Raw genomic sequence first — 109,961 nt, 5'->3', positions numbered from 1 at the left:
GGGGGGCCCCCCCCACCCCCCCCGGGTCCGGCCCACCCCCTTCCCCCGCCCGGGCGGGGGCCCCGGCTCCCCCGCCCCCCCCCCCCGGGGCACCCCGGCCGTCCGGCCCGATGCCACACCTGGCCAAAGGCCGTACGCTGCAACGCATGCGTACGTGCCGGGCGTCTGCCGCCGGAAAGTTCACGGTGGTCCTGGCCACGATCGTCGTCCTGGCCGGCTGCGGCGGGGGTCCCAGCCCACGGGCCTGGGCGGCCTCGGTCTGCGGTGCCCTCACCCCGTGGCGCTCCGAGATCAACAAGCTGACCAGCAGCACTGACGAGCAGATGACCGCGCAGACCACGCCGGCGCAGGCCAAGGAGAACCTGGTGCGGCTCTTCGATGGGGCGGAGCAGGCCAGCGAGGCCGCGCGCCGCAAGGTGGAGAAGGCGGGCATCCCGGAGGCGGAGAACGGCGAGGCCATCTCCGCCGGTTTCCGTGGCTCCCTGGGAAAGATGCGGGACGCGTACGGTCGCGCCCGGGACACCATCGACGGCCTGGCCACCGGCGAGCCGGCAGCCTTCTACGACGGCGTGCGGGCCGCCGTGGAGACCCTCAACAAGGAGTACGACGCCAGCGCGCTGGACACCAGCAAGCTCAACTCCGAGGAGTTGAAACAGGCATTCGACGAGGTGCCGGAGTGTCGCTGAGCGGGCTCGGTGACACCGGGAAGGCACAGCCGCCCCCGGCGCTGTTCCCCGCGCCCGAGTCCGACACGCCCACTCCCGGGCGACGCCGCGGCGGCGCGCCGCAGGCCGGCCCGGCGCGGCACGGCTCCCCCCAGCAGACCGACGACGCGGGCCGGCAACTTGTCTTCTTCGGCGCGGACGCGGCCGAACCGACAGTCGCCGACCTGGCCGGGTTGCTCGCCGGGCCGGGTGAGGTGGTCCGGATGGGCGGCACCGCCCGGCTCTCGGTGCAGGTGGACGCCGCCTGGCGGGTGCACGTGCTCGTCGCCGAGCTGGCGTCGCGTGGGCTGGCGGCCAGTTGGGAGCCGACCGAGGGCGCGCGACACGCCGTTCGTACCTCCTACACCCGGGTCTTGAAGCCGCTCGCGGCCGCCTGGCTGCACGGTACGACGAAACGCCCGCCGGACGCGTTCCACCTGACCGGTCGACGGTTGCGGCTGTGGCTCGCCGCCGCCGGGACGGCGGAGCCTCCGGACTGCTTCCTGTTACGGCTGGGCACCGGCGACCAGGAGTGCTGGGAGTCGATCGGTGTGGCGCTCGCCTCGGCGGGGCTGGCTGGAACGCTGCTCGGCCCGGGTGAGGGCGGCCCGGCGTACCGGATCACCGGCCGCCGCCGACTCTCCCGGCTGGCCGAGCTGGTCGGCGCGCCGCCGCCTGCAGCCCCAACCAACACCTGGCCAACCTGACCGCGCCACCCCAACCCCCACCCCCGCGTCGATCATGGAGTTGTGGTGGGGGACGTATTGCTCCTCCGGGGTTAAAACGCCCACCACAAGTCCATGATCGACGCGATTGGGCGGTGCCGGCCGGGTGTCCGGTGCCGGACAGCGGGCGGGTCGATCCAGGCGGAAAACGGGCGGGTCGGGTCTCGGTGGTGGGTCCGCCATCGTCACAGTGACCCGCTTCGAGCCCTACCCACGGTGTACGGTGGCGCCGTCCGGCAGTGCTGAGCGCGGTGGGGCGGCGTCGACCGCCGCGTCGAAGCGGTTTGCGGCCCGCGAAACCCGAAACGCGGGCGGCGCGTTACGTTGGACATCCGGACCGCCGGTGCGACGGCGGGGTCGAAAGCGGTCGCTGTCCGGGCGCCGGCAGACCACGAGCAGGAGTGAGGTCGGGGAGAGACGTGCCGAGCAACGCTGGAACCACCCGTCTGGTCATCGTCGAGTCACCGGCGAAGGCCAAGACGATCTCGGGCTACCTTGGCCCGGGGTACGTCGTGGAGGCCAGCTTCGGTCACGTCCGCGACCTGCCGCGCAACGCCGCCGACGTGCCGGCCAAGTACAAGAAGGAACCCTGGGCCCGGCTCGGGGTGGACGTCGACAACGGCTTCCAGGCGCTCTACGTCGTCTCCGCCGACCGTAAGCAGCAGATCAGCAAGCTGGTGAAGCTGGCCAAGGAAGTCGACGAGATTTTCCTGGCGACGGATGAGGACCGCGAGGGCGAGGCGATCGCCTGGCACCTGGTCGAGACGCTCAAGCCCAAGGTCCCGGTCAAGCGGATGGTCTTCCACGAGATCACCAAGCCGGCGATCCAGGCGGCGGTGGCCAACCCCCGGGAGATCGACCGCGATCTGGTCGACGCCCAGGAGGCGCGCCGGATCCTCGACCGCCTGTACGGCTACGAGGTCTCCCCGGTGCTGTGGAAGAAGGTCATGCCGCGGCTCTCGGCAGGCCGGGTGCAGTCCGTGGCGACCCGCATCGTGGTCGAGCGGGAGCGGCAGCGGATGGCCTTCCGCACCGCCGAGTACTGGGACATCCTGGCCACCCTCGCCGTGGCGAACGCCGGTGAGGGGCCGCGAAACTTCAACGCCACGCTGATCGCGTTGAACGGCGACCGGATCGCCACCGGTAAGGACTTCGAGCCGACCACCGGTCGGGTTCGGGCCGGTGCCGGGGTGGTGCACCTCGACGAGAGCGGCGCCCGTGGCTTGGCGGCCCGGCTCGACGGACGGCCGTTCACTGTCACCCGGGTCGAGGAGAAGCCCTACCGCCGTCGCCCGTACGCGCCGTTCATCACCTCGACCCTCCAGCAGGAGGCGGCCCGCAAGCTGCGCCTGTCCTCGCAGCAGACGATGCGCACCGCGCAGCGCCTGTACGAGAACGGCTACATCACCTATATGCGTACCGACTCGGTCAACCTGTCGGAGACCGCCATCTCGGCGGCCCGCCGACAGATCGTCGAGCTGTACGGCGAGCGCAGCGTTCCGCCGGAGCCGCGCCGCTACACCGGCAAGGTGAAGAACGCGCAGGAGGCGCACGAGGCGATCCGCCCGGCGGGGGACAACTTCCGTACCCCGGGCGAGGTGGCCAAGGAGCTGTCCGCCGAGGAGTTCAAGCTCTACGAGCTGATCTGGCGGCGCACCATCGCCTCGCAGATGACCGACGCGGTCGGCTCCAGCGTGTCGGTGCGGATCCGGGCGGTCTCCACCTCGCAGGAGGAGGCCGACTTCGGCGCGACCGGCAAGACCATCACCGACCCGGGCTTCCTGCGCGCCTACGTCGAGTCCAGCGACGACGAGAACGCCGAGGCCGAGGACGCCGAGCGCCGGCTGCCCACCCTGGTCAAGGATCAGCCACTGACCGCCGACGAGCTGGCCGCGCAGGGTCACCACACCCAGCCGCCGTCGCGCTACACCGAAGCGTCGCTGGTCAAGGCCCTGGAAGAGCTGGGCATCGGCCGCCCGTCCACCTACGCGTCGATCATGCAGACGATCCAGGACCGGGGGTACGTCACCAAGCGCGGCCAGGCGATGATCCCGACGTTCCTGGCCTTCGCGGTGATCGGGCTGATGGAGCGGCACTACCCACGCCTGATCGACTACGACTTCACGGCCACGATGGAGAACGAGCTGGACGAGATCGCCGGCGGTGACCACGCTGCTGTCGACTTCCTCACGGCGTTCTACTTCGGCAGCTCCAACGGTGCCGGCGACCAGGACATCGCCCGTTCCGGCGGGCTCAAGAAGCTGGTCACCGAGAACCTCAGCGACATCGACGCCCGCAGCGTCAACTCCATCCCGCTCTTCACCGACGACGACGGCCGCGAGGTCGTCGTGCGGGTCGGCCGCTACGGGCCGTACCTGCAACGGGAGTTGCCCGGTGGCGAGCAGCCGGCACCGGCCGCCGAGGGCGAGGAGGGTGGCTCCCAGGGTGACCGGGCGCCGATCCCCGAGGGCCTGGCCCCGGACGAGCTGACCCCGGAGAAGGTGCACGAGCTGTTCCTGGGCGGCAGCGGCGAGCGCAAGCTCGGCGACGACCCCGGCACCGGCGAGCCGATCGTGCTCAAGTCCGGCCGGTTCGGCCCGTACGTGTCAAGCGGCGAGCGGAAGTCGTCGCTGCTGCGGACGCAGACGCCGGACTCGCTGACCCTGGAGGAGGCGCTCAAGCTGCTCAGCCTTCCCCGGCTGATCGGTGTGGCGCCGGACGGCGTCGAGGTCTTCGCCAACAACGGCCGCTACGGCCCGTACGTCAAGCAGGGCGAGGAGTTCCGTTCGCTGGACTCCGAGGACAAGATGTTCACCGTCACGCTGGACGAGGCGCTGGCTCTGCTGGCTGCCCCGAAGTCGCGTGGACGGCGAGCCGCGGCACCGCCCCTGCGCGAGATGGGCGTGGACCCGGCGACCGAGAAGCCGATGGTGATCAAGGACGGCCGGTTCGGCCCGTACGTGACCGACGGTGAGTTCAACGCGTCGCTGCGGCGCGGGCAGACGCCGGAGGCGCTGACCATCGAGGAAGCGTCCGAGATGTTGGCCGAGAAGCGGGCGAAGGGTCCGGCGCCGCGGAAGAAGGCGGCGGCGAAGAAGGCGCCAGCGAAGAAGGCGACTGCCACGAAGAAGACGGCCGCCGCCAGCAAGTCCACGGCCGCGAAGAAGACCACCACTGCCAAGGCGACGGCGGCGAAGAAGGCTCCGGCGAAGAAGGCCGCCCCGCGCAAGGCGGCTACCAGCACCGAGTAACTCCCGTCCGGGCCGCTCTGATCCGTGACGCGGCGCTCCAGATCTTGGACAGTTTCCGTCTTCTTTGAACGGAAACTGTCCAAGATCTACGGCTGTGGCCGTGGTCCAGGTGTTTCCGATCACGCTGAGGTGGTGCCGCTCGTCGCTTCGCCGGTACCGCCGTACCGTATGGTCATGCCGATCTGCGAGCTGTGCCCGTCGAGGTCGAGATGATCCGCAAGAGGCGTGCGGGCGGCGAGAAGCGGGCTGCCGTTCTCGACGCCGTGGCCGCCGTGCTGGCGACCCGTGGCTACGAGAACACCCGCTTCACCGACGTGTCAGCGGCCGGCGGGGTGGCGATCAGCACCCTCCAGACCTACTTCGGCTCCCGCGAAGACATGATCATCGAGGCCATGCAGGTCTTCACCGACCGGGAGGTGGAGGCCCTGCGAGCGGTGTCCGCCGCCGAGGCCGATCCGTGGCGACGACTCGTCGCGCTGGTGGACCGGAGCCTGCGCAACTCGGAGAGCACAAGGCAGGTCCTGGTCGAGTTCTGGCGCTCCTCGATGCGCGACGACGAACTCCGCGACTACAGCGCCACTGTGCAGCAGCGCTACCGGGAGCCCTTCCTGGCCGCCGTTCGGGAGGGCGCCGCCCGGGGGGCGTTCACTTTGGCCCACGACGCCGAGGCGGTGACGGATCTCCTGCTCGCCGCGCTGGCCGGTCTGATCGTCTCGCGGGTTCAGCACCATCCCATGCCGGCGCCAGCGAACTTCCGCGACGTCCTGCTGACCCAGCTCAGACTGATGCTGGGCGTCAGCGACTCCGAACCCACACCCGAACGGATCGAGGCACGATGACCACCGTCGAGATCACCCGGTTCCGCGTCCCCGCCGAGTGCGCGGAGGATCTGCTGGCCGCGCGGCCGGCGATGCTGCACGACTTCGAGGCCGATCGCGCCGGCTTCCTCGGCGCACGGCTGATCCGGCTGGCCGCGGACGAGTGGCTGGACATCGTCTTCTGGGGTTCGTCCGAGGACTACGCCGAATCCCGCCGCCGGGGCGCGAACCGGCCCGGCATCCAGACGTTCTTCTCCCTGATCGACTCGGTGATCAGCGCCGAGGAGGGCACGACGACCGACGTGGTGGGTGCGTGATGCGCGCCGCGTGGTACGACAGGCAGGGCCCGGCACGCGAGGTGCTCGAGGTCGGCGAGCTACCCGACCCGTGGCCAGGCGCAGCGAACGAGGCCGCCGCGAGCGAGCTGACAGCCGCGCTGGTCGCCGGCGATCTGCGTTACCCCATCGCCGCCCGTCTTCCGCTGGCGGAGATCGCACACGCGCACGAGTTGGCCGAACACAGCTCGGCCAGCGGCCGGGTCGTCCTGGACATCTGAAGGGCCCGAAACGACCATGATCTGGACAGCCGGCTTCCGTACCGCAGTGATCAGCCCGTACGAGCAGCTCCAGTTCGGCGAACCCCGGCGCTTCGCCGACCAGACAGTCCGTCAGGTGCTGCACCTGGCCGGCGGCGGTGACGCTCTGCGCGTACGCCTGACGAACCGCTACGGCCGTACTCCGTTGACCATCGGGGCCGCCACTGTCGCCGTCGGCGACCGGCGGGCGGTCCTCACCTTCGGCGGCGCCGAGCGCGGCGTCGTGCCGGCGGGCGAAGAAGCCGTCAGCGACCCGGTCAGCATTCCCGTCGCGGCCGGCGCCGATCTGGTCGTGAGCCTCTACTTCCCGGAGCGGACCGATCTGGCCACCTACTCCCACAAGCCAGTGGAAGTCGCGCGGATAGCCGATGGCAACCGGGTCACAGTGCCCGTCCTGCCGAGAGGGGAGCAGGTCGAGGCCCGGTTCTTCATAGCGGGTGTGGACGTGCTCACCGCCCCGGACACCGCCGTCGCGGTGGCCTTCGGGGACTCCTGGTTCGAGGGAGTCGGCACCACTGTCGGCGCGAACCGTCGCTCCGTCGACGTTCTCAACCGGCGGTTGAAGCGCGGGTGGGTGGTCAACCAGGGCATCGCCGGGAACCGCCTCCTGCGCGACGGCGTCGGCGAACACGCGCTGGCGCGCTTCGACAGTGACGTTCTCTCCATCCCCGCCCTGACCCACGTTCTGGTCCACTTCGGTATCAACGACCTCGGTCTGCCGGCCATGTTGGGCGAGCCGCCAGTCACCGCCGACGCCCTCGTCGAGGGCTTCCGCGAGCTGGCCGACCGCGCCCACGGCGCCGGTCTGCGGATCGTCGCCGCCACCATCGGCCCCTTCGCGGGCGCCGGCCCGGAGATCAGCACACCGGCGGGCCTCGCCACCCGACGCGAGGTGAACGACTGGATCCGTACGACTGACGCCTTCGACGCCGTCTTCGACGTGGCGAGCGCTGTCGCGGACCCGCACGCCCCCGACCACATCCACCCGGCGCTGGACAGCGGTGACGGCATGCACCTGAACGACAGGGGCGCGGAGGCGATGGCCGACGCGGTGAACCTGGACGACCTGGCGCTCTAGCGCTGGTCACCGCGATGGCGCGCGCCGACGGGAGCCGTCAGACCCCGAGCACGTGGTTCAGGTGGGGGTTGGTGAAGACGCGGTGCGGGTCGAGCCGGTCGCGGACGGCCTGGAAGTCCGCGAAGCGGGGGTACGCGGTGGCCAGCGAGGCGGCGTCGCGGTAGTGCAGTTTGCCCCAGTGCGGGCGACCGCCCAACCCGGCGGCCACCTGTTCGAAGGCAGTGAAGTACGGCTCGTACGGCATACCGACGTACTGGTGCACGGCGATGTAGGCGTTGTCCCGGCCGTAGCCGTGCGACAGCCAGATGTCGTCGGCGGCGGTGAACCGCACCTCCACCGGGAAGAGCACCTTGAACGGCAGGCCGTCCACGATCCGCTGGAGCGCGGCGAGCGCCTCCGGCAACGCCTCGCGGGGCAGGCCGTACTCCATCTCCACGAAGCGGACCCGGCGCGGGGTGCAGAAGACCCGGTCGGAGCGGCCGGTGTACTGGCGTTCGGTGAGGGCGCGGGCGGAGACCGCGCTGATCCCCGGGGCCAGCGCGGGCACGGCCCGGCCGAGTCGGCAGGCGCCGGCGAAGACCCGGTTGGACAGGAAGTCGTCGTCCATCCAGCCGCGCCAGCGGGACAGCGGCCGGTCGTTGGCCGGTACCCGGTCGTTGGCCTTGACCTGGACCCGCGACGTGTACGGGAACCAGTAGAACTCGACGTGGTCGTGCCGGCCGATCAGCTCGGGCAGTTCGCCGAGTACGTCGGCCAGCTCGGCCGGTCGTTCGTGGGCGCGCAGGACGAAGGCGTCAACGCAGCGCAGGGTGACCTCCACCAGGACGCCGAGCGCGCCGAGTGACACCCGGGCGGCGGCGAGGACGTCGGGATGCTCGTCGGCGGAGCAGCGCAGCACCTCGCCGGTGCTGGTGACCAGAGTGATCGCCTCGACGAAGGTGGAGAGGCACCCGTAGCCGGCGCCGGTGCCGTGGGTGCCGGTGGAGATCGCCCCGGCGACGGTCTGCGCGTCGATGTCGCCGAGGTTGGGCAGCGCGAGGCCGTGCCGGGCGAGCAGGCCGTTGAGCGTGTGCAGGGTCATGCCCGCCGGCACGGTGACCAGTCGGTGGGCGACGTCCACGCTGACCATGGTGTCCAGCTCGGACAGGTCCATCCGACGGTCGTCGGCGAGTGCGACGGCGGTGAACGAATGGCCGCTGCCCGTCACCCGGATCCGAGCGCCGTCGACGGCGGCAGATCTGACGGCTTCTACGACGTCGGTCGGCGAGCCGGGGCGCAGGATCGCGCTGGCGCTGCCACGCTGGTTCCCGGCCCAGTTGGACCATCCAGCCCCGAGCGATGCGGTGCGGACCATGCGCACTCCTCATTCATGAATATGAACTGACTTCATATCAGGAACGTTCTAGCTGGTAAATACCGCAATTGCGATCCGCTCGTTGTACCGGTAGTCACGGACTCGTGACGTGGAGATATGTTCATCCGTCGAAGGGGGGTGGCGCAGAGTGTCCACACCAGCCGCCACGACCGGGCCGCTGCGCCGCGTACCGGTGCAAGGTCGAAGTGTCGCGCGGGTACAGCGCATGTTGGATGCCTGCGCCGAACTCGTCGACGAGGTGGGGTACGAGGGGCTGACCACCACCCTGCTCGCCGAGCGGGCCGAGGTGGCGATCGGGTCGGTCTACCAGTTCTTTCCGGACAAGCGGGCGATCGTGCAGGCGTTGACCCTGCGGACCATGGAGTCCTACCTCCAGCGCCTCGACGAGAGGTTCGCCTCCGACGAGATGACCCACTGGTGGGACGGCGTCGACGCGGGCATCGACGAGTACATCACCATGCACCGCACCGTCCCGGGCTTCCGTACCCTGCACTTCGGCGACGTGGTCGACCTGCACCTGCTCGACGAGCAGCGGGACAACAACGGCGTGATCGCCGACCAGTTGGCCCGGGTGCTCACCGAGCGTTTCGGGCTCACCGACGTACCCAAGCTGCGCTTCGTGCTGGAGATCGCGGTCGAGGCGGCGGACGCGCTGATCAAGCTCGCGTTCCGCCGGAAGTCCGAGGGCGACGAGCGGGTGCTGCTGGAGGCGAAGGCGCTGATCCGGGAGTACCTGCACCGCCAGGTCGACGGCCCGGACAACGGCCGGTCCCCCGTCGGCAAGCAGGCCGAGGCGCCCCAACCCGCCTGAGTCGGCGCGGCGGGCGGGCCTCGGCCGGCGGTGGGGGCGGCTGCCCGGTCTCAGAGGAAGGCCTGCCCCTCACCCCGGTAGGTGGGCACGGTCGCCACTACCGCGTCCCCCTCGATCAGGTGCAGCTCGTTGACCCGTTCACACAGCTCACCTGCCTTGGCGTGCCGGAACCACACCCGGTCGCCGACGCTCAGCCCGGCCGCCGCCGCTCCGGAAAGCGGGGTCTGCACCTCGCCGGCGCCCTCGGTGCCGACAAGCTTCAGCCCCGCCGGTAGCCACGGCCGGGGCAGTCGACTGTCGGCGGCCGGGCCGGAGGCGATCCAGCCACCGCCGAGCACCGTCGCCAGCTCCGGCGTCGGTCGGCGGACCACAGCGCAGGCGAAGAACGCCGCAGGGGTGGGACGCCAGGCGCGGTACGCGTCGAACAGCGTCGGCCCGTACAGGCCCGATCCCGCGGTGATCTCGGTTACCGCGGGATCGGCGCTGGTCGCGGCCACGCTGCCGGTGCCGCCGCCGTTGACGAACTCCAGGTCGGCGTGCTCGCGTACCGCGGCGACCGCCGCGCCACGGCGGGCCAGCAACTCGCGGTACGACCCGCGCTGGGCCAGCCTGATCGCGCCGGCCAGCAGTGTCTTGCCCGGCGGCGCATCGCCCAGGCCGGCGATCTGCGCCTCGTACGACATGAGCCCTACCAGCCGGAAGCCGGGCCGACCGGCGACGGCTGCGGCGAGCGCGCCGGCTGCCCGCGCGCTGTGCACCGGTGAGCGGCGGACGCCGACGTGCACCCGGCCGCGCAGCGGTCGCCAGGAGGCGTCCAGATCCAGGCAGAGCCGTAGCTCGGCGCGCTGCCCAGGGGCCTCGATCGCGTCGATGAGGTCGAGTTGGCCGGTGCCGTCGATCATCAGGGTGATGGCGGCGGCGAGCGTCGGGTCGGCGCCCAGCTCGGCGAGGGCGGCCCGGTCCGCGCTCGGGTACGCGACCAGCACGTCGTCGCTGACGCCGGCGCGGACCAGCCAGATCGCCTCGGGCACTGTGAACGCCATCACGCCCTGCCAGCCCGGCCGCGCGAGCGCTCGACTGATCAACTCGCGGCTGCGGACCGACTTGCTGGCGAGGCGGACCGGTTTTCCGGCGGCGCGATCGGCCAGGGCGGCCGAATTGGCGTCGAAGGCGGTGAGGTCGACCACCGCGTACGGGGGGTCGAGGTGGGCAGTCGCCCGATCCAGGCGCTCGCGAAGTTTGTCGCTTTCGATGGCCACGTGTGCACGCTAACTGTCCGACGGAGAATGCGAAATGCCCTCGCGTACGTCCGGGCTGCGGCCGGTGCCTCCGGCGGCCTAGGCTCAGCGAGCAGGAGAATGTCGCCCGGGGGGTGGCCCCCACCGGGTCTAGAGTGTTGCACCGGAGGTGCCCAGCGATGGGCCGGCACGTGGAGGTACGGCCATCGAAAGCCAGAACAGCGGCGAGTCGCCCGGCGTGTCGCGCCCGGGTGACCAGTCGGGCAACGCCGCCACGCAGCCCAACGGCGGCCAGGCTGATCCGTCCGGTTATGCCGCGATCCGGTCCGTGCTGCGCATCCGGCCCTTCCGACGGCTGTGGATCGTGCTCGGCGCGGCCTCCTTCGGCGACTGGCTCGGCTTGCTGGCCACCGCCCTCTTCGCCGCCTCGCAGGTGCAGGGCAGCACCGCCCAGGGCGCCGCCTTCGGCGGGGTGACCGCCATCCGGTTGCTCCCCGCGCTGGTGCTCGGCCCGGTGGCCGGCGTCTTCGCCGACCGGTTCGACAGGCGCTGGACGATGGTCATCTGCGACCTGCTGCGCTTCGTGCTCTTCGCCTCCATTCCGCTCTACGCCCTCAGCGGCGCCGCGGGTGGCCTGGTGGTCGGCTGGGCGCTGATCGCCACCTTCCTGATCGAGTCGCTCACCCTGCTCTGGATCCCGGCCAAGGAGGCCGCGGTCCCGAACCTGATCCCCCGGGCCCGGCTGGAAGCGGCCAACCAGCTCACCCTGATCACCACCTACGGCCTCACCCCCGTCGCCGCCGCCATCGGCCTCGCCGTGCTCGACCGTGGCGTCCGTGGTGCCGTCGGCGGCGACCTGCCCTCCTGGGCCGAGCCGGCCCAGCTCGCGCTCTGGTTCAACTCCTTCTCCCGGCTCGCCACGGCACTGGTGGTGGCGTTCGGGATCAAGGAGATCAGCGAGGCACAGCGCGGTGAGGCGGAGCGTGCCGAGCAGAGCATGTTCCGGCAGTTCTCCGAGGGCTGGAAGTACATCGGCCAGACCCCGCTGGTCCGGGGCCTGGTGCTGGGCATCTTCGGCGCGTTCGCCGGCGGCGGCATCGTGGTCGGCACCGCCAAGTTCTTCGCCAACTCGCTGGGCGCTGGCGACGCGGCGTTCTCACTGCTCTTCGGCGCGATCTTCGTCGGTCTGGCGCTCGGCATCGGGCTCGGCCCGATGGTCGTCAAGGAGATGTCCCGACGCCGCTGGTTCGGCATGAGCATCGTGCTGGCCAGCGCCGCGGTGATGACCCTCGCCTTCGCCATCCACCTGTCCATGGCGATCGTCGGCGCGGTGCTGGTCGGCGCCGGTGCCGGGATGGCCTTCCTGGCCGGCACCACGCTGCTGGGCGGCGAGGTGGCCGACGAGGTGCGCGGCCGGGTCTTCGCTGTGGTGCAGATCGGCACCCGACTGGTGCTGATCCTGGCCATCGGGCTGAGCAGCGTGTTGGTCGGTGTCGGCGGCTCCCGCAAGCTGGAGATCGCCGACCTCGGCATCTCCGTCTCCTCCACCCGACTGCTGCTGCTCGCCGCCGGTGCCGCCGGCATCTTCGCCGGGATCAGCGCGTTCGGCCAGATGGACGACAAGAAGGGCGTCCCGGTCCTCGCCGACCTGTGGGGCTCCATCCGGGGCCGTCCGCTGATGCCCGCCGAGCCGTTCGTCTCCGCCGGGCTCTTCGTGGTCTTCGAGGGCGGCGAGGGCGCGGGGAAGTCCACCCAGCTCACCGCGCTCTCCGAGCGGCTGCGCGGGCACGGCCGAGAGGTGGTGGTCACCCGCGAGCCGGGGGCCACCGGCGTCGGCCGGCGAATCCGGTCGCTGGTGCTGGACACCTCCGGCGACGACGCGCCCTCCCCCCGGGCCGAGGCGCTGCTCTACGCCGCCGACCGGGCACACCACGTGGCCACCGTCGTCCGGCCCGCGCTGGTCCGGGGCGGCGTGGTGATCAGTGACAGGTACGTCGACTCGTCCCTGGCGTACCAGGGCGCCGGCCGCACACTGCCCGTCGACGAGGTCTCCTGGCTCTCCTCCTGGGCCACCGGTGGGCTCAAGCCCGACCTGGTGGTGCTGCTGGACGTCGAACCGCGCACCGGCCTGTCCCGGGTGGCCTCGCGCAACACCGGCACGGACCGGCTGGAGGCCGAGTCGGTCGCCTTCCACGAGCGCGTCCGGTACGCGTTCCTCGACCTCGCCGCCGCCGACCCGAAGCGCTACCTGGTGCTCGACGCCTCCCGGCCGGCCGACGAGATCACCGGGCTGGTGGTCCGGCGGGTCGAGGAGATGCTCGGCAAGCCGGGCGGCATCGTGCACCCGCGGCCGGCGCAGGGCCCGGACACCTCGGTGCAACCTGAGTTATCCGACGCGGAGCTGGTGACGATGGAGCACAAGACCTGATGCCGGACGTCTTCGCCGACCTGGTCGGTCAGGACGAGGCGGTGGTCGAGCTGCGGCGCGCAGCCGCCGCGGCAGCCGCCGTGCTGCGCGCTGGCGCCGCCGCGCTGGTCGCGGCCGGCCCGGTCAGCGGTGACGGGTCCGCTGCCGACGACGCAGTGAGCGGCGGGCTGGACCCGTCCGCCGGGATGACGCACGCGTGGATCTTCACAGGGCCACCCGGCTCCGGCCGCTCGGTCGCCGCACGGGCGTTCGCCGCCGCACTCCAGTGCGTGCACGGCACCGGCTGCGGTGAGTGCCCCGGCTGCCACACCACAATGGGCGGCACCAACGCCGACGTGCGGATGGTGGTGCCGGAAGGGCTCTCCATCGGCGTCGGCGAGATGCGCGCGCTGGTGCTCCGCGCGGCCAGCACCCCGTCCGGCGGGCGCTGGCAGGTGGTGGTCATCGAGGACGCCGACCGGCTCACCGAGGCCGCCGGCAACGCGTTGCTCAAGGCGATCGAGGAACCCCCGCCGCGGACGGTCTTCCTGCTCTGCGCCCCGTCCACCCACCCGGACGACATCTCGGTGACCATCAGGTCGCGCTGCCGGGTCGTACCCCTGCGGCAGCCGCCGGCCGAGGCGGTGGCCGAGGTGCTGGTTCGCCGGGACGGCATCGCCCCCGACGTGGCGCAGTGGGCGGCGGCGGCCGCGCAGGGTCACGTGGGTCGGGCCCGCCGGCTGGCCCGCGACCCGGAGGCCCGCAAACGACGCGAGGCGGTGCTCGCGGTGCCCCGCCGGTTGACCGGTGTCGGCGCGGCGTTCGACGCGGCGTCCGCGCTGATCGAGGCGGCCGAGGCGGAGGCCGAGGCGTCGGTCACCGAGGCCGACACCACCGAGCGGGCGGCACTGGAGACCGCGCTCGGCGCGGGCGGCACCGGCCGGGGCGCGGCCGGCGCCATGCGGGGCGCTGCCGGGCAGCTCAAGGAGCTGGAGAAGCGGCAGAAGTCCCGGGCCACCCGGGCCCAGCGGGACGCACTGGACCGGGCGCTGGTCGACCTTGCGGGCTTCTACCGGGACGCGCTCACCATTGCGCTGCGCGCACCCGTCGCCCCGGTGCACACCGACACTGCCACGCTGGCCGGCGCCGGCGCGCAGAAGTGGGACGCCGAGGGGTCGCTGCGCCGGTTGGAGGCCGTGCTCGCCTGCCGTGCGGCGATCGAGGCGAACGTCAAGCCGCGGATCGCGGTCGAGGCGATGATGCTCGCCCTCTGGAAGGGCTGACCCGCACTTCCGGCCGTTGTCCACAGGCATCGACAGGCCCGATTGCGGTGCGGTACGGTCCCTGTGCCGTGGTGACGGTGGCACCACACTGAGTGATGGATCACCCGGGAGGAGTCGGCCGATGCCGCGGGGGGAGATCGACGAAGCCTGGATCGAGGAGGCGGTGCGACGCTACCGCCGGATCGAGTCCCTCCAGGCCGAGTTCGACCAGGCGGTGTCGACCGTCGAGGTGACCGTCCGCTCGCCGGACGGCCTGGTCGAGGTGGTGGTCACCGCCGGTGGACGGATCACCGACGTCCGGTTCCTCGGGCCGCTGCACACCCGCAGCCCGCGCGACGTTGCCGGTTCCGTGCAGGCAGCGGTCACCGCAGCGGCCGACGCCGCCGAATGGGCCCGGGAAAAGCTGCACAACGAGACGTTCGCCGCCTACCGACCGCTCGCGGGGGCCTGAGATGGACACGCTGCGCGCGCTCTCCGCCCGACTCGACGAGGCGAGCGCCACGCTCACCCTCGTTTCGCACACCGTCACCGCCAGCGATCCGGCTCAGGCCGCGTTCGGCGCCGACGCACCGGGCCGACCGGGCGAGATCGGTCGGGCGCTGCACCGGCAGTGGACCACCGCCACCGACGACCGGGCTCGGGAGGCCCGCGCCGCCGCCGGTCGACTGGCCGCCGCCGCGGCGGCCGTGCGGGAAGCCGCCGACCGCTACGCCGAGGTCGACAGGGCGGCCCGCCGCCGGCTCACCGGGGAACCGTGATGGACGCGCTGGACCGGCTCGCCGAGCCCGGCCTCGACCTGCTCCGCCGGGTGGACAGACTGATCGCGGCCGGTGTCCCCGAAGGGCACCGGGTCTGGCCGCTGCTGCGCCGCATGCAGGTGCTGCCGGGCGACGCGGTTCGCAGCTTCCTCGACCTGCACCCGGCGCCGCTCGCCAGCGCCGGCCACGCGGTGCGCCGGCTCGTCCGGGGGTACGACGACGTCTCCGCCGCGCTCACCGACTCGGTGCTCTGGTCCGGCCCGGCCGCCACGGCATACGGGCAACAGCGGGCGGCGCTGCTACGCCACCTCGACGAGGGGCCGGACAGCCTGGTCGGGCGACTCGAATCCACAGCCGGTTACGCCGACGCCCTCGCCGACTGGGTGGAGGGCAGCCGTCTCGCGCTGGCCCGCACGTTGGCCGACGTGCTCCGCTCGGCCGAAGCGGTCGCCGTGGTCGCGGCCACCGCCACCGGTGCGTCGACGCGCCCCGGGCCGGTCGGGCCGGGTGTGGCCGACGCCGCCGAGATCGCCGCACGGGTGCTGGCAGTGCTCTGCGTCGCCTACGACGGTGCGGAGACGCTGCTGCGTCAGTGGGCGCCGAGCCTGGCCGAAACCGCGTGGCGTCCGCCCACGGACGGGCGTCCCCGCTACGACCAGCCCACCCGGGTCGGCTGGTAACCGGGCCCGGCCGTGGCCGCGTTGCCTCGGACAGGCCACGGCGTCGCTCGCGGGCGCCTGACCTGAAGCCGGCGCCCACGGCGACGCCGTGGTCTTCCCCCTGCACCCCCCGCAGGTCTGCCTCCACTCAACGCCGCCGAGGCACGTCTTGTCTCCTGCCCGGCCCCGGATTCAACCGTCCGGGCGAGCAGCAACGGCACAACGGGACGCCCGGCAATAGGTCGAGTCGACGGTCATGAATGGCAGCGGGGCGTAGCCGGCCGGTGCGCCTTGTGCCGTGACCCGTCGTAGGGTGGGGGGATGGGCATGCTCTGCGCGGTCAGCTTCAACCGGTACGGGCGGCTCTACTACCTCGACCCTGGCGAGTTGCGCCCGCAGGTGGGCGACCGGGTGCTGGTGCCCACCGATGACGGGCCCGAGGTGGCGGAGTGCGTGTGGGCCGCGCAGTGGGTGACCGAGGAGACCGACGGCTTCCCCCGCCTGGTCGGGCTGGCCGGCGACGACGACCTCCGTCGGGACGAGGCGTTACGTCGGCGCAAGGCCGAGGCCAAGGTGGCCGCGAAACGGCTGATCCGCTCGCACGGCCTGCCGATGAAGGTGGTGGCGGTCGACCATGTGCTCGGCTCCGCCGAGAGCGGCGGTGAGCGCAGCACCGTCTACTTCACTGCCCCGCACCGGGTGGACTTCCGGTCCCTGGTCCGCGACCTGGGCGCGACCCTGCACTGTCGTGTGGAGCTGCGCCAGCTCTCCGCCCGCGACTCCGCGCGGGTGCAGGGCGGCATCGGCTCCTGCGGTCGGGACCTGTGCTGCGCCACATTCCTCACCGACTTCGAGCCGGTGACCATCCGGATGGCGAAGGACCAGGACCTACCGCTCAACCCGCTGCGCATCTCCGGCGCGTGCGGGCGGCTGATGTGCTGCCTCAAGTACGAGCACCCGCTGTACCAGCGCTTCCAGGAGACCGCCCCGGCGGTCGGTAGTCGGGTCTCCACCCCTGAGGGTGACGGCCGGGTCGTCGGCCACAGCGTCCCCCGCGACGCGGTGACCGTCCGCCTGGACGCCGACGGCTCCCGCTGCTCCTGCTCCCGAGCCTCCGTCTGCGCCCCCCGCCAAGCCCACGACCAGCACTACACCCCCTAAACCCCCCGCCCCCTGACCCCCGAACCCCACCCGGGTTGATCAAGAAGTTTGCGTCATGTCGGGCTCGATTTCTGACGCAAACCTCTTGATCAACTCGGCCGTGTGGGGGTGGGGTGGGGGTTAGTGCAGGACTGTGGGGGGTTCGGTTAGGTGGGGGGTCAGGGGGGACTTGGGGATCAGCCAGCTCTCGGTGGGGGACTGGTCGGGGTTCACCTGCCAGTCGCGGGAGACCCGGTCCACCCCCAGCGGGTAGATGGTCAACGTGCCGTCGGTGTCGATGCGCAGTCGCAGGAACGACTTGGAATCCTCGATGCCCTGGCCGGCGAAGAGTTCATTGACGTTCACTCCGAAGGAGCCCGCCACCAGCAGGTACGCCGCCACCAACTGGCTGGCGACCAGACCGATCACCGGGCCGTAGAGCACCGCCGCGGCGACCGCCGGCAGTGGCCACGGCCAGTCGTAGAACGGCAGCGCCAACCAGACCCAGGTGCCGGCCGCCCCTAGCGCCACCTGCGCGACGCCGTGGCCGACGCCGAGAATCCAGTGCCGCGCGTGACGTTTGCCGCTCGCGCTCGGCGGCTTGGCGAACAGGGCCGCCGCGATCACAGTCACGAGCACCATCACCACCAGCGGGACGCTGAACAGTCGCTGGTTGGTGCTGTCGGCCCAGTTCGCCGTCGCACCGGCCATGGCAAGCATCAGCAGGGTGTGCAGGGTGCCGAGCAACGTGGTGAAGCCGGGATTGCGCAACGGCAACCGGGGGAAGATGCCCCAGCCGTAACGGCGCGACCGCGCGGCGTCCGGGTAACGGGCCACCAGGTCGTACGGCTGGGCCGAGCTGGCCTTGCGGGCCAGCGTGTCCCGCGGTGGCACCTCGATGCGCTCCGGCAGCTTGTGGGTGGGATAGAGGTACGCGCCGCCCCCACCGCAGGTGATCAGCTGCCGGTCCGGCCCCGAGTAGCGGGCGTAGTGGTGCAGGTCCCCGGAGAGCAACAGTCGGACCCGCGCTCCGGTCGGGTCGATGATCGTGCGGATGAAGTAGTCGATCGAGTCGTACGCCGTGGGGTTGTCGGCGGCCTTGACCCAGGTCGGCGCCGGCGCCGCGATGATCACCTTGGACTCCGGCCCGAGTCGCTTGGCCACCTCGTCGAAGTAGGCCAGTTGCGGGTCGTCCAGGTACGAGCCGGATTGGTCGTCCACGCCGAGCAACCACCACCCGGCCGGCAACTCCACAGCGAAGTATGACCGGGACTGCCCGGTGCCCCAGCCCGCGAAGTTGCGGTCCCGGGAGCGGACGAACAACCGCAGGAAAGCGGTGAGGCCGTCGTACCAGTCGTGGTTGCCCGGCACCGCGAAGAGCGTGGGCTTCTCGGCCGGCGTCACCGGCAAGGCGGCCTGGTAGGGGCCCTTGCACCGGTCCTCGTACGCGGCGTAGGCCGCCGACGGGTACACCTGGTCGCCGCCCATCACCAGGGTCTGCGCCCGGGGCAGGCGGTGCCCGTCGACGGTCAGCTCGGGCTGCGCCAGCAGGTACGCCACCGAGTAGGTGGCGTTGAAGCCGTCACCCAGGTCGGCCACGTAGTCGAGCCACAGCCCGCCGTCCGGCCCGACCTGGCGGAAGACGCCGTCGCCGAACGCGTTCTGCAATTCGCGCTTGTCGAGGTACGCCCCGAAGAGCACCGCCAGCAGCGTCCGGATGCCGGTGCTGATCAGCAGAAACGGCGCCAGCCACGGCACCGGCTTGCGCGGCGTGAAGCCCAACTCCAGCGGATCGGTGCTGCGCGGCCGATGGGCGACGCGTTCACCGGCTGGCGCGCGGTCAGAGCGTTCGGTCGTCTCGTCCTGACGTTCGGGGTGGTCGCGTTCGTCGCTCACCCGCCGCAGCGTAGTCCCGGACCCGATCATCCGCTGTCCGGTAAGCGTCCAGATGGCGGCCGATGTCCGGTTGGTGCTGGCCGGCGCGACGGGGGTATCCCGTTCGGTCGGTGCCGCCGGGGTGCCGTACACTTGCTGATCGTTGCCGCCTTAGCTCAGTCGGCTAGAGCGACGCACTCGTAATGCGTAGGTCGACGGTTCGATTCCGTCAGGCGGCTCCACTGAAAGGCCCAGGTCACCGGCTTGATCGCCGATCATGACCTGGGCCTTTTGCTTGCCCTCCCTGGGCCGAGCCGTCAAGGGGTCTCCGGTGGAGAGAGTCGGCACGCAATTGTGCGGGGCGCCTACGCGGCATTGCCCTTTCGTGGAGTCGACATGCATCGAACGTGCCGCTCGGGGGCGACACCTGGCGACGGCAGGCGAGGTGTTGGCCGAGCTGAGCGGTACGGGATGACAGTCGACGGCAGCAGACGATGCGCCGCACCCGCGTTCACACCGAAGAGACCTGAGGGGCTAGTTCGGGCCGCTGGGCCGTCGAATGAACTGTCGATCGCGGGCGCTGACCGAAGCCGTTGGGCCGGCCGCTCGGAGGACGACATCGAGGACCAGGTCCGGGTCCGCTACGTAGGCACCACTTGCCCACGCGGCATTTGCCTCGATCACGGCCCAGTAGCCGTCGACCAGTCCTACGTCTACGACGATGGCGGAAGGCAGCGTGTGCCCATATCCGGCGAGGAGGTCGGTGCCGAAGGCTAGCGCGTCGGTCGACGGAGGGCCGAGGTGCAACCGGCCGTGCGCGGCGTACTGGCTGCCTGCGTAGACCACACCGTCGAGCAGGTGTAGCCGGTACTCGGCGGTGAAGTCGACGATGTCGCTGACGAGCACTGGAGCTCGTCGGTCGACAGCATCCGGGCCGGGCAGGCGCGAGCCATCGGTGTAGATCATCGCCGGGATGTTCTTGTCGTTGGGCGACTTGATGAACGCCGGCCGACGGAGTTCATAGGCCTCGCCGATTGGGACCAGGATGATCTCCCGGCGGGTAAATTCACGGGGAATCCCGGTCAGCCAGCCAGGTTCAGCCTCCAAAGGCGCAATCCCGAGTAGCGGTGCGACGACGTCGGCGAAGCTTGGTCCCGCATGAAGGTGATCAGCACGCAACCCAGCGGGTACCTCGAACGTGGGGAGCTGGACGGTGCCTAGTCCGCGGCGGTGAGCCGCGTCGCGCAAGGTCTGAGCCGAGGCTGTCAGGCGCGGCGGCAGGACAAGTGTCACGACCGATGATCCTGCCCCAACACACCGCCACCGTTAAAGCGGTCGGGAAGCGCTCCGGATGGTTGACGTAGATGATCCTGGACCTCAGCACGCGGTGCTCCGCGAGATTTTCGACCTCGAAAGAGCGTGGCGCGAAGGTCCGGACCCGGGTGAGAGCGACGAGTACGAGCAGATCTACCTAGCAGCCTTCCTGCTGTTCCTGATCGGTGATCCGGCGGACTCGCCGCGCCTTTACGGAGCGAAGTTCCGCACAGGTGACATGGACCTGGGCATCGGCTTCGATGCCCAGGCCATCTTCGGAGCGGGGCGGCGTGAAACGCTTCAGTGGCTCCTGGACAACGGATACACCGACGAGCACGCGCATCTGTCTGAGTGGCTACCACAGGGGGAAGACCCGAAGATCGAAGACTGGGCTACGCATGTACGCCGATACTTCTACTCACCGGACGGCATGCTGCGTCTGGATCCGCTCTAGGACAGACGTCGCCCGCCAAACCCACAGAGATGGGCTTTAATGCGCCTCGGTCACCCGCGCATAAGCTTTTGCCGTGACAGAGCCAGATCCGCCCCTACGGCACCTGAGCGCGAACGAGGCGGGAGTCCTAGAAGCACTTCTTCGCCACCACTTCGCAGGTGTTGAGGAGCTCCGCGTGCAAGCGCGAGATGTCCTGGCCCGCCCTGGATGCGGGTGTGGATGCGGGACCATACACCTCTTCCCACAAGGCAAGAACCTTCCCGCCTCACCGGCGCGGACTCCGGTGCGCGTAGAAGGGCAGTTTCCCGATCAGGAAGGGCAGTGGTTTGGAGGCATCTTGCTCTTCCTTGCCAGCGGGCAGCTCGCGGAGCTGGAGGTTCACTCGTTCGGTGACCCGTTGCCCATGCCGAAACCCGATCAGGTGCTCTGGCTCCTGAGAACCGGCGAAAGCACCTGTGTTCCACTGCCCAGCCAGCCGGAGCGAGGACCGGCAGGAGATCGATGATTCGAGGGCAGCCAGCGTGGCGACGCAGGTCAAGCCAGGCCGCTACTGAGCGAGGTGGGTGCGATCGTCGCCGCCACGGAAACGTTGGGCACGCAGGCCAGGGTCTATGTTGTCGCGGTGGATGATCACACCGCCGAGACCTCCGGACACTCGGACCAGCATGAGATGTTCAGATCCCTGCCCTTCCCCTTCAGCGGCGGCCGGTTCCCGGACAACCTGGGGGCAGTCGTGCAGCGCACGGTGCTGGAGGGTCGAGAGCCGGCGCGCGAGGTGATCCACACCGACGACAACTCCTGGATGGTCGGCGACGGCGTCAACGATCCGAATCAGCCTGACGCAGTAGTCGCGACATGCATCAGGCATGTCATGGAGCTGAACTCATCGGTGGCTCAACTCGCCAGCCTCCCGCTCGGTCAGTCTGCTTTCCGGAAGAACCCAGGCGAGCCGTGGGTGATTGAACCGCAGGCCCTGACCAGGAGGAATGCCGGTCAGGGCCTTCGCTCATCCAGGTAGGCCTGAACCGTCTTCCCGTCGGCCGACGATGATTCCGCCGAGCCGGCTCTCCGCCGAGGTGACGGTGGTCTGCGAGTCGACGGTGAACCCGTGCTGACGCAGCCAGGCCGCCACCTGGGCTGGCTGTCGACGATGGACGTGCACGTTCATCGGGTGGCCGCCGTACCCCTCTGTCTTGAGCGTCGTCTCGTCGCCCACGTGGAACCCGAGCAGCAGGGGACCGCCGGGCCGGACCACCCGCCGGAAGTGCGCGAACACGGCGTCGATGTCGTCGTCGGGGATGTGGATGAGGGAGTACCAGGCGACCAGGCCGGTCACCGAGCCGTCGGGCAGATTGAGGTCGGTCATCGAGCCGACCTCGAACCTCAGCTCGGGGTGATCACGGCGGGCCACCTCGATCATCCCGGGCGAGAGGTCGATCCCGAAGGCGTCGACGCCGAGCGTGTGCAGGTGGGCGGTGATGCGACCAGGCCCGCAGCCCACGTCCGCGACCGGCCCGCCGCCGGCTGCCCGTACGAGATCGGCGAACGACGTCAGCGCGGCTCGTTCGTGCGGTGCCTGGGCCAACAGGTCGCGGACCAGGCGGGCGTAGCTGACCGCGACAGTGTCGTAGGAGGTGCGGGTCTTCGGCAGCCAGTCGTCTGTGGTCACCACGCCAACGCTAGTTGAGCGACACACTGATGGCTGACCATGCCGGGCCGACACTTTGGAGGCGTCCACCCATGACTTCCGCACCGGTGATCGTGAGTCTGCCGATAGCCGACCGCGCCACCTCCTACCGCTTCTACCGCGACGGCCTCGGCCTCGACGCCGTGGGCGAGTTGGCCGACGACGGCATCCCGGAGCCGTTGCAGTTCGTGGTCAACGACGGGCTGCGGCTGATGCTCATCCCGGTCGGCGGCTTCGGGTGGGTGATCGGCCGGCACGAGGTTGCCCCGAAGGGCCAGAGCGAGTGCCTGCTCAACCTCGGTGTCGCTTCGTCTACCGACGCGGACAGGGTCGTCGGCCGGGCCCGCGCGGCCGGCGCCGAGATCATCACCGAGCCGGCGGAGCAACCCTGGGGGTACGCGGGGGTCTTCGCCGACTCGGACGGTCACCTGTGGATGGTGTCCGCCGATCCGAAGTCCTGAAAGCGTCGGTGCCGGTGGTTACGGTCCGACGGTGACAGTGACCACCGACACCCCTCAGACGCTTCCCACCCCCGCCGACGAGGCCCGGCTGTGGGCGCTTATCGAGTCGGCCTGGGCGGAGCTGGGCGTCGAACCTCTGGCCCTGCGTCAGGCCCTCGTCGAGCGCGACCCCGCCGATGACGACGGCGACGACGATGACGGGCCGTCCTACGCGATCGACGCCTGGCTCGATGCCTTCCTGGATCGTCTCGGGCAGTTGACCGTCGAGCTGAGCGGGCAGGAGCTGACCGACCTCGATCGGGTGGTGGAGCGCAAGCTGCACGACATCGATCGGGAGGACATCCACGAGGTGACCGACGGGTCGGACGACGGCTTCCTCTACGCCCGAGGTTTCATAGTGGCCCTGGGACGGGCGTACTACGAAGCGGTCCGCGCCAACCCCGCTATGGCGCTGCTCGACGCCGACTGCGAGGGCATGTGTTATTTCTTCGCGCACCTGCACAACGACAGGTTCGGTTCGTGGCCGGAGACCGGCTCCGGGATCTCCCGGGAGTCGTTCGGCAACCCGGCCGGCTGGTCGGACTGGCGTGGCGACGAGCCGGGTCCCTCGCGCCCGGCCGAGGGGCAGCCGTCTCGGCCGGGCGGCGCAGCTCAGGCGTAGATCTTCGTGGCGTACTCCGGGCCGTAGTACCGTTCCAGATCTTCGAGGCTCTCCGGCAGGGCTTCGACCTCCTTGATCAGGCGGGCCCGGGACGGGAGCACGTCGGGCTGCCAGGTCTCCGGCCGCCACAACGCGGACCGCAGGAACGCCTTCGCGCAGTGGTAGAAGATCTGTTCGATCTCCACCACCACGGCGAGGACCGGCCGGTGCCCCTTGACGACCATGTCGTCGAACCAGGGGGCGTCACTGACCAGGCGGGCCCGCCCGTTGATCCGCAGCGTGTCGGTCCGCCCGGGGATGAGGAAGAGCAACCCGATGTGCGGGTTGTCGAGGATGTTGCGGTAGCCGTCGGCCCGCTTGTTGCCGGGCCGCTCGGGCAGCGCGATGGTCGCGTCGTCCAGCACCAGGGCGAACCCGGCCGGGTCGCCCTTGGGCGAGACGTCGCAGCTGCCGTCCGCGCCGGCGGTGGCCATCAGGCAGAACGGCGAGGCGCCGAGCCACTCGCGGTCCCGTTCGTGCAGGCGGGTGCGTTCCTTGTTGGCGGCTCGCGCGTGCGGTACGCCGAGCAGCTCGCGCAACTCCTCGTGCGAGGTGATCTCCACCGTCACGTTGATCCTCCCTCAGCCGTTGACCCGGTGGTGGGCACCACCGTCGTCAGCCTAGGCCGCCTGACCAGCGCGAGGTTTGTGCCTGGTCGCCGGGGGTACGGCCTCACCCGACGCGCTCGCCGCAGGAGACCGTTCCGCAGCACGCCGACCAGTGGAGGCCGGGAGATGGAGAGCCGACTCAAGGTACTGGGTCACCCAGTCCATCCGATGCTGGTGATGTTCCCGGTCGCGTTGCTGGCCACCGCGGTGCTGTTCGACGTGGTGGACACCGTCGGCGGTCCCGACTTCCTCGGCGAGGTCGCGTACTGGAACATCACAGTCGGCCTGATCGGCGGCCTGCTCGCCGCGGCGGCCGGCTCGTTCGACCTGCTGGCCATCCCGACCGGCACCCGCGCCAAGCGGGTGGGTCTGCTGCACGCCGGCGCCAACGTCGCGGTGATCCTGCTCTTCGCCGCAGTGTGGGCGGTGCGGCTCAACGCGGATTCCCGGGCCGCCGGCGGGGCACTGGTCGCCATCGAGGTGGTGGCGCTGGCGATTCTCGGCATCAGCGCCTGGCTCGGTGGCGAGTTGGTCGACCGGCTCGGTGTGGGCGTGGACAGCGACGCCGGCCTGGACGCGCCCAGTTCACTTCGGCCGCCGACGGCCACCCAGCGGATCGGAGAGGTGTGATGAGCGAGCAGCAGTTCGGCGGCTTCGGCCGGGGGTGGCGCGGCAGCCGGCAGCAGGGCTGGGACCCGATGGGGGAGTTGCAGTCGCTGCGCTCCGAGTTGAGTCGCCTGGTCGGTGGTCGCGGTGGGGGGTCCGACGTCGAGTTGACCGAGACCTCGGACGGCTGGGAGGTCGTCGTCCGGCTGCCCGGAGTGGCGCCGGAGGAGGTGGCCGTCGAGTTGGACGACCGCGAGTTGTGCGTGCGGGCCCGCTCGGAGGCGGAGGTCAACGCCGACCAGGGCATTCCCGGCGGCTTCGAGACGCGCGGCTTCGAATACCGGGTCACCCTGCCGGCGCGGGTCGACCCGGACACCATCGACGCGGTGATGGACCACGGTCTGCTCCGGGTCCGGCTGCCACGGGCGACCCGGCCCGCACCGCGCACCATCACCGTCGGCCGCACCGGGCCGCGCTCCGGCGACCTGTCCACGGGTACGCCGATGCCAGCCGATCCCGCCGCGGACCGGGAGCTGCACCGCCCGGACACCGCCGGCGAGATCGACTAGCCGTAGCGGGCCGGGTGGTCACTCCGTCCGTGCTCGGCCCGACCGCCGAGCGCCTTCCCGACGTGCGGCGGATCGCCGTGCTGCGCGCCAACGCGCTCGGTGATTTCATCTTCGCCCTGCCGGCGCTGGACGCGCTGCGCGGCGCGTACCCCGCGGCGGAGATCGTGCTGCTCGGGGCGCCGTGGCACGCGAAGCTCTGGCGCGACCGGCCCGGCCCGGTGGACCGGGTGCTGGTGGTGCCGCCGGCAGCCGGGATCCGTACGCCGGAGCCGGGCGAGCCGGAGTCGTCGATGGACGACTTCGTGGCCGCTGCCGCCGGTGCGGAATTCGACCTGGCGGTGCAGATCCACGGCGGGGGTGCCAACTCCAACCCGCTGATCAGTCGGCTCGGCGCCCGGTTGACAGTGGGCCTGCGCGCCGACGACGCGCCGCCGCTGGACCGGTGGCTGCGCTACGTCTACTACCAGCACGAGGTGATCCGCTACCTGGAGGTGGTGGCGCTGGCGGGAGCGCGGGCCACCACCATCACGCCGACGCTGGCGGTGAGCGCCGCCGACCGGGCCGAGGCCGCCCAGGTGCTCGGCCCGGCCAGCCGTCCCCGGGTGGCGTTGCATCCGGGTGCCACCGACACCCGCCGCCGTTGGCCCGCCGAGCGCTTCGCCGAGGTGGCCCGTGCGCTGCACGAGGACGGTTACGAGGTGCTGGTCACCGGCACACCCGCCGAGCAGGAGGTGGTGGACCGGGTGGTCGCCGCGGCGCAGGTGCCGGTGCGCCCACAGGTGGGCACGCTCAGCCTGGGTGGGCTGGTCGGCTGCTACGCCGACTGCGCGTTGGTCGTCTCGAACGACACCGGCCCGCTGCACCTGGCCGCCGCTGTGGGCGCGCCCACAGTGGGCATCTTCTGGGTCGGCAACCTGATCAACGGGGCCAGCCCGCTGCGGGGCCGGCACCGGCCGATCAGCTCGTGGACGGTGCACTGCCCGGTCTGCGGTGTCGACTGCACACCGGGCATCTATCCGCACCGGCCCGGCGACGGTGACTGCCCGCACCGGGACTCGTTCGTGACCGACGTACCGGTGATCGAGGTGCTGGAAGCCGCCCGGGAGTTGCTCACCCCGTAGGTCAGGCCGGCTGCGGGGTGTCCTCGTCGGCGAGGACGACCTCCCACGCCTCCACGTCCCGGTCGGTGACGGTGGTGGGGGACTCCAGGTGGTACGCGCCGCTGGGCAGGATGCCAGCGCCGCCGTAGCGGGACAACACGGCGAGTTGCGCGGCCACGTCCTCCCCCTGGTGCTTCTCCTGCACCCGACGCCAGAAGTCGAAGCCGCCGGCGTCGACGAGCTTGGCCCGGTCGTAGAGCACGCACCCGCCGATCCAGGAGACCTTGTACGCCCGCCACGCGCCCGGCGGCAGCGCCAACTGCTCGGTGATGTGCAGCAGGTTCGCGGCCGAGTGGATCCGGGCCCGGTTCCACTGCGGGGTGTCGGGTCGGATCCGCTCCGGTGTGGGCGGGCCGACCCACTCCTCGTAGTGGCAGTGCGATTCCGGCCGTACGTCGTCGGTGTACGAGAGCCCGTGCACGCCGTTGCCGACGAACCCGCAGCCCAGCTCACCGATCGCGGTGACCAGTCGGTGCAGCGCACCCGGTTCCAGCCAGATGTCGTCGTCGAGGCTGAGGACGTACCGGGCGGCCGAGGCGGCGAGCAGGTACGCCCGGTGTTCGGCCAACCCCCGTCGGGGCAGCCGGCGGGTCAGCAGCACCGGGTGGCCCCGGTGGCGTAGCGCCCGGACCATGGTGGCCGCTGCCGGATGCGTGTACGCCGGATCCCCGTCGGACTGGTCGCTGACGACCACGCCGAAGCCGGGTACCCCGTCCTGGGTGGCGAGCCCGCCCAGTGTGACGGCCAGCTCGGCGGGCCGGTTCCGGGTCGGAATCAGCACGTCCACCAGCCGGTCGGCGCGGAACTCCTCCGGGGTGCCGAGGTCCAGGGGGCGGTTCACGACGCCTGGGTGCGGGTGCGCAGCGACGGGTCGGGCTCCCGGCCGTCGAGGTGTGGCGACGGGTCCTGGCTGTGCGACCGGATCCGCTCGATGATCGCGGAGGTGGACCGGTCCGGCACGTACCCCAGGGTGCGCACCTGGCCGCCCAGCCGGCGCACCAGCGGCGCCTCCGGCACCAGCTCCGGCGGATAGTCGCCGCCCTTGACGTACACGTCCGGTCGGACCGCCTCGATCAGCGCGGCCGGTGAGTCCTCCTCGAAGACCACCACGTGGTCCACGCAGGCGAGCGCGGCGAGCAGGGCACCCCGGTCCTCGACCGGGTTGACCGGCCGGTCCGGCCCCTTCAGCCGTCGTACGCTGCCGTCCGAGTTGACCGCCACGATGAGCAGGTCGCCCAACGCGCGGGCCTGCTCCAGGTAGCGCACATGCCCCCGATGCAGCACGTCGAAGCAGCCGTTTGTGAAGACCACCGACCGTCCCGCCTCGCGGTACTCGGCGACGATCGCGTCCAACTCGTCGCCGCCGACCAGCGCGGGGTGGCTCGTGGTGTCGGTTGGCTGGTCCAACGCGGCGAGCAGGTCGTCGCGTCGGCACACGCAGGTGCCGGTGTCCGAGACGGTGATGGTGGCAGCGAGTTGGGCGAGCTGAGCGGCGGTGGGCAGGGGCGCGTCGGCGGCCAGGGCCAACGTCATCGCCGCCAGGTACGCGTCGCCGGCACCCACCGCGTGGCTCGCCGGCACCGGGGTGCTGTGGCTGCGTCGTGGCTCCCCGTCGGCGCCGCCGACCACAGCACCCTCGGTGTCCAGGGTCACCGCGACCACGTCGGCACCGGTGTGCGCACGCAGTTCGGCAAGCCGCGACTGGGCCAGGATCGCCCGGTCGACGCCCTCTCCGGCCCGGGTGTTCACTGTGACGCCGGTGCCGGTGACGCTGAGCCCGTCACCGGTGAGGGCCACCCGTCCCTCGCCCGGGGTCGGCTCACCGACCGGTCCCGGGCGGTCGACCCGGGCCAGCTCGGCGGCGGTGTCGTCGGCGCGTACCGTCCCCGGTGCCGCGCCGACTGTCATCTCGGACGGTCCGTCGACCGGGTCGCCGCCCGGGTGTTCCAGGTGCAGTTCCGTCCCGCCGGTCGGTCGGGTCGTACCGCCCGCGCGGGCCAACAGCCGGGTCGCCTCGGCGAAGCTGGGGGTGACCACTGTCGGCGCGAGGCCCCGCCAGTCGGCCAGGTCGTGGGCGTCCAGCGCGACTGTGGCGTACCGCTGGCGGTTCTCCACCAGCCACGCGCGGACCGGCGCGGGCAGCGCTCCCAGGCCGTAGTCGCAGACCACCAGTGTCGGCGCCTCCCCACCTGCGGCGGCACGCAACTCCTCGGTGGCGCAGCTCAGGGCGGTGAGCAGCCGGGTCACCCCCTCGTGGTCCAGCGCGTCCTCCGGGTCGCCAGAGTCCTCACGCAGCAGGATCTGGTTGCCGGCCAACATTCGCCGCTTGACCGGGGTGGGTCGCCCGGGCTGGTTGACGGTGCGGTCCCAGACGCTCGCGCGGTCCAGGCAGTCGTGCAGTTCGTCCCCGGCGACGTCGGCGCCGACCGGTGCCACCAGCACCGCCCGACCGCCCAGGGCCGCGACGTTGACCGCGGTGTTCGCGGCCCCACCGGCGGCGGAGATCCGCCGGCGCAGGGTGAGGACCGGGGCGGGCGCCTCCCGGCAGAGCCGGTCGGAGTCGGCGAACCGCCATTCGTCCAACATGGCGTCACCGACGATCAGTACTGGGCGTCCGAGCCAGCTCTCCACGACGGTGGCGAACCGGCGCTGCTCCGCTGCTGCTCCTGCCATGCCTCCCCGGGTCCCCAGCGGCCTGGCGGACAAACCTGCGCGCCGACCGGCCCCGCCGCTGCTCAGGCGGTCTTTCGGCGGCCCCTGACCGGTCCTCGCCGGTCCGAACCTGTCCGCCCTGTTTCGGGTGTTCGAGGGCGGGAAGGGAAATGAGGTACCCCCGGAGAGGAGATGTACCGAGATGGCAGCGACATTGCAGGGCAAGCGGATCGCCTTCCTGGCCGCCGACGGCGTCGAGGAGGTCGAGTACGTCCAACCACGCGAGGCGGTCGAGAACGCTGGCGCGACGGCCGAGCTGGTCTCGCTGAAGCCCGGTTCCATCCAGTCCTTCAACCACCTGGACCACTCCAGGACGTACGACGTGGACGTGACGGTCGACAAGGCCGACGTCGCCGGTTACGACGCGTTGGTGCTGCCCGGAGGGGTGGCGAACCCGGACTTCCTGCGGGGCGACCCGGACGCGGTGCGGTTCGTGAAGGCGTTCTTCGACGCGGGCAAGCCCGTCGGGGTGATCTGTCATGGTCCGTGGACGCTGATCGAGGCGGACGTGGTGCGGGGCCGGCGGATCACCTCCTGGCCGACCCTGCGTACCGACTTGACCAACGCCGGAGCCACCTGGGTGGACGAGGAGTGCGTCACCGACGGCAACCTGACCAGCAGCCGCAAACCCGACGACCTCCCCGCCTTCTGCGCAGCAATCACCAAAACCTTCACCACCCCCTAACCCCACCCCACCCCTCGGTTGATCATGAAGTTATTGCCCCTCGGCGCGGCGTGTCGTGGCAATAACTTCATGATCAACCCGGGTGGAGGGGGTGGGGTGGGGTGGGGTGGGGGTGGGGGTGGGGTTTTTTGGTGGGTCGGCGCATGTTCTGCGGGTGGCGGGATAGAAGGGCACATGACCACCGAAGCCTCAGATGCGCCGGTGCTGAACCGTCAGCAGATCCGGCTGCTCATGTTGGGCCTGATGACCGGCATGCTGCTGGCCGCACTCGACCAGACCATCGTTGGTACGGCGCTGCCAACCATCGTGGGCGAGCTGGGCGGGATCAACCACTACTCCTGGGTGGTCACCGCGTACCTGCTCGCCTCGACCGCGTCGACGCCGCTCTACGGCAAGATGGCCGACCTGTACGGGCGCCGGCCGGTCTTCCTCTTCTCGATCGGCACGTTCCTGGTCGGGTCGTTGCTGGCCGGGCTGTCGCAGAACATGACCCAGCTGATCGTCACCCGGGGTATCCAGGGTCTCGGCGCGGGTGGTCTGCTGACGCTCGCGTTCACCATCATCTCGGACGTGGTGTCACCGCGGGAACGTGGTCGGTACCAGGGCCTGTTCGGCGCGGTCTTCGGGATCTCGTCGGTCGCCGGGCCGCTGGTGGGCGGTTACTTCGCGGAGACCGACTGGCGGTGGATCTTCTACATCAACGTGCCGCTGGCGATCCTGGCCATCGTCGTCTGCTACCACGTGATGCGGTTGATCCCGTTCGAACGTCGGGACCATTCGATCGACTGGCTCGGTGCCGGCCTGCTGGTGGCCGGGGTGAGTTCCCTGCTGCTCGCGCTGAGCTGGGGCGGCAACGAGTACGCCTGGGGCTCCGGCGTGATCATCGGGCTCTTCGTGGCCGGCGCGGTGCTGGGGGTGCTCTTCGTCCTCCAGGAGGCCCGGGTGGCCGAGCCGATCCTGCCGCTGCGGCTGTTCCGGAGCGCCACCTTCGCGTTGGCCAACTCGGCACTGCTCATCATCGGTCTGGTGATGTTCGGTTCGATCATCTTCATCCCGCTGTACCTGCAGATCGTGAAGGGCGCCTCGCCGACCCGAAGCGGCCTGCTGATGCTGCCGATGATGGCCGGCATCATCATCACCTCGATCCTGACCGGTCGTGCGATGACCCGGATCGGCCGCTACAAGTGGTTCCCGGTGGCCGGTTCGGTGACCCTCCTGGTCGGCATGTTCCTCTTCACCCAGTTGGAGGTGGCCACCTCGCTGTGGGTGGCGTTCGGGTACATGGTGGTGATCGGCGTCGGGCTGGGCCTGTGTATGCAGTCGCTGATTCTGGCGGTACAGAACGCGGTCTCGGTACGCGATCTGGGTGCCGGCACCTCGTCGGCGACCTTCTTCCGGTCGCTGGGCGGTTCGTTCGGGGTGGCGATCCTCGGCACGGTGCTCTCGTCCCGGCTGACCGGCGGGCTCGCCGACCGGTTGCCCGGCGCGATCGCGCAGCTCCCGCCGCAGGAGCAGGCCGCTGTCGCGGCGAGTGGCGGCAGCAACATCTCGATCAACGATCCGGCCACCATCCTGGCCCTGCCGGGGCCGGTGCGTGCGGCCATCCAGGGCGCCTTCGTCGACGCGCTGGACATGGTCTTCCTGACCGCCGGCCTGATCGCGATCGTGGCGGTGGTGGTCACTCTGACGCTGCCCAACACGCAGCTGCGGGGCGCCGGCCCGCAGGGTGCCACTGGTGGAGCCGACCCGCTCGGCGGGGAGGCCCCGGCTCCGGGCGGCAAGCCGTTGACCCGCGAGTCGAAGGAGGAGGCCGCCGCCGACATGGAGGCCAAGTCCCAGACGATGATCTGAGCGTCTCGACACCGACCGCCCCGGACCGCTCCGGTGCGGTCGGTGTCAGCCGGGCCCTACGCGGTCAGGTGGGGCGGCGGTAGGCGCCGTACCACCAGGTCGCGGCCAACTCCCGGGCGGCTGCCGCGTCGGTCTCGGGGTCGGCCGCGGTCGTGCTGACGTGGTCGGCCAGGAAGCGGTCGCCGCCGATCACTATCAGCCGGCTGGCCGCTGGCACGTCCAGGTCGGCGGGGGTACGCCCGGCCTGCTGCTCGACCCGGAGCGCGTCCACGGTGCGGGCCACGAACTGCTCCAGCCCGGCCGCCCAGTACTCCCGGACCGCCTCGTCGTACGCGGCGACCTCGCTGACCGCTGCCAGCACCGGGGCGTACGTCCGGTATATCCGGATCACGTCGGCGAAGACCTCGGTCAGCCGCGCGAGCGGGTCGCCGGGGCCGCCCGGGTCCCAGTCGCCGGTGCGGTCGAACGAACTCTCCCGCATGGTGCCGGCGAGACGCATGAGCAGCTCGGTCTTGTCCCGGAAGTGGGTGTAGAAGGTCGACCGGGCCACGCCGGCCTCGGCGGCGATCCGCTGCACGCCGAGGTCGGTGAAGCGGATTCCCTCCTTCAGGAGCCGTTCGGTGGCCGCCAGCACCCGCGCTTCGACTGCCGCGCGTCCGTCGGGGTTGCGCGGGCGGCGGCGGGTGATCGAGGGCATAGCCGGAATCCTAGGTGGCTGGGGGTCGGCTGGGCGACGTACGCTCGTTGCCGGACACAGTGTCCGACATAGTGACCACGGAGTGCCTGACCTCGGCCTCCGACCCACCACGAGGAGCGACACACGTGAAGTACCGACTGCTGGGCACCACCGGGGTGTACGTCTCGGAGATCTCGCTCGGCGCGATGACCTTCGGCGGTAGCGGGCACCCGCTCTGGGGCACCCTGGGTGGGCTGGCGCTGCCCGAGGTGCAGCGGCTGGTGGACACCGCGCTGGACGCGGGCGTCAACTTCGTCGACACCGCGGACGGCTACAGCGACGGCGAGAGCGAGGAACTGCTCGGCAAGGCGCTCGGCAAGCGGCGTCGCGACGTCGTACTGGCGACGAAGGTGCACTCCCGGACGGGCCCCGGCCCGAACGACGTCGGCACCTCCCGGCTGCACATCATGCAGAACCTGGAGGACAGCCTGCGCCGACTGGGCACCGATCACATCGACCTGTACCAGATCCACAACTTCGACCAGATCACTCCCATGGAGGAGATGCTGCGCGCGCTCGACGACGCGGTCCGGCAGGGCAAGGTCCGCTACATCGGTGCCGCAAACTTCGCCGCGTGGCAGATCTCCAAGGCGCTGGGTATCTCCGCCCGGGAGAAGCTGGCCGGGTTCGTCTCGGTGCAGGAGTACTACTCGCTGCTGGGCCGGGACGTGGAGCGCGACGTGGTGCCGATGGCGCTCAACGAGGGTGTCGGGCTGACCGTCTGGAGCCCGCTCGCCGGTGGTTTCCTCTCCGGCAAGGTCAGCCGGGACGGTGCCGTCGCCGACAGTGGCGCGCGCAGCGCCCAGCCCGGGTACGCCAGCTTCACCCCGTTCGACCCGGAGCACGCCTTCGGAGTGGTCGACGTGCTCAAGGGTGTCGCCGAGCGGCACGAGGTGAGCCCGGCCCGGGTGGCGGTCGCCTGGCTGCTGTCCCGACCGGCGGTGACCAGCGTGATCGTCGGTGCCCGCAAGCACGAGCAGTTGGTCGACAACATCGCTGCCTCGGATCTCACGCTGACCGAGCAGGACCTCACCGAGCTGGACGAGGCCACCAAGCTGCCCGTCGCGTACCCGAACTGGATCCAGGAAGGGTTCTTCGCCGGGATGCGCCACCCGCAGTAACGCGGCCCGGCCGACCTACTTGAGGATGAGCCGGTTCGTCTGCTCGAAGACGTCCAGGTCGGCAAGGGTCTCGATGACCGAGGTGGAGAGTGGGGCGGGAAACCGGTCGCGGGCGAAGAAGCCGGCGTCGGTGGTCTCGTCGGTGACCCGGGCCAACTGCCCGTCCCACTCCTCCACCTTGAACGCCGTCGTGAACACCTGGTACGTGTGGCCGTACATGTTGGTGCTCGTCCGGTCCGGCCCGGTGTAGAGCGCGAACGCGCAGACCCGCAGCGCGCGCAGCCCGGTCTCCTCGCGGACCTCGCGTACCGCGCAGTCGGCGATCGACTCGCCCAGCTCCATCGCGCCGGCCGGCATGGCCCACTGGCCGTTGTCCGAGCGTTTGATCAGCAGAATGCGTCCGGCGTCGTCGTTGACCACGGCACGGGCGCCGACGAACATCAGCGTCCGGTCCCCGGCGAGCGCGCGCAACTGCCCCACGTATGAGTCGGCCCAGGAGATGCTCACCTGCGACAACTTACGGGGGTTCCCAACGTGTGACCGCCGACACTAGCTTGTTACCCATGCGTAGCACGATGATGGACGCCCCTCTGCAGATCTCCCGGATCCTCGACCACGGTGCGCTGGTGCACGGCACGGCCGAGGTGGTCACCTGGACGGGTGCCGAACCCCGCCGGATGACGTACGCCGAGGTGGGCCGGGCCGCCGCACGGCTGGCGCACGGGCTGCGCGACGAGTGCGGGGTGACCGGCGACGAGCGGGTCGCGACCTTCATGTGGAACAACAACGAGCACCTGGTCGCCTACTTCGCGGTGCCGAGCATGGGCGCGGTGCTGCACACGCTGAACATCCGGCTCTTCCCCGACCAGGTCGTCTACATCGCCAACCACGCCGAGGACCGGGTGGTCCTCGTCGACAGCACGCTCATCCCGTTGCTGGCCCGGGTGATCGGTGAGCTGACCACCGTGCGGCACGTCGTGGTGGTCGGCGGCGGCGACCCGGCGCCGCTGGTGGCGGCGGCCGGCGACCGGATCACCGTGCACCATTGGGACGCGTTGCTCGCCGACCGGCCCGAGGTGTACGACTGGCCCGAGGTGGACGAGCGCGACGCCGCCGCGCTCTGCTACACCTCGGGCACCACAGGCAACCCGAAGGGTGTGGCCTACTCGCACCGGTCGATCTACCTGCACTCGTTGCAGGTCTGCATGCCGGAGGGGTTCGGCCTCGGCCCGACCGACCGCGAGTTGGCCATCGTGCCGATGTTCCACGCCATGTCCTGGGGCCTGCCCTACGCGGCCTTCCTCTCCGGCGCGTCGCTGATCATGCCGGACCGGTTCCTCCAGGCCGCGCCGATCGCCGAGATGATCGCCGCCGAGCGGCCCACCCTGGCCGGCGCGGTGCCTACCATCTGGACCGACCTGCTGGCCTACCTGGACACCCACGACGTGGACACCTCCTCGCTCGGTGAGGTGATCGTCGGCGGTTCGGCGTGCCCGCCGGCGCTGATGCACGCGTTCGACGAGCGGCACGGAATCGACGTCATCCACGCCTGGGGGATGACCGAGATGTCCCCGCTGGGGTCGGTCTCACGTCCACCCGCCGATGCGACGGGTGAGCAGGCGTGGCGTTACCGCTACACCCAGGGGAGGGTGCCGGCGGGCGTGCAGGCGCGGATCGTCGGCCCGTCGGGTGACCCGATGCCCGCCGACGGCACGGCAGTGGGCGAGCTGGAGGTCCGAGGGCCGTGGGTGACCGCCCGGTACGTCGGTGACGACGCCCCGGACGAGGAGAAGTTCCGCGACGGCTGGCTGCGCACCGGCGACGTGGGCACCCTCTCGCCGGACGGGTACATCAACCTGACCGACCGCGCCAAGGACGTGATCAAGTCCGGTGGTGAGTGGATCTCGTCGGTGGAGTTGGAGAACGCGCTGATGGCCCACCCGGCGGTGCTGGAGGCGTGCGTGGTGGGGGTCCCGGACGAGCGGTGGGACGAACGCCCGCTGGCCACCGTGGTGCTCCGGGAGGGCGCTTCGGTGACCGCCGAGGAGTTGCGGGACTTCCTGGCCGGGTCGGTGGCGCGCTGGCAGTTGCCCGAGCGTTGGGCGTTCATCGACACGGTGCCGAAGACGAGTGTCGGCAAGTTCGACAAGAAGGTCGTCCGTTCGCGGTACGCCGAGGGCGAGCTGAGTGTCCGGGAGCTGACAGCCCCGTAACGTTTTCCCCGGCACTGTCGCCTGTTGGGGCGGGAGTACTCCTGAAACCCTCCCCAGGGGCGGCCCCGGCGTTCGCACCGCGCCGGGGCCGCCCGCTCCACGCGGGTGACCCGCACCGTCATTGTTGCGAAAATTGTTCGCTTCTGTCCTGCTGACGGGGAAATCGGGTGGTCGGCGACCCGATCAGGCGTCGCTGGTGCTGATGAGCACCTTGCCCACCGCCGAGTCCTCCACCGCCTGGTGCGCCGCGGCCGCCTCCGCCAACGGGTAGTAGTGCAGCGGCAGACCGGCGTCCGCGCCGACCCGGATGCCACCCTGGCTGGCCGCCGCCGCCACGTCCTTCACGCCCAGCGCCTTGGCCGCCTTCGGCTCCGTGTAGACCAGGACGAACTGCCAGCGGGCGTTCGGCGCCATCATCGCCCGGATCGGGATGGTCACCTCGTCCCCGCCGTTGTCGGCGTACATGCAGACCGCGCCGCCGTGCCGCAGCACCCGAGCGTCGACAGCGGCGTTGCGGGCGGGGGAGACCTCAACGATCGTGTGGACCCCGTCGGGGGCGATCTTGTGGACCTCCTCGACCACGTCCTGCTCCCGATAGTTGATCACGAAGGAGGCGCCGGCCGAGGCCGCGAGCTGAGCCTTCTCCGCGCTGCTCACAGTGGCGATCACAGTGGCGTCGGCCCAGCGGGCGAGCTGGATCGCGGCGTTGCCGACAGCGCCCGCACCGCCCTGCACCAGCACCGTGTGATCCGCCAGCGCCCCGGCCCGCAGCGTGTCCGGCATGAACTCGCCAGCGGTCAGACAGCGGTGCGCGGTGAGGAACGGGATGCCCAGGGCCGCGCCCAGCTCGAACGGAGCGGCGCCGAGACGTACCGCCTGCCGAACCGGCACCAGCGTGTACTCCGCCGTCGTGCCCCACTGTCGCTGCCAGGCGGCCTCCCAGACCCACACCCGCTCACCGATCAGGTCGGGGTCTACCCCCTCGCCGACCGCCTCGACCAACCCCGCGCCGTCCTGCCCGGGGATCTGCCATCCGTTCGGCGGGGCGTTGCGGCGGGACTTCCAGTCGGTCGGGTTGACCCCGGAGACCGCCATCCGCACCAGGACTTCGCCCGCGCCCGGCTCCGGCACCGGCCGGTCGACCAGTTGCAGCACCGAACTGTCGCCGTTGCGCTCGTACACGATGGCCTTCATCAGTGGTCTCTACCCGGCTCGGCCCGGGTCAACCCAGCTCGTCCACCAGCTCCGGCGTCAGCTCACCGATCGCGTTCAACGTCACCACCGCCAGCCCGGCGGCGTCCGGGTCGAGCGGGTACGAGCCGTGCGGCACCGCCACCACCCGCATCCCCGCCGCCGCGGCGGAGCGCACCCCGTTGGACGAGTCCTCCACTGCCGCGCACCGGTCCGGGTCGACGCCGAGGCGCTGCGCCACGCTCAGGTACACGTCGGGTGCCGGCTTGCCCCGCTCGGTCTGCTCGGTGGAGAGGGTGGCGCCGAACGCGTCGGTCAGGCCGGTCGCCGCCAGCGCCGCCTCGATCAGCCGGGTCGGCGACGAACTGGCCAGCCCGAGCGGCCACCGCGCGGCCAGCCGGCGGACGACCTGGTCGGCGCCGTCGATGAGGGGTACGTGGTCCCGGTAGCGTCGGGTCATCTCCTCGACCACCTCGGCGGCGACCTGCTCGGCGGTGCGGTCGACGCCCAGCTCCCCGCTGAGGTAGTGGGCCCACTCGCCGGTGCTCATCCCCATGAGTCGGCGTTGCGTGTCCGGCTGCCACGTCCCGCCGTGCGCCGCCACGTACGCCCGGCGGACCTCCTCCCACACCGGTTCGGAATCCACGATCACGCCGTCCAGGTCGAAGACCACCGCATCAGTCACGGGCCCATCCTGCCCGATTCGTGGGGGCCCGGTCAGCCGGGCAACGCGGGCAGACCGAGCGGGCTGCCCTCGGGGAGCAGGGTGTGACCGGACCGGGCGATCGGCTCCAGCAGCTCCCGGAGCCGGTCCGTGTCGTGGGCGCCGAGCGCCTGCCACGGGTGCGCGGCGGCCCGGTCGGTGGCGTCCTCGATGGCCTGGAACTCGGCGCGGGCGTGGTCGGTGGCCGCGCCGTCACCGGTCAGCCAGCCCCGCTCGGTGAGCCGCCCGCGGGCGGCGTGCCACTGCTCCTCGGACCAGCCCCGGCCCAGCAGGTACTGCGGCGGCGAACCGTCCAGCGCGACCCGCCCGGTCAGCGTCTCCACCGGGTCCAGGCCGGCGGCCACCAGCGCCGCCACGTGCCCGTCCCCCCGGTGCTCGCGCAGCGTGGTGGCGGCCTGCCACAGCCGCGCCAGCGGGTATTCGCCGGCCGGGAGGGCCGCGTTGGCCGCGCCGAGCACCCGGCCGGCGGTCTGCGCCGCCGCCGCGGCCCGCTCCAGCAGGTCGGCGGCCTCCACCAGGTGCGACTCGGGTAGCTCGTAGGTCAGCTCGGCGAGCGCCTGCACGGCACCGGTCAGACGGGCGCGCAGCGCCTCCGGCGGGGTGGCCAACCGCCACACCGCCGGCAGCGCGCGGGCCACCATCGGCGGCGCGAAGTTGAAGAAGGCGGCGATCACCGGGGCCGCCTCGGTGGCCCCCAGCGGCGCGGCCCGGCCGGCGAAGTAACCGCGCCAGTAGCCGCGCAGCCCGACCGCCTCGTACGCGGCCCGGGCCCGGGGGTGCAGGTAGGTGACGGTGTGCACCGGCTCGAAGTACGCCCACATCGACCGGGCGGTCCGCCCAGGCTCGTCCAGCGCCGTCACATGCACCTCCGCGTCCCGGTTCCGGATGCTCACCCCGGGCGGCGAACCGCCCGGGGTGACGCCGAACCTACTGCCGCTGGGTGACGGGCCGGAAGCCCCATGTGAACAACTCCATCGCGTCCCGGCGACAACCGGGACGACCCGGACAGGTCACTGGGCGGCGATCACGTCCACCACGAAGCGCAGCGGACCGGTGGGACGTCCACCGGCGGCGGCCTCGTCGTTGCCGTACGCCAGCTCGCCCGGGATGTCGAGCTGCACCCGGCTGCCCACAGTCACTCCGACCAGGCCCTGGTCCCAGCCGGGGATGACCTGGCCGACGCCGATCGGGAAGGTGGCCGGCTGCCCGCCCTTCCAGGAGGAGTCGAACTCCTTGCCGTCCTTGTAGAACACCCCAACGTAGTTGGTGGTGATGTTCTGGCCCTTCTGCACCGCCGGGCCCTTGCCCTTGATCAGCGGGGTGACCGTGAGCTTCTTGAGGTCACCAGTGCCCGGCGTCACCGTCGGCTTGGTCTTCAGCGCCGGATCGGCGTCGGCGGGCAGCTGCGGCGCGGGCGGCGCGCCGGCCTCGTCGGGGGCCGGGGCGGAGGCGGACGGGGACGCGTCGGCCTGGGTCTTCGGCTTGTCGTCACCCCCGCCGATCGTCACGAAGACGCCGATCAGCACCCCGACCACGGCGACGGCGGCGAGGCCGCTGGCCCACGCGTTGCGCTTGCGCCTCGCGTCGGCGGCCTTCTTCGCCGCCAACTGGGCGGCCAGGCGGCGCCCCGACTTGGTTGCCGGGCTCTGGTCCGGGCCCGTCTGCTGCGTCCGCTCGCTCACGTCGTCGACTCCCTGCTGCGAAGTGTGGCCGGCACCCGGTGCCGGGGGGAAAGCCGACGCACACGGTACCCGCACCGCGGCCTACCGTGCCCGCCGCCGACGCCTCGGATCGCCCAGCGCGACAGTTCCGGGGCGTTCCTGGGCGGTTATTCCGGGACGACCATGAAGTCGGTCACGAACGACGTGATCCGGCCGTCGGCGGTACGGCCGATCCAGGTGCCGTAGCAGCCGTCGCCCCAACCGGTGGTCACGGTGACGACGTTGGCGCCGCTGGCCTCGTCCAGGACAGCGGTGATCAGCCCCGGGACCGGGGACGAGGGGAGCTTGTCGGGGATGAAGACCTCCTCGACCCGGTCGTAGTCCCAGCCTTCCAGGACACTGAGCGCTGTCGGGTCGGCGAGGGTGCCGGTGCCAGCGTCCACCCCGTACCCGAAGTAGTCGTCCGCACCGAGCGTGGCGACGTCCTGGTCGCCCGCGACCGCCGGTTCCCAGCTAATGGTCGGCTCGTCGGAGACAACCAGCTGAAACGCGGCCACCCGCCGGTCCACCTCGGCGTCCTCCCGGAGCACCACTGCCACCCAGGCGCGGGCGGCGTACCGGCCCGGCGGGACCGTGACAGTGAACGGCTCGCCCTCCGGGCAGACCAGCGGGTCACACCCGACCACCTGGCCGGTGGGCAGCACGACGTCGCCCGCCGGGTGAACCTCGATCAGGTATCCGCCGTGCTGGTCGGTGTAGCGGGCGCCGGGCGTCAGTAACCGGTCCAGATCAGGGGTGTACGGCATGGGGGCTCCTCCGGTCGCCAGCGGCCGGCGGAGCGTACCCGGCGAGGCGGACACCGCCGCCGCTGCCGTACGGTCAGGCGCTCTTGCGGGGTGCTGTCTTGCGGGCGGCGGTCTTCTTCGCCGGCTCCGCCTTCTTCGCGGGGGTCTTCTTGGCGGCGGTCTTCTTCGCCGGCTCGGCCGCCTTCTTCTCGGCGGTCTTCTTCGCCGCTGTCTTCTTCGCGGGCGCCTTGGCCGCCTTCTTCTCGGCTGCCTTCTGCGCGGACCGCGCCGACGAGATGGGCGTCGGCTCGCCGCCGCCGCCACCGCCGCGGGCGGGCTGCTCGCCGCGAGCCGCCTTGGCGCGTTCCACCGAGGCCTTCAACGCGGCCATCAGGTCCACCGCCGCGGCCGGGGCCTCCTCGACCTCCTCCGGCTGGACGACCTCCCGACCCTCCACCTTGGCGTCGATGACCTCCTGCAACGCGGCCCGGTAGTCGTCGGTGAAGACGTCCGGCTCGAACTCGCCGGTCATCGAGTCGATCAGTGAGCTGGCCATGGCAAGCTCCGGCGGGCGCACCTTGAGGTCCTCATCGAGGAAACCGAAGTCCGGGGTACGGATCTCGTCCGGCCAGAGCATTGTGTTGAGCAGCAGCACACCCTCGCGGACCCGCAGCGTGGCCAGCTGTTCCCGCTGGCGCAGCGCCACCTTGACGATGGCCACCCGCTCCGAGTCGGTCAGCGCGTCGCGTAGCAGCACGTACGGCTTGGTCGCCGCGCCCTCCGGCTCAAGGAAGTACGCCTTGTTGTAGAGGATCGGGTCGACCTGTTCGGCCGGCACGAACTCCAGCACGTCGATGGCACGGGAGCTGGTCAGCGGCAGGTCGGCGAAGTCCTCGTCGGTGAGGATCACCATTTCGCCGCCGCCGATGTCGTAGCCCTTGGCGATGTCGTCGTAGGTGACCTCTTCGCCGCAGACCGAGCAGGTGCGCTTGTAGCGGATCCGGCCGCCGTCCTCGCGGTGCACCTGGTGGAACCGAATGTCCTTCTCCTCGGTCGCGGAGTAGAGCTTCACCCCGATCGAGACGAGCCCGAACGACACGGCTCCCTTCCAGATGGCACGCATCCTGCGCTCCCTTCCCCGGTATCGACCATGCTCGCATCCGAAAGAACCGGACGCGAGGTGTTCGGGCTGCTACTACAGTCGGGTCGTGCCCGGCGCGCCGCTCAAGCCGATGCTCGCGATGACCGGGCCGCTCCCGGCGGGTGACGGCTGGGCGTACGAGTTCAAGTGGGACGGCGTCCGCGCCCTGGCCGACATCTCAGGTGGCGGTCAGCACCTTTATGCCCGTTCCGGCGTGGAGATCACCGCCGCGTACCCGGAGTTGGCCACCCTGCCCGAGCAGGTCGACGACGCGCTGCTCGACGGTGAGGTGGTGCTGCTCGGCCAGGGCGGGCAACCGTCGTTCACAGCGCTGGCCGAGCGGATGCACGTCCGGGACCGGGCCAAGGCCGCCCGGCTGGCAGCGGTCATGCCGGTGACGTACATGATCTTCGACCTGCTCCGGCTGAACGGCGACGACCTGACCGGCTGGCCGTACGAGCGCCGCCGGGAGGCGCTGGACGCGCTCGCGCTCGGTGGCCTCCGATGGGCGGTGCCGCCGATGTTCGCCGACGGGCCGGCCACCTACGAGGCGGCCGGCGAGCACGGCCTGGAGGGGGTGATGGCCAAGCGGGTCGGGGCCGTCTACCGCCCAGGGGTGCGCTCGCCGGACTGGGTGAAGGTCAAGCTGGAGGTGACCGGCGACTTCGTCATCGGCGGTTGGCGACCGGGCGCGCGCCGGATCGGCGGGCTGCTGGTCGGGGTGCCCGGCCCGGACGGTCGACTGATCTACCGGGGTCGGGTCGGCGGCGGGATCGGCGCGGCCATCGAGCGGCAGCTCCTCGCCGAGCTGGAGCCGCTGCGCTCCGGCGTGTCACCGTTCGCGCCGGGGATGCCACGCGAGGATGCGCGGGGCGCCATCTGGGTAACACCCCAGGTGGTGGTGGAGGTGAAGTACGGCCAGCGCACCCCCGACGGCCGGCTGCGCTTCCCCCGGGTGCTGCGGTTGCGCCCGGACAAGCCTCCGGAGGAGGTCGACGATGCCGGCTGAGCGGCTACGGGTGGACGTCGAAGGTCGCGCGCTGGAGTTGTCCAACCTGGACAAGGTGCTCTATCCGGCGGCCGGGTTCACCAAGGGTGAGGTGATCGACTACTACACCCGGATCTCCCCGGTGCTGCTGCCGCACCTGCGGGACCGACCGGTCACCCGGATCCGCTTCCCCAACGGGGTGGACGACAAGTCGTTCTTCGAGAAGAACACGCCGGCCGCGACCCCGGGCTGGGTGCGGGTGGAGAACCTGCCGGCACCCGGGTCGACGAAGGGCCGGGAGACCATCGACTACGTGGTCGCCGACGACCTGCCCACCCTGGTCTGGCTGGCCAACCTGGCGGCGTTGGAACTGCACACACCGCAGTGGAAGGTGGGCGAACACCCGGACATGATGGTCGTCGACCTGGACCCGGGCCCGCCGGCCGGGCTCGCCGAGTGTTGCCCGGTGGCGGTCCTGATGCGCGACCGCCTCGCCGACGACGGCATCGAGTCGTACCCGAAGACGTCCGGCAAGAAGGGCATGCAGCTCTGCTGCCCGATCGCCGGCACCCAGTCGTCCGACGTCGTCTCCGACTACGCCCGGCGGATCGCCCAGGAGTTGGAGAAGGCCCACCCGAAGCTGATCGTGTCGAAGATGGCGAAGAACCTCCGACCGGGCAAGGTCTTCATCGACTGGAGCCAGAACAACGCGGCGAAGACCACTGTGGCGCCGTACTCGCTGCGGGCCCAGTCGGTGCCGTCGGTGTCGACGCCACTGACCTGGGACGAGGTCGAGGCCGGCGCGCGCGGCCGGAAGCCGGCCGTCCGCCAGTTCACCGCCGCCGAGGTCCTGGCCCGGGTCGAGGAGTACGACGACCTGCTCGGCCCGCTGCTCGACGGCGGCCCGGAACTGCCCACCCGCTGACGGGCGCGCCGTGTTGTCGGGGGGCGTCAGCTTGCGCCGACGGGAACAGCGGGCGAGGCACGGCGCAGCCGCCACCAGGCGCCGCCGATCACTGCGACAGTGATGACGGTGACCGCGACGTCGCCGGCCAGGGCTGCGGCCGGGCTCGCCGGGGAGTATGGCGGCACCAGGTACGCGAACGCGGCGGCCGTGACCAGGCCCGCGGTGCCGGCAACGAGCACGTGCCGCTGCCCCCAGCCGTTCTGGGACGACCAGTACGCGACGAGCCCTCCGGCGACGGCGGAGAGCGAAAGCGCGATGATCATCCCCGGCCAACCGGGCGTCAGGTCGGAGCCGAGGCGGACGACGACAACGGGCAGACCGACCCAGAGTGGATGCGGCACCCGACGGGCTCGGCGCGGGCGAGGGTGACGCCAGCGGGGCAGCACTGCGACAGCGACCAGGGCGAGGACCAGCACGGCGGCGAAGGCCAGTTGGAGCGGGCTGGCCAGGAAGCCCTTCCGGCCGCTGCTGTCGGAGAAGATCAACAGGCTGCCGAGCAGGTAGAGTGCGCCGATCACGGCGAGACCGGGCCGGCCCAGCCACGGCCGTAGCCGCCGTTCCGGCCCGAGGAACGACTCGATGAGCACTATCGGCGCGCAGATCGTCAGCACGATGTGGTTGCCCACGTAGTCGAACGCCTGCCGGAGGCTGAAGTCGAGCCCCGGCACCAGCGTCGCCTCGGCGGCGGCCCGGGTGTCGGCGTACTGGGTGTCGTCGAGGAAGTCGCTGTTGAACAACGACTGGTCGACCAGCCCGGCCTGGAGCACGCCGAACGCGGCGGCGAGCAGCACTATCGTCGGCCAACCCGCGCCGAGGCGGCGGGCGGTCTCCCGGATCAGGAGCGCCGCGCCGCCGTACATCGGGCCCAGGAAGATCAGCACCGGGAGGAAGTCGTCGATGGCGAAGCCACCCCACGAGCACTCGGCCGCCCACGGCGCGAGCAGCAGCAACGCGATCACCGGCAGGAGCCGCCGGCGCAACGGCAGGCGGCCAGCGTCGGCGGGGTTGTCGGCGGCGGGATGGTCGGCGGTGACGGGGTCGGGTCCGGTCGGCATTGGCGCTCCTCGGCGGCGTCTCGGGGATCGTTCCCCGCACACTGCGCGAGCTACCCGGTCACCCGATACGGCCATCGGCCGACGACCGGTGCGACCAAAGTCGTTGAGTACTGTGATGCCGACGTCGACCCGGGGAGCGTGGAGATGCAGCCAACCGTCACGGCCGACCTGGCGGCCCGGCCCGTCGAGGCCGATCGTCCGCTGCTCAGCTACCGCGACGAGGCGACCGGCGAGCGTGTCGACCTGACGGCACAGCAGGTCGGCCAGTGGGCGGCACGCAGCGCGAGCCTGCTGCGGGACGGCTGCCGGCTCGGCCCCGGCAGCCGCGTAGCGGTCCTGCTGCCGCCGCACTGGCGTACCGCCGCTGTGTTGTTGGGCGCCTGGGCCTCGGGCCTGGCGGTGTCGTTCCGACCGCGCGCCACGGCGGGCCTGGCGGTGCTCGAATCGGGCGGCGACCGGCCGTTCGACGCGGTCTTCGTGACGCCGGAGCGGCAGGACGACTGGCTGGAGGACGTGCCGGACGCGCCGCACCGCTATCTCGTCGGCACCGGGCCGGGGCGGCTGGACGACGTGCCGTTGGGCTGGTTGGACTGGTCCGCCGAGGTGCTCCGGCACGGCGACGGCACGCCCGACCACACTGCCATCCACCCGTCGGACCCGGCCACCGCTGACGGCACCACCTACGGTCAGTGGGGCGCGCTCGCCCAGGAGTTCGCCACGATGCTGGACCTGCGCGCCGGCGACCGCCTGCTGGTCGACGCCGCCGAGACCGAGCAGCCGCTGAAGTGGTTGCTCGCGCCACTCTCGGCCGGCGCGTCAGTGGTGATCAGCGCCAACCTCGACCCGGCGCGGCGGGACGCGGTAGTCGTCGCCGAACAGGTGACCCGCGTCCTCTGAACCCCGCCGGAGCGGCCCAAACAGCGCTGGCCGATCCGGTTCCGTTACATCGCCATCTGCCCTGCTCAGAGGGTCTTTTGTCGATGCCGTCGGCGTGTTCTCATACCCGAACAGCGACGTCATCGACACCGCACCGTCTCCCTCATCGAAAGGTGCACCGATGCGCAGAAGACCGACCTTCCGACTGGCGGTCCTCACCGCCACCGCCGCGACGATCCTGGCGTCCGGCGGTGCCTCCGGGGCACTCGCCACGGCCGCGCCAGCGACCGCCTCCCCGTCCGTCACCGCGTGTGAGCCGGGCACCGGCGCGCACAGCGCGGCCCGGGTGGCCGAGGGCGCCGCCGCCCAGGAGCCGGCGCTGTACGCCACGAACGAAGCCAAGGCGTACGGCGTGATCAAAGACGCGCCGCGGCTGCCGAACGGCAGCGTCACGGTGCCGACGGTCTTCCACATGATCTCCGACCATCCGCTCACCGCAGCCGAGACGACCAGGTGGAACACCCTGATCGCCGCGCAGATGGCCGTGCTCAACGACTCGTTCGCCGGCCGTACGGCCGGAGACGCCTCGAACACGCCGTTCCGGTTCTCGCTCGTCGACACGACGTGGACGGTGAACAGCGCCTGGTACACGGTAGTGCCGGGCAAGAACGAGCGGGACATGAAGAAGGCGCTGTACCCCGGCGACTCGGAGACCCTCAACGTGTACGCGGCCAACATCGGCGACGGGCTGCTCGGCTGGGCGTACTTCCCGAAGGGCTACAACAACGGGCGCGACTACATCGACGGCGTGGTGATGCTCGACGAGTCGATGCCTGGTGGTACGGCCGGCAAGTACGCCCTGGGCGACACGCTGACGCACGAGGTCGGGCACTGGCTGATGCTGGAGCACACCTTCGCGCACGGCTGCTCCGCTTCCGGCGACTTCGTGGCGGACACCCCGCGTGAGGCGGCGCCGCAGTTCGACTGCCCGGTGGGCGCGGACTCCTGCGCCGCGCCCGGGCTCGACCCGATCCACAACTTCATGGACTACACGCAGGACTCCTGCATGAACATGTTCACGGCCGGGCAGGCCGACCGGATGAGCGACGCCTGGGTGGCGTTCCGGGCCGGCGGCGCCGGATAGCCCACTGGCGGTCGGGGTCGGCGGTTCGCTCTGCGGCGAACCGCCGGCCCCTCTCGCTTCACCCTTCCGGTGGAGCCCGCTCGTTCCTTCGATCCTCACGTTTCGCCTGCTCCTACGCTTCGCCGAAGGTATCTGGCACGTTCATCGGCAGGGCGGGGGACACATGGCGTCGGGGCGTACACGTCGGACACTGGTGTCGGTGGTGGCCGGTGGACTGTTCGCTCTCGGCGTGGTCGCGCCCGGCCCGGCGGCGGCACCGCTGCCCCGGGCGGCCCAGGCCGACGGCCCTACCGTTCCCGAACCACGCGAGCCGCGCCCACCGCTGCTCCCCGCGGACTTTCAGGGCACCGGCCGGTACATCGTGCGGGACCTCGGCATCGACGTGCCGTTCTCCTGGCAGGGCCGCGACGGCAACAGCCAGATGACCGCCGGTGGCCCGGACCACCCGATCTGGTTCACGAACCTGATCTACGAGAACACGCTCTACACGCTCACCTACAGGTGGCCGAACATTCCGCTGTTCCCGCCCCGCGCGTGCAGCAAGGTGCCGGGGTTCTTCAACCGGCAGATCTTCAACGACAAGCTGAAGACCGCCCGCTACGTGGGGCCGGAGGTCCTGCAAGGTGAGAAGGACCGGCACGTGGACCACTGGCGGGTCGGGGTGGTCGGCGGCTCCACAGTGCCTGGGGAGTTCTTCCGGTTCCCGCTCGCGCTCGGCGACATCTACGTCGACCAGCGCGACCCGAGTCGGTGGTGGCAGGTGTTGCAGTTCGGCCTGCAGAACCTCTTCGACCCGGAGCTGGACGAATGGTTCACCATGGACACCTTCGAGCACCGCCCCGGCGAGGTCACCCTCCCCGACCGCTGCCCACCGCCCACGTCCTGACCCATCCACTGCGTTGATCAAGAGGTTTGCGTCATCGATCGGCCCGATGATGACGCAAACCTCTTGATCAACATGGGCGGGGGCCAGGGTGGGGCCGGGTGGGGTTGGGTCTGGTTACAGGGCGAACAGCAGGGCGGCGTTCAGGAGTACGACCATGGCGGTGGCGAAGTGGATGCCGAAGGCGACGGCCTTCGTGCCACCGTTGCGCAGCACGATGAGGGTGTCGCCCAGCGGAACGAGCGCGACGACAAGCATGTACCACGCGACCGCCTCGGCAGTGGTGAAGGCGATCAGGGCGAGCCCGAGCAGCCCGAACGTGAGGTCCTTCAGTCCTTTGACGGTCAGGTAGGCGGGGTCGCCGTCCGGCTTGGCCGGGACCCCGTACCCAGCGGCTGCGGCCTGCGGCACCAGCAGGAACCGCGCACCGATGAAGACGACGAAGAGGCTGAGTACGACGGCGAGCCCGTAGGCGAGGGGTGCCAGCATGGGTCTACTCCAATTCCTAGCGCTGCTAGATATAAGAGCGACGCTAGCAGAGCATCGACAGCTTCGCTAGCGGTGCTAGGGTTGCTGTCATGTCGACTCAGGCACGCCGCGAGCGCGAGCGGGCGGAACGGGAACGCGCCATCATCGCCGCTGCCCGCGACCTCGCCCTCGCGGAAGGCTGGGACGCGGTGACCACCCGGCGGCTCGCCGCCGAGATCGAATACAGTCAGCCCGTCCTCTACAGCCACTTCAAGGGCAAGGACGCCATCATGGCGGCGGTCGCCGTCGAGGGCTTCGCCGAACTGGCAACCGCGCTGGTGTCCGCCCGCGCCTCCGCGGCAGACCCACGACAGGCGGTCGCCGATGTCGCGGCGGCGTACGTCACGTTCGCCGAGCAGCGCCCAGCGCTCTATGACGCGATGTTCACCCTCGCCGTGGACTTGCCGTTCGCCAGCCAGACCGTCCCGACCGACCTGGCCCGGGGCTTCGCCGAGCTGGCCGAGACGGTGCGCCCATTCGCCGGTGGCGGCGACCTGGAGACGCTCACCGAGACGTTCTGGAGCGGCCTGCACGGGCTGGTCACGCTGATGCGCAGCGGCCGACTCCGCCGCCCCGGCCACGACCGCCGGCTGACAGTGCTGGTGGACCGCTTCTCCCGGTGAGCGCGCTCGCCGTCAAAGGCCCAGGCGCACCCTGGGCCTACCGACGATTGGGCCGCAGCGGATGCCGGGCGCAGGGCGCGAGGTGGTCGACCGGCAGGGCGCACCGCGCGCCGCCGGGCAGTGATCGATCACAGAAGACCCAATGTCGTACGCCCTGCTGGTCCTCCGCCGAGACGGTGACCCCGCCCGGCTCGACCTGCGCACTGAGCCGCACCAACACCCGAGCGGCGGTACGCGCGAAGATCCGGGCGTGCAGCAAATCCGGCGCGGTGATCGGCAGGTGGATCACCCAACGCCCGCTCATCGGTGGTGGCACCGTTCGAGAAGCTGACGGGGCTGCGGCGGATCGTCCCGCCCTCTCGTCGCACGTGGCTCCTCGCGCCGCCTCGGCAGCCGACGGATCAGGTTGCGCACGGTGACCGCCCTTCGTCGGATGCATCGGCGTGCAGGGGCGGCCTCCGCCGGTTGCGGTCGACGGAGACCGCCCCGCCCTGCGGCCGTCCGGGGGGTACGGCAGCAGACCGCGCCGGGGAGCGCGGCGGGTGAGGTCTCGGCGGCGATGCGAGACCAGTACGAGAGGCGCCAACCGACCGCAGCAGCACCGCATCACCGAGAGCGACGCTACCGATACTGAGTCACCTATGTCAAGAACGTCTCCGAGTCATCTACCCACCTACGTCACTCGCGCTACATACGTTGCCTGCGTCGACGCGGCTGATCAATACTGGGCGAGCCAACCGACTGCAAGGGGCTCCACGTGCCTATCCCGCCCACTATGGACGAACTGCTCGACGACCTCCTGAAGAAGATCAAGAGCGGGGCCTATTCGCCTGGGTCCCAGCTCCCGTCCGGGCGCGTATTGGCAGACGAGTACGACGTCTCACAGTCCACGATCAGTCGTGCGGTGGCGAAGCTGCGGAAGCAGGGCGTGCTCGTTGGCCGCCCGGGGCGCGGAGTCTTCGTCGCGGAGTCCGCCAAGCGCTGACGCTCGTTGACGGCCGGGTCGTGCTCTACTATGCCGCCGACCCGGAGTCGCCCACGGCCCACCGCGCACTCGGACGGCCGATTCGTCCAGGACAGTCGACGGTCGATTCGTCGACGACGGTGGCCGGCCGATTCGTCCAGGACGGTGGATGGCCGATTCGTCCACGACGGTCGACGGCCGATTCGTCTACGACATCAGGTCCATAGCGAGCGCAAGAGACGCGGCGTCCCCGCTCGGCCGTGCCCCGCGCTCGCTCCGTGCTCGCCGCGCGCGCCCCTCGCCCCGCGCGCGCCCCGCGCGCCTTGGCCGCGCCCGCGCCTGCGACGCGCTGATCGACTCGGTCTTCAGGAAATCGGGGCATTGAGCTGCCCCGGACACCGCGACTTTCTGAAAACCGAGTCGATCAAGGTCGTGCGTGCGTCAGTCGACAGTCGGCAGCTTCGGGCCGAGGACGTCGTCGGCGTCGACGATCGTGTACGCGTACCCCTGCTCGGCGAGGAAGCGCTGCCGGTGCGCCGCGTACTCCGTGTCGATGGTGTCCCGGGAGACCACCGTGTAGAAGTGCGCCTGCCGGCCGTCGGCCTTCGGCCGGAGCACACGACCGAGCCGCTGCGCCTCCTCCTGGCGTGACCCGAACGTCCCGGACACCTGGATCGCCACCGCCGCCTCGGGCAGGTCGATGGAGAAGTTGCCGACCTTCGAGATGACCAAGGTCCGCAACGAACCGGACCGGAACGCGTCGAACAGCCGCTCCCGCTCCTTGTTCGTGGTCGAACCCTGAATGATCGGCGCGTCCAGGTATTCCCCGAGCTGGTGCAACTGGTCGATGTACGCGCCGATCACCAGCACCTGGTCGTCCGGGTGCCGCTCGACGAGCGCCTTGACCACCGGCAGCTTGGTGCGGGCGGTCGCCGCCATCCGGTAGCGCTCCTCCGCCTCCGCCGTCGCGTACGACATCCGCTCCGCGTCGGTCAGGGTCACCCGGACCTCGGTGCACTCGGCCGGGGCGATCCAGCCCTGCGACTCGATGTCCTTCCACGGCGCGTCGTACCGCTTCGGCCCGATCAGGCTGAACACGTCACCCTCGCGGCCGTCCTCGCGTACCAGGGTCGCCGTGAGGCCCAGCCGGCGGCGGGCCTGGAGGTCCGCGGTGAACCGGAAGATCGGCGCGGGCAGCAGGTGTACCTCGTCGTAGACGACCAGGCCCCAGTCGCGGGCCCCGAAGAGGTCCAGGTGGGTGAACGCGCCGCCGCGCCGGGAGGTGAGCACCTGGTACGTGGCGATGGTGACCGGGCGGATCTCCTTGCGCTCGCCGGAGTACTCGCCGATCTCCTCCTCGGTCAGCGAGGTACGGGCGATCAGCTCCCGCTTCCACTGCCGGCCGGCGACAGTGTTGGTGACCAGGATCAGGGTGGTCGCCTTCGCCTCGGCCATCGCCGCCGCGCCGACCAGGGTCTTGCCGGCGCCGCAGGGCAGCACCACCACCCCCGACCCGCCGGCCCAGAACGCCTCCACGGCCTCCCGCTGGTACGAGCGCAGCGTCCACGGCTTGCGCCCGTCCTTGCCGGCCTCGGCCAGCTCGATCGGGTGCGCCTCACCGTCGACGTAACCGGCCAGGTCCTCCGCCGGCCAGCCCAGCTTGAGCAGCGCCTGCTTGAGCCGGCCACGCTCGGACGGGTGCACCCGGATGGTGTCGTCGTCGATCTTGTCGCCGAGCATTCCGGCGAGCTTCTTGCTCTTCGCCACCTCGATCAGCACCAGCCGGTCCAGTGCGCGCAGCACCAGCCCGTACGCCGGGTCGTTGGCGAGCTGAAGCCGGCCGTACCGGTCCATCGTCTCGGCCACGTCCACCAGCAGCGCGTGCGGCACCGGGTAGCGGGAGTACTTGAGCAGCGAATCCACGACGCCCTCGGCGTCGTGCCCCGCCGCGCGGGCGTTCCACAGACCCAGCGGGGTCAGCCGGTAGGTGTGCACGTGCTCCGGCGAGCGTTCCAGCTCCGCGAACGGCGCGATCGCCATCCGGCAGGCCTGCGCGTCGGGGTGGTCGATCTCCAGCAGCAGGGTCTTGTCCGACTGCACGATCAGTGGTCCACCGCTCACGCCAGCGTCCTCTCCTCGGTTGGCCGACCGGCCGGAACGGGTCGCATACCCGCTGCTGGCCGACCATCCAGTGTTGCACGATGCGGGACTGCGGAAGAAAGATGCTCACCGGGCGCAACCGTGATGGCACTCACGAACGTCTAGTAAAGGGACGACTGTCTGGGGAGGGCCCATGAAGCATGTTCGGATCGCCTCCCGGCTGGTTGCCCTCGTGGTGGTCGTGCTGGTCGGCGCGGGAGCGTGCGCGTTCGATCCGCAGTCCGGCGGGAGTGGTGGCGGGGGAGCCGCCCCAGCCGGTGCGGCGGAACAGGCAACGGGGGCGGGCGACACGTCCGGGCCCGACCAGCACGGCCGGCCCACACCGGCCGCGCCCACAGCGAAGCCCTCCCGGAAACCCACCCCAAAGCCGACCCGCCCGGCACCCACCACGACCCCCGGCGCCGGTACGCCGACCGTCGCCGGCTGCCCCCAGGGGCAGCACCAGCGCGCGGTGGAGACCCACCTGGCCCGGTTGGGTGGGTTCGGGGCGGTGACAGTGGACGGCCGGCAGTCCGCCGCCGACTGCGCGGCGATCAAGAAGTTCCAGAAGAGGTACGGCATTCGCCCCGTCGAGGGTCGCGCCGGACCAACCACCCTCGACGTGGCCCAGCGCCTCGCCACCACCGACACGACCCGCTGCAAGGCCGGCACCGGCACCACGTTCTGCGTGGACCTGACCCGGCAGACCGTCTGGGCGCTCCGCGGCGGCAAGGTGATCATGGCACCGACGGTGACCCGCACCGGCATGTCCGGCTACCGCACCCCGGCCGGCACGTACGCGGTCAACTACCGGAACCCCAAGGAATGGTCGAACCCGTACGAGGTGTGGCTGCCGTACTGGCAGCACTTCACCCAGGGGATGGGCTTCCACGAGACCACCACCTACCTGCACGAAAAGTCGATCGGCTCGCACGGGTGCGTCAACCTGTTGCACGCCGACGCCGTCCGGATGTGGGAGCTCGGCAAGGTCGGCACCCGGGTGGTGCTGATCGGCCGACGCCCCGGCACCTGAGTGACACGGAACGAATCGCGGCGGTAACCCCCTGTCCGACCGGACCAACGAGTGTCACCCTTGGAGTCCAGGGCCGGACCGGGCGGGGAGGCTGGGCATGACGGTCGACCGTGACGTGATCGCGGAGCACGAGCACGCACCACCCGACGAGGTGTCCCGAGCGACTGTGATCGCGTACGCCGTCGCGGCGACGCTCCTCCTCGGGTGGTTCCTCTTCGGCTGGCTGGTGCTCCAGCAGGGCTTCGTCGACTCGGTCGGGGAATCCGCCGGCGCCGGCTTCGCGCTGCTGCTGATCATCTCGGTGGTCGGCACCGTACGCCGCAGCCGCCGCTGACCGACGGCGCCCGTGGTAGCCGCCGGTCAGTCCGCCACCACCGCCGCGGTGATCCGGTGCAGCGCGAACGTGTGCAGCATCTCGGTCCGTTCGTCCTCGGCCCGCAGATAGCCGGCACCGATCGAGACCGGCTTGAGCAGGCGTGACGCCGTCGCCCCGTGCGCGTCGACGTAACCGACCCAGACCAGCGCCTTGTCCCGGACCGCCTGCTGGAGCACCGCCAGGGCCTCGCTGTGGGTGTGCGCCGGCACCGGGCCGCCGCCCAGCCCTGGCGCGCCGCCGCGTACCACCGCCGGTGCCCGTCGGGCGGCCCGCGCCGCCGCGTCGCCTCGCCGGATGTGCTCCACCACGCCGAGCAGCCGGGGCATGGGCAGCTTCGGGGCGGCCAGCGGGTCGATCGTCCTGGTGGTCACCGACACCCGGGGCGGGGCCCGCCGGATTCGCGGCCGGGTCAGCACCGTGCTGCCGGTGCCGTCCTCCTGCACCGGGGCGTACCCCGCGTCGCGCAGCGCGCCCAGCAGCCGACCAACCTGGTACTGCGTACACAGCACCGTCGGCGCGAGCCGGCGCAGCGCCAACGACTCCAACCGCCGGTCGGCCAACACCTCGCTGATCAGCGTCTCGTCGTCGCTGCGCAGGTACGCCCCGGCCAGGCCGACCCGCAGCCCGCCGTGCTTACGGGCCACGTCGTCGATCAGGTAGGTGAGCCCCTGTGGCACCGGGGTACGTGACCGACGCCGGAACACGTCGTGCAGGTCGTCGGCCGTGTAGCCGGAATCCAGGGCCCGCCGCACGCTCGCCGTGGTGACACGGTGCACACTGGCCCCGCCGGCCGATTCGAGCTCGGTCATCGCCTCCAACTCGACGGCGAGCGCCGGTTCGGGTGGGCCGGGCACCACCACTGTCAGGTCGGCCTGCACCAGGAAGTGGTCGACCGGTGCGGGCAGCAGCGCGTCCAATGCCCGTGCGGCACCGGACGGCTCGCCGCTCTCGACGTCGGCGTGCACGCCCAGCGGGTCGTCACCCCGCTCGTCGGTCGACGTCAGGTCCCCCAGCAGCAGCCGACCGTACGAGGTGAGCGCCCCCAGCCCTGTCACGCCCAGCTGTGCGGCCTCGGCCAGCACCTCCCGGTGGGCGGCGTCCCGGCCCCGGCTGCGACGCGGGGCCCGCCAGTCCAGCAGCTCCTGCACCTCCTGCGGGGTGGGTGCCGTCGCCGGCTCCAGATCGGCGAGTACGCCGAGCACCGCCCGTCGGGTGGCCGGCACGCCGGCCCGCTCGGCCTCGGCGGAGAGCACAGTGATCGGCCGGTCCCGCTCGTCACGGCGGCCCACCAGCCCCACCTGCCGGGTCATGGTCAGCCACGCTCGGGCGAGCTGCTCCCACCGTTGGGCCAGCGAGGCGGCCCGCCACACCTCGTACCCGCCGGTCGGCAGCACCTGCTGATCCGCCCCGTACCGGCCGGTGGTCGCACCGGGCATCTCCAGCTCACCGAGGAGCCCCGCCGCGTACGCCACCTCCAGCAGCAGCGCCGTGGTGGGTTCGTCCAGCCCGCCGGTACGCGCCAACCGGCGCAGGTCCCGTACACCGATGCCACCCGAACGCAGCACCGGCGCGGGCTCGTCGGCGAGCTGCTCCAGCAGCCCTTCGGTGTTTCGGACCACCTCCATGGTCTGGCCGGCACCGGCCGAGTCGACAGCTTTCGGCTCGCGCGGCGCGGCGGCCACCGGCGGTGGGCTGGTACGCAGCGGCCCGAGGGGGCCGCTGTCGCGGCGCAGCAGCAGGCCGACCTCGCGGGGCAGCTCCACAGTTCCGCTGGCCGTGGACGAGCCTGTCGTCGCTGGGACCAGCAGTCGGTTGTCGACGAGCCACCGCACCGGGGAGCCGGTCGGGGCGCCCCCGTTGGTCGGGTCGGTGAGGACCGGGTCCGCCGCGCCGAGCGGGGGCGCCTGCAACGCCCCCGGCGGCACGCTGCCCACCGGCGGGCCGGCCGCCAACCGGTCCAGGATCGCCCGGGCCGAGGGTGGGGCGGCGAGCACCGTCCGTCGGAGCTTCGCCGGGTCCGCGCAGAGCGCGGCAGTGCGCGGGTCCAGCTCCGCGGCTGGTCGGCCGAGCCCAGCGGGGTACGGGGAGACCTCGTCGACGGCGGGCAGCACCTGGAGCGCGTGCTCCGGGCCGTACAGCAGGAAGAGCGCACGCAGTCGGCCCACGGCGGCCCGGACGGCCGTCGGAGCCGGCGGTTGCGGCCCGGAGGTCGCCATCGCGAGCACGGTGTCGGTGGCGGTGGTGGCGTCGTCCGGATTCCGGGTGAGCCGGGCGGCGTCGAGGATCTGGAGGGTGAACTGGTCCAGACCGTCCAGCGCGCGGGCCACGGAGACCCGGGACTGGGCCCGGATGGCCAGGGCGGAGACGTCGGCCGGCACGGGCACGACGAGGTCGGGCCGCAGCTGGAGGAGCGCGGCCAGTGACTCGTCGGGCAGCGACCGCAGGTGGTCGGCGAGTGAGGTGGTCATCGTCTTTCCACGCTAGCCCGGCACCGGGCTTCCGCGCCCCTCGGACGTCCGGTCGACCGGGAGTAGCCGGTACGTTTCTCGACATGCCCGCACTGACCGTCGGATTCGACCTCGACATGACCCTGGTGGACTCCCGCCCCGGCATCGCCGCGACGTACCGGGCGCTGACCGCGAGGACCGGTGTGCCGGTCGATGCCGAACTGGCGGTGTCCCGGCTCGGGCCACCGCTGCGTACCGAGATCGCGCACTGGTTCCCGCCGGAGCAGGTCGAGTCGGCCGTGCGGGTGTATCGCGAGCTCTACCCGGCGTACGCGATCACCCCGACGCTCCTGCTGCCCGGCGCGCGGGAGGCCGTCGAGGCGATCCGTGCGCGGGGTGGCCGGGTGCTGGTCGTCACATCCAAGATCGGTCGGCTGGCCCGGTTGCACCTGGACCACCTCGGTCTCACTGTCGACGAGCTGGCCGGCGACCTGTTCGCCGAGCAGAAGGCGACAGCTCTGCGGGAGCACGGCGCCACCCACTACGTCGGTGACCATGTCGCGGACATGGTGGCGGCGGCGGCGGCCGGGGTGCCCGGCATCGCTGTGGCGACCGGCCCGTGCTCCGCCGACGAGCTGCGCGCGGCCGGGGCGGAAGTGGTGCTGGACGAGCTCACCGAATTCCCAGCGGCGCTCGACGGGATGATCCAGCTAGCCTTGGAGCAGTAGCGGCTCAAGTGAAGCAGGGGTTTTCAGGTGCCTACGGGTCGAGTGAAGTGGTACGACACGGCCAAGGGATACGGCTTCGTCACGAGTGACGAGGGCGGCGACGTGTTCCTGCCCAAGGGGGCGCTGCCGGCGGGTGTCACCGACCTCAAGGGTGGCCAGCGGGTCGACTTCAGCGTGGTGGACAGCCGCCGGGGCGCGCAGGCCATGGGGGTCAAGCTGCTGGACGCGCCGCCGTCGATGGCAGAGCTACGCCGTCGGCCGGCCGAGGAGCTGCACGGCCTGGTCGAAGACATGATCAAGGTGCTGGAGGCGAAGGTCCAGCCGGACCTGCGCCGGGGTCGATACCCGGACAGGAAGGCCGCGCAGAAGATCGCTCAGCTGGTCCACGCGGTGGCCCGCGAGCTGGAGGTCTGAGGCACCAGGCCGGCGGTGGCGGCCCGGTCGAGCAGTGCCGCCACCGCGGCGAAACCGGCCTCGCCCAGGTCCGCTGTGAACTCGTTGACGTAGAGGCCGATGTGCCGGTCGACCACGTCGAGCTCCATCTCCTGGGCGTGCGACAGCACGTACTCCCGGCTGGCCGCCGGGTCCGCCCAGGCCTGCCGGACCGACTCGCGGACCCAGCCGGCCGCGGCCTCCGGGTCGACCGCCCCGCGTCGGGCCAGGATCGCGCCGAGGGGGATGGGCAGACCGGTGTCGGCCTCCCACCATTCGCCGAGGTCGACAAGGGCGCTCAGGCCGTGCCGGTGGTAGGTGAACCGGGCCTCGTGGATGACCAGCCCAGCGTCGTAGCGCCCAGCCGCCACGCCCGGCATGATCTCGTGGAACGGAACCACCTCGATCCGGGCCGGTGGCCGCCCGGCCGACCAGAGCCGGAACAGCAGGTACGCGGTGGTCCGGTCACCCGGCACCGCCACCGTCGCACCGGTCAGGTCGGTGCGGTCCGGCCCGCCGTCACTGTCGCCCCGGGTGAGCACCAGCGGACCGCAACCGCGACCGAGGGCGCCGCCACAGGGCAGCAGGTGGTAGTCGTCGAGCAGCCACGGCAGCGCCGCGAAGCTCACCTTCACCAGGTCGAACGCGCCCCGCTCGGCCGCCGTGTTCGTGACGTCCACGTCGGCGTACGTCACCTCGACCGGCGGCGCGCCGGGCACCTGCCCGTGCACCAGCGCGTGGAAGACGAACGTGTCGTTGGGGCAGGGCGAGATAGCCAGGGAGAGCGCCACACCCTCACGGTAGCCCCGCCCTCCGCCCGGGGTCAGTGCCCACCCCACGACTGTGATCCGCAGCGGTGTTCCGAGTCGGAGCGAGGCGGCGGCACGAACCCGGCGGAAGCCTCGCCGGGTGGAAGGGACGCGTGGGAACGACCGACCCGGCCGGGTCCAGCACCTGCCCAGGTCTCCCTTTGGAGCTGATGCCATAAACGAATCGCCCGGCGTCGGCTCTCACGGGGCTCGCGGGAGAGTAGGTCGTCCACCGAGCCGAGCGGTTGTCCACAGCGTTGTCCACAGCCCGACGCGGGGGTGTTGATCGCGCACTGACCAGCCGGGACCATCGGCCTGTGACCGAGGCGAGTGACAACACCGACGAGGCCGGCGGAGCCGATCTCGGGCAGGCGCTCCGTGCGTTGCGTCGACGGGCCGATCTGAGTCAGCGACAGTTGGCCGAGAAGTCCGGGGTGCCACAGCCGACGCTGGCCCGGATCGAGTCGGGGCGGGCGATCGATCCCCGATTCCGGACAGTGGAACGCCTCGTGCAGGCAGCGGGTGGGCAGTTGGCCATCGGCGTCCCGGCATCCATCTCCGGCTTCGCCGAGCCCGTGCCGGTTCCGCACGACGACATGCGGGACGAGGCAGGCCGCCGATACCCGGCTCACCTGGACGTGTGGCCGGTCCACGAACCTCGGGACTGGCCCGGCGCCTGGTGGGCGGAGTGGTACCGGTTGCCTCCCGAGCGGTATCCACTTCCGCTGTCACCGGCCGCGTACGAGCTGAACCGGCGCTATCGCGACAACCGACGGTGGGGTGCCGAGGTGCAACGGACCGCGCGGGTGCGCCGGGTGCTCGCCGACGACCTGCCGGCCACGTCCTGGCGGTACGTTGCCGAGCTTCCCGACGGGAAGCTGGTCGGTGAACTGCGGGCCCATGAGCGCAGCCCGTTCCTGGAGTTCGGGGAGTGGCATCCGGGCCTGCCGGAGCGGGAGATGGTGCTCGACGGCGTGCTCGTCAATGCCCGATATCGGCGTTTGGGGCTGGGGCGTCGGCTGGTCACTGCACTGATCACCGAGATGCGTGGGGCGGGCATCGACGATGCGGCGGCGATCGCCGAGGGCTTCGGCACCGAACTGCTACTGGCGTGCGGCTTCGAGATCGAGGGGCGCCGTCCGGCCGCACTGCGCCTGGGCCCTCCGGGCAAGCGCTGGTTCCTCTGAGCCTCGGCTGACTCAGCGCAGTGCCGGGGCCGCCGCGGTCAGGGCGGCGAGGGCTTCGCGCAGCCGCCACGCGTCCCGGTCGCGGGGGCCGATCGGGTTGGAGATGGTGCGCAGCTCGGCGAAGGGCACCCCGGCCTGCGCCGCGGCGACCGCCACGCCGTACCCCTCCATGGCTTCGGCGACCGCCTCCGGATGCCTCCGGCGCAGCTCGTCGGTGCTGGCCGTGGTGCCGGTGACGGTGCTGACAGTGAGCACCGGCCCGGCCGTGGCCGTCGGGAGGGCGGCTCGCAGTGCCGCCAGCAGGCCCGGGTCCGCCGGCACCCTGCTGCCCGCACCGAGCAGCGCGGGCGGCATGCCCAGCTCGGCGACCGGGATGAAGCCGTCGGGCGACTCCGCGCCCAGGTCCGCGGCGATGCTGGCGGTGCCGAGCACCGTGTCGCCGACCTCGGCCCGCCCGGTGAAGCCGCCGGCCACGCCGGCGCTGACCACCGCACGGTACGGGCGGCCGGCGGCCTCTGCCAGCGCCAGCAGCCGGGCCGTGGCGGCGCCGGCGACGGCCGGACCCACACCGATCGGGGTGACTGTCACCGTGGGGTCGGTCAGCCCGGCGCGGACCGCGTCCGCCTCGGCTGGAACCGCCGTCACCACCAGCAGACCGGTCACGAGACTGAGCCGGGGGACTCCCGGCGGGTTTCATCGTCGGCCCCGCCACCCGGGCCGCCAACGGCCGACGACGGGCGGTAGATGTGGTAGCCCGGCGGGGCGAGGCTCGGGTCGTCGTACTGCGGCGAGCTGGTCTGGGCCGGCGCCGGTGAGGTTGGTGTGGGGTCCCCGGGCTCGTCCGCCGGCTCGTCCTCGGTCAGTTCGTCGTCGCCGAGCGGCCGGCCGGCCAGCTTCTCGCCGCGCAGCCGGGTGGCGGCCAGCACACCCCGGATCGCGGCCAGTACGCCGACCCCGGCGGCCACGGCGATGCCCATCCGGCCATCGAACGGCACCAGCCCTAGCCCGCCGCCGGCCACGAAGGCGAGCATCAACACCGTCTCGGAGTGGGCGAAGGAACTGGCCCGCAACCGTTCCGGGATGCGCTCCTGGATCGAGGCGTCCACCGCCAGCTTCGCTACCCCGCTGGCCAGCGCGGCGACCAGGCAGAGCAGGGCGACCATCAGCAGCGAGAACTGGATGACGGCGAGCACCGCCACCCCGGCCACGATGATCATGCTGCTGGACTGGATGGCGGTCGGCCGGTGGATGCGTAGTCGGGTGCCGATGGCGGTGGCCAGGAAGGTGCCGACCGCCAGCGCGCCGCCGACCACGCCCAACGCCCACTCGGCGCCCAGATCCCGGCCGAACACCACTGTGGTCAGGTCGCCCTTCTTGATCGCGAAGGCGAGGAAGAGCAGCAGGAAGCCGTAGAGCGCGCGTAGCGTCGCCGCGCCGATCAGGGTGGCGATCACCAGCCGGCCGGACGGTCGGCCCCGGCCCAGCGGCCGGTCGCCACGGCGGCGGCCCAGCGCCCGCAGTGGCCGGGGGACCCGCTCCGGTGGCTCCGAGTCGGCCTTCGGCGGAAGCCGCAGGGAGATCACCATGCCGACCAGGAAGATCACCGACGCGACCCTCAGCGGCCACTGCGGCCCGAACCAGAACGCGGCCAACCCGATCGGCGCCACCAGCGCACCCGCGACAGTGCCGTAGACGCTGGCCCGGGCACCCACCTGGGACAGGCCGAGCCCTTCCGGCAGCAACCGGGGCACCGCCGCGGAGCGGGCCACGCCGTACGCCCGGGAGAGCGCGAGCACCCCGAACGCGGCCGGGTAGAGCCCGAAGCCGTGGATGTAGTCGGAGATCAACCAGGCCAGGAAGGCGCGGCCGAGCATCGTCGCCGCCAGGGCGTAGCGCCGGCCGTGCCGGAAGTGATCCAGCAGCGGGCCCACCACCGGGGCGAGCATCGCGAACGGCACCATGGTGACCAGCAGGTAGAGCGCCACCTTGCTGCGGGCCTCGCCGAGCGGCACGTTGAAGAAGATCGTGCCGGCCAGACCGATGGCGATCAGGGTGTCACCGGCGCAGGAGAGCGCGTGCAGGTCGAACAGGCGAACCATGCCGACCTCGCCGCCGGCGCCCCGGGCGCGGGCCCGACCGGCCCGGCGGGTCACCCAGCGGCCGCTGCCCACCGAACCGCGCAACAGCAGACGGATGGCGCGAATGCCGGTGCCGACGGTCCGCCCGAGGACGGATCGCCCGGAGCGGGAGTACGACGGCATGTGCACCATCCTCGCCCATCTGATCCGGGTACGCCGCACCACCGCTGGGAAAGGTTCCCCGGGAGTCCCTGTCACCCCTGCGAGGCGCATGGGGAACAATGGTCGGGTGACCAGGCCCGCCTCCACCCGTGCCGCCCGTCTCGACCAGGTCTGCGCCGCCGCCGTCGAGGTGGCCCGCGCCGGCATCACCGAGGTGGACGCCGACGATGTCGGCGACCACCTGCAGGTCGTTGCCGAGGGCGACCGGCTGGTCACCCACTACTTCGAATGTCGCCTCGCCGGCTACAACGGCTGGCGCTGGGCGGTCACCGTCACACGGGTGCCGCGCAGCAAGACGGTGACCATCTGCGAGACGGTGTTGCTGCCCGGCCCGGACGCGCTGCTCGCACCCGGTTGGCTGCCCTGGCAGGAGCGACTCAAGCCGGGCGACCTGGGGCCGGGTGACCTGCTCCCGACCTCGCCCGACGACGATCGGCTGGTCCCCGGTTACCTGCTCTCCGACGACCCGGCGGTCGAGGAGACGGCATGGGAGTTGGGCCTCGGGCGCGCCCGCGTGCTCTCCCGGGAGGGCCGCATCGACACGGCGCAGCGCTGGTACGAAGGTGACCACGGCCCCGCCGCGGCCATCTCGTCCGCCGCTCCGTCCGCCGCCCGCTGCGGCACCTGCGGCTTCTACCTGCCGCTGGCCGGTGCGATGCGGCAGGCATTCGGGGCGTGCGGCAACTTCTACGCCCCCGACGACGGCCGGGTGGTGAGCGCCGACCACGGTTGCGGCGCCCACTCCGAGACGTTGATCGAGGCGGCCGAGACCGCTGTCGACGAGCTGCCCACGGTGTACGACGACAGCGCGGTGGAGGCCATGTCGGTCAGCCGGGCGCCGGGCTCGGTGGAGGCGGCTGAGCCGGCGGAGCCGTACGGGCACTCCTGATCGTCCGCGCCGGAGTGCTCCGGCGCGGAGGTCGGCTCACCTCGCGCGACGGCGTCGGCGGTTGGCGTCGTGCCGCATCATCACGGCGAGGCCCGGGAAACCCCACAGGAAACCGGCGAGGCAGGTCCAGAGCCAGTTCTGGTGACCGTGGTCGGTCAGCCAACCCCTGAAGAAGATCAGCAGGACCAGTCCGGCGACCGCCCACGCGATCAGCCCGGCGAGGGCGAACGGCACCATCGGCGGATCCAGTGGTGCGGGCCGCGGTGGCTGCTCGTTCGGCATTCGGCAAGCGTACGGGATCTACTTCCCCTGCCCACCGACGATCTGGGACGATGCGCGCGACAACTGGAAGATCACCTGCGAGGACCTGATGGCCGTAGCGCCGCCCGAGAACGGCACACCTCCCAACCCCGCTCATCCGCGTAACGGTTTCGACCGGTTCTTCGAGATCTCCGCCCGTGGCTCGACGTTGAGCCGTGAGGTACGCGGTGGCCTGGCGACCTTCTTCACGATGGCGTACATCGTGGTGCTCAACCCGCTGATCCTGGGCGGCGCCGTCGACGGTGACGGCAAGAGCCTTCCGATTCCCGCGTTGGCTGCCGCGACCGCGCTGGTCGCCGGCCTGATGACCATCCTGATGGGTGTGGTCGGCCGGTTCCCGCTGGCGCTCGCCGCCGGTCTGGGTGTCAACGCCCTGGTGGCGTACGAGATCGCCCCCGAGATGACCTGGGCAGACGCGATGGGTCTGGTGGTGATCGAGGGTCTGATCATCGCGGTGCTGGTGCTGACCGGTCTGCGGACCGCTGTGTTCCGCTCGGTGCCGACCCAGATGAAGAGCGCGATCGGGGTCGGCATCGGTCTGTTCCTGACCATCATCGGCCTGGTGGACGCCGGCTTCGTGCGGCGCATCCCGGATGATGCCAACACCACCGTTCCAGTCGGCCTGGGCATCGGCGGCAAGCTGGTGAGCTGGCCGATGCTGGTCTTCGTGGTGGGCCTGCTGATCACGCTGGTGCTGGTGGTCCGTCGGGTGAAGGGCGCGATCCTGATCGGCATCCTCGCCTCGACGGTGCTCGCGGTGATCGTGGAGGCCATCGGCAACATCGGCCCGTCGTTCGTCAACGGTCAGCCCAACCCGAAGGGCTGGTCGCTGAACGTGCCGGAGCTGCCGAAGTCGGTGGTCGACCTGCCGGACCTGTCGCTGCTCGGCAAGTTCAACGTGCTGGACTCGTGGGGCCGGGCCGGTTGGCTGGTCGTGCTGATGTTCATCTTCACGCTGCTGATCACGGACTTCTTCGACACCATGGGCACCATGGTCGCGGTCGGCCAGGAGGGCGGCCTGCTCGACGAGCAGGGCACCCCGCCGAAGGCCAAGGAGATCCTGCTTGTCGACTCGATCGCGGCTGCGGCCGGCGGTGCGGCCAGCACCTCCAGCAACACGTCGTACATCGAGAGCGCTGCCGGTGTCGCGGAGGGTGCGCGGACCGGCGTGGCCAACCTGGTCACCGGCGTGCTCTTCCTGCTCGCGATGTTCCTGGCGCCGCTGGTGGTGATCGTGCCGTTCGAGGCGGCGTCGACGGCCCTGGTGGTGGTCGGGTTCCTGATGATGACAGCGGTGCGGACGATCGACTGGTCCGACTACGAGATCGCCATTCCGGCGTTCCTCACCATCGTGCTGATGCCGTTCACCTACTCGATCTCCAACGGGATCGGCGCTGGTCTGATCACCTTCGTGGTCGTCAAGCTGGCGCGGGGCAAGGCCCGGGAGATCCACCCGTTGCTGTACGGGGTGGCAGTGCTCTTCGTGCTGTACTTCCTGCGTGGGCCGATCGAGTCAGTGGTGCTCTGAGCCACGTCCGGGCGGGGAGTCGATCGTGACTCCCCGCCCGTACCATCTGAATCCCCTCGTGAGCCTGGTCATAACGGATGTCGTTAGCCATGCTCATTAGTTAAGCTAACTACTGTGACGGAGCGGACGGTGACGGCGGAACGCGTGCCACCGGCGCAGCTGGCTCCCCAGCTGCGTGATGCGATCACCCGACTCAACCGGCGGGTCCGACAGGCCCGGCCGGTCGGCGACCTCACGGTCACCCAGGTCTCCGCGCTCACCAGCCTGCGGCTGGCGGGCGCGATGACACCCCGGGAACTGGCCGACGTGGAGCGGGTGCAGCCGCCGACGATGACCAAGATCGTCGGGAAGTTGGAGGACCGCGGCCTCGTGCGGCGGACACCCCATCCGACCGACGGGCGGCAGGTCATCCTCGCGGCGACCGAAGGAGGGCAGGCCGTGCTCGACCAGTTCGAGCGGGCCCGCGACGAATGGCTGGCCCACCGGCTGGCTGCGCTCGACGAGGACGAACGGGAGACCCTGCAGAGGGCCGCCGAGATTCTTCAGCAGCTCGCTCGCGCCTGAGCCGCACCCGCGCCACCGGGTCCGTGCCGTCACGTGTCGATGACGCGTACGTCCGGAGGAGGCGCACCAAGAGTGCAGGCGAAGCTGAGCACGATGTTCCAGTCCCTACAGGTCCGCAACTACCGCCTCTTCGCATCCGGGCAGCTGATCAAGTTGATCGGCGTCTGGATGATGTTCATCGCCCAGGACTGGCTCGTCCTCGAGCTCTCCAACAACTCGGCGACCGCGCTCGGTGTGGTCACCGCCTGCCAGTTCACCCCGGTGCTGCTGCTCACCCTGCTCTCCGGTCGGCTCGCCGACCGGTACGACAAGCGGGTGCTGCTCTTCGCCGCCAACGCCTTCTGGAGCCTGCTGGCACTCGGCATGGCGATGCTGGTCCTCACCGACCTGGTGCAGCTCTGGCACGTCTTCGCCTTCGCCGCGCTGCTCGGCACCGCCAACGCCGTGGAGACCCCGGTCCGGCAGGCGTTCGTCTCCGAACTGGTCGGCACGCCGCTGCTGCCCAACGCGCTGTCGCTGAACGCCGCCGTGTTCAACTCCGCCCGGATCGTCGGACCGGCCGTGGCCGGCCTGGCCATCGCCGCGTTCGACGTCGGCCCGGTCTTCCTCTTCACCGCCCTCAGTTCGGTCGCGCCCCTGGTCAACGTCGTCCGGATGCGTACGACCGAGCTGCACCGCGACGCCCTGCTGCCCCGCGACGAGCGGGCGTCCGCCCGGGTCGTCGACGGCCTGCGGTACGTGTGGCGCCGCCCCGACCTGCTGCTGCCGATGGCGATCATGTCGGTGGTCGGCATGTCGCTGTTCAACTTCCAGCTCACCCTGGCCGCGTTGGCGAAGACGGTCTTCCACACCGGCGCCGCCTCCTTCGGCCTGTTCAGCACTGCGCTGGCCGTCGGCGCGCTCGGCGGCGCGCTCAGCGGCACCGGTCGCCGTAGCCGCCCGTCGGTGTGGCTGGTGCTCGGCGCGGCGATCGCCTGCGCCAGCTTCGGCACCTTGGTCGGCCTCTCCACCGCGTACTGGCTGGTGGTGGCGCTCCTGGTGCCGACCGGCTTCTGCATGGTCTTCTTCGCCCAGGCCGCCAACCAGCGGATCCAGATGGGCGTCGACGCGGCCTTCCGGGGACGGGTGATGGCCCTGTGGGTGCTGGTGTTCCTGGGCACCAACCCGGTCGGCGCGCCGCTGATCGGCTGGGTCGCGGAGCACTACGGTGCCGGTGCCAGCATCTGGATGGGTGGGCTCATCTCGCTGACAGCCGCGCTGATCGCCCTCACCTGGCAGTTGCGCCACTCCGGTGCCCGGCTGCGTTTCCGGGTGCTGCCGATGCCTCGTTTCTACGTCACCTCCACCGACTGCTGAGGTTTACCACCGGCGCCGGCCGCGTCCGGTTGCGCGGATTGCGCGGATGCGGCCAAACCGCTGGCGGGGTGGCACGGTGGGGCTTAGCGTCGATGGGTGGGAGTCGGACGCGCGCTGATGCTGGCCCTGGCGTTCCTCGCCGTGGCCACTCTGCCGGCGGCGTTCGCCCTGATCTTCTGCTACGACGAGATCGTCGACCGGGTGGTCTGCGGCTGGTCCGAGTGGCGTGAGCGCCGACGGGAGAGGCGCACGATCGCCAAGCTCGACCGTGCCATCGAGGCCGACGCCCTGACCCGGGACATCGACCTCAGCGAGTTCGACAGCGTTGACCGCCGGCCGCTGGAGCAGCTCGCCGCCGACCTGCGCCGTCTCGGCGGTCAGCGGGTCGGCGGCGGCGGTCGCTCGATGGTCTGGCACAGCGCGTTGCTCCAGGCGTACGACGACAGGCTTCGCCTCGCCTGCCGTGCCCTCGGCATCGCCGAGCACCTCGCCGAGCTGGAGGGCGTCGATCAGGAGATCGAGCGGGTCCGGGTGGAGGGCGTGCTGCACGCCGCCGGGCTGGCCCTTCCGGCGGCTCGGGCCGGGCTTCGGCAGCGGCACCGCTGAGCGGCCGCACGTTGTGCGACTCTTCGTCGCGCTCCGCCCCTGGTGGTCGCATCGGGCCTGCTGCTGGTGCGCAGCCGCCTCAGCGGCCGACCGTGTTACGAGCGGATCGCCGCCTGGTCGCTGCCCGGCGGCACGTCGCTGATCGCTGTGGAAGGCCTGCTGCGGAGAAGCTCGCGGGCCTGGTCGGCGGCGCGGGTGATGCTCTCGCTGATGAAGTCGAGGAAGCGGGCGATGTTCTCCAGGCGGGCGGCGGCGGGGGTGTGCGCGCCGAGGAGGGCGACGCCCTGGCGTGCGATCACGACGAGATGGTCGTTGGCCCGAGCGCTGGCGATCGTCGCCTGGTAGAAGAGCTCGTCGTCGACGACGTAGCGGTCGCGTCGGCGTTCGTCGCGTTCGCGGCGGACGAGGCTCTGGCTCTCCAGGAAGGTGATCGCCTTGGAGATCGACGCCGGGCTGACCTGGAGGCGTTGGGCGAGCTCGGACGCGGTGAGGCTGCCCGAGTCGGTGAGGAACAGTCTGGTCAACACCCGGGCCCCCATCCTGTTCAGACCGGAGGCCATGAGGACGGCGGTGAACGCCTCCTCGTAGTCGGCCACGGCCTGGTCGTCGCGTCCGTCTGATCGACGGGCCGCCTCGGCCCCACGGGAGGGGACGGGCTTGCGCCGGTGGGCGCGGCGCTCGGTCGCGTGGTGGGCCAGATCGGCGCGGTAGCCGGTGGGACCGCCGTTGCGCATCACCTCACGCGTGACGGTCGAGGTGGGACGGTCGAGGCGTCGGGCGATCTCGGCGTAGGGGAGGCTGTCGGCCAGCCCCAGCGCGATCTGCTGGCGTTCCTGCTGGCTGAGTCTGCCTCCCGGCATCGCGATCTCCCTCGTGGTCCCCGTGGGGCAGCGGCCCCCCGACGCCGTCACCATAGCGTTAACCCGCACATCAATGCAACGAAAGCGATGGTGAGCGTTGCATTAGATTCAGGCTCGTTGCAACAATCTCAAGAGCTTGAGCAGTCAAAACGCTGATCTGCTGCAACAAGCTGGTTGCGCAATCTGGAAAGCAACGTAGCGTTTCCCATATCAGAAACAAAGCGCGAACCTGGGAGAGCACGATGCAGACGTTCGACACACCCGCCCCCATCTCCGCCGTCCTGGACATCCCCGCCGGACGCATCCAACTCATCGCGGCAGACCGCGCCGACACCACAGTCGAGGTCCTCCCGGCCGACCCCGCCAAGAGCAGCGACACGAGGGCCGCCGAGCAGACCACCGTCGCCTACGCCGACGGCGTCCTGCGAATCACCACCGCACGTCCCGCCAACAAGCTCTTCGGCCCCTCCGGCTCCCTCGAGGTCACCGTCCGGGTGCCCGCCGACTCCCACGTCGAGGGCAGGGCCGCCAGCGCCGAACTTCGCGGCGTCGGCCGCCTCGGCGACGTCGCCTTCGACGGGGCGTACCGGAACATCAAGATTGACGAGGCCGCGAGTGTTCGCCTCACCGCGATCGACGGCGACGTCGAGGTCGGCCGACTCAACGGCCCCGCCGAGATCAGCACCGCCCGGGGTGACGTCACCGTCGCCGAGGCCACCCGCGGCACCGTCGTCCTCCGTACCCAGTCCGGCGACATCTCGGTCGCGGCGGCGACCGGCGTCTCGGCCGCCCTGGACGCCGGCACCGGCCACGGCCGCGTCAGCAACGCTCTCAAGAACGACGGCACCGTCGAGCTGGACATCCACGCCAGCACCCTGCACGGCGACATCAACGCCCGCAGCCTCTGAAAAGGACGGATCGAGATGACTGACAACCCCTCAACCAACTCCCCGTGGACCGGCATGGTGCCAGTCGACGACACGGCCCTGGCCGTCACCGACACCGGTGGCCCCGGCATCCCGGTGGTCTACCTCAACGGTCAGTTCGCCACCCAGGGCTACTGGCGGCGGGTCATCGCCGAGCTGGGCACCGAATTCCGGCACATCACCTACGACGAGCGGGCTCGCGGCAGGAAGTCGAAGCGCTCAGCCGACTACTCGTTCGAAGCGGCCGTCCGGGACGTCGACGCCGTTCTCGCCGCCCGGGGGGTGGCCCAGGCGGTGCTGGTGGGCTGGTCCTACGGAGCGGTGGTCGGGGCGCACTGGGCCAACCGGAACCCGGAACGTGCCCTGGGCGCGGTCCTGGTCGACGGCGCGTTCCCGCACGACTGGCTCGACGAGGCCATGGCGCAACGGATCCGCAAGATGTTCCGACGGATGAACCTGTTCATGCCGCTGCTCCGCCCGACCGGCCTGACCCCACGGATGAATGCCGACCAGATGGCGGACAGCAACATCGAGCTGGGCGAACTCTCCCGCGAGCGGGAACTGGGCCCGGTGCTGGACGCCATCAGCGTCCCGGTGCGGTACGTCGTCGCCTCGGGAACGTCCCTCGGAAGTCGCGGGGACGAACAGGAGCAGATCCGCGCCAGCCTCGACGCGGTGACTGCCCGCAACCCGCACATCACCATCGGAGCGAAGGTCGCCAGCAACCACGGTGCGATCCTCAAGAAGGACTTCCGCGCCGTCGCCGAGGCCGTACGCGGGGTCGCCGCCGCTGACCACGAAGACGCCCGAGACGTTCGGTGAGGTCAGGACGCACGCGTTGACGGGTGACGCACCGTCACCCGTCAACGCGAAGCGTCAGGACGATTCGCGGGCGGCCGGGCCGCTGCCGAAGAGCACGTCGTCCCAGCTCGGCAGCCGCTTGCGCGGCTTGCCGTTGGCGTCGGTGGACTCGCCGCCGGCGGCCGCCGCAGCGCCCGTCCGTCGGGGCCGCAGCACCGCCAGCGACGGCACGGCCGGCACCTCCTTGGGCGCGTCCGAATCGTCGTCGAACGCCGAACCCTGGCCACCGCCGAGCAGCGCGGCGGCACCCCCACCGACCGGCCGCTGCCGGGGCGCGTCCGAACCGGCCAGGGCAGCCGGGGTACGCGGCTCCAGCCCGCGACCCGACGAGGCGCCGAGCGGGCGGTCCAGGGAGGCGAGCAGGGCGTCACGGCCGGCCCGGATCGGATCACGGCCGGGACGCGGGTGCTCGGACGCCGCCGGCAACCCGTGCCCGCCACGACTCGGCTCACCACGCGACGGACCAGGCAGGGCATGCCCACCACGCTCCGGTGCCGGCTCCTGGCCGAGGATCGGCGTGGGCCGCTCGGCGCACAGGTACTGCGCCATGTCGTCGTGCGGGGCGACCGACTGCCGGGTCTTGTCCAGATCCCAGATGGCCTGCGCGGTGGCCTTGCCCGACGGCCAGGTGGCGATGATCCGCCAGGTGCCGTCGTCGCGCCGGTACGCGTCCCAGGAGATCTTCTCGGTGTCGATGCCGTGCTGGCTCAGCCGACCGTTGACCACCTCGGCGAGCGGGGTCGGCTTCTCCGCGCCCTTGAGGCGGGTGCGGCGGGCGTGCTGGGCGAGCATCGCCCGCTCCTGCAACACCGGACCGGCGTAGCGCAGCACCCGGTCGACAGGCACACCGGCGATCCGGGCGACGTCCTCAGCGGACTCACCGGAGCGGATGCGGGCCTGAATGTCCCGAGGAGACAGTGACGGAACCGGGTCGGCCGCGGTCGGCGCCACCGCCAGCGGCGGCGCACCGGGCTCGGCGTGCAGCGCACCGGAGATCCGTTCGTCGATCGGCAGGGCGAGCAGCCGCCCGACCTCGTCGGCGAGAACCAGGGCATGGCCGTCCTCGGAGAGGGCGACGAAGCGTACTGGGCGCATAGCGTTGCCTCCGTCCCGCTTCGCTGGCCGCACGCCACGAGTCGGCCACCCAGGCGTCTCGGACCACCGTACGCGCATCTGCCTCGGGGTGGGGGAAGCGACACCCCGCATGTCGTGACTGAGCTGCGGCGATGATCACGGTCGGTGTCCGTGGAGGCCCCGACGGACACCGACCGTGACCGAACGTCAGAGTCGCTCGACCACGTAGTCGATGGACGCGGTGAGCGCCTCGACATCGGCCGGCTCGACGGCCGGGAACAGCGCCACCCGCAGTTGGTTGCGACCGAGCTTGCGGTAGGGCTCAGTGTCAACGATGCCGTTGGCGCGCAGCGCCTTGGCGATCGCCGTGGCATCCACCCCGTCGGCGAAGTCGATGGTGGCTACCACGTTGGAACGCAGCGCCGGGTCGGTGACGAACGGGGTGGCCACGCTGGACCGCTCGGCCCAGCCGTAGACAGCGGCGGCGCTCTCGGCGGTGCGCTTCGCCGCCCAGGACAGGCCGCCCTGCGCGTTCATCCAGTCGGTCTGCTCGGCGGCCAGGAAGATGGTGGCCAGCGCCGGGGTGTTGTAGGTCTGCTCCAGGCGCGAGTTGTCGATCGCCGTGACCAGGTCGAGGAAGGCGGGGATGTAGCGCCCGGACGCCTTGATCTCGGCGGCCCGGTCCAGTGCGGCCGGGGACATCAGGGCCAGCCAGAGACCGCCGTCGGAGCCGAAGCACTTCTGCGGGGCGAAGTAGTAGACGTCGGTCTCACCGACGTTGACCTCCAGGCCACCCGCGCCGGAGGTCGCGTCGACCAGCAGCAGCGCGCCCTCGTCGGCACCGGCCACCCGGCTGATCGGGACCGCCACACCGGTCGAGGTCTCGTTCTGCGGCGTCGCGTACGCGTCCACGCCGGACTCGGCGACCAGGGTCGGCGCGCTGCCCGCGTCGGCCTTGCGGACGGTCGGCTCACCGAGGAACGGGGCGTCCTTGACCGACTTGGCGAACTTCGCGCCGAACTCGCCGAAGCTGGCGAACTGGGCCCGGTCACGAATCAGGCCGAACGTGGCGACCTCCCAGAACGCTGTGGTGCCGCCGTTGCCGATGACCACCTCGTAGCCCTCGGGCAGCGAGAAGAACTCGGCGATGCCGGAGCGAAGCCGGGCCACCTGGTCACGGACCGTCTTCTGCCGGTGCGAGGTGCCGAGGTAGCTGGTCGCGACCTCGGCGAGAGCGGACACCGCCGCCGGGCGGACCTTGGACGGGCCGCAGCCGAAACGTCCATCGGCGGGCTTGATCTCATCGGGAATCCGGATGATCGGTGCGTCAGCCACGGTCTTGAAGATCCTTCCGCAAGGGCGAGGGCGGGCCCGGCGACACTGCCGGCCCTCATCCTCGCACCCGGACCGGACGGCGATGGGCGGGGTCCCGGCGGTCGGTCTGAGTCCTTCGCCACAGTCGGCTCCGATAACCGACGACATGACCACTCTTCGACCCGCGACGTCGACAAGGGCCCCTCCTCGACGTCCAGCGTCGGGGAGGGGCCCTTGCCTACCAGCTCAGACGCCGTGCGGGATGGCCGCCCAGCCCTCGACGTCGGACGGCTTGCGGGTCTCCGGGCCCATGTAGAGCGCGGACGGGCGGACCAGCCGCTGCAGACGCTTCTGCTCCAGGATGTGCGCGCTCCAGCCGCCCATCCGCGCGCAGGTGAACATCGAGGTGAACATGTGCGCCGGCACCTCGGCGAAGTCCAGCACCACGGCCGACCAGAACTCGACGTTGGTGGCCAGCACCCGGTCCGGGCGGCGGGCCTGAAGCTCGGCGAGGGCGGCCTTCTCCAGCGCCTCGGCGATCTCGAAGCGCGGCGCGCCCAGCTCCTTGGCCGTACGCCGGAGCACTCGGGCGCGCGGGTCCTCGGCACGGTAGACGCGGTGGCCGAAGCCCATCAACCGCTCACCGCGGTCGAGGACGCCCTTGACGTAGCCCTCCGCGTCGCCGCTGCGCTCCACCGCCTCCAGCATGCTGAGCACCCGGGACGGGGCGCCGCCGTGCAGCGGGCCGGAGAGGGCGCCGATGCCCGACGAGATGCAGGCGGCCGCGTCCGCCCCGGTGGAGGCGACGATGCGGGCGGTGAAGGTGGACGCGTTGAGGCCGTGCTCGGCGGCCGAGATGAAGTACGCGTCGACTGCCTTGACGTGCCGCGGGTCGGGCTCGCCGCGCCAGCGCTTCATGAACCGCTCGACGATGGTCTGCGCCTTGTCGATCTCCTTCTGCGGCACCGCCGGCAGGCCGAGGCCGCGGGCGGACTGGGCGACGAAGGAGAGCGCGGTCACCGAGACCCGGGCGAGATCCTCACGGGCCTGCTCGTCGGAGATGTCAAGCAGTTGGTTGAGACCCCAGTACGGGGCCAGCATGGCGACCGCGGACTGCACGTCGACGCGGATGTCACCGGAGTGCACCGGCACCGGGAACGGCTCCGCCGGCGGCAGGCCCGGCCCGAACCGGCCGTCGACCAGCAGTGCCCACACGTTGCCGAACGACACCTGGCCGATCAGATCCTCGATGTCGACTCCGCGATAGCGCAGCGCACCGCCCTCACGGTCAGGTTCGGCGATCTCGGTCTCGAAGGCGACGACGCCCTCCAGCCCGGGTTTGAAATCGGCCATGTCGCTCTCCTGGATCTGGTCGGTGCGCCCGATCGCTCATCCGGCCCGATCGGCCGAGCGCCTTAGGCGACCCTCAGGGATGTGTTCGCAACATACTGCCTGCTGAGTAAGGGATACGCGACCCGCTGCGACTGTGCTGCACGCGACATCCCCGGACGCGCATTCTCCGTCCGGCTCAGTGAGACTGGGCGGGGCGGGCTGGTCAGCGCGGAAGGGCGCTGGCGGGGCCCCCGAGAAGGAGTGGGGACGTGACGGGCGACACACCCGCCCCGGCCGCGATGCGTAACGAGTACGCCGCGGACCTGGGCCTGACCGAGGCTGACCTGGCCGCCGACTGGCACACCCAGTTCGACAGCTGGTTCGCCGACGCGGTGGCCTTCGGGCTGCCCGAACCCAACGCCATGGTGGTGGGCACCGCCGACTCGGCCGGCCGGCCGAGCGGGCGGACGGTGCTGCTGAAGGGGTACGACCCGGAGGGCTTCGTCTTCTTCACCAACCACCTGTCGCGCAAGGGCGTCGAGGCGACCGCCAACCCGTACGCCAGCCTGGTCTTTCCGTGGTTTCCCATGCAGCGTCAGGTGGTGGTCGCCGGACGTGTCGCGCCCGTCGACAGCGCCACGACCGACGCGTACTTCGCCAGCCGGCCGCGCGGCTCCCAACTGGGCGCCTGGGCCAGCCCGCAGTCGCAGGTGGTGTCGGGTCGGGCGGTGTTGGAGCAGCGGTACCGGGAGGCGGTCGAGCGGTTCGCCGACCAGGCCGAGATCCCGACCCCGCCGCACTGGGGAGGGCTGCGGGTCCAACCCGAGTCGGTGGAGTTCTGGCAGGGCCGGGCCGGGCGGTTGCACGACCGGCTCCGCTTCCGTCGCCTCGACGAGGGTGACTGGATCGTCGAGCGGTTGGCGCCGTGACGGGTGTGCGGGAGACCCGGCCGCGCGCAGCGCGCCGCTGGGCGATCGACGTGCGTCCGCTGCGGGTTCCGGCGTACCGCCGGCTCTGGCTCGGCAACACGGTGGCGATGTTCGGCTTCCAGTTCACCGCCGTCGCGGTGCCGGTGGAGATGTACGCGCTGACCCGGGACTCGTTCTGGGTCGGTCTGCTGGGGATTGCCGCCTTCGTGCCGTTGCTGGTCTTCGGGCTCTGGGGCGGCGCGGTCGCCGATGCCCGCGACCGGCGTGCGGTGCTGCTCGGCGGCTCATTGTTGCTTTGGGCATCCACTCTCGGGCTGCTGCTCCAGGCGCTGTTGAACGTGGGCAGCCCGGTGCTGCTGCTGGCGTTGATGGCGGTGCAGTCGGTCGCCTTCGCGATCAGCTCGCCGGCGCGCAGCGCCATGCTGCCCCGGCTGGTGCCGGAAGACCTTGTGGTGTCCGCCTCCACCCTGAACTACACGACCTTCACCGCCGCTTCGGTCGCCGGTCCGCTCGCCGCCGGCCTGATCCTCGCGGCCTCGCCGGACACCACTGTGGTCCTGCCGATCGCCTACGGGCTGGACGCGGTGCTGTTCACCGCGATGCTCTGGGCCGCGCTGCGGCTGCCCTCGCTCCCGCCCGAGCCCACCGCCGACGGTCAGGCCCGGCGGGCCGGCCTGGCCAGCGTCATCGACGGCTTCCGCTACCTGGCCACCACCCCGGTTCTGCTGCTGTCCTTCGGGGTGGACCTGATCGCGATGATCCTCGCCATGCCACGGGCCCTCTTCCCGGAGATCGCCCACGAGCGGTTCGGCGGCGGTGGCGCGGTCGGTCTGCTCTACAGCGCCATCGCAATCGGCTCGATGATCGGTGGGCTGACCTCCGGCTGGATCGGCCGGATCCGCCGGCAGGGGCTCGGCCTGGTGCTCGCGGTGGTCGGCTGGGGACTGGCGATCGCCGTGGCCGGTTTGGCTCACCAACTCTGGTTGATGGTCGTGCTGCTCGCCGTGGCCGGCGCCGCCGACCTGATCAGCGCGGTGCTGCGTCAGTCGATGCTGCTGGTCTACGCACCGGACCGGATGCGCGGCCGGCTCCAGGGCGTGAACACGGTGGTGGTGGCGGGTGGCCCACGCCTGGGCGACCTGCGCGCCGGCACCATGGCCGCCGGGTTCGGTGGCGGGGTGGCCTGGGTGGCCGGTGGGCTCGCCTCCGCGGTGCTCGTGGTGGTGCTCGCCGTCGCGTTCCCGGCGCTGCTGCGCTACCGGGCGGCGACGGCGTCGAGCGGCGACCGGACCTGACCGGTTAGGGTCGCCGGCATGGAAAGCCCCGATCCGCGCCCGTTCTCCGGCGCCCAGTGGACCATCTCCGCCGCCGGCCACGAGGCCGTCATCGTGGAGGTCGGCGGTGGGCTCCGGACGTACCGGCACGACGGCGTCGACCTGCTCGACGGGTACCAGACCGACGAGGTCTGCCCCGGTTGCACAGGGCAGGTGCTGGCACCCTGGCCGAACCGGATCCGCGATGGTCGCTACTCGTTCGACGGGCGGACACACCAGCTTTCGCTGACCGAGCCGGAGCGGCACGTGGCCATCCACGGGCTGGTCAACTGGGTGCCGTGGCAGTTGCTGGAGCAGTCGGCCGACGCCGTGACCGTCGGCTACGACCTGCCGCCGCAGCCCGGCTACCCGTGGCCGCTGCGGCTGCGCAGCCGGTGGAGCGTCGACGCGGACGGGCTGCGCGCCGAGCACGAGGTGACGAACATCGGCGGGGAACTGGCCCCGTTCGGCTTCTCCGTGCACCCGTACCTGCAACTGCCGGGCGTCGCGGTGGACGACCTGGTGCTGCGGCTGCCCACCCGGAGCCGGGTGCTGGTGGACGGTCGGCTGCTGCCGGTGGGGGTGACCCCGGTGGCCGGCACCGAGTACGACTGGACCAGCCCTCGCCGGATCGGTGCCGCGGTGCTGGACTCCTGCTTCGGCGAGGTGATCTCCGACGCCGACGGTGGTTCGTCGGTGAGCCTCGCCGCGCCGGACGGTTCGGCCGCCGTGAGCATCTGGGCGGACGCCGAGTTCGGCTGGTGGCAGGTGTTCACCGGGGATGCCCTCACCGGCGAACGGCACCGCCGCTCGGTGGCGATCGAGCCGATGACCTGCCCGCCGGACGCGTTCCGGTCGGGCAAGGACCTGCTCACCCTCAAGCCCGGCACCACCTGGCGAGGTGCCTGGGGCATCCGCCCCGGCGCCTGATGGAGTTCGCCGAGGTCGTCCGCCGACGGCGGATGGTGCGCAACTACGACCCGGACCGCCCGGTCCCGCCCGACGTGGTGGACCGGTTGCTCGACCACGCGGTCCGCGCGCCGTCGGCCGGCTTCGCCCAGGGCTGGGGCTTCCTGGTGTTGGAGGAACTGGCCGATCGGGACCGGTTCTGGGCCGCCACCACCCCCGCTGGTGGTGGGCGGGAGCGCTGGCTCGCGGGCATGCGCCGGGCTCCCCTGATCGTGGTGCCGCACGCCAACGAGTCGGCCTACCTACGGCGGTACGCGGAGCCGGACAAGGGTTGGACGGATCAGTCCACGGACCGGTGGCCGGTGCCGTACTGGCACGTGGACGCCGGATTCGCGGCGTTGCTGATGTTGCTCACCGCAGTGGACGAGGGGCTGGGGGCGTGCTTCTTCGGCATTCCGCCGCAGCGGCTCGCCGCCTACCGGGACGCGTTCGGCGTGCCGGCCGAGTTCCAACCCATCGGTGCCGTCACAATCGGTTACCGTGCAGCCGACCATCGGTCACCATCGTTGCGCCGTGGACGTCGCCCGATGGACGAGGTGGTGCGACGCGGGCGGTGGAACTGACGCGGACGTCCCGTTCGTCCGGTTGAGGATCGGACGAGCGATAGCGAAACTGACATCAGGGAGCAGAACGTAGCGTGCGCTGGCCGGCTAGGCTGGCACGGTCATCGGTGCCGCGCCGCGCGGTGCCCGCCGCGGCCCGGCTCGGCGCCGTCGGTCGGCCCGGCCACGGGGAGGGGAGCGTGCCGTCGTGATCTTCAGAGCGGTCCGGGACGGGCGTCCCTATCCGGAGCACAATCTGACGCTCAAGCAGTGGGCGGAGATCCCGCCCAGGCCACTGCGCCTGGATCAGATGATCACCACCAAGCGCGAGTTGGCGCTGGACAAACTCCTCGCCGAGGATTCCACCTTCTACGGTGACCTCTTCCCGCACGTCGTGCAGTGGAACGGCGGGCTCTACCTGGAGGACGGGCTACACCGGGCGCTGCGCGCCGCCCTCCAGCAGCGCAACCAGATCCACGCGCGGGTGCTGGTGCTCTCCGAGCCCATCGAGTGACGAGCCCTTCTTTCCCCCACTGAACCTTCGTTAGGGTGGCGTCCATGACCGGTGCGCTGGACCTGCTCGACCTGGACCCGTCGCTCAGCGAGGAGGAGCGGCAGGTCCGCGACGTCGTCCGCCAACTCGTCGACGACCGGGTGCGACCCCACGTCGCCGACTGGTACGAGGACGGCAAGGTGCCCGCCCGGGAACTGGCCCGCGAGTTCGGCAAGCTCGGCCTGCTCGGCATGCACCTGACCGGCTACGGCTGCGCGGGCGCCTCCGCCGTCGCCTACGGTCTGGCCTGCCAGGAGTTGGAAGCCGGCGACTCCGGCCTCCGCTCCCTGGTCTCCGTGCAGGGATCGCTCGCCATGTACGCCATCTGGCGCTACGGCAGCGAGGAGCAGAAGCAACGCTGGCTGCCGTCGATGGCCACCGGTGAGGCGATCGGCTGCTTCGGCCTGACCGAGCCGGATCACGGCTCCGACCCCGCCTCGATGGCCACCCGGGCCCGCCGTGACGGCGACGACTGGGTGCTCACCGGCGGGAAGATGTGGATCACCAACGCCCCGATCGCGGACGTCGCGGTGATCTGGGCGCGCACCGACGAGGGCGTACGGGGTTTCGCCGTACCCACCGACACTCCCGGCGTCACCACCCGGGAGATCCGCCGCAAGATGTCGCTGCGCGCGTCGGTGACCGGCGAGATCGTGCTCGACGACGTCCGGCTCCCGGCCGACGCCCAACTGCCCGAGGCGGTCGGGCTCAAGGCACCGCTGAGCTGCCTCACCGAGGCCCGCTACGGCATCGTCTGGGGCGCGGTCGGCGCGGCCCGCGACTGCCTGGAAACCACACTCGCGTACGCGAGCAGCCGCACCCAGTTCGGTCGCCCACTGGCCGGCTTCCAACTCACCCAGGCGAAGCTCGCCGACATGGCCGTCGAACTGGTGAAGGGGCAACTGCTCGCGCTGCACCTGGGCCGGCTCGCCGACGCCCAGCGGCTGCGGCCCGAGCAGGTCAGCGTGGGCAAGCTGAACAACGTGCGGGAGGCCCTGGCCATCGCCCGGCAGTGCCGCACCATCCTCGGCGCCAACGGCGTCTCCGGTGAGTACCCGATCATGCGGCACGCCAACAACCTGGAGAGCGTGCTGACCTACGAGGGCACCTCCGAGATCCACCAACTGGTCATCGGGCAGCGACTCACCGGGCTCTCCGCGTTCGCCTGACCTGCCCGTTTGTCACTTCCTGGCGCTCGCCGAGCGACTGTCGTATCGGGGCCGTACCGTCATTGACAGACGACGTGTCTGACGAGGACGGTGAGCGTGATGGCCCGCGACGCTGGCAGCAACGAGCCCACGAGAGAGTTCCCCGGTTACCCGACCGGTGACGATCTCAAGGCGCGGTCGACCGCGACACCCGAGTGGACCGCTGATACACCTGGTGCCCCCGGTGGGCCTGGTGGTCCCGCTGGTCCTGATGGGCCCGGTGGCCCGCCGAGCGGTGGCGACGCCCCCGGCGGTGGCGGTGGGGCCGCCCGCGGCCTGCTCCTGCTGCTCGGCGCCGCCGCGCTGGCAGTGGTCGTGCTGCTCGGCATTCAGGCGACCGGGATCCTCCCGGAGTTCCGCAACCCGTTCGCCAAGGAACAGACCGACCGCAGTCAGCCACCACTGCTGAAGTCGATCCAGGACCTCAGCCGATACGTGGCCGCGGAAGGCAACTTCCAGGTCGTGGTCGACACGCAGAACGACCGGCGCAACGTCCCAGACTTCCTGCTCAACGAGCGCACCCTGTTCGTCGGGGCCGGCAGCGTCGAGGCGTACGTCGACTTCACCAAGATCGGTGAGGGTGCCGTCGTCCAGTCCGCCGACGGCAAGTCCGTCGAGATCAAGCTGCCCGCGCCGCAGCTCGGCGAGACCAACCTCGACATGGAGAAGAGCTACGTCTTCGCCGAGCAGCGCGGCCTGCTCAACCGGCTCGGTGACCTGGTTGGCAACGACCCCAACCGGCAGCAGCAGGTCTACAAGCTCGCCGAGGACCGGATCACCGCCGCCGCCCGGGACAGCGGGCTCTCCGCCCGAGCCGAGGAGAACACCCGCAAGATGCTGGAAGGACTGCTCCGCTCCCTCGGCTACCAGCAGATCACGGTCACCTACATAGCCCCCTGACCTGCCCCTCGATACCCCGAAGCGCCCGCCCCGACTTCCGTCGGAGCGGGCGCTTTCCGTCTGGCCCCCGCAGTTGGGCGGCCGCCTGAAGGTCCAACCCCGGGGGTGGTCCCGGCGTGGTCCCGGTGTGGTCGCGGCGGTCGCGGGTGGGTCCCGAGCGGTCCCGGCTGGGCTCGGCGCGGTCGCGGATGGGCTCGGCGGCCTCGGGGTGGTCCCGGCGGTGCCGGGCAGTCCCGGCTGGTCCCGGGTGTGCTCGGCGCGGTCCCGGCGGCGCCGCGCAGTCCCGGCGGTGCCGGGCGGTCTCGGCTGGTCCTGGGTGGTCCCGGCGCGGTCCCGGCGGTCGCTTGCAGTCCCGGCTGGTCCCGGCGGTCGCGGGCAGTCCGGGTGGTCCCGGCGGTCGCGGGTGGTCCCGGCGCGGTCCCGGGCTGTCCGCGGCGGTGGCCGGGCGGTCTGGGGCGGTCCGGGGCGGTCCCAAGCCCTGCCCTGGCCGAAGTTGACCACCGACCTACCGGATCTGCGATGCCGTTGGGGCTGCGATACGAGCAATCTTGGACAGTTTCCGTTAGCAGCTAACGGAAACTGTCCAAGATCTCCGATTAGGTGTGGTGTGGGGGCGGGATCAGTGCCCGGTGGAGGCGAGGTAGCGGTCCTCGTTCGGCATCAGCACCCACAGGATCAGGTAGACGATCACCTGCGTGCCGGGCAGCAACAGCGACAGCAGGAACAGCAGCCGGACCATTCCGGCCGACATGCCGAACCGCCGCCCGAGGCCGGCGCAGACACCGGCGATCATGCGCCCCTCGCGGGGCCGGACCAGTTTGCGACTCATCGTCGTACTCCCACTCTGCGGCGGTGCGCCGCGTCTGCAATCCACGGTAGAAAGGGATGGCCACCTCGCCCTCGGTCCCGAGGAGGAGCGGCAACCCGTGGACCCGTAGGTGCTTTACCCGGGCAGCCCCTTGCTGACGCCTCCCCGGGTCGCCTGCCGCCCGCCGCCCGGTCTGCCACGCCCACCGCAGCCGCCCCAAGATCGTGCTCGATCCTGGTTTGAGTGGCATCAAGGCGGGCGGACACACTACATCCTGGATCGAGCACGATCTTGCGGCGGGTGGCGGGTGGCGGGTGGCGGGTGGCGGGTGGCGGGTGGCGGGTGGCGGGCGGCGGGCGGCGGGGCGGGGCGGCGCCGGGCGGGGTCGACCAGGGCGGCACCGACCAGGATGGCACCGGGCGGGGCGGCGCCGGGCCGGTCGGGGCGGGCGGGGGACGGTGGTCGGGTGTTCACGTCCCGGACCGGGTGGGCGGTGAGCTGGGCGGGTAGGCTGGTTGATCGGCCTTCCACACCCCGGAGGGCCGGCACCCCATACCCCGGACGGTCACGAGCGGGGCCGCCAGACCGGCGGTCACGACCCGGCCGGGTCCCGTACGCCGGGACGACGGCGAGGAAGCGCAGCCATGATCAGTGTTTTCGACCTCTTCAGCGTCGGTATCGGGCCGTCCAGCTCTCACACTGTGGGGCCGATGCGGGCCGCGCGGACGTTCGTTGGTGGGCTGAAGGCCGACGGGCTGCTCAGCGACACGGCGCGGGTGCAGGCCGAGTTGTTCGGCTCGCTGGGTGCTACCGGGCATGGCCACGGCAGCGGTCCGGCGGTGCTGCTGGGGTTGTCCGGCGAGTCGCCGGAGACTGTCGACACGGACACTGTCGGTCCTCGGGTCGAGCGGATCCGGGCCGAGCGGCGGATCAACATCCTCGACGCGCACGAGATCGACTTTGACCCGGATCGGGACCTGACGTTGCACCGCCGCCGGTCGTTGCCGTACCACCCGAACGGGATGACCTTCGTGGCGTACGACGGGGCCGGCGTCGAGCTGCGCAGCCGCACCTACTACTCCGTCGGTGGCGGGTTCGTGGTGGACGAGGCGGCGGCCGGGGCGGACCGGATCAAGCCGGACAACACTGTGGTGCGGTACCCCTTCCTGACCGGGGCGCAGCTCCTCGACATCACCACCCGCACCGGGCTGTCGATCAGCGAGGTGATGCTGGCCAACGAGCGTTCGTGGCGCAGCGAGGCGGACATCCGGGCCGGTCTGCTGGAGATCTGGCGGGTGATGCAGGAGTGCGTGCAGCGCGGCTGCGAGCGGGACGGCGTACTCCCTGGGGGGTTGAAGGTTCGGCGGCGGGCGGCGGAGCTGCGGCGTGGTCTGGAGGCGGAGGCCGGGTCGGCGGACCCGCTGCACGCGATGGACTGGGTGACGCTGTTCGCGCTCGCGGTCAACGAGGAGAACGCCGCCGGCGGCCGGGTCGTCACCGCGCCGACCAACGGCGCGGCCGGGATCATTCCGGCGGTGCTGCACTACTACACCCGGTTCGTGCCGGACGCCGATGACGAGGGTGTGGTGCGGTTCCTGCTGACGGCGGGTGCGATCGGTGTGCTGTTCAAGGAGAACGCCTCGATCTCGGGCGCCGAGGTGGGCTGCCAGGGTGAGGTCGGTTCGGCGTGCTCGATGGCGGCGGCGGGGCTGGCCGAGGCGCTCGGTGGCACCCCGGAGCAGGTGGAGAACGCGGCCGAGATCGGGATGGAGCACAACCTCGGGTTGACCTGTGACCCGGTGGGTGGCCTGGTGCAGATCCCCTGCATCGAGCGAAACGCGGTGGCTAGCATCAAGGCGATCACGGCCGCCCGGCTGGCGCTGCGCGGCGACGGGGTGCACAAGGTGTCGCTGGACAAGGTCATCAAGACCATGCGGGAGACGGGCGCCGACATGAAGGTCAAGTACAAGGAGACGGCGCGCGGCGGTTTGGCCGTCAACGTGATCGAGTGCTGAGTCCGGTCGATTCGGGGCAATCGTTCACCGACTGCTAACCTGTCGTCCGTTTCAGGAGGCGGGAGGCTGCGGTGACCTCTGGCGTCGCGGCGTTGTGGTCGCACCGCAACTCGCTGCGCATCCTGGTCAGGCGGGATCTTGCGGTCAAGTACCAGCAGTCGGTGCTGGGCTACTTCTGGTCGTTGATCGAGCCGCTCGGCATGGGCGCCATCTACTGGTTCGTCTTCGGGGTGCTCTACTCCCGGGACACCGGTCGGCACCTCGGTGAGGCGGCCGGTTCGTACCCGTTGTTCCTGATCACCGGCATCTTCGCCTGGATGTGGACCAGTTCGGCGCTGAGTGAGGCGACGAACGCGCTGACCGGCCAGTCCCGGTTGATCACCACGATGAACGTGCCACGTCAGGTCTTTCCGATCGGTCGGGTCACCGGCCGGTTCGCCGAGTACGCGGCCGGCCTGCCGATCCTGGCCGCCATCGCGGTGATCTACGCGGCGCACGGTCGGATCCATCCGGGTTGGTCGCTGCTCTCCCTGCCGCTGGCGGTGGCCGTCCAGTCCGTCCTGTTGACCGGGCTGGCCCTGCTGCTGTCCGCGTGGAACGTGCTGATGCGCGACGTGGAACGGCTGATGCGGCTGATCATCCGGGTGCTCTTCTACGCCACGCCGATCATCTATCCGCTCAGCCTGGTCCGGGAGTCCGGCCTGCCCGGCTGGTTGAAGGTGGTGTACGAGCTGAACCCGCTGGTCGGGATCTTCCAGCTGCACCACGCGATCTGGTATCCGGACGAGTTCCCGGACGCCCGGCTGCTCGCCACCACTGTCGTCGGCAGCCTGCTGGTGCTGGCCGTCGGTTGGTGGTCGTTCCGTCGGTTGGAGCCCGCAGTGCTCAAGGAGCTCTGAGGTGGCCGCGCCGATCATCGAGGCCGACGGGCTGGGCATCCGGTTCGTCCGGAACCGTCGCCGCCAGTTGCGGCTGCGGGAGCTGTTCATCCACCGGGGTGCGCGTGGTGCCCTGCCCGGCCAGTTCTGGCCGTTGCGGGACGTGTCGTTCACCATCGAGCCCGGCGAGACCGTCGGGGTGATCGGGCGCAACGGCACCGGCAAGAGCACACTGCTGCGGCTGATCGCCGGGGTGCTCATTCCGGATGAGGGCGACATCCGGGTGCACGGCGCTGTGGCGCCGCTGCTGGAGTTGTCCGCCGGTTTCTCCAACGACCTGACCGGGCGGGAGAACCTGCACCTGGTCGGTGGGCTGCACGGACTGTCGACGAGCTATCTGAAGCGGCACTTCGACGAGATCGTCGAGTTCGCCGGTGAGCAGGTGGAACGGGCCATCGACACGTCGGTGCGGCACTACTCGTCGGGGATGAAGGTGCGGCTGGGCTTCGCGATCATCTCGCACCTGCCGCACCCGATCCTGCTGATGGACGAGGTGACAGCGGTCGGGGACGCGGAGTTCCGCAAGAAGTGTTACGCGACTATTGATCGTCTGCTCGGGGAGGGGCGCACGCTGGTGCTGGTGTCACACAACGAAAAGGACCTGACCCGGTTCTGCCGTCGGGGGTTGTACCTCGACGCGGGCCGGTTGACGCTCGACGGCACCATCGCCGAGGCGCTCGACGCGTACCACGCAGCGGTCCCGCGGTGACGCTCGCGATCGTGCTCGCCGCCGGGACGCCCGCGGCGGGCCTGACCACTGCGACCGGTGAGCCGCTGGCCGACCGGCTGGCCGACCAGTTGCGCCTGGCCGGGGCGGACGAGGTGCGCTTCGCCGCCAACCTGGACGAGCTGTCCGACCTGGTCTCCACAGCGACCGTCCCGGTGCTGATCACCGGCACCGACCTGGTGGCGCACACGGCCGTACTGCGGCACCTGGCCACCAGCCCGGTGGGTCCCACTGTGGCGCTGGTCCTCGGTGACCCGCCGGTGCCCGGTCGGACAGCGGTGCGGGAGGAGCGCGGCCAGGTGGTCGACGCCGGCGCGTTGGACGCCCTCGACGGGGCCGCCACCGGCGTGTTCGGCGGCGCGCTGCGGGTCGGCGTCGACGATCTGCCGACCCTCGCGGCCGCCGCCCGCGCCGCCACGTCCGGGATGCTTCCCGTCGCCGCTCCGATCGGCCCGGCCGGCGACGTCGCGTCGCTGCCGGTGACCGGCGGGGTCGGGTCCGGGGGGTCGGTGGCGGCCGGTGGCCCCGGGTCCGCCGTGGACCGGCTCTTCGCGGGTCTCGCGGCGCTCGGCACCCTGATCTTCGCCCAGCGGGTACGCCTGCTCGTCGCCCACCGGGTCGAGGACGCGGCCGGGCTCACCGCTGCCGAGGCGGCGGTGACCGCCGTCGACGAGGATCGGGCCGAGTTGCGGCTGTCGGTGAAGGAGAAGGACGACTTCTTCTCCACCTACTTCGTCAGCACCTGGTCGCCGTACGTGGTCCGGCTCTCGGCCCGGCTCCGGCTCACCCCGACCGGGGTGACGGTGATCTCGGTGCTCTTCGCGTTGGGCGCGGCGGTGCTGTTCGGGGTCGGTGGGCGGCCCGCGCTGGTCGGTGGCGCGGTGCTGCTCTACCTGGGCTTCGTGCTGGACTGCGTGGACGGCCAGTTGGCCCGCTACACCCGGCACTTCAGCGCCTGGGGTGGCTGGTTGGACACGATGGCGGACCGGGCCAAGGAGTACCTGGTCTACGCCGGGCTGGGCTTCGGGGTGAGCCACGCCGGGCTGGGCAACGGGTGGGCGCTCGCGATCGCCGCGATGACGTTGCAGACCGTCCGGCACATGACCGACACCTGGTACGGGGTGCTGCACGACGAGGCTGCCCGCCGCCCGCGTACGGCGACGAACGCCAGCGGTGGGATCGGTGACCGGCTCAACGCGGCGTCGACCCGGGTGCAGGCGGACACCGGGTCGGTGTCGTACTGGCTGAAGCGGACGGTGGTCTTCCCGATCGGTGAGCGGTGGGCGCTGATCGCGCTGACAGTGGCGCTGTTCAACCCGCTGGTCAGCCTGATCGCCGTGCTGGTCTGGGGGGTGTTGGCGTTCGCGTACACGGGGGCGCTGCGGACGCTGCGGGCCCGCTGGATGTGGGTGCCGGTGCTGGACACTGTCGACGCCACCCTGCACCGCGACGACGGGCCGCTGGCCCGCTGGTTGCCGGTGGTCCGCCCGATGGGGCCGCTGACCCTGGCGGTGATCGCCGCGCTCGGCCCGGCGGTGCTGCTGGTCGGGGCGCTGCTGAGCGACGCGCCCGAGGGGCTGCGCTGGGCGGTGCCGGTGGCGCTGCTGGTGCTGCTGGTCGGCGGCCTGGGCGCCGGGGCGGCGCACAACGGTCCGCTGGACTGGCTGGTGCCCGCGGCGTTGCGGGCCGCCGAGTACCTGTTCGCCATCGCGGTCGGGGTGGTCGGTGCGGCACCCGGCTGGCTGATCTTCGGGTACGTCTTCGTGCTCACTGTGCACCACTACGACCTGACCGCCCGGCTGGAGAAGCGTCAGGCGGCACCGCCCCTGCACGCGGCGACGCTGGGCTGGGAGGGACGCTCCGTGCTGTTGGCCCTCGCGGCGATCGCCGGTATTGCGGGTATCGGACTGGCTACACTCGGTGCGTACCTTCTCGTGGTTTTCGTGGTGAGCGTCGTCCTGGCCTGGTTCGTGCGACCGGCCCGTAGCGCGCGGGCGTCGGTGGCGCCGGCGGGCGCTGGAGGTGCCGCGCCGCGCTGACGGAGGGCGGCCGGATGACTCTGATCAGCTTCGTGGTGCCCGCCTTCCGGGTGCAGGGATACCTGCGGGAGTGCCTGGACTCCATTCTCGGTCAGCCGGAGACGGACATCGAGGTGATCGCCGTCGACGACTGCTCGCCGGACGCCAGCGGCGACATCATCGACGAGTACGCGGCCCGCGACCAGCGGGTCCACTCGGTCCGGCTGTCGGAGAACGTCGGCCTCGGTCCGGCCCGGAACATCGGGCTGGACCGGGCCGTCGGCGAGTACGTGTGGTTCCTCGACGGCGACGACTGGCTGGCCCCGGAGTGCCTGACCGAGGTCGCGGAACGGTTGCGGGTCACCCGCCCGGACGTCCTGCTCGTCGACCACGTCCGCACCCACTGGAACGACACCGCCACCCGCAGCGCGATGGCCGAGGTGTTTCCGGAGTCGCCGGGCCCGGGCACCTTCCGCCTGCGGGACCGGCCGCAGGCGATGCACCTGCTGCACACCGCGTGGAACCGGCTGGTCCGTCGGGAGTTCCTCGCCGACCTGGGTCTGCGCTTCGCACCCGGCTGGTACGAGGACGTCTCGTTCAGCTACCCGGTGCTGATGGCCGCGCACCGGATCGGCGTACTGGACCGGGTCTGCGTCAACTACCGCCAACGCCGCGCCGGCGCGATCACCCGGACCCGGGGTGACCGGCACTTCGAGGTCTTCCCGCAGTGGCACCGGGTGTTCCACCTGATGGATTCGTGGGGGTCGGCGACGGAGGCCCTGCGGCCGGTGGTCTTCGAACGGATGATCTGGCACTACCTGACGGTGCTCGGCAACGGTCAGCGGATCGCGCCGGAACTGCGGGAGGCGTTCTTCGCGCAGATCACAGCGGACTACGAGCGCTGGCTGCCGGCCGGCGGTTATCCGGTACCGGGCGGGGTCGAGGGGATCAAGCACAAGCTTGTCGCCTCCGGCCGGTGGCGCACCTTCAGCGCGTTGCGGGCCGCCGGCCGGGCCCGTGACGCCGCCCGCCGACGGGCCCGCACCGCGCGGCGCACCGTCGGCCCGGTCGCCCGGCGCGGTGCCCGGCTGACCCGGGACGGGCTGCTGCGCGAGTACTACCGGGCCGAGTTGCGGCGGCCGGTCGACCCGGCGCTCGCTGTGTACGCGGCGTACTGGTACCGGGGCTACTCCTGCAACCCGGCGGCCATCTACGAGGTCGCCCGCCGGTTGGCGCCGGGGGTGCGCGGGGTGTGGGTGGTGCGCCGGGACCGGGTGGACAGCGTGCCGGCCGGAGTGGAGTACGTGGTGGCCGGCACGCCGGCGTACTACCGGGTGCTCGCCCGCGCCCGGTGGCTGGTCAACAACGTCAACTTTCCGGACTTCGTCAGGAAGCGACCCGAACAGGTGCACGTGCAGACGCACCACGGCACGCCGGTCAAGGTGATGGGGCTGGATCAGCAGCGCTACCCGATCGGCGCGGGCCGGATGGACTTCGCCGGGCTGCTGCGCCGGGTGGACCGCTGGGACTACAGCGTCAGCGCCAACAGCTTCTCCACCCAGATGTGGGACCGGGCGTACCCGGCCACGTACACCACGCTGGAGGTGGGGTACCCGCGCAACGACCGCCTGGTCACCGCCAGCCCGGACGAGGTGCGCCGACTCCGCGCGGAGTTCGGCCTCGACCCCGACGAGCAGGTCGTCCTGTACGCCCCGACGCACCGCGAGCACCTGCCCGGCTACCGGCCGCCGTTCGACCCGGACCGGTTCGTCAAGGCGCTGGGTGACTCGGGCCGGTTGTTGATGCGCAGCCACTACTTCCACGACCGGGACCGACGCCCCGGCCAGCCGAGGGACTGGGAGCGGGTTCGTGACGTCAGCGGCCATCAACGGGTGGAGGATCTCTACCTGGTGGCGGACGTGCTGGTCACCGACTACTCGTCGGCCATGTTCGACTATGCGGTGTTGGACCGGCCGATCGTGCTGTACACCCCGGACTGGGAGGCGTACCGGCTGGCCCGGGGCGTCTACTTCGACGTCACCGCCGAACCGCCGGGCGCGGTAGCCTCCACTTTCGCCGATCTGCTCGACCTGTTCCGTACCGACGGGGTGCGCTCGGACGCGGCGACGAAGGCCCGCGAGCATTTCCGGGCCCGGTTCTGCACTTTGGACGACGGGCGGGCGGCGGAGCGGGTGGTGCGGCAGGTGTTCCTCGGGGAGCCGGACGAGCGATCCACGCGCTGCTGATCGACGCTTCTGTCGTGTAATAGCAGTGTCATCGATCGAACATGAGACGTTTACCCGATGTCACAAACCCATGATCCTGGTCACAGTCTTGTGGGGTTCGGCCGACGCGCGCTGGGGGGGAAGACGGTGAGCACCGTCACGCTCAAGGATGTGACCAAGGTTTTCCGGGATGGCACGCTCGCCGTCGACAGCATCAACCTCGATGTGAACGACGGCGAGTTCATGGTGCTGCTTGGGCCGTCCGGCTGCGGCAAGTCGACGGTGCTGCGAATGATCGCCGGGTTGGAGGAGCCGACCACCGGTGCGGTGATGCTCGACGGGGAGTTGGCCAACGACCTGCCCCCACGGGACCGCAGGATCGCCATGGTCTTCCAGGACTTCGCCCTCTACCCGCACATGACGGTTGGCGACAACATCGCGTTTCCGCTGCGGCTGGCCGGGGTCGAGCCCGAGCCGCGGGGCGAGCGGGTCAGCGACGTGGCGAGCGCGCTGGGCATCGGTGACGTGCTGGCCCGCAAGCCGGGGCAGCTCTCCGGCGGGCAGCGGCAGCGGGTGGCGATGGGGCGTGCGATCGTCCGCCGACCGGGCCTGTTCCTGATGGACGAGCCGTTGTCCAACCTGGACAGCGGCCTGCGGGCCGAGCTGCGCGCGGAGATCTCCGGCCTGACCCGCGAGCTGGGCGTCACCACTGTCTACGTCACGCACGACCAGGCCGAGGCGCTCACCATGGCCGACCGGGTGGCCATCATGCGCCGCGGCGTACTCCAGGACGTGGGCACACCGACCCAGGTGTACGGCCGGCCGGCGACGCTCTACGTCGCGGCGTTCCTGGGCAGCCCGCGGATGAACCTGCTGGAGGCGTCGGTCTACGTCCATCTCGACCGTTACGTCACGCTGAACCTCGGTGACCAGTCGCTCTACCTGCCCTGGAACGACATCCGCAGTAGGGCGGTGGCGCACTACCACGGTGAGCGGATCGTTGTCGGCATGCGGGCCGAGGCGCTCACCCCTGTCGCACCGGACAGCCCCGGCGACGTGCTCCGTGGGCGGATCCGCTACCTGGAGCACCACGGGCACGAGTCGTTGGCGTTCCTCGACATCGGCGCGACAGCGATCGTGGTCGACGAGATGGGCGCCCCGCTCGAACCGCCGCCGGTCGGCCAGCGAGGCCTGCGCCGGTTCGGCTCGGTGATGCAGCGGCTCACCGGCAAGCCGGTGGAGGCGCAGGAGGCCCCGCCCAGTGGCGTCCAGACCAGCGTGCTGCCCGATCCGGGCCGGCACCACCGCCGTCCGGCGGAGCTGGCGGTGCGGCTGGCGCCGTACCCGGCGGTCAGCGCCGGTCACCCGCTCGCCGTCTCGGTACGGATGGACGCGCTGCACTTCTTCGACGAGCGTGGCGACCGGATCGACGTGGGTTGGCGCTGACGACGTCCCCGGACGGGGTGGCGGGCCCGCCACCCGGTGCCCTACCGTCTGCCCACCCAGTCCACTGTGAAATACCACCGAGAGGGGTGCACCCGTGTCGGGTGACCGTCCCAGCCCGCTCGTCATCGAGCGCATCCTGCGGGATCGCGAGGGCATCTGGCAGCAGATCGTGGCCGAGCGTGACCTCAACGCCCTGACCGGGCGGATGCTGACCAGCTCCGCCATCGCGTTGGCCTGCTACGGGGCGGTGCTGGGCTTCTTCCACAGCCCGCTGATGGCGCTGACCTCGGCGCTGAAGCTGCCGCTGCTGTTCCTGGTCACCCTGGTCATCTGCCTGCCCACGCTCTACCTGTTCAACCTGGTCTTCGGTGCCCGGCTCTCGGTGCGGCAGTCGGTGGCGCTGGTGATGGTGGCGATCACCGTCACCTCGATGCTCGCTGTGGCGTTCGCGCCGATCAGCCTCTTCTTCCTGATCACCGCCAACGACTACGGCTTCTTCAAGCTGCTCAACGTGTCGATCCTGACCCTGTCGGCGCTGGTCGGGTTGCGCTTTCTGACAAGCGGGATGCAGGTGCTCAACGACCACGGCCTGCTCGCGCCCGAGGCCGCCAACGCCACTGTCGGCGAGCAGGCCAGCGCCCCGGCGCCGGTCCAGGCCGTGCCGGCCGCGGTGCCCGCCGGGCCGTCGCCGGCTGCCGCGCCGGCCGCCGGTCAGAGCCCCGAGCCGGTCGCCGTGCCGGCCGGGGCCGCCGTGGCCGAGTCGACAGCGAACGGTGCCGTGACCACTGCGACGCCCCCGGCCCCGGTTCCGACGCAGTGGGCCGGGCAGCCGGCCGGTGCCTCGTTCCCGCCCGGCATGCTGCCGCCCGGCTACGTGGCGCAACGCCCGTGGGACGGCCGTACGGTCCGGCGCGGGGAGCCGACGCAGCGGCCGGCCAGCATGACACTGCTCTACATCTGGATCCTGCTCTTCGGGTTTGTCGGCACCCAGCTGGCGTGGACGTTGCGGCCGTTCTTCGGCGACCCGGGGCAGGATTTCTCCTTCTTCCGCAGCATCGACGGCAACTTCTATGCGGAGATCCTGCGCATCATCGGCAACCTCTGAGCGGGCCCCTGACGGACAAGTAGCTGGTTGCCGGCCTGGTTACCGATTAGTAACGTCAGGTCATGACTATCGACTCCCGCCAGGTGGCGGCCGGCATGCTGGAAGCGGTGCCGTTCGCTCGTACGCTCGGCATCGAGTTCGTCGAGGTGGCACCCGAGGCGGAGGGCGGCGTGCGGGCAGTCGTGCGGCTGCCCGACTCACCGGCCACCCACAACCACATCGGGGGCCCGCACGCCGGAGCCATGTTCGCCCTCGGCGAGACGGCCTCCGGCGCGGTGGTGCTGGCCGCCTTCGGGCAACTGCTCGACCGGGCCGTGCCGTTGGCCGTCCGGGCCGAGATCGCCTACCGGAAACTCGCCATGGGTCCGGTGCTTGCCACCGCGCGACTCGGCCGGTCGGCGACCGAGGTGACCGAGGAGTTGGCCGCCGGTCGGCGCCCGGAATTCCCCGTCACGGTCCAAATCGCCACCGAGGACGGCAAGCCCACCTCGGAAATGACAGTGATCTGGACGCTGCGACCGAACTGAAACGCCTCAGGGCGGCCGAAACGGGTTTGCGGGCCCAGCAGGGTGGATAGATTCGTACCGTGCTGGGCCTACCTGCTCACGTGACCGCCTGTCTCTTCGATCTGGACGGTGTGCTGACGCAGACCGCCCGCGTACACAACGCCGCCTGGACGCAGACGTTCGACGAGTTCCTCCGCCAGCGCGCCACGGCCTCCGGCGAACCGTTCCAACCGTTCGATCCGGGCCCGGACTACAACCGCTACGTCGACGGCCGCCCCCGCGCCGACGGCGTCCGGTCGTTCCTCGCCTCCCGCGGGATCGTGCTGCCCGAGGGCGGCCCGGACGACCCGCCGGAGGCGGAGACAGTCAACGGCCTTGGCAACCGCAAGAACGTCCTGCTCCTGCACCGCCTGCGTACCGACGGCGTCGAGGTCTACCCGGGCTCCGTGCGGTATCTGAAGGCCGCAAAAGCCGCCGGGCTGCGCCGAGCCGTGGTCACCGCCAGCGCGAACGGGGGTGAGGTGGTCGCCGTCGCCGGGTTCGAGCCACTGCTGGAGGCCCGGGTGGACGGGCTGGTCGCCCGTGCGCAGGGGCTGCGCGGCAAACCACACCCGGACACGTTCCTCGCCGGGGCCAGGGCGCTCGGCGTCGACCCGACCCAGGCCGCCGTCTTCGAGGACGCCCTCTCCGGGGTGGCCGCCGGCCGCGCGGGTGGCTTCGGCTACGTCGTCGGCGTCGACCGGGTCGGCCAGGCCGACGAGTTGCTCGCCCACGGCGCCGACATCGTGGTGACGGACCTCGCCGACCTCCTCGACCGCGCGGACCCACCGGCGCCGAACCGCACCGCTAGCGACCCGCTCGCCGCCGAACGAGGCTCCGGATGATTCGGGAGCGCGCCTATCCGGTAGAGCCGTGGCACGTCCGGGAGACCCGGCTGGACATGGACGTGCTGGCCCAGTCGGAGTCGGTCTTCGCGCTCTCCAACGGGCACGTCGGCCTGCGCGGCAACCTCGACGAGGGCGAACCGCACGGCCTGCCCGGCACCTACCTCAACTCGTTCTACGAACTGCGTCCGTTGCCGTACGCGGAGGCGGGCTACGGCTTCCCTGAGTCCGGGCAGACCATCGTCAACGTCACGAACGGCAAACTGATCCGGCTGCTGGTCGACGACGAACCGCTCGACGTGCGTTACGGCGAGCTGATCGCCCACGAACGGATCCTCGACCTGCGGGCCGGCACGCTGCACCGGGAGCTGCACTGGCGCTCGCCCGCCGGCCGGGAGGTCAAGGTCCGCAGCACCCGTCTCGTCTCGTTCACCCAGCGGTCCGTGGCCGCCATCAGCTACGAGGTGGAGGCCGTCGACCGCCCGCTGCGGCTGATCGTGCAGTCCGAGTTGGTGGCGAACGAGTCGCTGCCCGCGCAGAGCAAGGACCCCCGGGTCGCGGCGGTGCTGGAGTCGCCGCTCCAGGCCGAGGAGGAGCTGACCACCCCCGACGGCGGCCAACTGATCCACCGCACCAAGGTCTCCGGTCTGCGGGTCGCCGCCGCCATGGAGCACGAGGTGCACGGCCCGGACCACACCACAATCGAGTCCGAGGGCTACCAGGACTGGGTGCGTACCACAATCGCCTGCGTGCTCCAGCCCGGCGAGAAGCTGCGGGTGATCAAGTATCTGACGTACAGCTGGTCGAGTCGACGGTCCCTGCCGGCGCTGCGCGACCAGGTCGGCGCGGCACTGGCCGGTGCCCGGCTGGACGGGTGGGACGGGCTGCACCGGGAGCAGCGCAACTACCTCGACGCGTTCTGGGACGCCTCCGACGTGCTGGTCGAAGGCGACCCGGAGGTGCAGCAGGCGGTCCGGTTCGGTCTCTTCCACGTGTTGCAGGCCGGCGCGCGGGCCGAGCAGCGGCCGATCTCGGCGAAGGGGCTGACCGGCCCCGGTTACGACGGTCACGCCTTCTGGGACACCGAGATGTTCGTCCTGCCGGTGCTCACCTACACCCAGCCGAGCGCGGTGCGCAGCGCGTTGCAGTGGCGACACAGCACTCTGGATTCGGCGCGGGAACGCGCCGAGACGCTCAACCTCCGGGGCGCCGCCTTCCCCTGGCGCACCATCGGCGGCCCGGAATCATCCGGGTACTGGCCGGCCGGGACGGCGGCCTTCCACATCGCCGCCGACATCGCCGACGCCGTGCGCCGCTACGTGATGGTCACCGGGGACACCCAGTTGGAACGGGACATCGGGCTGGAGCTGCTGGTGGAGACCGCCCGGCTGTGGCGCTCGATCGGTCACCACGACCGGCACGGGCTGTTCCACATCGATGGCGTCACCGGCCCGGACGAGTACACAGCCGTGAAGAACGACAACGTCTACACCAACCTGATGGCGCAGCGGAACCTGCTCGCCGCCGCCGACGTGGTCATGCGCCACCGGGACGAGGCGTTCCACCTCGGCGTCACCGACGAGGAGGCCGCGAGCTGGCGGGACGCCGCCACCTCCATGCACATCCCGTACGACGAGGAGCTTGAGGTCCATCAGCAGGTGGAGGGCTTCACCCGACTCCAGGAATGGGACTTCACGCACACCCCGGCGGAGAAGTACCCGCTGCTGCTGCACTACCCGTACTTCGAGCTGTACCGCAAGCAGGTGGTGAAGCAGGCCGACCTGGTCCTCGCCATGCACTGGCGGGGGGATGCCTTCACCCCCGAGGAGAAGGTGCGCAACTTCCTCTACTACGAGCGTCGCACCGTACGCGACTCGTCGTTGTCGGCCTGCACCCAGTCGGTGCTCGCCGCCGAGGTGGGCCACCCCGAGCTCGCGCACACCTACCTGCGCGAGGCCGCGCTGATGGACCTGCACGACCTCAACGAGAACACTCGCGACGGCGTGCACATGGCGTCGTTGGCCGGCGCGTGGCTCGCCCTGGTCAGCGGGTTGGGCGGTCTACGGGACCACGACGGCGAGCTGTCCTTCGCCCCCCGGCTCTCCAGCCGACTCAGCCGGTTGGAGTTCTCACTCCAGTGGCGGGGCTTGGCGCTGCGGGTGGACGTCCGGCCGCACCAGACGACGTACTCGCTGCGGCACGGCGGCCCGGACGACGTGGTGGAGCTGCGCCACCACGACCAGATGCTGCGGGTGACCTGCGACGAGCCGGTGACGGTGCCGGTGCCGCCGGCCGAACCGTCCGGCCCGCCGCCCGAGCAGCCACCGGGCCGGTCTCCGCTGCTGCGGTTGCCCGAACGCGAACAGTGACGGGCGGGGCGGGAGTCCTCCCGCCCCGCCCGCCCGCGCTGTTTGTCGGACCGGCTCGCCGGCCCAGGTTGGTCAGACCGGCTCGCCGGTCGACGGACGTCCGATGGCGTCGCGGGGCGCCGCCGCCTTCGGGTCGTCGGGCAGCCGGGCCGAAGCGGCCTGGTCTCCGAAATCCTGGTCCCCGACGTCCTGGTTGCGCGCGGCGTCCTGTTCACGCTGGGCTCGCTCGGTCAGCTGCTGCTGCCGGGAAATCTGCTGCTTGGCCATGGCGATCCTCGCGATCCGTCGGGGCGCGGTTGCGCCGACACGGTCTGCGGTCGCTCGTCGCGTACCCGGCGCCCCAGCGGGCAAACGCGGCCCGGCGACGGGCCCACGGCCCGGGGTGACACTGTCGCGGCGTGCGTGCCCGGCGGCGGGCGGGGTACCCGGACCACCGGCGAGTACGCGGAGGTGGGGCATGGACGAGCAGCGCAGCGTGACCATTCCGATCGGGGACGCCCAACTCCCCGCCGACCTGACGCTGCCCGCCCAGCCGGTCGGCGTGGTGCTGTTCGCGCACGGCAGCGGCAGTTCCCGGCACAGCCCGCGCAACGTGGCGGTGGCCCGGACGCTGAACGGCAGTGGGCTCGGCACGGTGCTGGCGGACCTGCTCACCCCGGCCGAGGACGAGGTGGACGCCCGAACAGCCGAACTGCGCTTCGACATCGGGCTGCTGGCCAGCCGGCTGGCCGGGATCGTCGACTGGCTGGCCGTCGAGCGTCCTGCCGGCGATGTGCCGATCGGTCTGTTCGGGGCCAGCACTGGTGCTGCCGCCGCCCTGGTAGCGGCGTCGTCCCGCGCCGATCGGGTGGCCGCTGTGGTCAGCCGGGGTGGTCGGCCGGACCTGGCCGAAGACGCGCTGGCCCAGGTGCGTATCCCGACGTTGCTCCTGGTCGGCGGGCTGGACGAAGAGGTGATCACGCTCAACGAGCGGGCGCTGGCCGAGTTGGGCGAGGTCGGCGAGCTACGGGTGATCCCCGGCGCCACCCATCTCTTCGAGGAACCCGGCACCCTGGAGCAGGTCGCCGATCAGGCTGGCACCTGGTTCACCACGCACCTCGGTCGGCGGTGATCAGTCCGAGGGCAGGAGAGCCGAGGCCGAGCGGCGCTGTTGCACGGTGTCGATCATCCGCCAGAGGACGGCGGTGATCGGGACGCTGACGAAGGCGCCAGCGATGCCCGCGATCAGCGTGCCCGCGGTGACCGCCACCAGGATCACCGCCGGATGCAGTCGGACCTGCCGTTTCATGACCAGCGGCTCCAGCAGGTTGCCCTCGATCTGCTGCACGGCGATCACCGCCGCGAGGGTGAGCAGCGCTGTGGTGGGACCGTTCGCGGCCAGCGCCACCAGCACCGCCACCGCGCCGGCCACCGTCGCCCCGATGATCGGCACGAACCCGCCGAGGAACGTGATCAACGCCAACGGCAGGGCGAGTGGCACCCGCAGCACCACGAGAGCCAGCCCGATGCCCAGCGCGTCGATCGCGGCGATGAACATGGTGCCCCGGCTGTACGCCCCCAACGTCTGCCAACCGGCCCGCCCGGCCTCGGCCAGCACTGGTTGGTTCGGGCCGGACACCCGGGACAGCACCCAGTGCCACATGGACCGGCCGTCCTTGAGCAGGAAGAAGAGCAGCACCAGAGCCAGCAGCGCGGAGCCGAACACCTCGGTGGCGGTCCGGGCGCCGGCCACCGGGTCCGGAGAGCTGCCACTGAGCCCCTCGCGGGCCTGGTCGACCAGCCGGTCCAGCTGTGCCTCGCTGACCGGCAGCGTGGACGTCACGAAGTCGCGGCTGCGTTCGACCCCCTGCGTCAACTCCTGGCTGAGCTGATCGAACTGGCTGGCGGTCAGGTTCCATACCAGGGCACCGACGCCGACCAGGATGCCCAGCAACAGCAGCACGGTGCAGAGCGCCGCCAGCGCCGCCGGCAGGCGCAACCGGCGCAGCAGCAGCAGGACCGGATCGAGCAGCGCGGTGAGGAAGATGGTGGCGGCCAGCGCGATGGCCAGCGGCGCCAACAGGACGGCGATCCGGCCGAGCAGGTAGAGCCCCGCGGCGATCACCACCAGGCAGGCGCTCCACAACACCGCGGTCCGGACCAGCCACGGCAGCGCCGCCCAGGTCTGGCGCGGCCCGGGGCCACCTGTCGGTCCGGATTCCTCTGCGGCCATGTCGGTCCTCCTCGATGTCGACGAGGTCGGTACCCGGTCGGTCGTGCCCCGACACCCGATTCGCTGGCCGGTGCCCGCGCGGATCGTACGTCGGGCCGAGGGACGTGGGCGGGAATTCGCGGATCACGTCCACAGCGGCGGCGTTTGCGTGGTCCGGCCGAGGGAACGCGAAGGGGACGGACCGGACTGAGGAGGAACGCGGTGGGTGACTTCATGGACAAGGCCAAGGACTTCGCGGACAAGCATGACAAGCAGGTCGACCAGGGTGCGGAGAAGGCCGGCGACATGGCCGACAAGCGCACCGGCGGCAAGTACGGCGATCAGATCGACAAGGGCGTGGACCAGGCCCAGGCGCGCACCGGTGAGGGCGACCAGGTCCGCTGACCCGACGCGCTCCTCCCGGGCCGCCGAGCCGTCGGCGACCCGGGAGGCCGATGCTGCGCGGGTCAGCGCTTGTCGCGTAGCTCGTCCATTGAGGTGGGCCGGCCGCTCAACGCGTCGCGCAACCGGTCGACCAGACCGATGCCGGGGGCGAGTAGCTTGTTCGCCGGTGGGTGCACCGGGCTCCCGGGATGTGGCCGGGTCGGTCCGATTTCCTTGATCGCCGTCACCCGGTCGGCGATCTCGACCAGCTCCTCCCGTGCCGTCGCCGCGCGCAGCCGGGGAAAGAGCTCCTTCTCCTCCTCCGCCACGTGCTGTCGGACGGTGCTGGTCAGGTGGGCGAGCAGCTCGTCGAAGCGGGGGTCGGACGGGTCGACTGACTCCAACTCCTTCATGGTCCGCTCGGCGTCGGCGTGCTCCGCGATCTCCCGGTCGGCGATCTCGTTGCCGTCGGGCAGTACCTTCCGGGCGATCGGATACACGTACGCCTCCTCGGCGACCGAGTGGCGGACGAGTTCGGCGATCACCACGTCGGCGAGGCGCCTGCGGTGCTCGGGGGTGCCCCGCCGGGTCGCCAACTCGGCGAGGACTGACTCGATCTCACGATGGTCGGAGACCAGGATGTCGACGGCATCATGGTCGTCCGTGGTCGGTGTACTTGTCATGTACGGCCCCTTACCGGTTGCGGAACGGTGGGAGGTGTGTGGCTCTGGTACCCCCGTGGGGCTGCACAAACCTACGGTTGACTATGCGTCCGACGGTGCCGGTGGTGCGCGCGGTGTCGGTGGTGCCCGGCCGCCACGATTGCCCCGCCACCGCCGGGGTAACCGCCGCCATGGCCGACGATCGCCCCACCGCCGACCGCGATCAGTCGCGGTTCGATGAGACCGCCGAGCGGACGGTCCGGCGGGTGCGGCACCGCGGCGGAGAGGCCGGCCGGATCCGGGCCCGGCAGTGGGAGGTCACTCTGGTGATCTCCATTCAGGCCGGCCTGGCCGCGGCGATCGCCGCCCTGCTCGCCCAGAACCTGCTCGGCCCCGGAGCGCACGTCTTCGCCCCCGCCGCCGCCGTCGGTACGATCGCCACCGCCATCGGGCAGCGGGCGCGGCGCACCTTTGAACTGTTGGGCGGCGTGGCCCTCGGCATCATCATCGGCGACACGCTGCGTTTCCTGCTCGGCTCGGGCCCGTGGCAGACCGGTGCAGTGGTCGCGCTGGCCATCGCCGCCGCGTTGCTGGTGGCCGGAAGGGGTGGTGCGCTGGTCGGCCAGGCCGGCGGTACCGCAGTGCTGATCGCCACGCTGGCCCCGATGGAACGGGGCCTGGAGTTACCTCGGATCTTCGACGCGCTCGTCGGTGGGGCGGTCGGCCTGGTGGTGGTCGCGCTGCTGCTGCCGATCAACCCGCTGCGGGTGCTGGACCGGGCCGCGGCACCGATCTTCGCGATCCTCTGCGAGCAACTCGCCGAACTGGCGCGGGCGCTGCGGGAGCGCGACGGCGAGCGGACCCTGGGCGTCCTGGAGCGGCTCCGGAGCACCGAGGGAGACCTGGGCCGGCTGCACGATGCGTTGAGCGGCGCCGATGAGGTGGTGACCATCGCCCCGGTGCGCTGGCACCGTCGGCAGCAGTACCACAGTTACGCCCGCAGCGCCGGTCACCTGGAACGGCTGCTGCTGGACACCCGCGCCATGGCCCGTTGGTCGACCACCGCGTTGCAGTACGACGAGCCGATTCCGCAGGAGCTGCCGGATGCGATGGGCCGGTTGGGTCAGGCGGTGGCGGAGATGCGGGTGGAGTGCAAGGTCGGTGACGACCCCCGACGCACCCGCCAGTTGGTCGAGGAGTGCGCCGAATTGGCCGGGCGGGCCTCCTCGACCGGCGTCAAGTCGTTCGGCGAATCCCTCGTCACCGGACTTCGTACCGCCGCCAGCGACCTGCTGCGGGCCGCCGGTTGCGAACCCGAGGACGCCAACCGGATCGTGCGCCGGGCGACCGGAGCAGGTGAGGCGGAGATCCACCCACCGGTCCGCCGACAACTGCACCGGACCCGACCGACGCGGGCCGCCCGAGCCCGTCGACGCGCACACCTCGCCGCCCGCGCCCGTAACGACGGTCGGGCCGGCCTCCCCGCACGGGAGAGGCCGGCCCGGTGAACCGTACTGATCAGGAGGAGTAGCCGCGCTCAGCGATCCAGTTGGCGACCTTCGGCAGGCTCATCCAGTACTCGCCCAACGCCGGGTCGGCCGGGTCGGCGACGCGGATCATGTCACCACCGTCGCGGTAGCCGACGAGGGTCAGGTAGTGGCCACCCTCGTACGAGTGCGGGTTGCCGTCGGTGTCCACCGTCGTGCCCTTGATGTTCGCCACCACCGGGCGGCCGGCGTCCACAGCGGCCAGCACGTCACGGCGCAGCTGCTCGACCTGGTCGGGGCGGGCCACTGAATCACGGATCTCGGTGGTCCGGTACTTGCCACCGGTCAGCTCGTTCAGCACCCGGGTGGTGTCCAGGGCCGAGGGGGTACCCGCCTCGGTGGTGCCGAGCAGCCGGGCCACCTCGTCCTGGGACAGCGCCTTGCCCTGGGCAGACAACGCGATCCGGGTCGCGGCCGGGCCGCAGTAGTAGAAGTTCGGCTGGGCCTGGTAGTCGACGCCGAGGATCCGCTCGGCGTGCCTGTCGCTCTGGCTCGACGAGGCCGGTGCGGCCTGAGCCGGGGCGGCCTGCACGGCCACGGCCGGGCCGAGAGCGCAGCCCCCGGCGACCAGCAGGCCGACGACGGACAGACCGCTCTTCTGGACGATCGGGTTCATTGTCGAGTCTCCGTTCGGGGGTTGGCGCCTCCGGCCAGCGGAGGGCGGCAGCACCGGGAATGGCGCTCGGCGCAACACGGGGGCCGACCATCTGTGGTCTCGGCCCTGGCCGTACCGAGGGCGTAACGGCTCTGCTCCACGGAGAATTCCGCCGGCTGCGGGCCCCGGGGTCGCGCGGCGTCCCTGCCCGACCCGAACCGGTCATCGGGGACATGCGGTCAGGTCAGAGGCTGCCCAACAGCCTGGTCACGGTGATCTCGATGACCACCCGCTCCGGATTCGGACGCGGCGTCCGATACCGCTCGGCGTACCGCCGCTCCGCCTCCGCCACGGCGGCCGGATCCGACCGCAGCACCGCGCGGCCCTCGATGGTCAACCAGCGGCGGCCATCCACGTGGCACACGGCAACCGCCGCGCCCGCCGCGCCCGCAGCCGCCACCTGACGGGCCTTGCTGGAGGCGCCGGAGGTGATGACCCGGGCCAGGCCGGCGGCCGGGTCGAGAGTCACCCCGACCGGTACGACGTGCGGGGTGCCGTCCGCCCGCACTGTGGTCAGCGTCGCCAGGTGCCGTTCGGCGCAGAAGGCGACAACCCGCTCATCGTGCACGTCCAACCGATGATCGCCCGCCATGCCCGTCCCCTGTCCACCAAGCCGACCTCGATCATGGCACGCGGCGGCGCACCTGGCCCCGATCCGGCGGGGCGTCCACCTGACCCGGCAGCTGGCGACCCGCCGCCCGACGTTGGTGCACCAGCCGGGTCAGGTAGATCAGCGCGGCGGCCAGGACCCCCATGTCATCCAGGTAGATCGGGTCCGGCAGAACGTCGACCGGGAAGATCGTGTAGATCAGCGCCCCGTAGAAGGCGACCTTGCCGCCCGCGCCCAGCCCGGTCAGCATCCGCCGGGTGCGCACCACCCGCACCGCCAGCACCACGGCACCGACCAGTGTGGCGAGCGCCAGGATGCTGGCGACCACCACGAGGACCCACGCCTGTCGGGACATGCCGTCACGCTAACCCACCCGAGCCTGTGCGGCTCAGAACGCGGGCACCGTCGCACGGCCGCGCGCGGTCACCTTGTTCTCCCGGGTCTGCTCGACGTTCTCCCGGGTCTGCGCGCCCACCGGTCGGGCAACCTCGCTCAGCGGCAGCACCGACGCCGACTCGGCGACCCGTCGTCCGGTCGCGGCGTGCGCCTCCTCGCGCAGACTGCGAGCCGCGGCCACCGCCAACTCCGCCGCCCGCCACGCGGCCTGCTCCCGCTCGCGGGCTGCGGCGTGCCGGGCCGCCAGGTTGTCCCGGATCGCCCGCTGGAGCACCAGCTCCTGCTCGACCGGGTGCAGTCGCGGGTCCCAACCGTCGCGGTGCGCGAAGACGTCGCTGAGCTGCTCCACCGACAGCTCCCGCCGCCAGTACGCATCCAACGCCGCCCGGTGCAGGTAGCGCTCGCGGTCCGCGTACTCGGCGGGGGTCCGTGCGGTGTGCGGCAGCGGCATCGCGGCCGCCGCGTCGAGCCGCCGTACGCCAGCCTCGGCCGCCTCGTACGCCAGCCAGGCCGCCTCGACCGCCTCCTGCGCGGCTACCCACTCCGCCCGGCGGCGCCGCACGGTGGTGGTCGCCCGCTCCGCGGCCACCGCGACCTCCTGCGCGTAGCGGCTCTGCTCCCGCTCCTCCTGCGCCTGCTCAAGTTGGCTCGGCATGGCGGCGCGGCGGATCCGGGAGCCCGGGTCGAAGCGGAGCCGGCCGGGCCGCAGCAGCAGAGCGGAGACAGCGACGGCCACCACCCCGAGCAGGCTCAGCCAGATGACGGCGGCCCGGGAGAGGTCTGGCAGGACGGCGGAGAGGATGGTTTGCATGTTCAGCACCTCGCGGTCGAAGGCGGGTATCGACGGGCGGCAGGAAGGCGCGGCAGCACCGGTCGGCCCGGTGGCGGGATGGTCCCGTCGACGGCGAAGTCAGGTGCCGTGCGGGAGAATCAGCCGGGATCGGGCCCCGGGGATCGCCGGGCCTGGTTTCAGCGGGCGGGCGGGCCGCGTCGTGCAGGAGAGCCACGGCCGGGATCGATGGCCGGGACGTGCACCGGGCCCGCCGCGACCGGAACGGTCGCCGTGGCGGTGTCGAGCGTGCCGGCCGGCGGGGCTGCGGCGGGCTGTGCGGCCCGCTGGTTGGCCGGGCCGGTGTCGGGGCGGACATCTGCCACCCGGCTGCTCACGGCACTGGGCCGCAGCTGCGTGGGGGCGGGCGGTGGCGTCGCGGCGAGAGCGGCACCGAGGCCGACCGCGAGCACCAGCGCGGTGACCGCCAGGCGGGTCAATTCCCGCAGTGACCGCAGCGCAGCCCACCTGGCTGGGCGGACAGAAGCTGCGGACGACACCCGACCAACCTATCGCCCGTTCCGGCCTACCGCAGCACGGCGACGGACCGCGCGGGCGTGACCGCCACCACCATGCGCACTGTGGACGCCGGCGGTAGAGGCCCGGGAACGGCAGTGCCCCCGACCGGATCGGGTCCGATCGGGGGCGCCTTGCAACGTCGGTGCGGCACCGCCGGTGGTGCGGGCGTGCCGGCGGCGGGCCGTGGTCAGTCGCCGGTGCCGAGCACCGGCGGTGCGGCCTTCTCGTCGCCCTGCCACACCATCTCGTCCTCGGTCAACCAGGTCAGCCGCTCGTCGGAGTCGTCGTCCTGCGCGCGACCCTGCCCGCCGAGCACACCGGGCCGGCCGCCGCCGGACCCCGATCGGGCGTTGCCACCGGTCATGGCCGGGCGTCCGCCGCTCCCACCACGCTGGCCGTCGATGCTGCGCCCGACCCCGTTGGCGGCGCGGGTCTCCGCCGGAGCCGCACCACCGCCGGTCGGTCGAGCCGAGGTGGGGGGTGCGTTGCCCGAGCCCGCCAGCGCGCCGCTGCGCAACACCCCGCCGGCCGGTGACCCGCCCTGTGCTCCGTAGAGCAGGCCGGGACCGGTGCTCGCCGCAGTGGGCGCGCCGACCGGCCCGGACAGCCCGGCCAGCCCGGCGGCACCACCGCCGAGCAGCGCGCCACCGACCAGAGGGTCGGCGCCGGCGAGGGAGGTGCCGCGGTCAGCGAAGTCGCTGCCAGCGCCGATCGGCGCGGCACCGACAGCCGGGCTGCCACCGGTGCCCGAGCCGACATCGCCCGGCGTCGAACCGTCTCCAGGCAGTTGGGCAACCCGGTCGGGCGTCGAGATGGTCGCGTCGCCGGTGTGCCCGGAGTCCGCGCGGGTGGTGGGGCCACCGGTCACCCTGGCGATGGCCGAGACGCTCTGTGACGTCGTCGGATCCTTGCGGGCGGTGCTCGGAGTATCCGGGTCGGGCGGGGGTGGTTCGACCACCCGGTCGTAGGCGGAGATCTCGTAACTGTTGGCCAGGCCGGCCACCAGGTTCACCATCCGCTGGTGGGCCTTCTCCTGCTCTGCCTTGTCCTGCTGGTGACCCGCGATGCCCCCGACGATCAGACCGGTCAGACCGAAGGTGGCGCCACCCTTGATCGCTCCGGCGATCGCCTGGTCGTTGTCGTCGGTCTCCTCAGGGCTCTCGGCCTGCTTGTGGGCGTCGCGCAGATGGTCGGCCATCATGGTCAACCCCTGCTTGATGCCGGCCATCCCTTCGCCCAACGCGTCGGTGTGGGCGACGATCAGGCTGAGTCGCCGATGGAACTCCCGACCCGCCGACCCCGTCCACGTGTTGCTGAGCTTGTCGAGGTCGCCGCTCAGATCCCGGCCGAGGCCGTCGAGGATGCCCTTGACCTCGGCCCACTGGGTGGCCACGCCCTCGATCTGCTCCGGCTTGCCCGCCATCAGGCCGTCGTACAGCTGCTGGTGGCTGTTGCCCTGGTAGCGCTGGGTGTATTCAGACACGCCCGTCCTCCTTCGCCTGAAACGCCCGGTCGACAGGGGTCAGCGCGGCGGTGACATCGTCGGCGTTGGCCGCGTTGCGCGCCTCGGCGGTGCGGTAGTTGCTCAGGATCGTGCTGGTCGCCTGCTGCGCCGCCAGCACCGCCTGCCGGATGCGCTCGGCCTGGTCGACATAGGACTGGTGGACCTCGCTGTAGCGACGCGCCTTGTCGGTGGCGTCGAAGAACGAGCCCAGCGCCGGAGGACGGCACTGCATCTCGGTGTTGAGCTTGCGCAGCACCGACTCGGCCTGGCTCAACCGCGAGGCCAGGTGCTCGTGGAAGTCCTCAAGGGACAACAGGTCGACTTCCGTACGCCCGGCCATGGCAACATCCCCGTCGTTCTGGTTGACAACCGTCAGCGACATCCAGGTTAGTCCACCAGTGCGACTCCGGGCGACCCGTCGAAGCTGCTCAGCCGTCGGTGCCGATCGATTCCGTGGACCCCCCGCCGGTCCCGCCGCTCGACGGGGTGCCACCGGCCGGACCCGACGACGTCGACCCCGACGGTGGCGCAGCGGAGGACGACCCCGACGGTGACGCACCGGACGGCGTGCCCGAGGGCGGCGCCGCTGATGGTGAGCCCGACTTCGGCGCGGCCGACGGCGGTGCGGTCGGTGCCGGCCCGTCGGCGGCGAAGACGGCGAACGCGTCCTCGCGGTCCAGCGTCGGCCCGGTCGGGATCAGCGCGAGCAGGGAGCCGGGCACCGCCAGCGGGGTGATCCCGCCGTAACCGAGCACGTCCAGTGTCGCCGCCGAGCCGAGCGGATACCGGATGCCCTGCGGGCTGATCAGGTAGATCGTCGACCCGGCGGCGCCGGACCCGCTGGTCCCGGCGCCCGGCGAGGCCTGCGCGATGACACCCTTGCCGCCGGGCAGCAGCACCGCCTCAGCGGTGCGTACGGCGTCGCGCCTGGTCTGGCGCACCGGCACCAGGCCCGGATCGCTGTCGGTCAACTCGCTCGGCACCCGGTCGAAGACCTCCAGAGTGGTGGTCGGCGGGCCGCCCGCGCTGCCCTTGCGGTACGTCGCGCACAGCGTGGTCTGACCGGGCTGGGCCGGGTAGAGGGCGGGCATCGTCGGGGGCACCCCGTCCTCCTCGATCCGCCGTTCCTCGAACGCCTCGCTGGCCTGGTTCGGGGTGATGTCGGTGATCCGACCGCCGTTGCTGACGAGCAGCAGAGCGGTGATCTCACTGATCGAGACGAGAGCGTCCCGGGTCAGCACGTAGTGCCGCCCGGCGGCCTTGAACACCGAACCGACGTCGTGCGACTGCCCGGCCACCGTGCGACTGCTGGGCTCGCCCTCACCGGGCAGCGACGGCCGGCGCAGCGGTGGCCCGGCCGGTACGGCGTTGAGCAGTTGCTGCCCGACCTGGAGTCGCTCGGTGCCGGCCATCCGCAGCGCCGTGATCGTGCGGGACGGATCGAGTAGCTGGAGTCGGGTGTTGTTGGTGACCAGGTATCGCTGGTCGTTCACCGAGACCAGCACCGCCCGGTCACCCAGCGGCGTGCCGCCGGGCAGCGCCCGGTCGATCACCAGTCGGGTGCTGGACCGCTGCCGGTCGACCGGGTCGGGCACGTCGCAGACCGACCAGGGCAGCCCGGTCAGCGACTTGCGGTCCGGCAGGGCGTCCGGCGCCCCGACGATGCCGACGGTGACGCCGCGGGGCCGGTCCCGCAGCGACGCCTGGGACATCGTCCGCACCTTGGCACTCGCGTCGTTCACGATGAGGCGGGCCGAGGTGTAGTTCAGCGTCGGGTGCAGCTTGCCCCCGATGAACACGTACGTCGCGCCGGTCTCCCTTTCGATGACAAGGGTCTGGTCGTCCAGCGGCGCCGTGCCACCGGTCAACTGGCCGTAGGCGCCCACCCCGCCGAGCACGATGGCCGCGGTGAGGACACTGCCGAAGACGGCCATGCCGAGCCGTCGCATCGGCAGGTTGGTGGTCTCCGGATCGCCCGACAGCAAGGCGGAGACGATGCGGCGGGTGACGAAGCGGTACGCCTGCACCTGATCGCGGCGGGTCCGCATGACTTACCTCCGGCGGGGTGGATCCGCGACGATCAGGGTCGGGGTGCCGTCGCGGGCTTCCCTACGATAAGGGGCCGACGGTGGTTCCTTGGGACCACCGCTCGTGGCCGGCACCGGACCGACCGGCGCAGGGTCGTACCGTGCAGGAGGGACAGTCAGCGATGACGCAGGTTCAGGCGCCACCCGCCCGAGCGGTCACGGACCCTGTCGACGTTCCGAGCCGGCCGGTGCCCCCGGCCGAGCGGCCCGGCCGTGGGCGGGTCGGCCCCGTGCTCGTCGGGCAGCTCGTCGTACTGGAGTTGTGCGTGGTCGGCGTCTGGGCCGCCACCGCCGGGCCGAGCTGGGTGCTCGCCGCGGCGGGCGCCGCGGCGCTGCTGGTCGTCCTGGCGGCCTTCGCCCGTCGGGGTGGCCGCTGGTGGTTCGAGGACCTGCTGCTGCGCCGGCGGTTGCGGCGACGCGGTGAGCGGGCGTCGGCCGCGCTGGCCGGCGGCACCGCGACCGACCCGAGGTTGGCTGCGCTCGCTCCCGAGCTGAGCGTCATCGAGCTGACCGACCGAGGCACCCGGCTCGGCATCGGGCGTGACGACCAGGGCTGGTTCGCGGCCGTCGCCCTGCAGTCCGCTACCGGTGCGGCGGTCGGCTCCGTCGACGCCGCCGCTGTGGACCGCGCGCTGCGGGTGCTCACCGACTTCAGCGCCCCGGTCTCCCGGGCCCAGGTCGTCGCGCACACGTTGGTCTGGTACCCGGCACCCGGTGCGCCGCCGGCTGCCCACCGGACCGTGTGGGTGGCGGTGCGGCTCACCGTCCGGGACGCCCGGGTCGAGGCGGTGAGCCGCGGCGGTGGGCTGACCGGCGTGCACCGGACGGTGGCGGCCGGGATCGGCAGGCTCGGCAAGGCGCTGACCTCGGCGGGGCTGGCACATCGCCCGCTGGGCAGGGAGGAGCTGCGCGCGGCCATCGTCTCGGCCGCCGGTCTGGACCTGGTGCCCGAGGCGCCGGCGGAGAGTTGGCGTGGCTTGTGTGGCGGCGGTTGGACGCACCGCTGCATGGCGCTGCGGGGCCGCTTCGACGCGCCGCTCGGTCCGCTCGTGGACGCGATCACCGCGACCTCGGCACCGTCGCACACGGTGGCCGTGACCGTCTCGTCGGACGGCCGGGTGGCGGCACCGCTGCTGCGGGTAGCGGCGATGGACAACCACGTCGAGGCCCTGGTCAAGGTGGTTCGTGAGGTCGCCGGCCGGGTGGGTGCGTCCACCCGGCCGATGGACGGTCAGCACGCCCCGGGCGTCTACGCCACCGCTCCGGTCGCGTCGGCGCTGGGCGTCTCCACCGGTCTCCGACCCTGACCGGTGCTGGTCAGGGTCGGAGGTTGACGATCCAGCCGTAGAGGCCGCAGACCCAGAAGGCGAGCGGCACCAGCGCGATGATGAGCAGGATCTCGGCGATGTCGAGCAGGCGGCCCCAGACCGGGGAGATGCGCTTGCCGGCGACTGTCAGACCGTAGATCAGGCTGATCACCGCGGCGAGCACCAGCCCGCCCAGGATCAGGCCGAGCCGGACCGGCAGCGACCCACCGGCGAAGGTGGTCGCGGCGGCCAGGCCCAGACCCACGGTGCCGGCCAGCAGGACCGGGGTGCGCTGGGCCCGGCCCAGGAGGGGGCGGGCCCGCAGCAGCGCCAGCAGCGCCAGCACCAGGCACAGCAGCACCGCGGGTAGGCGTCCGTCCAGGGCCAGCACGATCTGCGCGCCCAGCACCAGCAGGGACACCGTCCACAGCAGACCGGTGAGGAACTGGTCGGCGCGCTCACTCTGCTGGAGCACCTGGCGGCCGTCCACCGACTCGCTGTCGGTCTTCAGGTCCTCGGGACCGGTCGGAATCGACGGCACCGGCAGCCGGGCCAGCCGGTAGGCCATCATCGGCAGTGCCGGCACCACGCCGAACGCGACAGCCGCGACCACCGCGGCGGAGGCCGCCGCGTCGAGGCTGAGGGCCAGGCAGAGCACCGCGCCCAGACCGGTGGCGGCCGCGACCCCGATCGCGGCGAAGAAGAGGGGGTACCGGTCGCCGACCGCGAGCACTGCCACCGCGCCGGCCACCACCGCCGCGGTCGCCGCGAGCAGGACATGCGGACCGGCCAGGTCGGTCAGCGATTGATCGCCGGCGAGCAGCAGCAGGCCGCCGGTGGCCGCGTGCACCAGGCCGACGAGGGCCAGCACCGCGCCGATGCCGCTGTCACCGGCGGCCCTGGACAGCACCGCCGCGCCCACCAACAGCGCCACCGCGACCAGCAGCGCGGCCAGCGCGCCGGGCAGGTGCGGCGGACCGGCGAAGAGGGCGGCCAGCGCGCCGGCGCCGAACGCCGCCGCCGCGAAGACCACAGCGAAGGAGCGGGTCGCGCCGACCTGCCAGGCGCCGGGGCGCTGGTTGGTGGCTGTGGCGACGGCGTCCACCACGTCATCGAAGACGATTTCCGGCGCGGCGTCGGACCGGGGGTTGAAGTAGAGCACCTCACCGTCGCGGACGCTGAGCTGCGCCGCGGTACGACCACCGTCGAGGGGCGCACCACCCAACCGGGACAGTGCCCAGCCGCCGTGCCGCGCACCCTCGTCGGCCATGTCCTCGCCGGCGTAACGCAGCAGGGTGGGCAGCAGGTCGGCCATCGGCACGTCCGACGGCAGCGCCAGATCCATCCGGGTACGCGGAGCCACGATGGTGATCCGGCTGAGACCACCGGTCGCCGTCTTCGTCGCCACAGTGGCCTCCAGGTGTGCGTCTGTGATCGGCTGGCTGGAATGCTGCGGTACGGGTCCACCGCGCACACGGCAGATTACCTACGATGACGGCACGTACGATGCCCACCCGCGGGCGGTGTTCCGTGGGCCGCACGTCATCAGGGCCGCTTCTGGGGAGGAGACAGCCGTGAGCACTGTGGTGTTCCGCCGGCTCCCGCGTCAGCCGGGGCCGGCCCTGCCGCGCGGCGAGGTGCTGCTGGAGTCGCCTCCGGAGCTGCCCGAGCCGACGCCCCGCGGGATGGGGCAGCTGCTCATGATCCTGCCGATGTTCTGCGGGGTCGGCGCCATGGCGTTCCTCTACGCCGGCAAGGGCGGCGGCATGATGACCTACGTCGCCGGTGGTCTGTTCGGTGTCTCGATGCTCGGCATGGCGATCGGCTCGCTGGCCAACAGCGGTGGCAAGGACAAGGCCGAGCTGAACGCCGATCGCCGCGACTACATGCGCTACCTGGCGCAGATGCGCAAGCGCACCCGGCGTGCCGCCGAGCAGCAGCGGGCCGCGATGGCCTGGCGGCACCCGGAGCCCGACGCGCTCTGGTCGATCGCCGCGTCCCGGCGACTCTGGGAGCGGCGGATCACCGAGGACGACTTCGGCGAGACCCGGATCGCCCTCGGGCCGCAGCGACTCGCCGTGGAGATCGTTCCACCGGAGACGAAGCCGGTGGAGGACCTGGAGCCGATGAGCGCCATCGCGCTTCGCCGGTTCGTCCGGGCGCACTCCACGGTGCCCGAGCTGCCGACGGCGCTGTCGGTGCGCGCGTTCAGCCGGGTGGTGCTGCGCGGCGACCGCGAGCCGGTGCTCGACCTGACCCGGGCGGCGCTGGGGCAGCTGGCCACCTTCCACGCACCGGACGACCTGGTGATCGCGGTGGTCGCCGCACCCGACCGGCAGTCGTCCTGGGGTTGGGTGAAGTGGCTGCCACACGCCCACCACAGCGGTCGTACGGACGCGGCTGGCGCGCGCCGGCTGGTCTTCGCCAGTCTGGCCGAGGCGGAGGCCGCGCTCGCCGCCGAGTTGGCCGGGCGGCCTCGGTTCGCGCCGGAGGCCAAGCCGCTGACCACCGCTCCGCACCTGGTGGTGGTGATCGACGGCGGGGAGATCTCGCCGACCTGTCAGCTGGTGGGCCCGGGGCTGCTCGGCGCCACGGTCATCGACCTGTCCGGGACGGTGCCGCGCGACGCCGGCCGCTGGCTGCTCTGCCTCGACGTGAATGACGGTGGATCCCTCGAACTGGTCCGGGGCAGTTCGTCGTCGACGCTGGGTCGGCCCGACCGGCTCAGCGCGGAGGCCGCCGAGGGGCTGGCCCGACAGATCGCCCCCTTCCGGCTCTCCCAGCAGCAGACCGGCGGCGACGAGCCGTTGGCCCGCAGCACGGAGCTGCCGGACCTGCTCGGTGTCGGTGACGCCGCGGCGGTGGACGTGCAGAACACCTGGCGCCCGCGTGGGCACCGCGACCGGCTGCGCATCCCGCTCGGTGTCGGCCCGGACGGCAACGTGGTGGAGCTCGACTTCAAGGAGTCGGCGCACGAGGGCATGGGCCCGCACGGTCTGGTGATCGGTGCGACAGGCTCCGGCAAGAGCGAACTGCTGCGTACCGTGGTGGCCGCGTTGGCGGTGACCCACTCGTCGGAGGAACTGAACTTCGTCCTCGTCGACTTCAAGGGCGGCGCGACCTTCGCCTCGCTGGAGGCGCTGCCGCACACCAGCGCGGTGATCACCAACCTGGCCGACGAGCTGCCGCTTGTCGACCGGATGCGCGACGCGCTCGCCGGCGAGATGGTGCGCCGGCAGGAGCTGCTGCGGGCGGCCGGCAACTACGTCTCCCGCTTCGAGTACGAGAAGGCGCGTTCGGCAGGTGAGCCGCTGGCGCCGATGCCCAGCTTGTTGATCATCTGTGACGAGTTCAGCGAACTGCTCGCCGCCAAACCGGACTTCATCGACCTGTTCGTCATGATCGGCCGGTTGGGTCGGTCCCTCGGCGTGCACCTGCTGCTGGCCAGTCAGCGCCTCGAAGAGGGCAAGCTGCGGGGCCTCGACACGCACCTGTCGTACCGGATCGGTCTGCGGACGTTCTCCGCTGTGGAGAGCCGGATCGTGCTCGGCGTACCGGACGCGTACGAGCTGCCGAACGCGCCGGGCCACGGCTACCTGAAGACGGACA

Annotated in this window: 109 protein-coding genes and 1 tRNA gene (1 of these 110 cut by a window edge); 68 read left to right on the top strand and 42 right to left on the bottom strand. The window is 71.4% G+C overall.

Translation table 11 applies throughout. The annotated features are described in order from the left end of the window. The first annotated feature begins 146 nt into the window (after positions 1–146). The 7 genes from AB0B98_RS25570 to AB0B98_RS25540 all read left to right on the top strand — a co-directional run bounded on the left by AB0B98_RS25570 (position 147) and on the right by AB0B98_RS25540 (position 7,171). Positions 147–686, top strand: a complete 540-nt coding sequence (locus AB0B98_RS25570) for a hypothetical protein (RefSeq protein WP_357365852.1) — start codon at positions 147–149, stop codon at positions 684–686. Continuing rightward, the gene (locus AB0B98_RS25565; RefSeq protein WP_357365850.1) at positions 677–1,411 is read left to right on the top strand and encodes a hypothetical protein; all 735 of its coding nucleotides are present in this window, start codon (positions 677–679) and stop codon (positions 1,409–1,411) included. The genes AB0B98_RS25570 and AB0B98_RS25565 overlap by 10 nt, the downstream gene beginning before the upstream one ends. 437 nt (positions 1,412–1,848) lie before the next feature. After that, on the top strand, positions 1,849–4,680 hold the full coding sequence (gene topA, locus AB0B98_RS25560) for a type I DNA topoisomerase (RefSeq protein ID WP_357365848.1): 2,832 nt from the start codon (positions 1,849–1,851) through the stop codon (positions 4,678–4,680). 209 nt (positions 4,681–4,889) lie between these two features. Beyond that, complete coding sequence (locus AB0B98_RS25555; RefSeq protein WP_357365847.1) at positions 4,890–5,519, top strand: TetR/AcrR family transcriptional regulator; 630 nt, start codon at positions 4,890–4,892, stop codon at positions 5,517–5,519. Then, positions 5,516–5,815 (top strand): hypothetical protein, encoded by a 300-nt coding sequence (locus AB0B98_RS25550; protein WP_357365845.1) that lies wholly within the window; start codon positions 5,516–5,518, stop codon positions 5,813–5,815. Before AB0B98_RS25555 ends, AB0B98_RS25550 begins: the two co-directional genes overlap by 4 nt. Beyond that, complete coding sequence (locus AB0B98_RS25545) at positions 5,815–6,054, top strand: zinc-binding dehydrogenase (RefSeq protein WP_357365843.1); 240 nt, start codon at positions 5,815–5,817, stop codon at positions 6,052–6,054. The genes AB0B98_RS25550 and AB0B98_RS25545 overlap by 1 nt, the downstream gene beginning before the upstream one ends. Positions 6,055–6,070: 16 nt before the next feature. Next, positions 6,071–7,171 (top strand): GDSL-type esterase/lipase family protein, encoded by a 1,101-nt coding sequence (locus AB0B98_RS25540; protein ID WP_357365841.1) that lies wholly within the window; start codon positions 6,071–6,073, stop codon positions 7,169–7,171. Between the two features lie 37 nt (positions 7,172–7,208). On the opposite strand, the gene AB0B98_RS25535 is transcribed toward AB0B98_RS25540, so the two are convergent. Then, on the bottom strand, positions 7,209–8,525 hold the full coding sequence (locus AB0B98_RS25535; RefSeq protein WP_357365839.1) for a D-arabinono-1,4-lactone oxidase: 1,317 nt from the start codon (positions 8,523–8,525) through the stop codon (positions 7,209–7,211). A 226-nt stretch (positions 8,526–8,751) separates the two neighbouring features. Here AB0B98_RS25535 and AB0B98_RS25530 point away from each other — a divergent pair, with 226 nt between their 5' ends. Beyond that, the gene (locus AB0B98_RS25530) at positions 8,752–9,357 is read left to right on the top strand and encodes a TetR family transcriptional regulator (RefSeq protein ID WP_238668816.1); all 606 of its coding nucleotides are present in this window, start codon (positions 8,752–8,754) and stop codon (positions 9,355–9,357) included. A gap of 50 nt (positions 9,358–9,407) precedes the next feature. Here the strand turns inward: AB0B98_RS25530 and AB0B98_RS25525 are convergent, their stop codons facing one another. After that, complete coding sequence (locus AB0B98_RS25525) at positions 9,408–10,616, bottom strand: amino acid deaminase/aldolase (RefSeq protein ID WP_357365837.1); 1,209 nt, start codon at positions 10,614–10,616, stop codon at positions 9,408–9,410. Positions 10,617–10,923: 307 nt separating this feature from the next. Here AB0B98_RS25525 and tmk point away from each other — a divergent pair, with 307 nt between their 5' ends. The 6 genes from tmk to ricT all read left to right on the top strand — a co-directional run bounded on the left by tmk (position 10,924) and on the right by ricT (position 16,863). Further along, positions 10,924–13,023 (top strand): dTMP kinase, encoded by a 2,100-nt coding sequence (gene tmk / locus AB0B98_RS25520; RefSeq protein ID WP_112677647.1) that lies wholly within the window; start codon positions 10,924–10,926, stop codon positions 13,021–13,023. Next, positions 13,023–14,285, top strand: coding sequence for a DNA polymerase III subunit delta' (locus AB0B98_RS25515; RefSeq protein ID WP_357365835.1), 1,263 nt, complete (start codon positions 13,023–13,025; stop codon positions 14,283–14,285). The genes tmk and AB0B98_RS25515 overlap by 1 nt, the downstream gene beginning before the upstream one ends. A 121-nt stretch (positions 14,286–14,406) precedes the next feature. Beyond that, positions 14,407–14,736 (top strand): YbaB/EbfC family nucleoid-associated protein, encoded by a 330-nt coding sequence (locus AB0B98_RS25510; RefSeq protein ID WP_007454690.1) that lies wholly within the window; start codon positions 14,407–14,409, stop codon positions 14,734–14,736. 1 nt (position 14,737) lies between these two features. Beyond that, complete coding sequence (locus AB0B98_RS25505; RefSeq protein ID WP_030334249.1) at positions 14,738–15,043, top strand: hypothetical protein; 306 nt, start codon at positions 14,738–14,740, stop codon at positions 15,041–15,043. Beyond that, positions 15,043–15,723, top strand: coding sequence for a hypothetical protein (locus tag AB0B98_RS25500; RefSeq protein WP_357365833.1), 681 nt, complete (start codon positions 15,043–15,045; stop codon positions 15,721–15,723). The genes AB0B98_RS25505 and AB0B98_RS25500 overlap by 1 nt, the downstream gene beginning before the upstream one ends. 300 nt (positions 15,724–16,023) lie before the next feature. Next, entirely contained in the window at positions 16,024–16,863 is an 840-nt protein-coding gene (gene ricT / locus AB0B98_RS25495) for a regulatory iron-sulfur-containing complex subunit RicT (RefSeq protein WP_112585777.1), read from the top strand. A 120-nt stretch (positions 16,864–16,983) separates the two neighbouring features. Here the strand turns inward: ricT and AB0B98_RS25490 are convergent, their stop codons facing one another. After that, positions 16,984–18,738, bottom strand: coding sequence for a metallophosphoesterase (locus AB0B98_RS25490; protein WP_357365831.1), 1,755 nt, complete (start codon positions 18,736–18,738; stop codon positions 16,984–16,986). Positions 18,739–18,882: 144 nt separating this feature from the next. Here AB0B98_RS25490 and AB0B98_RS25485 point away from each other — a divergent pair. After that, positions 18,883–18,959: transfer RNA gene (locus tag AB0B98_RS25485), tRNA-Thr, on the top strand. Positions 18,960–19,251: 292 nt separating this feature from the next. Here AB0B98_RS25485 and AB0B98_RS25480 read toward each other — a convergent pair. Then, positions 19,252–20,010 carry an ATP-grasp domain-containing protein gene (locus AB0B98_RS25480; protein ID WP_357365829.1) on the bottom strand — a complete coding sequence of 253 codons (759 nt, stop codon included), beginning with the start codon at positions 20,008–20,010 and terminating at the stop codon, positions 19,252–19,254. A gap of 58 nt (positions 20,011–20,068) precedes the next feature. Here AB0B98_RS25480 and AB0B98_RS25475 point away from each other — a divergent pair, with 58 nt between their 5' ends. Both AB0B98_RS25475 and AB0B98_RS25470 read left to right on the top strand, forming a co-directional pair. Further along, on the top strand, positions 20,069–20,485 hold the full coding sequence (locus AB0B98_RS25475; protein ID WP_357365827.1) for a hypothetical protein: 417 nt from the start codon (positions 20,069–20,071) through the stop codon (positions 20,483–20,485). 559 nt (positions 20,486–21,044) lie between these two features. Beyond that, a complete protein-coding gene (locus AB0B98_RS25470) occupies positions 21,045–21,503 on the top strand; it encodes a hypothetical protein (protein ID WP_357365826.1) in 459 nt (152 codons plus the stop codon). Here AB0B98_RS25470 and AB0B98_RS25465 read toward each other — a convergent pair. Next, positions 21,492–22,154, bottom strand: coding sequence for a class I SAM-dependent methyltransferase (locus AB0B98_RS25465; RefSeq protein WP_357365824.1), 663 nt, complete (start codon positions 22,152–22,154; stop codon positions 21,492–21,494). The two genes, AB0B98_RS25470 and AB0B98_RS25465, sit on opposite strands and share 12 nt — an antisense overlap. Positions 22,155–22,225: 71 nt before the next feature. On the opposite strand from AB0B98_RS25465, the gene AB0B98_RS25460 reads away from it, so the two are divergent. Continuing rightward, positions 22,226–22,633, top strand: coding sequence for a VOC family protein (locus AB0B98_RS25460; RefSeq protein ID WP_357365822.1), 408 nt, complete (start codon positions 22,226–22,228; stop codon positions 22,631–22,633). A 31-nt stretch (positions 22,634–22,664) separates the two neighbouring features. Next, on the top strand, positions 22,665–23,294 hold the full coding sequence (locus AB0B98_RS25455) for a DUF4240 domain-containing protein (protein WP_357365821.1): 630 nt from the start codon (positions 22,665–22,667) through the stop codon (positions 23,292–23,294). Here AB0B98_RS25455 and AB0B98_RS25450 read toward each other — a convergent pair. Further along, positions 23,285–23,902 carry a pyridoxamine 5'-phosphate oxidase family protein gene (locus AB0B98_RS25450; protein WP_357365819.1) on the bottom strand — a complete coding sequence of 206 codons (618 nt, stop codon included), beginning with the start codon at positions 23,900–23,902 and terminating at the stop codon, positions 23,285–23,287. The two genes, AB0B98_RS25455 and AB0B98_RS25450, sit on opposite strands and share 10 nt — an antisense overlap. Positions 23,903–24,067: 165 nt before the next feature. Here AB0B98_RS25450 and AB0B98_RS25445 point away from each other — a divergent pair, with 165 nt between their 5' ends. The 3 genes from AB0B98_RS25445 to AB0B98_RS25435 are packed head-to-tail and all read left to right on the top strand — an operon-like array spanning position 24,068 to position 26,237. After that, positions 24,068–24,571, top strand: coding sequence for a DUF2231 domain-containing protein (locus AB0B98_RS25445; protein ID WP_196920715.1), 504 nt, complete (start codon positions 24,068–24,070; stop codon positions 24,569–24,571). Next, positions 24,571–25,116 carry an Hsp20/alpha crystallin family protein gene (locus tag AB0B98_RS25440; protein ID WP_357365817.1) on the top strand — a complete coding sequence of 182 codons (546 nt, stop codon included), beginning with the start codon at positions 24,571–24,573 and terminating at the stop codon, positions 25,114–25,116. Before AB0B98_RS25445 ends, AB0B98_RS25440 begins: the two co-directional genes overlap by 1 nt. Positions 25,117–25,130: 14 nt before the next feature. Then, entirely contained in the window at positions 25,131–26,237 is a 1,107-nt protein-coding gene (locus AB0B98_RS25435) for a glycosyltransferase family 9 protein (protein ID WP_357365815.1), read from the top strand. A 1-nt stretch (position 26,238) separates the two neighbouring features. Here the strand turns inward: AB0B98_RS25435 and AB0B98_RS25430 are convergent, their stop codons facing one another. Beyond that, the gene (locus AB0B98_RS25430) at positions 26,239–27,117 is read right to left on the bottom strand and encodes a glycosyltransferase (RefSeq protein ID WP_238668838.1); all 879 of its coding nucleotides are present in this window, start codon (positions 27,115–27,117) and stop codon (positions 26,239–26,241) included. After that, positions 27,114–28,949 carry a D-glycero-beta-D-manno-heptose 1-phosphate adenylyltransferase gene (gene rfaE2, locus AB0B98_RS25425; protein ID WP_357365813.1) on the bottom strand — a complete coding sequence of 612 codons (1,836 nt, stop codon included), beginning with the start codon at positions 28,947–28,949 and terminating at the stop codon, positions 27,114–27,116. Before rfaE2 ends, AB0B98_RS25430 begins: the two co-directional genes overlap by 4 nt. A 181-nt stretch (positions 28,950–29,130) precedes the next feature. On the opposite strand from rfaE2, the gene AB0B98_RS25420 reads away from it, so the two are divergent. Then, on the top strand, positions 29,131–29,673 hold the full coding sequence (locus AB0B98_RS25420; protein WP_357267253.1) for a type 1 glutamine amidotransferase domain-containing protein: 543 nt from the start codon (positions 29,131–29,133) through the stop codon (positions 29,671–29,673). A 174-nt stretch (positions 29,674–29,847) separates the two neighbouring features. Then, a complete protein-coding gene (locus tag AB0B98_RS25415; RefSeq protein WP_357365811.1) occupies positions 29,848–31,524 on the top strand; it encodes an MDR family MFS transporter in 1,677 nt (558 codons plus the stop codon). 64 nt (positions 31,525–31,588) lie between these two features. Here the strand turns inward: AB0B98_RS25415 and AB0B98_RS25410 are convergent, their stop codons facing one another. Then, positions 31,589–32,221: a TetR/AcrR family transcriptional regulator gene (locus tag AB0B98_RS25410; RefSeq protein WP_357365809.1), complete on the bottom strand. Its 633-nt coding sequence runs from the start codon at positions 32,219–32,221 to the stop codon at positions 31,589–31,591. A 125-nt stretch (positions 32,222–32,346) separates the two neighbouring features. Between AB0B98_RS25410 and AB0B98_RS25405 the strand changes: the two genes are divergently transcribed. Further along, positions 32,347–33,381 (top strand): aldo/keto reductase, encoded by a 1,035-nt coding sequence (locus tag AB0B98_RS25405; RefSeq protein WP_357365807.1) that lies wholly within the window; start codon positions 32,347–32,349, stop codon positions 33,379–33,381. A 15-nt stretch (positions 33,382–33,396) separates the two neighbouring features. Here the strand turns inward: AB0B98_RS25405 and AB0B98_RS25400 are convergent, their stop codons facing one another. Next, positions 33,397–33,888 carry an NUDIX domain-containing protein gene (locus AB0B98_RS25400; protein WP_030334282.1) on the bottom strand — a complete coding sequence of 164 codons (492 nt, stop codon included), beginning with the start codon at positions 33,886–33,888 and terminating at the stop codon, positions 33,397–33,399. Between the two features lie 56 nt (positions 33,889–33,944). Here AB0B98_RS25400 and AB0B98_RS25395 point away from each other — a divergent pair, with 56 nt between their 5' ends. Next, on the top strand, positions 33,945–35,594 hold the full coding sequence (locus AB0B98_RS25395) for a fatty acid--CoA ligase (RefSeq protein WP_357365805.1): 1,650 nt from the start codon (positions 33,945–33,947) through the stop codon (positions 35,592–35,594). Between the two features lie 183 nt (positions 35,595–35,777). Here the strand turns inward: AB0B98_RS25395 and AB0B98_RS25390 are convergent, their stop codons facing one another. The 6 genes from AB0B98_RS25390 to AB0B98_RS25365 form a co-directional block, all read right to left on the bottom strand. Next, positions 35,778–36,788 (bottom strand): NADPH:quinone reductase, encoded by a 1,011-nt coding sequence (locus tag AB0B98_RS25390; RefSeq protein ID WP_357365803.1) that lies wholly within the window; start codon positions 36,786–36,788, stop codon positions 35,778–35,780. A 28-nt stretch (positions 36,789–36,816) separates the two neighbouring features. Further along, positions 36,817–37,470 carry an HAD family phosphatase gene (locus AB0B98_RS25385; protein WP_357365801.1) on the bottom strand — a complete coding sequence of 218 codons (654 nt, stop codon included), beginning with the start codon at positions 37,468–37,470 and terminating at the stop codon, positions 36,817–36,819. A 32-nt stretch (positions 37,471–37,502) separates the two neighbouring features. Then, positions 37,503–38,330: a hypothetical protein gene (locus tag AB0B98_RS25380; protein WP_357365857.1), complete on the bottom strand. Its 828-nt coding sequence runs from the start codon at positions 38,328–38,330 to the stop codon at positions 37,503–37,505. A gap of 189 nt (positions 38,331–38,519) precedes the next feature. After that, positions 38,520–39,191, bottom strand: coding sequence for an FKBP-type peptidyl-prolyl cis-trans isomerase (locus AB0B98_RS25375; protein WP_357365799.1), 672 nt, complete (start codon positions 39,189–39,191; stop codon positions 38,520–38,522). A 146-nt stretch (positions 39,192–39,337) separates the two neighbouring features. After that, positions 39,338–39,976 (bottom strand): DUF4241 domain-containing protein, encoded by a 639-nt coding sequence (locus tag AB0B98_RS25370; RefSeq protein WP_357365797.1) that lies wholly within the window; start codon positions 39,974–39,976, stop codon positions 39,338–39,340. A 73-nt stretch (positions 39,977–40,049) separates the two neighbouring features. Further along, complete coding sequence (locus AB0B98_RS25365) at positions 40,050–41,078, bottom strand: Ku protein (RefSeq protein ID WP_357365795.1); 1,029 nt, start codon at positions 41,076–41,078, stop codon at positions 40,050–40,052. A gap of 85 nt (positions 41,079–41,163) precedes the next feature. Here AB0B98_RS25365 and ligD (AB0B98_RS25360) point away from each other — a divergent pair, with 85 nt between their 5' ends. Beyond that, positions 41,164–42,105 carry a non-homologous end-joining DNA ligase gene (gene ligD, locus AB0B98_RS25360; protein ID WP_238668857.1) on the top strand — a complete coding sequence of 314 codons (942 nt, stop codon included), beginning with the start codon at positions 41,164–41,166 and terminating at the stop codon, positions 42,103–42,105. Beyond that, entirely contained in the window at positions 42,095–43,009 is a 915-nt protein-coding gene (gene ligD, locus AB0B98_RS25355; RefSeq protein WP_357365793.1) for a non-homologous end-joining DNA ligase, read from the top strand. Before ligD (AB0B98_RS25360) ends, ligD (AB0B98_RS25355) begins: the two co-directional genes overlap by 11 nt. Positions 43,010–43,035: 26 nt before the next feature. Here the strand turns inward: ligD (AB0B98_RS25355) and AB0B98_RS25350 are convergent, their stop codons facing one another. Further along, a complete protein-coding gene (locus tag AB0B98_RS25350; protein WP_357365791.1) occupies positions 43,036–44,106 on the bottom strand; it encodes a hypothetical protein in 1,071 nt (356 codons plus the stop codon). A 144-nt stretch (positions 44,107–44,250) separates the two neighbouring features. Here AB0B98_RS25350 and AB0B98_RS25345 point away from each other — a divergent pair, with 144 nt between their 5' ends. The 3 genes from AB0B98_RS25345 (at position 44,251) to AB0B98_RS25335 (ending at position 47,012) form a co-directional block, all read left to right on the top strand. Then, complete coding sequence (locus tag AB0B98_RS25345; RefSeq protein ID WP_357365789.1) at positions 44,251–45,003, top strand: TIGR03089 family protein; 753 nt, start codon at positions 44,251–44,253, stop codon at positions 45,001–45,003. Positions 45,004–45,163: 160 nt separating this feature from the next. Further along, positions 45,164–46,126, top strand: a complete 963-nt coding sequence (locus tag AB0B98_RS25340) for a zinc metalloprotease (RefSeq protein WP_357365787.1) — start codon at positions 45,164–45,166, stop codon at positions 46,124–46,126. Between the two features lie 199 nt (positions 46,127–46,325). Continuing rightward, positions 46,326–47,012: a hypothetical protein gene (locus AB0B98_RS25335; RefSeq protein ID WP_357365785.1), complete on the top strand. Its 687-nt coding sequence runs from the start codon at positions 46,326–46,328 to the stop codon at positions 47,010–47,012. A 114-nt stretch (positions 47,013–47,126) separates the two neighbouring features. Here AB0B98_RS25335 and AB0B98_RS25330 read toward each other — a convergent pair whose 3' ends face one another. Further along, a complete protein-coding gene (locus AB0B98_RS25330; protein WP_357365783.1) occupies positions 47,127–47,498 on the bottom strand; it encodes a DUF4267 domain-containing protein in 372 nt (123 codons plus the stop codon). 89 nt (positions 47,499–47,587) lie between these two features. Here AB0B98_RS25330 and AB0B98_RS25325 point away from each other — a divergent pair, with 89 nt between their 5' ends. Then, entirely contained in the window at positions 47,588–48,160 is a 573-nt protein-coding gene (locus tag AB0B98_RS25325) for a TetR/AcrR family transcriptional regulator (protein ID WP_238668870.1), read from the top strand. A gap of 37 nt (positions 48,161–48,197) precedes the next feature. Here the strand turns inward: AB0B98_RS25325 and AB0B98_RS25320 are convergent, their stop codons facing one another. After that, positions 48,198–48,464, bottom strand: a complete 267-nt coding sequence (locus AB0B98_RS25320; RefSeq protein ID WP_357365781.1) for a hypothetical protein — start codon at positions 48,462–48,464, stop codon at positions 48,198–48,200. Positions 48,465–48,935: 471 nt separating this feature from the next. Here AB0B98_RS25320 and AB0B98_RS25315 point away from each other — a divergent pair, with 471 nt between their 5' ends. After that, positions 48,936–49,145: a winged helix-turn-helix domain-containing protein gene (locus tag AB0B98_RS25315; RefSeq protein WP_238668873.1), complete on the top strand. Its 210-nt coding sequence runs from the start codon at positions 48,936–48,938 to the stop codon at positions 49,143–49,145. A 420-nt stretch (positions 49,146–49,565) separates the two neighbouring features. Here the strand turns inward: AB0B98_RS25315 and AB0B98_RS25310 are convergent, their stop codons facing one another. Beyond that, positions 49,566–51,245 carry a DNA repair helicase XPB gene (locus AB0B98_RS25310; RefSeq protein WP_238668875.1) on the bottom strand — a complete coding sequence of 560 codons (1,680 nt, stop codon included), beginning with the start codon at positions 51,243–51,245 and terminating at the stop codon, positions 49,566–49,568. A gap of 172 nt (positions 51,246–51,417) precedes the next feature. Between AB0B98_RS25310 and AB0B98_RS25305 the strand changes: the two genes are divergently transcribed. Both AB0B98_RS25305 and AB0B98_RS25300 read left to right on the top strand, forming a co-directional pair. Then, on the top strand, positions 51,418–52,296 hold the full coding sequence (locus tag AB0B98_RS25305) for a L,D-transpeptidase family protein (RefSeq protein WP_357365778.1): 879 nt from the start codon (positions 51,418–51,420) through the stop codon (positions 52,294–52,296). A gap of 97 nt (positions 52,297–52,393) precedes the next feature. Continuing rightward, entirely contained in the window at positions 52,394–52,630 is a 237-nt protein-coding gene (locus tag AB0B98_RS25300) for a hypothetical protein (protein ID WP_091395293.1), read from the top strand. A gap of 26 nt (positions 52,631–52,656) precedes the next feature. Here the strand turns inward: AB0B98_RS25300 and AB0B98_RS25295 are convergent, their stop codons facing one another. Beyond that, the gene (locus AB0B98_RS25295) at positions 52,657–55,140 is read right to left on the bottom strand and encodes a helicase-associated domain-containing protein (RefSeq protein WP_357365776.1); all 2,484 of its coding nucleotides are present in this window, start codon (positions 55,138–55,140) and stop codon (positions 52,657–52,659) included. A gap of 83 nt (positions 55,141–55,223) precedes the next feature. On the opposite strand from AB0B98_RS25295, the gene AB0B98_RS25290 reads away from it, so the two are divergent. Both AB0B98_RS25290 and AB0B98_RS25285 read left to right on the top strand, forming a co-directional pair. Further along, positions 55,224–55,847: an HAD hydrolase-like protein gene (locus tag AB0B98_RS25290; RefSeq protein ID WP_357365774.1), complete on the top strand. Its 624-nt coding sequence runs from the start codon at positions 55,224–55,226 to the stop codon at positions 55,845–55,847. Between the two features lie 27 nt (positions 55,848–55,874). Then, the gene (locus AB0B98_RS25285) at positions 55,875–56,261 is read left to right on the top strand and encodes a cold shock domain-containing protein (protein ID WP_030329652.1); all 387 of its coding nucleotides are present in this window, start codon (positions 55,875–55,877) and stop codon (positions 56,259–56,261) included. Here AB0B98_RS25285 and AB0B98_RS25280 read toward each other — a convergent pair. Beyond that, positions 56,222–57,070, bottom strand: a complete 849-nt coding sequence (locus AB0B98_RS25280; RefSeq protein ID WP_357365773.1) for a 1,4-dihydroxy-6-naphthoate synthase — start codon at positions 57,068–57,070, stop codon at positions 56,222–56,224. The two genes, AB0B98_RS25285 and AB0B98_RS25280, sit on opposite strands and share 40 nt — an antisense overlap. A 335-nt stretch (positions 57,071–57,405) precedes the next feature. Between AB0B98_RS25280 and AB0B98_RS25275 the strand changes: the two genes are divergently transcribed. Further along, the gene (locus AB0B98_RS25275) at positions 57,406–58,275 is read left to right on the top strand and encodes a helix-turn-helix transcriptional regulator (RefSeq protein WP_357365771.1); all 870 of its coding nucleotides are present in this window, start codon (positions 57,406–57,408) and stop codon (positions 58,273–58,275) included. 12 nt (positions 58,276–58,287) lie between these two features. Here AB0B98_RS25275 and AB0B98_RS25270 read toward each other — a convergent pair whose 3' ends face one another. Both AB0B98_RS25270 and AB0B98_RS25265 read right to left on the bottom strand, forming a co-directional pair. After that, positions 58,288–58,938, bottom strand: coding sequence for a futalosine hydrolase (locus tag AB0B98_RS25270; RefSeq protein WP_357365769.1), 651 nt, complete (start codon positions 58,936–58,938; stop codon positions 58,288–58,290). Then, a complete protein-coding gene (locus tag AB0B98_RS25265) occupies positions 58,935–60,536 on the bottom strand; it encodes an MFS transporter (protein WP_357365767.1) in 1,602 nt (533 codons plus the stop codon). Before AB0B98_RS25265 ends, AB0B98_RS25270 begins: the two co-directional genes overlap by 4 nt. A gap of 88 nt (positions 60,537–60,624) precedes the next feature. On the opposite strand from AB0B98_RS25265, the gene AB0B98_RS25260 reads away from it, so the two are divergent. Then, on the top strand, positions 60,625–61,464 hold the full coding sequence (locus tag AB0B98_RS25260) for a DUF3027 domain-containing protein (protein WP_238668884.1): 840 nt from the start codon (positions 60,625–60,627) through the stop codon (positions 61,462–61,464). A 36-nt stretch (positions 61,465–61,500) separates the two neighbouring features. On the opposite strand, the gene AB0B98_RS25255 is transcribed toward AB0B98_RS25260, so the two are convergent. Next, positions 61,501–61,746, bottom strand: coding sequence for a DUF2530 domain-containing protein (locus tag AB0B98_RS25255; protein ID WP_091395273.1), 246 nt, complete (start codon positions 61,744–61,746; stop codon positions 61,501–61,503). Between the two features lie 88 nt (positions 61,747–61,834). Between AB0B98_RS25255 and AB0B98_RS25250 the strand changes: the two genes are divergently transcribed. The 4 genes from AB0B98_RS25250 to AB0B98_RS25235 all read left to right on the top strand — a co-directional run bounded on the left by AB0B98_RS25250 (position 61,835) and on the right by AB0B98_RS25235 (position 65,839). Continuing rightward, on the top strand, positions 61,835–63,313 hold the full coding sequence (locus tag AB0B98_RS25250) for an NCS2 family permease (RefSeq protein ID WP_238668885.1): 1,479 nt from the start codon (positions 61,835–61,837) through the stop codon (positions 63,311–63,313). Between the two features lie 114 nt (positions 63,314–63,427). After that, positions 63,428–63,877, top strand: a complete 450-nt coding sequence (locus AB0B98_RS25245; protein WP_030486369.1) for a MarR family transcriptional regulator — start codon at positions 63,428–63,430, stop codon at positions 63,875–63,877. 72 nt (positions 63,878–63,949) lie between these two features. Next, positions 63,950–65,233 carry an MFS transporter gene (locus AB0B98_RS25240; RefSeq protein ID WP_357365765.1) on the top strand — a complete coding sequence of 428 codons (1,284 nt, stop codon included), beginning with the start codon at positions 63,950–63,952 and terminating at the stop codon, positions 65,231–65,233. Positions 65,234–65,329: 96 nt separating this feature from the next. Then, positions 65,330–65,839 carry a hypothetical protein gene (locus AB0B98_RS25235; RefSeq protein ID WP_357365763.1) on the top strand — a complete coding sequence of 170 codons (510 nt, stop codon included), beginning with the start codon at positions 65,330–65,332 and terminating at the stop codon, positions 65,837–65,839. 95 nt (positions 65,840–65,934) lie between these two features. Here the strand turns inward: AB0B98_RS25235 and AB0B98_RS25230 are convergent, their stop codons facing one another. Continuing rightward, entirely contained in the window at positions 65,935–66,699 is a 765-nt protein-coding gene (locus tag AB0B98_RS25230) for a helix-turn-helix domain-containing protein (protein ID WP_357365761.1), read from the bottom strand. 242 nt (positions 66,700–66,941) lie between these two features. Here AB0B98_RS25230 and AB0B98_RS25225 point away from each other — a divergent pair, with 242 nt between their 5' ends. Next, positions 66,942–67,607 carry a DUF4097 family beta strand repeat-containing protein gene (locus tag AB0B98_RS25225; RefSeq protein ID WP_357365759.1) on the top strand — a complete coding sequence of 222 codons (666 nt, stop codon included), beginning with the start codon at positions 66,942–66,944 and terminating at the stop codon, positions 67,605–67,607. Positions 67,608–67,622: 15 nt separating this feature from the next. After that, positions 67,623–68,447, top strand: coding sequence for an alpha/beta fold hydrolase (locus tag AB0B98_RS25220; RefSeq protein WP_357365757.1), 825 nt, complete (start codon positions 67,623–67,625; stop codon positions 68,445–68,447). 54 nt (positions 68,448–68,501) lie between these two features. On the opposite strand, the gene sepH is transcribed toward AB0B98_RS25220, so the two are convergent. The 3 genes from sepH to AB0B98_RS25205 form a co-directional block, all read right to left on the bottom strand. Next, complete coding sequence (gene sepH / locus AB0B98_RS25215) at positions 68,502–69,581, bottom strand: septation protein SepH (RefSeq protein ID WP_196920761.1); 1,080 nt, start codon at positions 69,579–69,581, stop codon at positions 68,502–68,504. A 186-nt stretch (positions 69,582–69,767) separates the two neighbouring features. Next, complete coding sequence (gene serC, locus AB0B98_RS25210) at positions 69,768–70,895, bottom strand: phosphoserine transaminase (protein WP_357267140.1); 1,128 nt, start codon at positions 70,893–70,895, stop codon at positions 69,768–69,770. Between the two features lie 225 nt (positions 70,896–71,120). Beyond that, entirely contained in the window at positions 71,121–72,227 is a 1,107-nt protein-coding gene (locus AB0B98_RS25205) for a citrate synthase 2 (RefSeq protein WP_210782815.1), read from the bottom strand. A 278-nt stretch (positions 72,228–72,505) separates the two neighbouring features. Here AB0B98_RS25205 and pdxH point away from each other — a divergent pair, with 278 nt between their 5' ends. The 7 genes from pdxH to AB0B98_RS25170 all read left to right on the top strand — a co-directional run bounded on the left by pdxH (position 72,506) and on the right by AB0B98_RS25170 (position 78,620). Beyond that, positions 72,506–73,135 (top strand): pyridoxamine 5'-phosphate oxidase, encoded by a 630-nt coding sequence (pdxH, locus tag AB0B98_RS25200; protein WP_357365855.1) that lies wholly within the window; start codon positions 72,506–72,508, stop codon positions 73,133–73,135. After that, positions 73,132–74,430: an MFS transporter gene (locus AB0B98_RS25195; RefSeq protein WP_238668893.1), complete on the top strand. Its 1,299-nt coding sequence runs from the start codon at positions 73,132–73,134 to the stop codon at positions 74,428–74,430. Before pdxH ends, AB0B98_RS25195 begins: the two co-directional genes overlap by 4 nt. Before the next feature lie 18 nt (positions 74,431–74,448). Further along, positions 74,449–75,378, top strand: coding sequence for an aldose 1-epimerase family protein (locus AB0B98_RS25190; protein ID WP_357365755.1), 930 nt, complete (start codon positions 74,449–74,451; stop codon positions 75,376–75,378). Further along, positions 75,378–75,980, top strand: a complete 603-nt coding sequence (locus tag AB0B98_RS25185) for a nitroreductase family protein (protein WP_357365753.1) — start codon at positions 75,378–75,380, stop codon at positions 75,978–75,980. Before AB0B98_RS25190 ends, AB0B98_RS25185 begins: the two co-directional genes overlap by 1 nt. Before the next feature lie 187 nt (positions 75,981–76,167). Further along, the gene (locus AB0B98_RS25180; RefSeq protein WP_030329612.1) at positions 76,168–76,473 is read left to right on the top strand and encodes a type II toxin-antitoxin system VapB family antitoxin; all 306 of its coding nucleotides are present in this window, start codon (positions 76,168–76,170) and stop codon (positions 76,471–76,473) included. A 44-nt stretch (positions 76,474–76,517) separates the two neighbouring features. Beyond that, positions 76,518–77,681, top strand: coding sequence for an acyl-CoA dehydrogenase family protein (locus AB0B98_RS25175; protein WP_357365751.1), 1,164 nt, complete (start codon positions 76,518–76,520; stop codon positions 77,679–77,681). A gap of 99 nt (positions 77,682–77,780) precedes the next feature. Next, positions 77,781–78,620 carry a DUF4230 domain-containing protein gene (locus AB0B98_RS25170; RefSeq protein ID WP_357365749.1) on the top strand — a complete coding sequence of 280 codons (840 nt, stop codon included), beginning with the start codon at positions 77,781–77,783 and terminating at the stop codon, positions 78,618–78,620. Between the two features lie 619 nt (positions 78,621–79,239). On the opposite strand, the gene AB0B98_RS25165 is transcribed toward AB0B98_RS25170, so the two are convergent. Beyond that, entirely contained in the window at positions 79,240–79,449 is a 210-nt protein-coding gene (locus tag AB0B98_RS25165; RefSeq protein ID WP_030486383.1) for a PspC domain-containing protein, read from the bottom strand. Between the two features lie 279 nt (positions 79,450–79,728). Here AB0B98_RS25165 and AB0B98_RS25160 point away from each other — a divergent pair, with 279 nt between their 5' ends. From AB0B98_RS25160 to AB0B98_RS25110, 11 genes are all read left to right on the top strand, one after another. Continuing rightward, on the top strand, positions 79,729–79,938 hold the full coding sequence (locus tag AB0B98_RS25160) for a hypothetical protein (protein WP_357365748.1): 210 nt from the start codon (positions 79,729–79,731) through the stop codon (positions 79,936–79,938). Between the two features lie 134 nt (positions 79,939–80,072). Continuing rightward, a complete protein-coding gene (locus tag AB0B98_RS25155) occupies positions 80,073–81,443 on the top strand; it encodes an L-serine ammonia-lyase (RefSeq protein ID WP_238671360.1) in 1,371 nt (456 codons plus the stop codon). A gap of 71 nt (positions 81,444–81,514) precedes the next feature. After that, entirely contained in the window at positions 81,515–82,342 is an 828-nt protein-coding gene (locus AB0B98_RS25150) for an ABC transporter permease (RefSeq protein ID WP_357365746.1), read from the top strand. Position 82,343: 1 nt separating this feature from the next. Further along, entirely contained in the window at positions 82,344–83,090 is a 747-nt protein-coding gene (locus tag AB0B98_RS25145; protein WP_357365744.1) for an ABC transporter ATP-binding protein, read from the top strand. Positions 83,091–83,131: 41 nt separating this feature from the next. Beyond that, on the top strand, positions 83,132–85,147 hold the full coding sequence (locus AB0B98_RS25140) for a DUF5941 domain-containing protein (RefSeq protein ID WP_357365854.1): 2,016 nt from the start codon (positions 83,132–83,134) through the stop codon (positions 85,145–85,147). 14 nt (positions 85,148–85,161) lie between these two features. Continuing rightward, complete coding sequence (locus tag AB0B98_RS25135) at positions 85,162–87,372, top strand: bifunctional glycosyltransferase family 2 protein/CDP-glycerol:glycerophosphate glycerophosphotransferase (RefSeq protein ID WP_357365742.1); 2,211 nt, start codon at positions 85,162–85,164, stop codon at positions 87,370–87,372. Between the two features lie 126 nt (positions 87,373–87,498). Then, on the top strand, positions 87,499–88,797 hold the full coding sequence (locus AB0B98_RS25130; RefSeq protein ID WP_357365740.1) for an ABC transporter ATP-binding protein: 1,299 nt from the start codon (positions 87,499–87,501) through the stop codon (positions 88,795–88,797). Positions 88,798–88,891: 94 nt separating this feature from the next. Beyond that, a complete protein-coding gene (locus tag AB0B98_RS25125) occupies positions 88,892–89,902 on the top strand; it encodes a hypothetical protein (RefSeq protein ID WP_357365738.1) in 1,011 nt (336 codons plus the stop codon). 62 nt (positions 89,903–89,964) lie between these two features. Continuing rightward, positions 89,965–90,429 (top strand): DUF4442 domain-containing protein, encoded by a 465-nt coding sequence (locus AB0B98_RS25120; protein WP_238671354.1) that lies wholly within the window; start codon positions 89,965–89,967, stop codon positions 90,427–90,429. A gap of 59 nt (positions 90,430–90,488) precedes the next feature. After that, entirely contained in the window at positions 90,489–91,292 is an 804-nt protein-coding gene (locus tag AB0B98_RS25115; protein WP_357365736.1) for a beta-phosphoglucomutase family hydrolase, read from the top strand. Continuing rightward, positions 91,289–93,661, top strand: coding sequence for a glycoside hydrolase family 65 protein (locus AB0B98_RS25110; RefSeq protein WP_357365734.1), 2,373 nt, complete (start codon positions 91,289–91,291; stop codon positions 93,659–93,661). The genes AB0B98_RS25115 and AB0B98_RS25110 overlap by 4 nt, the downstream gene beginning before the upstream one ends. Positions 93,662–93,733: 72 nt before the next feature. On the opposite strand, the gene AB0B98_RS25105 is transcribed toward AB0B98_RS25110, so the two are convergent. Beyond that, on the bottom strand, positions 93,734–93,928 hold the full coding sequence (locus AB0B98_RS25105) for a hypothetical protein (protein WP_238671351.1): 195 nt from the start codon (positions 93,926–93,928) through the stop codon (positions 93,734–93,736). A 190-nt stretch (positions 93,929–94,118) separates the two neighbouring features. On the opposite strand from AB0B98_RS25105, the gene AB0B98_RS25100 reads away from it, so the two are divergent. Beyond that, the gene (locus AB0B98_RS25100) at positions 94,119–94,772 is read left to right on the top strand and encodes an alpha/beta fold hydrolase (protein WP_357365732.1); all 654 of its coding nucleotides are present in this window, start codon (positions 94,119–94,121) and stop codon (positions 94,770–94,772) included. On the opposite strand, the gene AB0B98_RS25095 is transcribed toward AB0B98_RS25100, so the two are convergent. Beyond that, on the bottom strand, positions 94,773–95,873 hold the full coding sequence (locus AB0B98_RS25095) for an AI-2E family transporter (protein WP_238671349.1): 1,101 nt from the start codon (positions 95,871–95,873) through the stop codon (positions 94,773–94,775). Between the two features lie 201 nt (positions 95,874–96,074). On the opposite strand from AB0B98_RS25095, the gene AB0B98_RS25090 reads away from it, so the two are divergent. Further along, entirely contained in the window at positions 96,075–96,257 is a 183-nt protein-coding gene (locus AB0B98_RS25090; protein ID WP_091395189.1) for an antitoxin, read from the top strand. A gap of 62 nt (positions 96,258–96,319) precedes the next feature. Here the strand turns inward: AB0B98_RS25090 and AB0B98_RS25085 are convergent, their stop codons facing one another. Beyond that, on the bottom strand, positions 96,320–96,919 hold the full coding sequence (locus tag AB0B98_RS25085) for a hemerythrin domain-containing protein (RefSeq protein WP_357365730.1): 600 nt from the start codon (positions 96,917–96,919) through the stop codon (positions 96,320–96,322). 83 nt (positions 96,920–97,002) lie between these two features. Here AB0B98_RS25085 and AB0B98_RS25080 point away from each other — a divergent pair, with 83 nt between their 5' ends. Beyond that, positions 97,003–98,406 carry an FUSC family protein gene (locus AB0B98_RS25080; RefSeq protein ID WP_357365729.1) on the top strand — a complete coding sequence of 468 codons (1,404 nt, stop codon included), beginning with the start codon at positions 97,003–97,005 and terminating at the stop codon, positions 98,404–98,406. Between the two features lie 10 nt (positions 98,407–98,416). Here AB0B98_RS25080 and AB0B98_RS25075 read toward each other — a convergent pair whose 3' ends face one another. The 8 genes from AB0B98_RS25075 to eccB form a co-directional block, all read right to left on the bottom strand. Continuing rightward, positions 98,417–99,061: a C39 family peptidase gene (locus AB0B98_RS25075; protein WP_357365727.1), complete on the bottom strand. Its 645-nt coding sequence runs from the start codon at positions 99,059–99,061 to the stop codon at positions 98,417–98,419. Positions 99,062–99,284: 223 nt separating this feature from the next. Beyond that, a complete protein-coding gene (locus AB0B98_RS25070) occupies positions 99,285–99,692 on the bottom strand; it encodes a TIGR03618 family F420-dependent PPOX class oxidoreductase (protein ID WP_357365725.1) in 408 nt (135 codons plus the stop codon). A 31-nt stretch (positions 99,693–99,723) separates the two neighbouring features. Then, entirely contained in the window at positions 99,724–100,065 is a 342-nt protein-coding gene (locus AB0B98_RS25065) for a YkvA family protein (protein ID WP_357365723.1), read from the bottom strand. A 33-nt stretch (positions 100,066–100,098) separates the two neighbouring features. Then, a complete protein-coding gene (locus AB0B98_RS25060) occupies positions 100,099–100,917 on the bottom strand; it encodes a hypothetical protein (protein WP_238671343.1) in 819 nt (272 codons plus the stop codon). Between the two features lie 158 nt (positions 100,918–101,075). Beyond that, entirely contained in the window at positions 101,076–101,375 is a 300-nt protein-coding gene (locus AB0B98_RS25055; RefSeq protein ID WP_357365720.1) for a hypothetical protein, read from the bottom strand. A gap of 266 nt (positions 101,376–101,641) precedes the next feature. Further along, a complete protein-coding gene (locus tag AB0B98_RS25050; protein WP_357365718.1) occupies positions 101,642–102,937 on the bottom strand; it encodes a WXG100 family type VII secretion target in 1,296 nt (431 codons plus the stop codon). Then, the gene (locus AB0B98_RS25045; protein ID WP_357365716.1) at positions 102,930–103,340 is read right to left on the bottom strand and encodes a hypothetical protein; all 411 of its coding nucleotides are present in this window, start codon (positions 103,338–103,340) and stop codon (positions 102,930–102,932) included. Before AB0B98_RS25045 ends, AB0B98_RS25050 begins: the two co-directional genes overlap by 8 nt. Positions 103,341–103,386: 46 nt before the next feature. Next, complete coding sequence (eccB, locus tag AB0B98_RS25040; RefSeq protein ID WP_357365714.1) at positions 103,387–105,006, bottom strand: type VII secretion protein EccB; 1,620 nt, start codon at positions 105,004–105,006, stop codon at positions 103,387–103,389. Between the two features lie 161 nt (positions 105,007–105,167). Here eccB and AB0B98_RS25035 point away from each other — a divergent pair, with 161 nt between their 5' ends. Continuing rightward, complete coding sequence (locus tag AB0B98_RS25035) at positions 105,168–106,352, top strand: type VII secretion protein EccE (RefSeq protein ID WP_357365712.1); 1,185 nt, start codon at positions 105,168–105,170, stop codon at positions 106,350–106,352. A gap of 10 nt (positions 106,353–106,362) precedes the next feature. On the opposite strand, the gene eccD is transcribed toward AB0B98_RS25035, so the two are convergent. Next, positions 106,363–107,760 (bottom strand): type VII secretion integral membrane protein EccD, encoded by a 1,398-nt coding sequence (gene eccD, locus AB0B98_RS25030; RefSeq protein WP_357365710.1) that lies wholly within the window; start codon positions 107,758–107,760, stop codon positions 106,363–106,365. A gap of 166 nt (positions 107,761–107,926) precedes the next feature. Here eccD and eccCa point away from each other — a divergent pair, with 166 nt between their 5' ends. Beyond that, positions 107,927–109,961, top strand: partial view of a type VII secretion protein EccCa gene (gene eccCa, locus AB0B98_RS25025; protein WP_357365708.1) — the 5' portion only. It continues 1,931 nt past the right edge of the window; only the first 2,035 of its 3,966 coding nucleotides appear in the window; its start codon is at positions 107,927–107,929; its stop codon lies off the right edge, out of view.

The organism is Micromonospora sp. NPDC048947 (assembly GCF_040649495.1).
Classification (GTDB): domain Bacteria; phylum Actinomycetota; class Actinomycetes; order Mycobacteriales; family Micromonosporaceae; genus Micromonospora; species Micromonospora alfalfae.
Note: the sequence above shows the minus strand (reverse complement) of the source record. Positions and strands in the feature narration are given on the sequence as shown.

Bases quoted from the DNA above. Each gene is read 5' to 3' on its own strand.
- AB0B98_RS25570 (WP_357365852.1), top strand. From the start codon at position 147: ATGCGTACGTGCCGGGCGTCTGCCGCCGGAAAGTTCACGGTGGTCCTG.
- AB0B98_RS25555 (WP_357365847.1), top strand. From the start codon at position 4,890: ATGATCCGCAAGAGGCGTGCGGGCGGCGAGAAGCGGGCTGCCGTTCTC.
- AB0B98_RS25550 (WP_357365845.1), top strand. From the start codon at position 5,516: ATGACCACCGTCGAGATCACCCGGTTCCGCGTCCCCGCCGAGTGCGCG.
- AB0B98_RS25545 (WP_357365843.1), top strand. From the start codon at position 5,815: ATGCGCGCCGCGTGGTACGACAGGCAGGGCCCGGCACGCGAGGTGCTC.
- AB0B98_RS25540 (WP_357365841.1), top strand. From the start codon at position 6,071: ATGATCTGGACAGCCGGCTTCCGTACCGCAGTGATCAGCCCGTACGAG.
- AB0B98_RS25535 (WP_357365839.1), bottom strand. From the start codon at position 8,525: ATGGTCCGCACCGCATCGCTCGGGGCTGGATGGTCCAACTGGGCCGGG.
- AB0B98_RS25530 (WP_238668816.1), top strand. From the start codon at position 8,752: ATGTTGGATGCCTGCGCCGAACTCGTCGACGAGGTGGGGTACGAGGGG.
- AB0B98_RS25515 (WP_357365835.1), top strand. From the start codon at position 13,023: ATGCCGGACGTCTTCGCCGACCTGGTCGGTCAGGACGAGGCGGTGGTC.
- AB0B98_RS25510 (WP_007454690.1), top strand. From the start codon at position 14,407: ATGCCGCGGGGGGAGATCGACGAAGCCTGGATCGAGGAGGCGGTGCGA.
- AB0B98_RS25505 (WP_030334249.1), top strand. From the start codon at position 14,738: ATGGACACGCTGCGCGCGCTCTCCGCCCGACTCGACGAGGCGAGCGCC.
- AB0B98_RS25500 (WP_357365833.1), top strand. From the start codon at position 15,043: ATGGACGCGCTGGACCGGCTCGCCGAGCCCGGCCTCGACCTGCTCCGC.
- ricT (WP_112585777.1), top strand. From the start codon at position 16,024: ATGGGCATGCTCTGCGCGGTCAGCTTCAACCGGTACGGGCGGCTCTAC.
- AB0B98_RS25475 (WP_357365827.1), top strand. From the start codon at position 20,069: ATGGTTGACGTAGATGATCCTGGACCTCAGCACGCGGTGCTCCGCGAG.
- AB0B98_RS25460 (WP_357365822.1), top strand. From the start codon at position 22,226: ATGACTTCCGCACCGGTGATCGTGAGTCTGCCGATAGCCGACCGCGCC.
- AB0B98_RS25445 (WP_196920715.1), top strand. From the start codon at position 24,068: ATGGAGAGCCGACTCAAGGTACTGGGTCACCCAGTCCATCCGATGCTG.
- AB0B98_RS25440 (WP_357365817.1), top strand. From the start codon at position 24,571: ATGAGCGAGCAGCAGTTCGGCGGCTTCGGCCGGGGGTGGCGCGGCAGC.
- rfaE2 (WP_357365813.1), bottom strand. From the start codon at position 28,949: ATGGCAGGAGCAGCAGCGGAGCAGCGCCGGTTCGCCACCGTCGTGGAG.
- AB0B98_RS25420 (WP_357267253.1), top strand. From the start codon at position 29,131: ATGGCAGCGACATTGCAGGGCAAGCGGATCGCCTTCCTGGCCGCCGAC.
- AB0B98_RS25415 (WP_357365811.1), top strand. From the start codon at position 29,848: ATGACCACCGAAGCCTCAGATGCGCCGGTGCTGAACCGTCAGCAGATC.
- AB0B98_RS25410 (WP_357365809.1), bottom strand. From the start codon at position 32,221: ATGCCCTCGATCACCCGCCGCCGCCCGCGCAACCCCGACGGACGCGCG.
- AB0B98_RS25395 (WP_357365805.1), top strand. From the start codon at position 33,945: ATGCGTAGCACGATGATGGACGCCCCTCTGCAGATCTCCCGGATCCTC.
- AB0B98_RS25390 (WP_357365803.1), bottom strand. From the start codon at position 36,788: ATGAAGGCCATCGTGTACGAGCGCAACGGCGACAGTTCGGTGCTGCAA.
- AB0B98_RS25380 (WP_357365857.1), bottom strand. From the start codon at position 38,330: ATGTGGGCGTACTTCGAGCCGGTGCACACCGTCACCTACCTGCACCCC.
- AB0B98_RS25370 (WP_357365797.1), bottom strand. From the start codon at position 39,976: ATGCCGTACACCCCTGATCTGGACCGGTTACTGACGCCCGGCGCCCGC.
- AB0B98_RS25365 (WP_357365795.1), bottom strand. From the start codon at position 41,078: ATGCGTGCCATCTGGAAGGGAGCCGTGTCGTTCGGGCTCGTCTCGATC.
- ligD (WP_357365793.1), top strand. From the start codon at position 42,095: ATGCCGGCTGAGCGGCTACGGGTGGACGTCGAAGGTCGCGCGCTGGAG.
- AB0B98_RS25350 (WP_357365791.1), bottom strand. From the start codon at position 44,106: ATGCCGACCGGACCCGACCCCGTCACCGCCGACCATCCCGCCGCCGAC.
- AB0B98_RS25345 (WP_357365789.1), top strand. From the start codon at position 44,251: ATGCAGCCAACCGTCACGGCCGACCTGGCGGCCCGGCCCGTCGAGGCC.
- AB0B98_RS25340 (WP_357365787.1), top strand. From the start codon at position 45,164: ATGCGCAGAAGACCGACCTTCCGACTGGCGGTCCTCACCGCCACCGCC.
- AB0B98_RS25330 (WP_357365783.1), bottom strand. From the start codon at position 47,498: ATGCTGGCACCCCTCGCCTACGGGCTCGCCGTCGTACTCAGCCTCTTC.
- AB0B98_RS25325 (WP_238668870.1), top strand. From the start codon at position 47,588: ATGTCGACTCAGGCACGCCGCGAGCGCGAGCGGGCGGAACGGGAACGC.
- AB0B98_RS25320 (WP_357365781.1), bottom strand. From the start codon at position 48,464: ATGAGCGGGCGTTGGGTGATCCACCTGCCGATCACCGCGCCGGATTTG.
- AB0B98_RS25315 (WP_238668873.1), top strand. From the start codon at position 48,936: ATGGACGAACTGCTCGACGACCTCCTGAAGAAGATCAAGAGCGGGGCC.
- AB0B98_RS25305 (WP_357365778.1), top strand. From the start codon at position 51,418: ATGAAGCATGTTCGGATCGCCTCCCGGCTGGTTGCCCTCGTGGTGGTC.
- AB0B98_RS25300 (WP_091395293.1), top strand. From the start codon at position 52,394: ATGACGGTCGACCGTGACGTGATCGCGGAGCACGAGCACGCACCACCC.
- AB0B98_RS25295 (WP_357365776.1), bottom strand. From the start codon at position 55,140: ATGACCACCTCACTCGCCGACCACCTGCGGTCGCTGCCCGACGAGTCA.
- AB0B98_RS25290 (WP_357365774.1), top strand. From the start codon at position 55,224: ATGCCCGCACTGACCGTCGGATTCGACCTCGACATGACCCTGGTGGAC.
- AB0B98_RS25265 (WP_357365767.1), bottom strand. From the start codon at position 60,536: ATGCCGTCGTACTCCCGCTCCGGGCGATCCGTCCTCGGGCGGACCGTC.
- AB0B98_RS25260 (WP_238668884.1), top strand. From the start codon at position 60,625: ATGGGGAACAATGGTCGGGTGACCAGGCCCGCCTCCACCCGTGCCGCC.
- AB0B98_RS25255 (WP_091395273.1), bottom strand. From the start codon at position 61,746: ATGCCGAACGAGCAGCCACCGCGGCCCGCACCACTGGATCCGCCGATG.
- AB0B98_RS25250 (WP_238668885.1), top strand. From the start codon at position 61,835: ATGGCCGTAGCGCCGCCCGAGAACGGCACACCTCCCAACCCCGCTCAT.
- AB0B98_RS25230 (WP_357365761.1), bottom strand. From the start codon at position 66,699: ATGCCGGGAGGCAGACTCAGCCAGCAGGAACGCCAGCAGATCGCGCTG.
- AB0B98_RS25225 (WP_357365759.1), top strand. From the start codon at position 66,942: ATGCAGACGTTCGACACACCCGCCCCCATCTCCGCCGTCCTGGACATC.
- AB0B98_RS25220 (WP_357365757.1), top strand. From the start codon at position 67,623: ATGACTGACAACCCCTCAACCAACTCCCCGTGGACCGGCATGGTGCCA.
- sepH (WP_196920761.1), bottom strand. From the start codon at position 69,581: ATGCGCCCAGTACGCTTCGTCGCCCTCTCCGAGGACGGCCATGCCCTG.
- AB0B98_RS25205 (WP_210782815.1), bottom strand. From the start codon at position 72,227: ATGGCCGATTTCAAACCCGGGCTGGAGGGCGTCGTCGCCTTCGAGACC.
- pdxH (WP_357365855.1), top strand. From the start codon at position 72,506: ATGCGTAACGAGTACGCCGCGGACCTGGGCCTGACCGAGGCTGACCTG.
- AB0B98_RS25190 (WP_357365755.1), top strand. From the start codon at position 74,449: ATGGAAAGCCCCGATCCGCGCCCGTTCTCCGGCGCCCAGTGGACCATC.
- AB0B98_RS25185 (WP_357365753.1), top strand. From the start codon at position 75,378: ATGGAGTTCGCCGAGGTCGTCCGCCGACGGCGGATGGTGCGCAACTAC.
- AB0B98_RS25175 (WP_357365751.1), top strand. From the start codon at position 76,518: ATGACCGGTGCGCTGGACCTGCTCGACCTGGACCCGTCGCTCAGCGAG.
- AB0B98_RS25170 (WP_357365749.1), top strand. From the start codon at position 77,781: ATGGCCCGCGACGCTGGCAGCAACGAGCCCACGAGAGAGTTCCCCGGT.
- AB0B98_RS25165 (WP_030486383.1), bottom strand. From the start codon at position 79,449: ATGAGTCGCAAACTGGTCCGGCCCCGCGAGGGGCGCATGATCGCCGGT.
- AB0B98_RS25155 (WP_238671360.1), top strand. From the start codon at position 80,073: ATGATCAGTGTTTTCGACCTCTTCAGCGTCGGTATCGGGCCGTCCAGC.
- AB0B98_RS25135 (WP_357365742.1), top strand. From the start codon at position 85,162: ATGACTCTGATCAGCTTCGTGGTGCCCGCCTTCCGGGTGCAGGGATAC.
- AB0B98_RS25120 (WP_238671354.1), top strand. From the start codon at position 89,965: ATGACTATCGACTCCCGCCAGGTGGCGGCCGGCATGCTGGAAGCGGTG.
- AB0B98_RS25110 (WP_357365734.1), top strand. From the start codon at position 91,289: ATGATTCGGGAGCGCGCCTATCCGGTAGAGCCGTGGCACGTCCGGGAG.
- AB0B98_RS25105 (WP_238671351.1), bottom strand. From the start codon at position 93,928: ATGGCCAAGCAGCAGATTTCCCGGCAGCAGCAGCTGACCGAGCGAGCC.
- AB0B98_RS25100 (WP_357365732.1), top strand. From the start codon at position 94,119: ATGGACGAGCAGCGCAGCGTGACCATTCCGATCGGGGACGCCCAACTC.
- AB0B98_RS25095 (WP_238671349.1), bottom strand. From the start codon at position 95,873: ATGGCCGCAGAGGAATCCGGACCGACAGGTGGCCCCGGGCCGCGCCAG.
- AB0B98_RS25085 (WP_357365730.1), bottom strand. From the start codon at position 96,919: ATGACAAGTACACCGACCACGGACGACCATGATGCCGTCGACATCCTG.
- AB0B98_RS25080 (WP_357365729.1), top strand. From the start codon at position 97,003: ATGCGTCCGACGGTGCCGGTGGTGCGCGCGGTGTCGGTGGTGCCCGGC.
- AB0B98_RS25075 (WP_357365727.1), bottom strand. From the start codon at position 99,061: ATGAACCCGATCGTCCAGAAGAGCGGTCTGTCCGTCGTCGGCCTGCTG.
- AB0B98_RS25070 (WP_357365725.1), bottom strand. From the start codon at position 99,692: ATGGCGGGCGATCATCGGTTGGACGTGCACGATGAGCGGGTTGTCGCC.
- AB0B98_RS25065 (WP_357365723.1), bottom strand. From the start codon at position 100,065: ATGTCCCGACAGGCGTGGGTCCTCGTGGTGGTCGCCAGCATCCTGGCG.
- AB0B98_RS25060 (WP_238671343.1), bottom strand. From the start codon at position 100,917: ATGCAAACCATCCTCTCCGCCGTCCTGCCAGACCTCTCCCGGGCCGCC.
- AB0B98_RS25045 (WP_357365716.1), bottom strand. From the start codon at position 103,340: ATGTCGCTGACGGTTGTCAACCAGAACGACGGGGATGTTGCCATGGCC.
- eccB (WP_357365714.1), bottom strand. From the start codon at position 105,006: ATGCGGACCCGCCGCGATCAGGTGCAGGCGTACCGCTTCGTCACCCGC.
- AB0B98_RS25035 (WP_357365712.1), top strand. From the start codon at position 105,168: ATGACGCAGGTTCAGGCGCCACCCGCCCGAGCGGTCACGGACCCTGTC.